The 115,343-nt window shown below is 53.3% G+C and carries 100 protein-coding genes, 3 pseudogenes and 1 riboswitch (1 of these 104 only partly in view); of the genes and pseudogenes, 23 read left to right on the top strand and 80 right to left on the bottom strand.

Annotated features, from left to right (window positions below; genetic code table 11):
* Window positions 1-280: the 3' portion of a glycosyltransferase gene (locus tag GSF01_RS00750; protein ID WP_159881102.1), read on the top strand. Its footprint begins 437 nt before the window's first position; 280 of the gene's 717 nt are visible here — the last part of the coding sequence; the start codon falls outside the window, past its left edge; its stop codon occupies window positions 278-280.
* Between the two features lie 53 nt (window positions 281-333).
* On the opposite strand, the gene GSF01_RS29210 is transcribed toward GSF01_RS00750, so the two are convergent.
* The 19 genes and pseudogenes from GSF01_RS29210 to GSF01_RS00660 all read right to left on the bottom strand — a co-directional run bounded on the left by GSF01_RS29210 (window position 334) and on the right by GSF01_RS00660 (window position 24,390).
* Window positions 334-1,689, bottom strand: coding sequence for a tetratricopeptide repeat protein (locus tag GSF01_RS29210; protein ID WP_201305289.1), 1,356 nt, complete (start codon window positions 1,687-1,689; stop codon window positions 334-336).
* Window positions 1,686-3,362, bottom strand: coding sequence for an RCC1 domain-containing protein (locus GSF01_RS00740; protein WP_159881101.1), 1,677 nt, complete (start codon window positions 3,360-3,362; stop codon window positions 1,686-1,688). Before GSF01_RS00740 ends, GSF01_RS29210 begins: the two co-directional genes overlap by 4 nt.
* A 201-nt stretch (window positions 3,363-3,563) precedes the next feature.
* Window positions 3,564-5,144 (bottom strand): RCC1 domain-containing protein, encoded by a 1,581-nt coding sequence (locus GSF01_RS00735; RefSeq protein WP_159881100.1) that lies wholly within the window; start codon window positions 5,142-5,144, stop codon window positions 3,564-3,566.
* 130 nt (window positions 5,145-5,274) lie between these two features.
* Window positions 5,275-7,560 carry an exosporium glycoprotein BclB-related protein gene (locus GSF01_RS29480; RefSeq protein ID WP_328803615.1) on the bottom strand — a complete coding sequence of 762 codons (2,286 nt, stop codon included), beginning with the start codon at window positions 7,558-7,560 and terminating at the stop codon, window positions 5,275-5,277.
* A gap of 18 nt (window positions 7,561-7,578) precedes the next feature.
* Window positions 7,579-7,698: pseudogene (locus GSF01_RS30270) on the bottom strand (S-layer homology domain-containing protein); the annotation flags it as partial.
* Window positions 7,699-7,940: 242 nt separating this feature from the next.
* Complete coding sequence (locus tag GSF01_RS00725) at window positions 7,941-9,770, bottom strand: glycosyltransferase (RefSeq protein ID WP_159881098.1); 1,830 nt, start codon at window positions 9,768-9,770, stop codon at window positions 7,941-7,943.
* A 699-nt stretch (window positions 9,771-10,469) separates the two neighbouring features.
* Entirely contained in the window at window positions 10,470-10,691 is a 222-nt protein-coding gene (locus GSF01_RS00720) for a helix-turn-helix domain-containing protein (protein WP_159881097.1), read from the bottom strand.
* Between the two features lie 160 nt (window positions 10,692-10,851).
* On the bottom strand, window positions 10,852-11,313 hold the full coding sequence (gene mscL, locus GSF01_RS00715) for a large-conductance mechanosensitive channel protein MscL (protein WP_201305296.1): 462 nt from the start codon (window positions 11,311-11,313) through the stop codon (window positions 10,852-10,854).
* A gap of 144 nt (window positions 11,314-11,457) precedes the next feature.
* Window positions 11,458-12,105, bottom strand: a complete 648-nt coding sequence (locus GSF01_RS00710; protein WP_407945734.1) for a YcnI family copper-binding membrane protein — start codon at window positions 12,103-12,105, stop codon at window positions 11,458-11,460.
* A gap of 91 nt (window positions 12,106-12,196) precedes the next feature.
* Window positions 12,197-12,868, bottom strand: a complete 672-nt coding sequence (locus GSF01_RS00705) for a response regulator (RefSeq protein WP_159881094.1) — start codon at window positions 12,866-12,868, stop codon at window positions 12,197-12,199.
* On the bottom strand, window positions 12,865-13,683 hold the full coding sequence (locus tag GSF01_RS00700) for a sensor histidine kinase (RefSeq protein WP_159881093.1): 819 nt from the start codon (window positions 13,681-13,683) through the stop codon (window positions 12,865-12,867). The genes GSF01_RS00705 and GSF01_RS00700 overlap by 4 nt, the downstream gene beginning before the upstream one ends.
* 155 nt (window positions 13,684-13,838) lie before the next feature.
* Entirely contained in the window at window positions 13,839-15,284 is a 1,446-nt protein-coding gene (locus GSF01_RS00695; RefSeq protein WP_159881092.1) for a serine hydrolase domain-containing protein, read from the bottom strand.
* A 75-nt stretch (window positions 15,285-15,359) separates the two neighbouring features.
* Window positions 15,360-16,220, bottom strand: a complete 861-nt coding sequence (gene sigJ / locus GSF01_RS00690) for an RNA polymerase sigma factor SigJ (protein ID WP_159881091.1) — start codon at window positions 16,218-16,220, stop codon at window positions 15,360-15,362.
* 56 nt (window positions 16,221-16,276) lie between these two features.
* Window positions 16,277-17,461, bottom strand: coding sequence for an NAD(P)/FAD-dependent oxidoreductase (locus GSF01_RS00685; RefSeq protein WP_159881090.1), 1,185 nt, complete (start codon window positions 17,459-17,461; stop codon window positions 16,277-16,279).
* 171 nt (window positions 17,462-17,632) lie between these two features.
* On the bottom strand, window positions 17,633-19,165 hold the full coding sequence (locus tag GSF01_RS00680) for a glycoside hydrolase family 31 protein (protein ID WP_159881089.1): 1,533 nt from the start codon (window positions 19,163-19,165) through the stop codon (window positions 17,633-17,635).
* 146 nt (window positions 19,166-19,311) lie between these two features.
* On the bottom strand, window positions 19,312-21,711 hold the full coding sequence (locus GSF01_RS00675; protein ID WP_235941196.1) for a glycoside hydrolase family 95 protein: 2,400 nt from the start codon (window positions 21,709-21,711) through the stop codon (window positions 19,312-19,314).
* A 33-nt stretch (window positions 21,712-21,744) separates the two neighbouring features.
* The gene (locus GSF01_RS00670; protein WP_159881087.1) at window positions 21,745-22,758 is read right to left on the bottom strand and encodes a zinc-binding alcohol dehydrogenase family protein; all 1,014 of its coding nucleotides are present in this window, start codon (window positions 22,756-22,758) and stop codon (window positions 21,745-21,747) included.
* Complete coding sequence (locus GSF01_RS00665; protein WP_159881086.1) at window positions 22,755-23,702, bottom strand: aldo/keto reductase; 948 nt, start codon at window positions 23,700-23,702, stop codon at window positions 22,755-22,757. Before GSF01_RS00665 ends, GSF01_RS00670 begins: the two co-directional genes overlap by 4 nt.
* Window positions 23,703-23,718: 16 nt before the next feature.
* Window positions 23,719-24,390, bottom strand: coding sequence for a cyclase family protein (locus GSF01_RS00660; RefSeq protein WP_159881085.1), 672 nt, complete (start codon window positions 24,388-24,390; stop codon window positions 23,719-23,721).
* Between the two features lie 148 nt (window positions 24,391-24,538).
* Between GSF01_RS00660 and GSF01_RS00655 the strand changes: the two genes are divergently transcribed.
* On the top strand, window positions 24,539-25,549 hold the full coding sequence (locus tag GSF01_RS00655) for a LacI family DNA-binding transcriptional regulator (RefSeq protein ID WP_159881084.1): 1,011 nt from the start codon (window positions 24,539-24,541) through the stop codon (window positions 25,547-25,549).
* Window positions 25,550-25,666: 117 nt separating this feature from the next.
* Window positions 25,667-26,707 (top strand): ketoacyl-ACP synthase III, encoded by a 1,041-nt coding sequence (locus GSF01_RS00650; protein WP_159881083.1) that lies wholly within the window; start codon window positions 25,667-25,669, stop codon window positions 26,705-26,707.
* A 24-nt stretch (window positions 26,708-26,731) separates the two neighbouring features.
* On the opposite strand, the gene GSF01_RS00645 is transcribed toward GSF01_RS00650, so the two are convergent.
* The 19 genes from GSF01_RS00645 to GSF01_RS00555 all read right to left on the bottom strand — a co-directional run bounded on the left by GSF01_RS00645 (window position 26,732) and on the right by GSF01_RS00555 (window position 43,245).
* On the bottom strand, window positions 26,732-27,103 hold the full coding sequence (locus GSF01_RS00645) for a hypothetical protein (protein ID WP_159881082.1): 372 nt from the start codon (window positions 27,101-27,103) through the stop codon (window positions 26,732-26,734).
* Window positions 27,100-27,447, bottom strand: coding sequence for a hypothetical protein (locus GSF01_RS00640; RefSeq protein WP_159881081.1), 348 nt, complete (start codon window positions 27,445-27,447; stop codon window positions 27,100-27,102). The genes GSF01_RS00645 and GSF01_RS00640 overlap by 4 nt, the downstream gene beginning before the upstream one ends.
* 51 nt (window positions 27,448-27,498) lie before the next feature.
* Window positions 27,499-27,789 carry a nucleoside-diphosphate sugar epimerase gene (locus tag GSF01_RS00635; RefSeq protein ID WP_159881080.1) on the bottom strand — a complete coding sequence of 97 codons (291 nt, stop codon included), beginning with the start codon at window positions 27,787-27,789 and terminating at the stop codon, window positions 27,499-27,501.
* An 88-nt stretch (window positions 27,790-27,877) separates the two neighbouring features.
* Window positions 27,878-28,606 (bottom strand): glycosyltransferase family 2 protein, encoded by a 729-nt coding sequence (locus GSF01_RS00630; RefSeq protein ID WP_159881079.1) that lies wholly within the window; start codon window positions 28,604-28,606, stop codon window positions 27,878-27,880.
* On the bottom strand, window positions 28,572-29,690 hold the full coding sequence (locus GSF01_RS00625; protein WP_235941194.1) for a glycosyltransferase family 2 protein: 1,119 nt from the start codon (window positions 29,688-29,690) through the stop codon (window positions 28,572-28,574). Before GSF01_RS00625 ends, GSF01_RS00630 begins: the two co-directional genes overlap by 35 nt.
* 6 nt (window positions 29,691-29,696) lie before the next feature.
* Window positions 29,697-30,503 (bottom strand): glycosyltransferase family 2 protein, encoded by an 807-nt coding sequence (locus GSF01_RS00620; RefSeq protein WP_159881078.1) that lies wholly within the window; start codon window positions 30,501-30,503, stop codon window positions 29,697-29,699.
* 148 nt (window positions 30,504-30,651) lie between these two features.
* Entirely contained in the window at window positions 30,652-31,368 is a 717-nt protein-coding gene (locus GSF01_RS00615; RefSeq protein ID WP_159881077.1) for a glycosyltransferase, read from the bottom strand.
* A gap of 14 nt (window positions 31,369-31,382) precedes the next feature.
* Window positions 31,383-32,390 carry an NAD-dependent epimerase/dehydratase family protein gene (locus tag GSF01_RS00610; protein ID WP_159881076.1) on the bottom strand — a complete coding sequence of 336 codons (1,008 nt, stop codon included), beginning with the start codon at window positions 32,388-32,390 and terminating at the stop codon, window positions 31,383-31,385.
* Complete coding sequence (locus tag GSF01_RS00605) at window positions 32,387-33,256, bottom strand: SDR family oxidoreductase (protein WP_159881075.1); 870 nt, start codon at window positions 33,254-33,256, stop codon at window positions 32,387-32,389. The genes GSF01_RS00610 and GSF01_RS00605 overlap by 4 nt, the downstream gene beginning before the upstream one ends.
* Window positions 33,253-34,239: a polysaccharide biosynthesis protein gene (locus GSF01_RS00600; RefSeq protein ID WP_159881074.1), complete on the bottom strand. Its 987-nt coding sequence runs from the start codon at window positions 34,237-34,239 to the stop codon at window positions 33,253-33,255. The genes GSF01_RS00605 and GSF01_RS00600 overlap by 4 nt, the downstream gene beginning before the upstream one ends.
* Complete coding sequence (gene wecB, locus GSF01_RS00595; RefSeq protein ID WP_159881073.1) at window positions 34,232-35,323, bottom strand: non-hydrolyzing UDP-N-acetylglucosamine 2-epimerase; 1,092 nt, start codon at window positions 35,321-35,323, stop codon at window positions 34,232-34,234. The genes GSF01_RS00600 and wecB overlap by 8 nt, the downstream gene beginning before the upstream one ends.
* Before the next feature lie 64 nt (window positions 35,324-35,387).
* Window positions 35,388-37,178, bottom strand: coding sequence for a glycosyltransferase family 4 protein (locus tag GSF01_RS00590; protein ID WP_159881072.1), 1,791 nt, complete (start codon window positions 37,176-37,178; stop codon window positions 35,388-35,390).
* A gap of 360 nt (window positions 37,179-37,538) precedes the next feature.
* Window positions 37,539-37,847 carry a hypothetical protein gene (locus GSF01_RS00585; RefSeq protein WP_159881071.1) on the bottom strand — a complete coding sequence of 103 codons (309 nt, stop codon included), beginning with the start codon at window positions 37,845-37,847 and terminating at the stop codon, window positions 37,539-37,541.
* Window positions 37,848-37,927: 80 nt separating this feature from the next.
* The gene (locus GSF01_RS00580) at window positions 37,928-39,052 is read right to left on the bottom strand and encodes a CgeB family protein (protein WP_159881070.1); all 1,125 of its coding nucleotides are present in this window, start codon (window positions 39,050-39,052) and stop codon (window positions 37,928-37,930) included.
* Between the two features lie 21 nt (window positions 39,053-39,073).
* Window positions 39,074-40,195 (bottom strand): CgeB family protein, encoded by a 1,122-nt coding sequence (locus GSF01_RS00575; protein WP_159881069.1) that lies wholly within the window; start codon window positions 40,193-40,195, stop codon window positions 39,074-39,076.
* Window positions 40,196-40,209: 14 nt separating this feature from the next.
* Complete coding sequence (locus GSF01_RS00570; RefSeq protein WP_159881068.1) at window positions 40,210-40,671, bottom strand: dTDP-4-dehydrorhamnose 3,5-epimerase family protein; 462 nt, start codon at window positions 40,669-40,671, stop codon at window positions 40,210-40,212.
* The gene (gene rfbD / locus GSF01_RS00565; RefSeq protein WP_159881067.1) at window positions 40,668-41,543 is read right to left on the bottom strand and encodes a dTDP-4-dehydrorhamnose reductase; all 876 of its coding nucleotides are present in this window, start codon (window positions 41,541-41,543) and stop codon (window positions 40,668-40,670) included. Before rfbD ends, GSF01_RS00570 begins: the two co-directional genes overlap by 4 nt.
* Window positions 41,540-42,526 (bottom strand): dTDP-glucose 4,6-dehydratase, encoded by a 987-nt coding sequence (rfbB, locus tag GSF01_RS00560; RefSeq protein WP_159881066.1) that lies wholly within the window; start codon window positions 42,524-42,526, stop codon window positions 41,540-41,542. The genes rfbD and rfbB overlap by 4 nt, the downstream gene beginning before the upstream one ends.
* Window positions 42,526-43,245 carry a sugar phosphate nucleotidyltransferase gene (locus GSF01_RS00555; protein ID WP_159881065.1) on the bottom strand — a complete coding sequence of 240 codons (720 nt, stop codon included), beginning with the start codon at window positions 43,243-43,245 and terminating at the stop codon, window positions 42,526-42,528. Before GSF01_RS00555 ends, rfbB begins: the two co-directional genes overlap by 1 nt.
* 212 nt (window positions 43,246-43,457) lie before the next feature.
* Here GSF01_RS00555 and GSF01_RS00550 point away from each other — a divergent pair, with 212 nt between their 5' ends.
* The gene (locus tag GSF01_RS00550; RefSeq protein WP_159881293.1) at window positions 43,458-44,375 is read left to right on the top strand and encodes an NAD-dependent epimerase/dehydratase family protein; all 918 of its coding nucleotides are present in this window, start codon (window positions 43,458-43,460) and stop codon (window positions 44,373-44,375) included.
* Window positions 44,376-44,434: 59 nt separating this feature from the next.
* Here GSF01_RS00550 and GSF01_RS00545 read toward each other — a convergent pair whose 3' ends face one another.
* Complete coding sequence (locus tag GSF01_RS00545; RefSeq protein WP_159881064.1) at window positions 44,435-45,058, bottom strand: DUF1796 family putative cysteine peptidase; 624 nt, start codon at window positions 45,056-45,058, stop codon at window positions 44,435-44,437.
* A gap of 173 nt (window positions 45,059-45,231) precedes the next feature.
* Here GSF01_RS00545 and GSF01_RS00540 point away from each other — a divergent pair, with 173 nt between their 5' ends.
* The 3 genes from GSF01_RS00540 to GSF01_RS00530 all read left to right on the top strand — a co-directional run bounded on the left by GSF01_RS00540 (window position 45,232) and on the right by GSF01_RS00530 (window position 46,593).
* On the top strand, window positions 45,232-45,594 hold the full coding sequence (locus GSF01_RS00540) for a hypothetical protein (RefSeq protein ID WP_159881063.1): 363 nt from the start codon (window positions 45,232-45,234) through the stop codon (window positions 45,592-45,594).
* Between the two features lie 53 nt (window positions 45,595-45,647).
* Entirely contained in the window at window positions 45,648-46,046 is a 399-nt protein-coding gene (locus tag GSF01_RS00535; protein ID WP_159881062.1) for a hypothetical protein, read from the top strand.
* Window positions 46,047-46,140: 94 nt separating this feature from the next.
* Window positions 46,141-46,593: a hypothetical protein gene (locus tag GSF01_RS00530; RefSeq protein WP_159881061.1), complete on the top strand. Its 453-nt coding sequence runs from the start codon at window positions 46,141-46,143 to the stop codon at window positions 46,591-46,593.
* Window positions 46,594-46,709: 116 nt separating this feature from the next.
* Here GSF01_RS00530 and GSF01_RS00525 read toward each other — a convergent pair whose 3' ends face one another.
* The 4 genes from GSF01_RS00525 to GSF01_RS00510 form a co-directional block, all read right to left on the bottom strand.
* Window positions 46,710-46,877 carry a hypothetical protein gene (locus GSF01_RS00525; protein ID WP_159881060.1) on the bottom strand — a complete coding sequence of 56 codons (168 nt, stop codon included), beginning with the start codon at window positions 46,875-46,877 and terminating at the stop codon, window positions 46,710-46,712.
* A 4-nt stretch (window positions 46,878-46,881) separates the two neighbouring features.
* Complete coding sequence (locus GSF01_RS00520; protein ID WP_159881059.1) at window positions 46,882-48,108, bottom strand: glycosyltransferase family 4 protein; 1,227 nt, start codon at window positions 48,106-48,108, stop codon at window positions 46,882-46,884.
* Window positions 48,109-48,260: 152 nt separating this feature from the next.
* Window positions 48,261-53,270 (bottom strand): WIAG-tail domain, encoded by a 5,010-nt coding sequence (locus GSF01_RS00515; RefSeq protein ID WP_159881058.1) that lies wholly within the window; start codon window positions 53,268-53,270, stop codon window positions 48,261-48,263.
* A gap of 130 nt (window positions 53,271-53,400) precedes the next feature.
* Window positions 53,401-54,576, bottom strand: a complete 1,176-nt coding sequence (locus GSF01_RS00510; protein WP_159881057.1) for a glycosyltransferase family 4 protein — start codon at window positions 54,574-54,576, stop codon at window positions 53,401-53,403.
* Between the two features lie 207 nt (window positions 54,577-54,783).
* On the opposite strand from GSF01_RS00510, the gene GSF01_RS00505 reads away from it, so the two are divergent.
* Window positions 54,784-56,004: an aminopeptidase gene (locus GSF01_RS00505; RefSeq protein WP_235941192.1), complete on the top strand. Its 1,221-nt coding sequence runs from the start codon at window positions 54,784-54,786 to the stop codon at window positions 56,002-56,004.
* Between the two features lie 592 nt (window positions 56,005-56,596).
* Here the strand turns inward: GSF01_RS00505 and GSF01_RS00500 are convergent.
* Together GSF01_RS00500 and GSF01_RS00495 are read right to left on the bottom strand one after the other, a co-directional pair.
* A complete protein-coding gene (locus GSF01_RS00500) occupies window positions 56,597-61,498 on the bottom strand; it encodes an S-layer homology domain-containing protein (RefSeq protein WP_235941190.1) in 4,902 nt (1,633 codons plus the stop codon).
* Between the two features lie 346 nt (window positions 61,499-61,844).
* The gene (locus GSF01_RS00495; protein ID WP_159881055.1) at window positions 61,845-62,429 is read right to left on the bottom strand and encodes a DNA-3-methyladenine glycosylase I; all 585 of its coding nucleotides are present in this window, start codon (window positions 62,427-62,429) and stop codon (window positions 61,845-61,847) included.
* A gap of 177 nt (window positions 62,430-62,606) precedes the next feature.
* On the opposite strand from GSF01_RS00495, the gene GSF01_RS00490 reads away from it, so the two are divergent.
* From GSF01_RS00490 to GSF01_RS00475, 4 genes are all read left to right on the top strand, one after another.
* On the top strand, window positions 62,607-63,353 hold the full coding sequence (locus tag GSF01_RS00490) for an EcsC family protein (RefSeq protein ID WP_159881054.1): 747 nt from the start codon (window positions 62,607-62,609) through the stop codon (window positions 63,351-63,353).
* Between the two features lie 96 nt (window positions 63,354-63,449).
* On the top strand, window positions 63,450-63,620 hold the full coding sequence (locus GSF01_RS00485) for a DUF1328 domain-containing protein (RefSeq protein ID WP_159881053.1): 171 nt from the start codon (window positions 63,450-63,452) through the stop codon (window positions 63,618-63,620).
* A 143-nt stretch (window positions 63,621-63,763) separates the two neighbouring features.
* Window positions 63,764-64,027 (top strand): DUF2188 domain-containing protein, encoded by a 264-nt coding sequence (locus tag GSF01_RS00480; protein ID WP_235941188.1) that lies wholly within the window; start codon window positions 63,764-63,766, stop codon window positions 64,025-64,027.
* Between the two features lie 56 nt (window positions 64,028-64,083).
* Entirely contained in the window at window positions 64,084-64,956 is an 873-nt protein-coding gene (locus GSF01_RS00475) for an SDR family oxidoreductase (RefSeq protein ID WP_159881052.1), read from the top strand.
* Between the two features lie 187 nt (window positions 64,957-65,143).
* Here GSF01_RS00475 and GSF01_RS00470 read toward each other — a convergent pair whose 3' ends face one another.
* The gene (locus tag GSF01_RS00470) at window positions 65,144-66,691 is read right to left on the bottom strand and encodes a hypothetical protein (RefSeq protein ID WP_159881051.1); all 1,548 of its coding nucleotides are present in this window, start codon (window positions 66,689-66,691) and stop codon (window positions 65,144-65,146) included.
* 164 nt (window positions 66,692-66,855) lie between these two features.
* On the opposite strand from GSF01_RS00470, the gene GSF01_RS00465 reads away from it, so the two are divergent.
* The gene (locus GSF01_RS00465; protein ID WP_159881050.1) at window positions 66,856-67,437 is read left to right on the top strand and encodes a thioredoxin family protein; all 582 of its coding nucleotides are present in this window, start codon (window positions 66,856-66,858) and stop codon (window positions 67,435-67,437) included.
* A gap of 114 nt (window positions 67,438-67,551) precedes the next feature.
* Here the strand turns inward: GSF01_RS00465 and GSF01_RS00460 are convergent, their stop codons facing one another.
* The 8 genes from GSF01_RS00460 to GSF01_RS00425 all read right to left on the bottom strand — a co-directional run bounded on the left by GSF01_RS00460 (window position 67,552) and on the right by GSF01_RS00425 (window position 74,227).
* Window positions 67,552-67,935 carry a VOC family protein gene (locus GSF01_RS00460; protein WP_159881049.1) on the bottom strand — a complete coding sequence of 128 codons (384 nt, stop codon included), beginning with the start codon at window positions 67,933-67,935 and terminating at the stop codon, window positions 67,552-67,554.
* Between the two features lie 202 nt (window positions 67,936-68,137).
* Window positions 68,138-69,037 (bottom strand): fumarylacetoacetate hydrolase family protein, encoded by a 900-nt coding sequence (locus tag GSF01_RS00455; RefSeq protein WP_159881048.1) that lies wholly within the window; start codon window positions 69,035-69,037, stop codon window positions 68,138-68,140.
* 13 nt (window positions 69,038-69,050) lie between these two features.
* Window positions 69,051-69,824: an SDR family NAD(P)-dependent oxidoreductase gene (locus GSF01_RS00450; RefSeq protein WP_159881047.1), complete on the bottom strand. Its 774-nt coding sequence runs from the start codon at window positions 69,822-69,824 to the stop codon at window positions 69,051-69,053.
* A gap of 389 nt (window positions 69,825-70,213) precedes the next feature.
* A complete protein-coding gene (locus tag GSF01_RS00445) occupies window positions 70,214-71,047 on the bottom strand; it encodes an amidohydrolase family protein (RefSeq protein ID WP_159881046.1) in 834 nt (277 codons plus the stop codon).
* Entirely contained in the window at window positions 71,037-71,507 is a 471-nt protein-coding gene (locus tag GSF01_RS00440; protein WP_159881045.1) for an RbsD/FucU family protein, read from the bottom strand. The genes GSF01_RS00445 and GSF01_RS00440 overlap by 11 nt, the downstream gene beginning before the upstream one ends.
* Window positions 71,501-72,625, bottom strand: coding sequence for a Gfo/Idh/MocA family protein (locus GSF01_RS00435; protein ID WP_235941186.1), 1,125 nt, complete (start codon window positions 72,623-72,625; stop codon window positions 71,501-71,503). Before GSF01_RS00435 ends, GSF01_RS00440 begins: the two co-directional genes overlap by 7 nt.
* Before the next feature lie 17 nt (window positions 72,626-72,642).
* Window positions 72,643-73,803, bottom strand: a complete 1,161-nt coding sequence (locus GSF01_RS00430) for a UxaA family hydrolase (RefSeq protein WP_159881044.1) — start codon at window positions 73,801-73,803, stop codon at window positions 72,643-72,645.
* 106 nt (window positions 73,804-73,909) lie between these two features.
* Window positions 73,910-74,227, bottom strand: coding sequence for a UxaA family hydrolase (locus GSF01_RS00425; protein WP_159881043.1), 318 nt, complete (start codon window positions 74,225-74,227; stop codon window positions 73,910-73,912).
* A 121-nt stretch (window positions 74,228-74,348) separates the two neighbouring features.
* Here GSF01_RS00425 and GSF01_RS00420 point away from each other — a divergent pair, with 121 nt between their 5' ends.
* From GSF01_RS00420 to GSF01_RS00400, 5 genes are all read left to right on the top strand, one after another.
* Window positions 74,349-75,362, top strand: coding sequence for a LacI family DNA-binding transcriptional regulator (locus tag GSF01_RS00420; protein ID WP_159881042.1), 1,014 nt, complete (start codon window positions 74,349-74,351; stop codon window positions 75,360-75,362).
* A gap of 687 nt (window positions 75,363-76,049) precedes the next feature.
* Entirely contained in the window at window positions 76,050-76,511 is a 462-nt protein-coding gene (locus GSF01_RS00415) for a MarR family winged helix-turn-helix transcriptional regulator (protein WP_159881041.1), read from the top strand.
* A 118-nt stretch (window positions 76,512-76,629) separates the two neighbouring features.
* The gene (locus GSF01_RS00410; RefSeq protein WP_159881040.1) at window positions 76,630-77,412 is read left to right on the top strand and encodes a pirin family protein; all 783 of its coding nucleotides are present in this window, start codon (window positions 76,630-76,632) and stop codon (window positions 77,410-77,412) included.
* A 630-nt stretch (window positions 77,413-78,042) separates the two neighbouring features.
* The gene (locus tag GSF01_RS00405; RefSeq protein ID WP_159881039.1) at window positions 78,043-78,246 is read left to right on the top strand and encodes a helix-turn-helix transcriptional regulator; all 204 of its coding nucleotides are present in this window, start codon (window positions 78,043-78,045) and stop codon (window positions 78,244-78,246) included.
* Complete coding sequence (locus GSF01_RS00400; RefSeq protein WP_159881038.1) at window positions 78,243-78,452, top strand: hypothetical protein; 210 nt, start codon at window positions 78,243-78,245, stop codon at window positions 78,450-78,452. Before GSF01_RS00405 ends, GSF01_RS00400 begins: the two co-directional genes overlap by 4 nt.
* 156 nt (window positions 78,453-78,608) lie before the next feature.
* Here the strand turns inward: GSF01_RS00400 and GSF01_RS00395 are convergent, their stop codons facing one another.
* The 9 genes from GSF01_RS00395 to GSF01_RS00355 all read right to left on the bottom strand — a co-directional run bounded on the left by GSF01_RS00395 (window position 78,609) and on the right by GSF01_RS00355 (window position 92,942).
* The gene (locus tag GSF01_RS00395) at window positions 78,609-79,652 is read right to left on the bottom strand and encodes a sugar phosphate isomerase/epimerase family protein (RefSeq protein ID WP_159881037.1); all 1,044 of its coding nucleotides are present in this window, start codon (window positions 79,650-79,652) and stop codon (window positions 78,609-78,611) included.
* A 23-nt stretch (window positions 79,653-79,675) separates the two neighbouring features.
* Entirely contained in the window at window positions 79,676-80,488 is an 813-nt protein-coding gene (locus tag GSF01_RS00390; RefSeq protein ID WP_159881036.1) for a carbohydrate ABC transporter permease, read from the bottom strand.
* 48 nt (window positions 80,489-80,536) lie between these two features.
* Window positions 80,537-81,433: a carbohydrate ABC transporter permease gene (locus GSF01_RS00385; RefSeq protein WP_159881035.1), complete on the bottom strand. Its 897-nt coding sequence runs from the start codon at window positions 81,431-81,433 to the stop codon at window positions 80,537-80,539.
* Between the two features lie 187 nt (window positions 81,434-81,620).
* Window positions 81,621-82,967 (bottom strand): ABC transporter substrate-binding protein, encoded by a 1,347-nt coding sequence (locus GSF01_RS00380; RefSeq protein ID WP_201305288.1) that lies wholly within the window; start codon window positions 82,965-82,967, stop codon window positions 81,621-81,623.
* Window positions 82,968-83,120: 153 nt separating this feature from the next.
* Entirely contained in the window at window positions 83,121-83,915 is a 795-nt protein-coding gene (locus tag GSF01_RS00375) for an HAD-IIA family hydrolase (protein ID WP_201305287.1), read from the bottom strand.
* A gap of 250 nt (window positions 83,916-84,165) precedes the next feature.
* Window positions 84,166-84,567 (bottom strand): DoxX family protein, encoded by a 402-nt coding sequence (locus tag GSF01_RS00370; RefSeq protein WP_159881034.1) that lies wholly within the window; start codon window positions 84,565-84,567, stop codon window positions 84,166-84,168.
* 927 nt (window positions 84,568-85,494) lie between these two features.
* The gene (locus tag GSF01_RS00365; protein WP_159881033.1) at window positions 85,495-91,578 is read right to left on the bottom strand and encodes a glycerophosphodiester phosphodiesterase family protein; all 6,084 of its coding nucleotides are present in this window, start codon (window positions 91,576-91,578) and stop codon (window positions 85,495-85,497) included.
* 230 nt (window positions 91,579-91,808) lie between these two features.
* Window positions 91,809-92,372 (bottom strand): glycerol-3-phosphate responsive antiterminator, encoded by a 564-nt coding sequence (locus tag GSF01_RS00360; RefSeq protein ID WP_159881032.1) that lies wholly within the window; start codon window positions 92,370-92,372, stop codon window positions 91,809-91,811.
* A gap of 345 nt (window positions 92,373-92,717) precedes the next feature.
* The gene (locus GSF01_RS00355; RefSeq protein WP_159881031.1) at window positions 92,718-92,942 is read right to left on the bottom strand and encodes a hypothetical protein; all 225 of its coding nucleotides are present in this window, start codon (window positions 92,940-92,942) and stop codon (window positions 92,718-92,720) included.
* Window positions 92,943-93,571: 629 nt separating this feature from the next.
* Between GSF01_RS00355 and GSF01_RS00345 the strand changes: the two genes are divergently transcribed.
* Together GSF01_RS00345 and GSF01_RS30265 are read left to right on the top strand one after the other, a co-directional pair.
* Window positions 93,572-94,168: a transposase gene (locus GSF01_RS00345; RefSeq protein WP_159881029.1), complete on the top strand. Its 597-nt coding sequence runs from the start codon at window positions 93,572-93,574 to the stop codon at window positions 94,166-94,168.
* Window positions 94,114-94,329: pseudogene (locus GSF01_RS30265) on the top strand (hypothetical protein); the annotation flags it as partial. The gene GSF01_RS00345 and the pseudogene GSF01_RS30265, both read left to right, overlap by 55 nt.
* A 223-nt stretch (window positions 94,330-94,552) precedes the next feature.
* Here the strand turns inward: GSF01_RS30265 and GSF01_RS00335 are convergent.
* Window positions 94,553-95,695 (bottom strand): IS4 family transposase, encoded by a 1,143-nt coding sequence (locus GSF01_RS00335; RefSeq protein WP_159881028.1) that lies wholly within the window; start codon window positions 95,693-95,695, stop codon window positions 94,553-94,555.
* Window positions 95,696-95,957: 262 nt separating this feature from the next.
* On the opposite strand from GSF01_RS00335, the gene GSF01_RS00330 reads away from it, so the two are divergent.
* Together GSF01_RS00330 and GSF01_RS00325 are read left to right on the top strand one after the other, a co-directional pair.
* Window positions 95,958-96,611, top strand: a complete 654-nt coding sequence (locus GSF01_RS00330; RefSeq protein ID WP_159881027.1) for a hypothetical protein — start codon at window positions 95,958-95,960, stop codon at window positions 96,609-96,611.
* 10 nt (window positions 96,612-96,621) lie between these two features.
* On the top strand, window positions 96,622-97,155 hold the full coding sequence (locus GSF01_RS00325) for a hypothetical protein (RefSeq protein WP_159881026.1): 534 nt from the start codon (window positions 96,622-96,624) through the stop codon (window positions 97,153-97,155).
* Between the two features lie 626 nt (window positions 97,156-97,781).
* On the opposite strand, the gene GSF01_RS30260 is transcribed toward GSF01_RS00325, so the two are convergent.
* The 8 genes from GSF01_RS30260 to GSF01_RS00290 all read right to left on the bottom strand — a co-directional run bounded on the left by GSF01_RS30260 (window position 97,782) and on the right by GSF01_RS00290 (window position 106,530).
* Window positions 97,782-97,946: an IS3 family transposase gene (locus GSF01_RS30260; RefSeq protein ID WP_407945733.1), complete on the bottom strand. Its 165-nt coding sequence runs from the start codon at window positions 97,944-97,946 to the stop codon at window positions 97,782-97,784.
* Window positions 97,947-98,678: 732 nt separating this feature from the next.
* Window positions 98,679-100,556: an FAD-dependent oxidoreductase gene (locus GSF01_RS00315; protein WP_201305286.1), complete on the bottom strand. Its 1,878-nt coding sequence runs from the start codon at window positions 100,554-100,556 to the stop codon at window positions 98,679-98,681.
* Between the two features lie 1,561 nt (window positions 100,557-102,117).
* Window positions 102,118-102,564, bottom strand: a complete 447-nt coding sequence (locus GSF01_RS00310; RefSeq protein WP_159881024.1) for a hypothetical protein — start codon at window positions 102,562-102,564, stop codon at window positions 102,118-102,120.
* A complete protein-coding gene (locus tag GSF01_RS00305) occupies window positions 102,533-104,302 on the bottom strand; it encodes an ATP-binding cassette domain-containing protein (RefSeq protein WP_159881023.1) in 1,770 nt (589 codons plus the stop codon). The genes GSF01_RS00310 and GSF01_RS00305 overlap by 32 nt, the downstream gene beginning before the upstream one ends.
* A 3-nt stretch (window positions 104,303-104,305) precedes the next feature.
* Window positions 104,306-104,788, bottom strand: coding sequence for a hypothetical protein (locus GSF01_RS00300; RefSeq protein ID WP_159881022.1), 483 nt, complete (start codon window positions 104,786-104,788; stop codon window positions 104,306-104,308).
* Window positions 104,789-104,815: 27 nt separating this feature from the next.
* Window positions 104,816-105,289: a hypothetical protein gene (locus tag GSF01_RS00295; protein ID WP_159881021.1), complete on the bottom strand. Its 474-nt coding sequence runs from the start codon at window positions 105,287-105,289 to the stop codon at window positions 104,816-104,818.
* On the bottom strand, window positions 105,279-105,773 hold the full coding sequence (locus GSF01_RS30255; RefSeq protein ID WP_407945732.1) for a MauE/DoxX family redox-associated membrane protein: 495 nt from the start codon (window positions 105,771-105,773) through the stop codon (window positions 105,279-105,281). The genes GSF01_RS00295 and GSF01_RS30255 overlap by 11 nt, the downstream gene beginning before the upstream one ends.
* A 400-nt stretch (window positions 105,774-106,173) precedes the next feature.
* Entirely contained in the window at window positions 106,174-106,530 is a 357-nt protein-coding gene (locus GSF01_RS00290; protein ID WP_159881020.1) for a winged helix-turn-helix domain-containing protein, read from the bottom strand.
* Between the two features lie 927 nt (window positions 106,531-107,457).
* Here GSF01_RS00290 and GSF01_RS00285 point away from each other — a divergent pair.
* On the top strand, window positions 107,458-107,754 hold the full coding sequence (locus GSF01_RS00285; protein WP_159881019.1) for a hypothetical protein: 297 nt from the start codon (window positions 107,458-107,460) through the stop codon (window positions 107,752-107,754).
* A gap of 56 nt (window positions 107,755-107,810) precedes the next feature.
* Here GSF01_RS00285 and GSF01_RS30580 read toward each other — a convergent pair.
* From GSF01_RS30580 to GSF01_RS00250, 8 genes and pseudogenes are all read right to left on the bottom strand, one after another.
* Window positions 107,811-108,005, bottom strand: a pseudogene (locus GSF01_RS30580) (hypothetical protein); the annotation flags it as partial.
* Window positions 108,006-108,702: 697 nt separating this feature from the next.
* A complete protein-coding gene (locus GSF01_RS00280) occupies window positions 108,703-110,352 on the bottom strand; it encodes a b(o/a)3-type cytochrome-c oxidase subunit 1 (RefSeq protein WP_159881018.1) in 1,650 nt (549 codons plus the stop codon).
* 36 nt (window positions 110,353-110,388) lie between these two features.
* Window positions 110,389-110,859: a cytochrome c oxidase subunit II gene (locus GSF01_RS00275; RefSeq protein WP_159881017.1), complete on the bottom strand. Its 471-nt coding sequence runs from the start codon at window positions 110,857-110,859 to the stop codon at window positions 110,389-110,391.
* A gap of 39 nt (window positions 110,860-110,898) precedes the next feature.
* Window positions 110,899-111,060, bottom strand: a complete 162-nt coding sequence (locus GSF01_RS00270; protein WP_159881016.1) for a cytochrome c oxidase subunit 2A — start codon at window positions 111,058-111,060, stop codon at window positions 110,899-110,901.
* A gap of 263 nt (window positions 111,061-111,323) precedes the next feature.
* Window positions 111,324-112,001: a thiaminase II gene (gene tenA, locus GSF01_RS00265; RefSeq protein ID WP_159881015.1), complete on the bottom strand. Its 678-nt coding sequence runs from the start codon at window positions 111,999-112,001 to the stop codon at window positions 111,324-111,326.
* A gap of 52 nt (window positions 112,002-112,053) precedes the next feature.
* Window positions 112,054-112,848: an energy-coupling factor transporter transmembrane component T family protein gene (locus tag GSF01_RS00260; RefSeq protein ID WP_159881014.1), complete on the bottom strand. Its 795-nt coding sequence runs from the start codon at window positions 112,846-112,848 to the stop codon at window positions 112,054-112,056.
* Between the two features lie 6 nt (window positions 112,849-112,854).
* On the bottom strand, window positions 112,855-114,477 hold the full coding sequence (locus tag GSF01_RS00255; protein WP_159881013.1) for an ABC transporter ATP-binding protein: 1,623 nt from the start codon (window positions 114,475-114,477) through the stop codon (window positions 112,855-112,857).
* Window positions 114,478-114,483: 6 nt separating this feature from the next.
* A complete protein-coding gene (locus GSF01_RS00250; RefSeq protein ID WP_159881012.1) occupies window positions 114,484-115,065 on the bottom strand; it encodes an ECF transporter S component in 582 nt (193 codons plus the stop codon).
* A gap of 134 nt (window positions 115,066-115,199) precedes the next feature.
* A riboswitch (TPP riboswitch) is annotated at window positions 115,200-115,304 on the bottom strand.
* Window positions 115,305-115,343 lie beyond the last annotated feature (39 nt).

Genomic DNA, 115,343 nt, shown 5'->3' with positions numbered 1-115,343 from the left:
TCTATATTACCGACCGTTCCTGCTACGCTACAATCCTGATTTCCCCTACGTGTGGAAAGAAACGCCACAGCATTGCGGGAGATTTCCGGAAAACATTTACCAGCAGCCCAATGAACTTTCCAGTTTGCGGCTGAAGCATTTTGGCTGGGCAAATGCTGCAGACCGTTTGCAAAAATTCAATCGATATATGCTGCTCGATCCGGATGCAGTCTACGGACTGAAGGAGCAATATCGATCTATCATTGATAGCAATCCGCATTTGATTGAATGGGTAGATTGAGAATATATGGTTATGGCTCACTGTGACTTCTGCTCATGCATAAATCCTGATGCTTACGACTGATTAAGGACCCCGGTCAAATATTGCTTATTCAGCAGCATGCTAGGGTGATGGGGATCATACGACAGACCAATCTCATTATGCTCCATTGCGCGTTTATGTTGGCCGAGACGATCATAGCAAACGCAAAGCTGCAAATGCGGCTGCCATGTCCAAGCGCTAGGATCGGGAGATGCACTCAGGTCGGCCGGTCTTGTCAATTTGAGCGCTTGCTTATATAAAGGAATGGCTTCCTCCCATTGCTCCACATTCATAATCATGAACGCCAGCTTACAGTATATTTCGGCAGAAGGAATACGGTTTACATAAGTTTCCAAAATGTTTCTCGACTCCATCGGCTTTCCCAATATATAGTAGAAGTCTGCTGCATACACAATAGCCTCCACTCGCTGTTCTTGTTCGCCTTGGCCAGTTTCTAAAAAGCTCAAATAATACTCAAGGGCTGCTTCCTCATAAAGATAATTACGCATGCTTGTTGCATTGTGAAACAATTGCTCAGCGGTTAGTTCCTTTACTGAACCAGCAAAAAGTGTTGCGTGGTCCGGTTTCAGGCAAAGCTGCTTAAAGGCTGCTACACCCGCTAAATCGGATTCACGATAAATATGATAAGCCGGATATGTTGTTTCCACGAACATCCCTAGACCCAATGCAGCCGCACGAATACAGAAATGTCGATCCTCTCCCCAAAAGGAAATACTTTTAATTTCCGCAAAGCTTACACCTGCCTGCAATGCCTGTTTACTTATCCATGTACAAGCACCAAGCCCCCCTACCTCATACAAGCCTGGCACTCGCAGTTGGGCAAAAAAACGCTTCAGCCGCAGGAATTGCTCCTGGCCCTCCACCTCTTCTCTGCGATCCTTGCGGTATTGCGTATATTCGTCCTGCAGCCAAACTTGTGGCATTTCAAGCGTATCCGGCTGCCATTTCGTCCAAAAAATACAGGAAACAATCGGTTTATCGGCTTGAATCAGCTGCTTCAAGGTTTGCGGATGCAAAACGAGATCGGAATCGACTAGAAACAAACCGTCATATTCGGCATTACGTGCTCGTTCTATCATGTCGTCCTTCATAGCAGCGACTTTCCAAATTTGGCTTTCTTTCCAGTAGTGTGTAAACTCACTGCGTTTGTATTCCTCATCGGTTTGTATAGCAGGTCGTATCATAACGCTCCTTCCTGTCGTCTCGCAAAAATCGCTAAGCATCTGGGATGACAGCATGTCTACATTATCGTCAACAAATATATAATCAACAACGGTTGAGCTTTGTGTTAATTCCGTAAGCGATAACAGAAATTGCTCTAAAATAGCAGGAGTCTGCCTGATAGGACTGCCAATTAAAACTTTCATCTTTTCAATGTCATTCCTTTATCCTTGACATTTTTTACGAACTGAATCGCTTCCGCTCGGGTAAGCAAATCCCTTCCTTTGTATCCAACCACGGTAGCTGACGTTTTTCCGCTGGAATAGCCTTTATCCAACAGATACTGAATAGCCTCGTCCTTTAGCAAAGAAGTGCCGTCTGCTGCTGCGATGATACCAGCCACTGTCTCACGATTGATAAAAGCACTTCTCAATTCTACAGCATCCCCGATTCCATGAATGGGAAAATGACGAGCTTCACCAAACGTATAAAAGGCGTCAGCCCAATGGTTATTGGATACAGCAGCTTGAACACCAAACATTTTCAGGAAAATCGCCAGAAACTCCGCTTCCGATACGTTGTTATCCGGTTTAAAGCTGCCATCCTGGTATCCATCGATGACCTTATTCTCATACGCCCATGAAATCATGCTTTCTGCCCAGTGCCCAGTAACATCGTTAAATATAGCTCCTCCGATTTGAGCAGGATTTCCATCCCCCCCGGCAAAGATGACTTGAACAGGATAACGCTGGCTCTCAGTGCTCCCATCCCCCAACTGACCAGCCTCGTTTGCCCCCCATGCCCATAAAGTGCCGTCTTTTCTTAAAGCAAGATTATGGTCCGCGGAGCTGGCAGTGACGGCTATAATATCCGTAAGATCGTTAACGCGAATGGGATCTATTCTTTCATCAGTAGTCCCATCACCCAACTGGCCTGCAAAGTTGCCTCCCCATGCCCATACGGTGCCATCTTTTTTTAATGCCAGATTATGGCCTCTGCCACCTGAAACCGCAATAATATCCTTCAAGCCTTTTACTTGAAACGGAGCTGTTTTGTTCTCATTTTTCCCGTTTTGATTCCAACGCCACGCCCATACCGTTCCATCCCTTTTGACAGCTGTTGTATATTTCCCCTCAGCTACTGCCACAACATTCGTCAGTCCACTCAATTGCACCGGATCTGATTTCCATTCTTCGCTTCCTAATGTACCAATGCTCGATTCAGCAGAGCGGTTATTTCCCCATACCCATACCGTACCATCTCTTTTAACGGCTGCACCGTCATTAAGACCGCTCGAAATAGCCGTTATATCCGTTAGACCCTGCACTTGCACAGGTACCAGCTTACTGTCGGTTATATTCACACCTAACTGACCATATAGGTTCCAGCCCCATGCCCACACGGTACCATCACTTTTAAGTGCCAAGGTGTGTGCGGCACCGCTGGAAATAGCCGTTACATCCGTTAGACCACTTACTTGAACGGGACTTGACTTATCTTCCGTGGTTCCATCTCCCAATTGTCCGTAGAGGTTCCAGCCCCATGCCCATACCGTACCATCTTTATGCAGAGCTACTGTGAAGGACTGGCCGCTCGTTACCTCCACTGTATCTGTAACACCTTTCAACTGTATAGGATACAGCTTGTTATCCGTTGTTCCATCACCTAATCGGCCATCCTCATTGGCCCCCCATGCCCACACGGTGCCATCCTGATTAACGACTTTCGATTCTCTGTAACCGGTAGCCAATGATTGAATCGCTAATTCGCCGCTATTATTGGCGTGGGCGTTATCAGGAAAAATGACCGTAGCTTCCACTATAAAAAACATTGCCATCATGACACACAGGAATTTCGCATTTCTGAATGGTTGACGCATAGTTGGCTTCTCTCCCTTACTATTCGCTATTAATTGTTCCCGCACGGGACATTAATAAAAAGAATTATTCCTAGTGATTAAATAAACTCCCAATCCCTTAGATCACTGAAGGGATTAAGAGTTTATTTGGAGTAAGCTGATTGCTGTGTTACCTGATTATGCAGACGCAGCTTAGCTTACAGGTCAATACTCAAAGCGAGATTACTTAGCTGTGTCCGGTTCAGGATGAAGCACTAAACTGATTTCAGCAGGAGTGGTCGTGTCGTCGATCGTACCATTGCCCAATTGTCCATGACCATTGTAACCCCATGTGAAATATTTGCCTTCACGGCTTATAGCACTGCTGTTCAGATAACCAGCCGAGATCGATTCGAACTGTCTGTCCCCGCCTACTTTAGTTGGCAGCAGCTTGGATACCCGAGTCCCATCCCCGAGTTGTCCAAATTTATTATTGCCCCATGCCCACAAGGTTCCATCACTTTTTAAAGCCATGCTGTGAACAGAGCCACTTGCTATTTGGGCGATTGACTCTAAGCCTGTTAGCAGCACCGGAAATAAGCGATCTGTTGTTGTTCCATCGCCCAATTCGCCTTCACCGTTATATCCCCATGCCCATACGGTACCATCATTTTTTAAAGCCAGTACATGGTATTGACCACGGGATACCGCTGCAATTCCACTTAACCCCGTTATGTTCTGAGGCATTAGCTTGTTTACTTTCGTTCCGTCACCCAATTGACCAAAGGCATTAAACCCCCAGGCCCATACAGATCCATCGCTTTTTATTGCCACATTGTGGAATGCCCCAGCCGAGATCGATGTAACAGAGCTCAAATTGGCTACTTGCAGGGGGGACAACTGTTTCTTGGTCGTCCCGTCACCCAATTGACCGAAAGCATTATTCCCCCAGGCCCAGACGGTTCCATCATTTTTTAAAGCCAGGGAATGCTGCTCACCTGCTTCTATCGCAACGATATTGCTTAATGATGAAATTTTTGTTGGGACAGGCTTCTTCTCGGTCGTTCCATCGCCTAATTGCCCAGCCTCATTGCCGCCCCAAGCCCACACGGTTCCATCCTGTAGAAGAGCAAGGGAATGATTCTGCCCAGCGGATACGGAGCTTACCGAGGTCAACCCGGCTACTTGCTTAGGTAACGAACGATTTTGGATAGCTTCGTCGCCCAAGGTGCCCTTCTCGTTATTCCCCCAGGCCCATACCGTCCCATCTTTCTTAGTTGCTAATGTATGGTAAGAACTGAAATTCCCCATGGAGATTGTGGCATCTAAGGATAGTGAAGCTGCAAGGCTGTTTACGGTTATCTCGTTGCTTGCTACTGATACATTCCCGGCGGCGTCCTTAGCTTTCACCGTGAAACTATACGGAGTTCCCGGAAGCAAGCCTGTGACAGTATGGTTCAATACCCCATACGTTACACTGGTTACCAAATCTGCACCTTTATACAGTTGATATTCCGTTACAGCTACGTTACCCGTTGCCTCGGACCATGCAAGGCTTGCACTGTCCGCTGTACTGCTGGCTAAGGATAAGACAGGTGCGCTTGGAGGTACTGTATCCATAACCGGTACTGGGACGTAAACATTATTTACTACTCCACTATTTCCTGCAGCAGCATTGTATACATGATAGCTAACTGCACCCGTGTTATCTGCTGATGTTCCCCCGTTCAAGCTTGTGTTTTCTACTGCTTGAGTCACAAACAAAACAGGAGTGAATAAATTAAAGGCAACAAAAAGTGCAATAAGCGTTGCGCGTTGTTTCATCGATAATACAATCCCCCATAAATTTGACATCTTTCTTAGGCCATCCAGTATTCTATATAAGACCGGATATAGAACAATAATGGCAAATCCCGCATGAGTTTCTACATCCGGCAGTATTTCATGGTTTCGGCTATTGAATAGTAAGACCACCGCTGGCATATCCAGAAATAGTTGCTGCAGAGTCAATTCCTGCAGTTACTTTAGCTGTATACACCATCAAGTAACGACTTCCTGGTGCTACAGGGATCGATAACCCAGTAGTTGTTCCTCTGGAAATAGTACCAATGCCCAGAACACCTGTTAAAGGGGGATTCAAGGTAACCGTAGCGCCTGGTACGGCAGTAAATATATTATCTGGTGCCGTTGATACATACAATTGCCCAGTAATGGTTACCGTCGTTCCCACAAGAGATAGTGCAGCAGTAGTACTAAAATAACCAGAAACGGATGTAATAGTACCGGCACGAGGCGCCGAGAAGGAATAGTTTAAATCGGTTCCTGCTCCACCTGTAAGATCAATAATTCCTCCAGGAATAGATACTCCATTAACAGAACCCCCAAACCCGAGAAGGCTGCTTTGGTTACTCACTCCACCGAACGTTGTTGTTAATGATACTGGCTTTCCGGAAGCGTAAGGAATAATCGCTCCCGCTCCTGCGGCTCCGGTGGCGCCGGTTGCTCCTGTGGCTCCCGTTACACCCGCTGCTCCGGTGGCTCCGGTCACACCTGCAACGCCTGTGGCCCCGGTTGCTCCTGTGGCTCCGGTTGCTCCGTCATAGCCTGTCGGACCTTGTAAGCCTGTGGCTCCCGTTACACCCGCGGCTCCGGTGGCTCCGGTTGCTCCTGTGGCTCCGGTTGCTCCGTCATAGCCTGTCGGGCCTTGTAAGCCTGTCGCTCCCGTTACACCCGCTGCTCCGGTGGCTCCGGTCACACCTGCAACGCCTGTGGCGCCGGTTGCTCCTGTGGCTCCGGTTGCTCCGTCATAGCCTGTCGGACCCTGTAAGCCTGTCGCTCCCGTTACACCCGTTGCTCCGGTGGCTCCGGTGGCTCCTGTGGCCCCGGTGGCCCCGGTGGCTCCGGTGGCTCCGTCATAGCCTGTCGGACCTTGTAAGCCTGTCGCTCCCGTTACACCCGCTGCTCCGGTGGCTCCGGTGGCTCCTGTGGCCCCGGTTGCTCCTGTGGCCCCGGTTGCTCCGTCATAGCCTGTCGGACCTTGTAAGCCTGTCGCTCCCGTTACACCCGCTGCTCCGGTGGCTCCGGTCACACCTGCAACGCCTGTGGCGCCGGTTGCTCCTGTGGCGCCGGTTGCTCCGTCATAGCCTGTCGGACCTTGTGAGCCTGTCGCTCCCGTTACACCCGCTGCTCCTGTGGCTCCGGTCACACCTGCAACGCCTGTGGCGCCGGTTGCTCCTGTGGCTCCGGTTGCTCCAGCATCTCCTTGTGCCCCAGCCGACGCTACCAAAGTGTAACTTGCCGAATCAATGCTCGGTGTGCCAGTCGGATTTGCTGCTTTCACAATATAGGTGCTGCCATTATAAAACACGGTTTGACCTACTGCATACCCCGGAGCCGCTGTTTCATCATACGTTACAATTCCATCTAGGCCTGCTCCCGTTGCTCCAGTTGCTCCAGTGGGCCCTACAGCCCCATCGCTTCCATTAGAACCTGACGGTCCCGAAGCCCCAGCAGGGCCTTGGTCCCCCTTTTCACCCTTATCGCCCTTATCGCCTTTAAGACCTGCAGTTGGTTCTGGCACAGCTACTGAACCGGGAGACGCAGGCACTTCCGTCACCTCAACGAAATAAGCGGTAGTTCCACTGTAAACAACCGTAACGTCCTGCCCTGCCTTAATGGTTGAACCAAGTCTACTTGGGCCAAATACGACAGCTTTAGGATCCAGAGTAAGCTGCTGGATTACACCGCTTTTATTTACAAGGCTAATGCTGCCGCTGGATACGCTGACCACATTCCCCTTTATGATACGATCTGTTTTGTCCCCTAGAAGCATTTCCATCTTTGCTAGGATCGTTGCTACCTGGGCACGAGTAAGTGTGTCCTTCGGTTTGAAGGTATTATCAGGAAAGCCATTAATAATGTTCAGCTTTACACCAGCATTTACATATCCAAGCGCAGCTGGCGAAATATTAGCATCATCTGCGAATACCGATTTGTTAGTGGAAAGGGTAGCTGCATCCAATTGTTTCCCTAGTGTACGAACAAAGAGCTTGGTGACCCACTCGCGCGTTGCAGTTGCCGCCCCCCACGATCCATCAGCCGTTCCGTTCTCTTCGCTAGGTACAACCAAACCTTTATCGATAGCCAGCAGCACCCAATCGCGTGCCCATACATCTGTGGTTAGTGTCAAGTTTCCTGCTTGGACTGAAGGGTTCTCAATACCCAAAAAACGGATTGCCATTATCACAGCCTCTTGATGGCTCACTGGGCTATCAGGATTGAATTTCCCAACATCATCGCCAACTGTAAATCCCAAAGCTGCAACCTTCGTTATATATTTGTAAGACCATGAACTTGTATCCACATCATGAAAGGACATATCCGCGGTTGCTGCATGGGCAATTCCAGTTGCTATAAGCTGAACATCCGCAATGGCTCCAGCGACCACATTGCCCGCTAGAGCTACCGTCGAAACCTGAAATACTTTGTTTTTGAAGCTTTTGTCTCTATTCTCCTTCTTATATTGCTTCATTGCTTTAAGGATTGATTTTTCAACATCTTTGTGATTACTCATTTCTCATCCTCCAATATTGTTAATAGCCTCTCCGATATGAAATCTTCCTATGGTAAACCCAAGCTTTTGAAATAGGCACGATTCCCGACAACGCTCGGATTATTTGGAACAAATCCCGCCGCAATTTCATTATGTCGGAAAGCCAGCTCTCGCTGCCCCAGCCTGTCGAAGCATACACAAAGCTGTAAATGCGGCACCCAAGTCCAGCTGGAATGCTGCAAAATCGCAAAGCTATCCGTCGGTTTCTTGAGCTCAGTCGCCAGCTTGTACCAAAATATGGCGTCTTCAAATTTCTCTTCCTTCATATGAAGATATCCAAGCTGACAGCAGATTTCCGCACGCGGTAATGCGTATACAAACGATTGCAGTGCCCTGGCTTTCGCTTCATTTATGTACCCCAGCTCTGCTGCACAATCTGCTGCACGGCCGCAGGCTCTTATCCGGTCCTCCACCCAGCCGTCGGGACGCTGCAAGAACTGATCATATTTGTCCAACGCACGTTCCCATAGTCCATGATCAGCAAGTTCATTCCCGTAGTAGAATAGATCGCGTGATGAGAACCATTCGCCCACTGCTTCATGCTCCTCATAAATATGCAAATTGCGATCGGAGTTGCCGTGCATCCTGTCATGAGTAATATTAATATCTGCAGAATGTAGGTTTCCCGCTACCTGTAAATATTCATGGACAAACCCGATCCATCGAAAACACTTCTCACGCTTGACCAAACGATTTCTACGCAGGCTGGTCATCACATTTCCATATTCGTCGCGGGCAAGAATATAATTCATGGAAACGGAATCGACGGTCCATTCAAGTCCGGCAAGAAGGGCTTTAAATTTCTCAGCATCCGGTGGCAAAATCACATCATCTGCATCGAGCCATAATATATATTCCTGAGTAGCTAGGCTGAAGGCATAATTTCGTGCTTTGGAAAAATCGTTAACCCAAACAAATTCAAATACGCGGTCTGTGTATTTTCGTGCAATCTGCTTCGTCTGGTCTTCCGAGCCCGTATCCACGATAATAATTTCATCAACCAGGTCACTGACACTGGACAAACACCGATCAAGGGTTTGCTCTTCATTTTTGACAATCATACAAAGGCTTACCGTTATCTTATTTTTCCATTTAAGCAAAGCCTGTGAAATATCTAAGCCCCATTTTTGAGCTGCCTTCGCTTTATTCTCTTGAAGAAGCTTACCGTACCAGTTAGGATCATCCGGAAACAAATCTGGAGGCTGTTGATAGCAGACAAAGCAATCCTTGGCTATATACATACCATAACCAGCCTGCATAGCACGATAACAATAATCATCATCCTCGAATGATTCCAAGCCGAACCGTTCATCAAAGCCGCCCAGCTTGTCGTATGCACTCTTACGGACAGCCAGCATTTGGCTAAGGAGCCGTGTCACTCTTTGGGTCTGACCTGCTTGCTCCGCAATGAAGGCACGAGCAATAACACTTAACTGCTCGATGCTGTTGACAGGCTCGGGAATTGATACATGCTGGGCTCCACTGACACCATTACTCACTGGTCCGACCATTGCCGCATCAGGGCGCTGTTTTAAACAACCAGTCAATGACTTCAACCAGCCCTCGGACAAGGTCATATGATCGCGAAGAAACACAAGCAAATCGCCTTTGGCCTGGGCCGCTCCAAGGTTATAACCCGCAGCAACACCGATTCGTTCTTGAGAGGTAATCGTAACAATGCCCTTCTTGTCCATACTCAGCAAATTATCAATTTCTTTCGAGCCGCCATCATTGATCACAATTAATTCGTAGGTGCCAGATGTAGATCGCCGAATGCTTGCAAGACATTGTTTAACCATGCTGCTATGCTGAGCCAACAATATAATACTGGTCTTCATTCCAGCCTCCATATTGAAAAGTAAATGTACGATTGATGCAATTTAGCTAATGATCCAAAAAACTCGTGATGTTGAAGCGAGACCTTGAATCGCTGGTTCTAGCTGAGGAACTCCCTCTTAATTTCCATGCTTTATAAGCTAACCTTAACAGGCTGTTTCCAATTTAGTAGTACTGCTGTAAGGTCAAATCCCCATCCCCCCCTGTAACCGCTTTATTGTGTTCCATCTATAAAAATTACCAGTGGGGTATTTCTGAAAATAAAGAGGGTGTGCCATATAACGAACAACACAATATCAGTCACATACAAGCTGCAACCAGCTTGAAGCGCCCGATAACAAAAATCATCGTCCATAGCTTTCAAGCAAAAATCGTTAACCTTTCAACGAATAGTTGATTGTTTGCATATCCTATTTATAACATATTGACAAGGGTGAACTACATTAAAGATTTCTTTAAGTTCATCTATAAACCGCGTAGTTCGACACCCTTAGCAGAAATACAACAAAAACCGGGTATATCTAGCTCCCAAATCCAAACGTACTCCTAAATTGCATGTCGAAAACGAATGAATAGAATCGTATCTTGCTAAACAGCAACTCTCAAGGAACGCATATAAAACCAAAGAACCCTCTTCTCACGCTTCCAGACGGAAAACGTAATAAGAAGGCTGGGTGGGTATGGTAACACCCGAGTATGCTTTAGATTTGCAGCTCCCCAAGCTTGATCAGCTCGACTACCGCTTGCGAACGGCCTTTTACATTCAGCTTTTGCATAACGTTCGAGATATGATTTCTGACCGTCTTTTCACTGATAAACAGCTGCTGCGCAATGTCTTTCGTCGTTTTGTCCTGTACCAACAGTTCAAAAACTTCGCGCTCGCGGTTGGTAAGCAAAAATTTGCTTTTGTGATCGTTGCCCATCAAAGTGTCACCCCTCCTTGCCCGGGTTTTTGTATCAATACAAGGTCTAGGGATACAGTCAAATCCAGTGTATGAAATACAGGATGGACTGGTGCGCCCCTAGAACAAAATAGGCGGAAGCCCGGCATGGGCCAGTTCCGCTACCCGGACAAGCTTGGTATCAGGCCTGTTCTCCTCTCAGTTCGCCCACGGCAGCCGTACAATATTTGCAGCGGGTCGCTTTGATCGGAATTTCCGACAGGCATTCGGGACATTCCTTGATCTCGGGCTTAGGTGCGGGCTTGGGGTCCTCCTTCTTGCGGAGACGGTTCAACTGCTTGACCACCATGAAGATGACGAAGGCCACGATCAGGAAGTCGATCAGCGTGCTGAGGAACTGTCCGTAATTGAGCGTAACGGCACTGTCCGCCTTGGCCGCTTCCAAGTTGGGATAAGACTTGCCGTTCAGACTCAGGAACAAATCCTTGAACGGAACCTTGCCCAGCAGCAGCCCAACAGGAGGCATGATAATATCGTTGACGATGGACGTCACCACTTTGCCGAAGGCGCCGCCAATAATTACCCCGATCGCCAGATCGACCATATTTCCTTTCATCGAAAATTCTTTGAATTCCTTCCACAGCTTTGAATTCAACACCCAGTTACCCCCCATTAGATTCACTCATTTCTTGTCGAATATTGTACAACAAACAAGCCCTGAGCAAAAGAGTCCTTTTGCCCAAGGCTTGTCTGGAGGCGCCGGCTTCCCGGCGTTTATTTCTTCCTGTTATTTCTTCCTGCTCAGCGTGACGAGAAGCGATGCTGCGCTCAAGATGACGGCAGCGATGGACAGGTAAAGCGGCAGGCTGGATGACTGCGCCGCCGAAGCCTCAGTCGTTTCGGACGCTGCTCCTGCGGCCGGGGCCGTCGTATGACCGTGACCGTCGGTCCCTGCGCCAGCCGGCTTCGCATTGACCTTGGTCACAGAGGCCGGCTTATCGGAGCCTTCCGCTCCGACCCATTCCACCACACTGCCATCCTTGTAGGTTTGATAAGCCTTCCAAGTAATAGCTGTCGCCGTATCGGCTACCTTGCCCTGCATATAGAACTCGCCGAATTCCGTAGCGCCGAGTCCTTCGCCCGTAGCCGTCCAGATAACGCCGGTAATCTTGTCGCCTTCCTTGGTCAGCTCATACGTCCAGCCCGGCTTAGGCTCAAAGCGGGAAATCGACACGGAGTCCAGCGGAAATTTGACCTCGACCTTAACCGTAGGAATCGTCTTCTCCGTGGGGACGCGTACCGCGAACTTCTCGTAGCTTCCTTGCGTCGATTCCTTCGGCAGGACCGTCACATGGGCGCTGGCGACTCCCGAGATCAGCATAGACAGCAGCAAAACAAGCGCAAAGGCACCGTAAACGGGTTTGGATCTTTTCATCATTAAACTAGCCCCTTCCTGGTATACAGCGGTAAGTATTTCCCTTCCTAATGTAACGTAAACCGCTCCAGGACAACATGACTCGACCGGGCTATTTTTCGGGTGATTTTTGGACGTTTTGTGTCAAGCCGTGGCGGACGGCATAAGCGGTAAGCTGTACCCGGTTTTCCAGAGATAGCTTGGCCAATATATTTTTTACGTGATTTTTGACGGTGTTCTCTGTAATGAGGAGAGCCGAAGCGATCTGCCTGTTGCTTTGGCCGGTCGCTATGCAGCCAAGGATCTCGAGTTCACGCTGCGATAAAGCGCTTGGCGCCACGTCGTCCGCTCTCCCGCTTTCCGAGCGCCGGAACGACTGGAACAGCCGATCGGCCAGGCCGCGCGATATTTCGCTGTTCTCATCGAGCAGTCCGCGCAAGTAATGACTCCAGTCCTCGGGGTTCATATTTTTTAAGAGATAGCCTTGAGCCCCCTCGCGAACCGCCGTAAACAGATCTGTCACATCGTCGGATACCGTCAGCATCACAATCCGGATATGCGGATACAGCTGTTTGATCCGTCTCGTCGCCTCCAGTCCGCCGCAGCCCGGCATCCGGATGTCCATCAGAATCAGATCGGGCAGCAGGACCGGGCAAAGCTCCAGCACTTCCTCCCCGCTGGCTGCCTCGCCGATCCATTCGAAATCCTTCTCTCCCCCCAGCAGCGTTCGGACCGCCCGGCGGGCTAAAGGGTGGTCATCGGCCACCAGCACGCGAACCTTCATAAGCCCCTCCCTTCCTGAATCGGCCCTGTTAGAACCAGCTCCGTACCTCCGCCAGGCGCCGGTTGCAGCTGCAGCTCCGCTCCAAGCTCAAGCGCCCGCTTGCGCAGGATGGACAGCCCGTATCGGCCGCCCGAAGCATCGGCTTCCGGGTCGCATCCGACTCCGTTGTCCGCGATGCGCAGACGCCAGCTCTGCCCGTCAGCCGCGCGCCCCAGCTCCAAGAAAGCTTGGTCCGCCTGCGAATGCTTGCGAATATTCGTGAAGGCTTCCCGAACGATAGAGAACAGCGAAACCTCTGCCGAGGGAAGGATCGCTTTCCCTTCAAGCTCAATGACAGGCTCTACGCTGATCCCCGTCAATCCGCTCCACTCCTCCAGCCATGCCAGCAGCCTGCTCTCGAAGGCCGCCCCTTCCTCCGGCACCGTACGCAGATTGAATATAGCCTGACGCAAATGGTGGTCGATCTCGGATATGGCCTCCCGCGCTTCGTGTATCTGTCCCTTGGTCAGCTGTACATTCAGAAAGAACAGCACCTGCGCAATATTGTCGTGCAGCTCCTCGGCCAGGCGCTCCCGTTCCTCATAGACGGCCCGCTTGGCCCTCTCGCCGGCTATCGTCTCATTCATCTTCTCGATCTTTCGGAACATCCACGTACCGAATATGTAGGACAACAGCAAAGTCAGCAGCGTGATATACAGATTGCCCGCTTCCATAGACAGCAGGTGAAGCATAAAATCATGGCGTACATATTCGAACCCCCCGATCAGGAAAGGCGGAAGCAAAATCGTGCACCACTTTAAGGTTCTCATTGACATTCGGATGATCATCACACACTTTCCGTCTTTCGGCTCAATTTACCCTTGTTCATACCAGATAATTATAGCATGAAACCGAAGACGGCCATATGCATGACGTTTACCGGTAAAGCCTTCTTTAGGCTGGAATGAACTCACCTTTCGAATCATGTTTCTCAGCCATACGAGCAACCGGTCAGGTGCTCCTCGTGATCGTTCATCTGCGCTCCGGCCGCTATGAGTTGGATGCTCAAGCTGTCCCCCTCGAGGAAGCGGCACGTCAGGGTAAACAGCTGAAGCGGATCGAAGACGTGGACCGTCACCACAAGCGTTCGTTCATCCGTCCAGACAGCGGCACCATAGGAAAGCGCCCCGAGGCCCATGAAAGGCTCCATCCCTTGCGTCCAAGCTCCCAAGCCGAATCGCAGCTCCGTCCGATCACTTCCCTTCTGAAGAAGCAAGCCCGTACGTTCGCCCTCCAGCACAAACTCACAGGCCTCGTAACCGGAGCGGTTCGGATGCAGCTCCCAACGCCGACCCGCAATCCCGCGAGATAACGGGGAGTCCGGCTTGCCTGCGGGCATGAAAAGACTCAAGCTGGCGAGTCTCTTCGATAGCTCCTCTGCCGCTTGCGGCTCAGGCGAGTAGGGACGATCCGTCCTCTGAATAAGCCCTGCATGGATCGTGGACCAGAAGCACTCCAATATGCGGGCCTGTCCATCCCTGTATTCCAGCGTATTGGCCAATGTCACGAATACCAGTTCCTGCTCAGGCAGCACGATAATCAGCTGCCCTCCCATCCCCAAGGCGCAGTAGCCGTTGTTGCGGATCCGCCAAAATTGGTAGCCGTAGCCATGCTTGCCGTCCAGCATCATGCGAGTCCCATAAGTGCCTATCCTGTTGCCGGTGCTCTGCCCGGCCCATCCCTCCGGTAGGATGCGGGTGCCGTTCCATACGCCGTCCTGCAGATACAGCTGACCGAATCGAGCCAGCGCCTCTGTCGTGCAGCGAACGCCGCTGCCCCCTTTATTTATACCGAGCGGGCAGCTCTCCCACCACAGCTCGCCCATCCCAAGCGGGTCGAACAATCGGGGACGCAGATACTCCAGTACCGTCATTTCGGTCACTTTCTGCAATATCGCGCACAGTGTATGGGTCCCCGTCGTATCGTATGCGAAGCTGGTACCTGGCAGCTTGGTCGGCGGCGTATTCAGGAAGCCGCTAACCCAATCCTCCATCTGCGTGCTGGTGGATTTCGGATGAACCGTCGCCATCAGCAGCAGATGCTCCACAGTCATCATCGCCGTATAGGGATTCAGCTCCCCCTCAAGCTTCTCAGGGAAGAAGTCCGACACCTTGTCCGACAGCTTCAGCAGACCTTCCCCAATCGCGATGCCTACCGCGGCAGAGGTGATGCTTTTGCTTATTGAGAAGATGGGGTGAAGGTGTTCCGCTTCGAATGGACCATAATATCCCTCAGCGGCGACTCGGCCGCCCCGAAGCAGCATGAAGCTATGCAGGGGGATGCCCAGCTCCTCCGCCTGCTTAACAAATGCCCATACAGCCTCGGATGAGATCCCGGCCTTCTCCGGTGCTATCCTCTCTAATCGGTCTTGATTCATCTTCCTAAGCGCTCCTTATCTAAGCGAGATGGATAGGTTCCATCGCTGGTTTTTTTGTTCTCCGCTGGTCGCTCCTTAAACCCGGATAAGTTTATCCGGATTTCGTACGACATACATGTTGGCAAGCTTTCCGCGTCGGAGTTGTATACATATCGCTGCCAGAGTTTCGTCCCCTGAACGGATTACTATACCGGTCTGACCATTTAGAGAGGCAACCTCGAAAAGAAGCTTTCCCTGATAAATGTGCCCGCCCTGAAACCCTTCCAGCAGGACTCTGGCCACGTGCTCGCGCGTTTGTATCGGCTGCTTGAACGCGATGACTTTGCCGCCTCCATCCGAGACGAGCATGACGTCTTCAGTCAGCAAGGCTAACACATGCTCGACGTCACCTAGCTCCAGGGATGTGAGGAATCGGCTAACCCATTCCAATTCGACCGCTTCGGCCTCGACCCGCTCCTCCTCGGATATTCCCAGCTTGCTTCTTGCCCGGCTCATCAACTTGCGGCAATTCGCCTCTCTCTTGCCGAGCAGTTGCGCTATATCGGGATAATCAAAGCCCAGCGCCTCACGCAGGACGAAAACCGACCGCTCTGTCGGCGTTAGCCTCTCCAACAGTACGAGCATGGCATAAGACAGCAGATCACGGTGGACGACCGTCATCTCTAGCGTTTCCGCCTCCGGCGTTCGAATAGGCTCGGGGAGCCACGGACCGACGTACACTTCCCTTCTCCTCCGCGCCGACTTATGCAGATTGAGGCAGTGATTGGTTACCATTTTGCACAAATAGGCCTTCGGCTCCTCCAATCGTTCGGGTTGTACATCGAAGACCTTGACAAACACGTCCTGCACCGCATCTTCCGCGTCTGCCGCAGAGCCTGTCAACTGATACGCCAGCGTGAACAGCAGCGGTTTATATTGATCGTACAGTTTCTCCATTCGCCGTATCACCTTCTCCGGGCTATTAGACCTCCTGCATCTGGGCCTCCATGTTTCTATCGGAGCCTGCTGGCCAAATCCCATCCAAGCTTTCTGGCTTTCCATCCCAGCTTTCCTGTGATGATCATATCAAGTCCCCATTGACGCGTCCATACCAACCCGCGATTTTCCCCCAGGCCGATGCAGAAGAGATCCTTATACGATTTGTGTACCGGCGCGGGGCGGCCTTCCAGATCGGCCAGCACGATTTTCCCCAATCGATCCGCCTGCATTCCGCCTTCTTTGCACGTCATCTGATCCGCCTTGCCGGTTCTCGGATCGACGATTCTCGCACAGTCGCCAATGCTGTATACACCCGGCGCCCCTTTGACGCGATAGCATTCATCCACCAGCACTTGACCTTCAGGAGTAAGCGGCAAACCCATGCTGCGAAGGGCTGGATTCGGTATCAGTCCAATCGCCCATATACATAAGCCAACCGCCAGACGATCCCCATTGCTGAACGTCACCACTCCCGCTTCCTCCCGGATCACCTTACGATTATGAACCACTGTCACTCCAATTTCGCTGAGCGTCCTATCCAGCTTCCGTCCTACTTTCTCCGGCCCTTCCGGGAACAATCGCTCCTGCGCATTCAGCAAATAGACGCAGATATCGGACGAATTCAGCCCTAGCCTCGACGCTTCCTCCCGCATGGCGAGAATAAGCTCGGCGGACGTCTCTATGCCACTGATACCCGCTCCCGCAACCGCTATTGTCATCAATCGTTTTCGTTCCTTGAGGTTCCTCTCATCAGCAGCCTTCTGCAGATTGGCACGCCAGCGTTCCCGGATGTGTGCCGCTACTTGCGGGTCGGTCAAAGCGATGCCTCCCTGATCGGGATCCGGTCGCCGAACGATACTGCCGACCGCCACGACTAAAAGATCATAATGTATTCGGGCCTCATTTTCTTGCGCATTCGTATATCGAATCCGTTTCTCCCCACTATCCACGGACGTAACCGTACCTTGCACGAATTCGACTCCTTCGGGAAACCAATGCGTCCAGGGAATCATAATCTCTTCCCCACTCACAGCCGGCCGGAACAACAACACTTTGCGCACATGACCAGGCTGCTTGTCGAGCAAAACAAACCGGATCCGCCGCCCGTTCGCCATGCCTCTGGTCGTCTCCATTATGGCTTGGAGAGCGGCCAGCCCCGCATGGCCGCCTCCGATGATTAGGCATGTCAAGTCGTTCATCACTCCTCAGCTCCCTTTGCGTTTTGCACATATAACAATGTAAGGCTCTGATTTGTGACATCGGAAGCGAATGAATGAGTAATTTTGCATGATCCCGTTTAACATGATCCCGTTTAATATAGAAGCAAAAAAGAGAAGCAGTGTCATTACTCCACTGCTTCCACTAAAAAATTATACTCGGCGGTACCACGGCAGCCTGGAAAGCGGAGCGTCCACGTCAACCTCGCAAGGGCCGACAACCCGGCTTCCATCGTCGCCATCCCATGTCCCTTGCGGAAATAGGATCTTACGGACGGTTGCACCTTTCCGTAGCACCGGAGCAACCAAGATGTCATCGCCCAGCATGAATTGATCGGTCACCGACTCATAGCCACCCTCTGGGAACACATAGGCCAGGTGTCTTATGATCGGTTCTCCTGTTGCTGCAGCGTGCCTGGCCAGCCCGGCAAACTCGGCTCCCATCCGGCAGTGCAGATTAGCCGCTTCGATGCAATAGGACAAATGCGTTTCATCAAGCACCCTCCACGGCGCCGTGGAAAATTGCATCATCGGGAACAGCGCCGAGCATTGTGCGTAACGGACAAACAGCTCGGCATCCACTTGAAAGTCGGGACGGATTAAATCCCCATACTGTCCGCCGCCGACCATGTCGGGGCAGTTGAAGGCATAGCCGAGGAGTCCTTGCGCCAGTCCGTTGGGTATCAAGCTGGCCAGACCGTCGGTTTGCCAGTTGTGGTTTTTGTCGCTCAAGCGCTGAACAAGCGGCTGACCGGCCAGCTTCCAGCACGCCCGATACTCGTTGAAGGCGTATCGGAGACCAAGCCGCGCCCATTGTTCGGATTGCTCGTTCGGCGTCGCCGGTCTTGCGCTCATATCGGTAGGCTTGTAGTACTGCGGGTCCCCGGCATCCAATTTGAATCCGTCGACGCCGTATTGCTCCACAAGCCGATCCAATTCGCCGGCAATCCAGCTCACCGCTTCCGGGTTCGTACCGTCCAATATACCGCTGTAGCCGTTCCACCAATAACGTACGACCGGCTTCCCGTCCGCTTCCTTCAGCAGATATCCTTGGTCTCGCAAATAACGGAACACTTCTCCGTCAGGGCTAATGAACGGGCACACCCACAGCATGACGCGGAATCCAAGCTCATGCAGCCGGTCCACCATCGCTTTGGGGTCGGGAAATCTGCCTGGGTGAAAGCTGAACGTTCCGTAGTCCTCGTGCCAGTTATCGTCGATCATAAGAATCCCTGGCGGAAGACCGTTCGCGATAATCGCTTCCGCGTAAGCCAACACCTTATCTTGCGTCGGATGATAGCTCATCTCCATCCAGGTGTTGTACTGCGGAACGGTGAAAAACAATAAATCCGGGAATGTGCCTGAAGGCGGGAAATACGTTTGCGATGCGTGGCGAAACGCATCTCGCATATGGTCCCCGCCTCTCTCGACCTTAATCGCTCCCTTCACTCCCTCGACCACAAGCTCATCACCTTCAAATGCAAAGCGGAACGGCTCTTCCGACCATACATATCTCCCCTTGCTGGATAGAAGCAGCGGGTTGGCTTGATTATAGCCGGCGTCCCCGAACAAATCGCGCTGATGGGGGGTCCGTTTGCCGAATGGCATAAGCGTTCCGTCGGACACGGTTCCTCCCCACCAATATTCATTTTCCGTCAACGGGATTCTAATGGTTTCGTTGTACATGCCAGCCTCCGTCTGAATGGAGAGTCGAGCTCTCCTTATTTAGATCGATTTTACCTTGCTGCGGAGGACAGCGACAATCTTAATGTTGTGATTTAAACTATAACAATATTGACTTTTGCTACGCCGGACTTTGCGGGATCAACTATTCAAACATTGACCGTCGTGATGACATAACGTCCGCCGCTTTCCACATGGAACCGAATTCGGCCGCTCTCCGTAAAGGACCATTCGACTTCTTGATCCTGATCCGCCCGAGCTATCTGGATCGCTTGCTTCGTGAACACTTCACAAGTCTGCGTGATTGAAGAAGTGACGACTGCCTTAGACAATGAGCCGTTTGCCCATTCCAAATCGACTTCGTATCCGCCTCTTCCGCGCAGTCCTTTGACATAACCGTCCCTCCAAGCATCCGGCAATGCCGGCAGAAACTCCAAGCATGCTTGATGAGATTGCAGCAGCATCTCGGCGATTCCGGCCGTCGCCGCAAAGTTGCCGTCGATCTGGAAAGGAGGATGCGCGTCAAACAGATTGGCATATACGCCGCCTTTGTGAGCGTTCATCGGCTCGTCCGCCTTCACGAGCGTCAGCAAATTCGAGATGAGCCGCTCCGCACGATTGCCATCCTTGAATCTGGCCCATAAACCGATTTTCCAGCCCAGACTCCATCCCGTTCCCCCGTCTCCCCTGATCTCCAGCGATGTCTTGGCTGCCTGAAAGAGTTCGGGAGCAGACTGCTCCGTAAGGAGCCCCCCCGGATAAATGCCTACCAGATGGGATACGTGACGATGATGCACATCCTGGTCTTCGAAATCTTCGGACCATTCTTGCAATCGGCCTCTTTGACCGATTTGCATCGGCAGCAGCCTCATTTTCGTCTCAAGCAGGGTCTTCGCAAACTCTTCATCCGTCTGAAGCTTTTCCGCCGCTTGGATGCAGATCTCGAACAATTCTCCGATCAAAGCTAAATCCATGGTCGCTGCAGCGCTAACCGCACCGTGTTGATCCCCAATCTTAAATTTATGCTCCGGAGAGGTGGATGGCGACGTAATCAAATAGCCGTCTGGACCCGGAATGAGCCATTCCAAACAAAATAATGCAGCTTGCTTCATAATGGGGTATGCCTTATCCCGTAAAAATGCTTCGTTCCCGCTAAAGGCATAATGCTCCCATAAATGCTGGCTCATCCATACGCCGCCGAGCGGCCAAAACGCCCATACCGGGTCTCCATGGCCAAAGTCGCCGACCGGCGCTGTCTGAGCCCACAAATCGGAATTGTGGTGCGCTACCCACCCTCTTGCTCCGTAATTCACTTCTGCAGTCTTCTGACCGTTTACAGCTAACCTGCCGATAAAATCAAGCAACGGCTCATGCAGCTCAGCCATGTTGCAAGTCTCCGCAGGCCAATAATTCATCTCTGCATTAATATTAAGCGTGTAATTACTGCTCCAGGGCGCCCTGGTTTCCTCATTCCAGATACCTTGAAGATTGGCGGGCTGTGAGCCCGGGCGCGAGCTGGCGATCATCAAATAGCGTCCGTAGTGGAACAAGAGCTCGACTAGTCCTGGATCGCTGCTTCCGTATTCGGCAATTCGCCGGTCCGTAGGCAAGTTCTGCGGGGCTCTGCTTTCCCCCAAACGAAGCTCGACCCTGTTAAAAATCCTGCTATGATCCTCAACATGATGCTTCCGAATATCCGCATACGGCTTCTGGAGAATGGCCCGAATCGCTTCTGCGGTTGCATGGGCCGGGACGCGATCGGACCTGCTCGCCCCGACACTCGAATCAAACGATGTCGCTGCGCTGACATATAAGGTCGCACTTGTCGCCCCCACGATATGTACGCCATCCGTATCGACCTTCATGGTCCCGCCCTCATGCACCGCAGCTAAACGTCCGTGGAAGCTCAAGCTTTTGGACGTTTCCGGGTCGCCGTAACGCACGGGGCTTTCCACATGATGGTAATTCGGTGCGACGTGCTCCGGCGCTTTGCCTGATATCGTATAGGTATCCGCATCTAGATTCGAGGAGAATCGAAGCGGACTATCCAGCTTGGCGCGGAAACTGAGCAGCCCTTCTTGGCTTGCCGTTAACCGGACGACAATAGCTTGATCCGGATACGACGCGAATATTTCCCGGGTGTACCGAATACCGCCAATCTCATAAGCAATGGTTACGATGCCGGTGGAAAGTTCGAGCTTCCTTTCATACCCGGGGCGGCAACTTTGGCCGTGCTCCATCACCATATGCAGATCGCCGAACGGCAAATATGATTGCGTATAGGGTCCCAGCATGCTTTTGCAGAGCCGATCCGCTTCTTCATATCTTTGTTCCGCGATGAGCTGCCTTACTTTCGGCAGTACTTCCCTCGCTTCCGCGTTATTCCAATTCGTTGGGTAACCCGACCAAAGCGTATCTTCGTTCAATGCTATGCGTTCTTTCTCAACACCGCCAAAAACCATTCCGCCAAGTCTGCCGTTTCCGATAGGCAGCGCTTCCGTCCAAGTAACGGCAGGGCCATGAAATTGTATGACTTGGTTATTGCTCACCGGCACTCACTCTCCTACTAGCTTGATTAAGGTCTACAGCTCCACAACCGCTTTGATTACACCCGTTTCAGGACGAAGCCAGCTGTCATACCGCTCGATCATCTCATTGAAGTCCGCACGGTGAGTAATAAACGCCCGAGTGTCTATGGATCCTTGGCGAATACTATCGATCACTTGTACGAAGTCTTCACGAAGCGCATTCCGGCTGCCCATAATCGCCATCTCGCGCTTGTGGAAATCCGGATCGTGGAAGGTGATATCGGCTTTGACTAGCCCTACATATACGAGCCTGCCGCCATGAGACACATAATTCAGCGCTTGCTCCATCGATTTCACGTTGCCGGTTGCATCGAGAACGGTCGTCGGGAAGTCCCCTCCGGTGATGGCCTCCACTTCCTTTAACGGGTCGTTCTTCACATTCACGATATAGTCGGCAGGCACCCATGTTTTGCAAAATTGCAGCCGCTCTTCGTTGATATCCATGGCAATGACCTTCGCACCGGCCAGCTTGGCGAATTTCATCGTCCCGAGGCCAATGGGGCCCGCGCCGATCACGAGCACAAAGTCTCCCGGACGAATACCGGCAATTCGAATCGAGTGGGCCCCGATGCTGAAGCATTCGACGATGGCAGCCTGGTCGGGGGTCAGTCCTTCGGCGCGAATCAGATGCTCGATCGGCACCGTCATATATTCACGCATGCCTCCGTCTTGATGAACACCGATTACGCTCATCTTCGTGCAGCAATTGGTCTTCCCATTCCGGCATGCGATACACGACCCGCAGTGGATGTACGGGATGACGCTAACGAGGTCCCCAGCGGCGATCCCGAGGTCATTATCCGCAATCTCAGCGACGACGGCCGAAAGCTCATGTCCAAGCACCCGAGGATAGACGAAATAAGGCTGGTTTCCTTTGTAAGCGTGCAGATCCGTTCCGCAAATGCCGACCCGCACGATGCGGATAAGCGCCTCCCCCGGATCTGGAACGGGAACGTCGACCTCCTTCATCACCAATCGATTCGGTTCTTCGCAAACGATGCATTTCATTCTACACGCACCCCCATGTTGTATTCCGATTTTCCGCTGGGCCAAGACAAACGTTGAATCGGTTCCAATATACGGCGAACTTCTTGAATAACCTCGAAATCCTGCTCTTCGAGCGCATAGCCGATATTCGTCATTATGGTCTGCGGCTTGGAGGTACTTACCAGCGTCGTCGGGATGCCCTCATGGTTTACTGCAAATTGGATGGCAAGCTTGGGCAGTGGTACCCCAATAGATGAACAGTAATCGAATGCTTCCTTGCATGCTTGGCGAATGAGCGGCGTTGCCGGATGCCAGGCCGGCAGCTCATTGCCGGACAACAGTCCCATCGACAGGGGCGAAGCATTGACCAGTCCGGTTCCCTTTTCACTAAGCAGCGGCAGGAGCTCGAGCAGGGAATCATCATTAAGTGAATAATGGCAATACGATAAAATAACGTCGATCGGCTTTTGGGAAAGCACCGTTTGGAATATGGTTAGCGGCAGACCGGATATGCCCGTAAATCGGATCTTGCCTTGCTTCTTCAAATGCTCCAAGGCCGGGATCGCATCTTCGACAATCTGGTTCATGTCCCCAAACTCAATATCATGTAAGAAAAGAATATCGATATAATCCGTATGCAGGCGGGTCATGCTTTCTTCCACGCTTCGAATGATCCGGTCGTAGGAGAAATCAAACCGGTCAGCCCCATAACGGCCGGCCTTCGTGCTAAGAATGTATTGGTCTCTAGGTATATCCAGCAGTGCCTGGCCGAGTACCGTCTCCGCCTTCAATAAGCCGTAATAGGGAGAAACATCGATATAATTAATCCCCTGATTCACGGCTTCATGGACCGTGCGGATCCCTTCCTTGTCATCGGTTGGATGGAATACGGACCCCAGCGACGAGGCCCCAAAGCTTAATACCGACACGTCGAGTCCGGTTTTTCCGAGCTTTCGATAGTTCATGTTTACCCCTCGATTCTTAAGGATTGTCCCATTGGAAGGCTACGATTCTTGCTGGAGCACCGCTGCTCTCCCGAATTTTCACCGGAAGCGCCATGACATGCCAGTCGCCCTCAGCTAGCTCGGAATGCGACAAATAAAGCCCCTCGGCAATCCACATGCCGGCGCGAAGCAAAATCCTGTGGGTTTCTTCGTTCTCCGGACCCGTGCCGCCAATACTGAAATGATCGATGCCGATTCCCCGGATATTTCTGTCCACCAGGAACTGCGCCGCTTCGTTGGATAGATAAGGAGACTGGAAAATAAACTCCTTGGTCCAGGCCCGTTTTTCACCCCAGCCTGTATGTAAGAATACGACGGACTCATCAGTTAACAGCTCCGCATAAGGATGCAGATCGTCTACAGTCACAGGCTCGCTCGGCAATTTATTAGAAAGCTCTACCAAAACTAAACGGCCTTGAAATCGCTCCACGGGAAATTCGTCCAACGTCTTTCGAAAATCAGCCATATGAGCCGGCGCATCCATATGCGTTGCCGTATGCAGGTTCATGGTGATTTGCTCCACCGTCCAGCCGTCCCTCGGCCCTACCCGCAGATAGTCGATCCTGGGTGGATCAAATTCCGGCAGCACCGGGCAGTTGTGATAAACCTCCTGAGATAAGTCGATCATGGATTTTATCGTTACGGTCATGGACATAACACCCCGTCTCTTGTTATTATTATGTTACCGGTAACAAAATAGTATCATACAAGTTTCTTAACGGTCAACGGTCCCCGACTTGAAAACCTTTTGCCGTTGTCCCATTATGAAGGAATAGAGCTTGAAAGGATGTTTGGTGATGGTAACCATCTACGATATAGCCAAGAAGGCCAACGTCTCGCCGATGACGGTATCCCGCGTGATCAACAATTCGCCTTCCATCAAAGAATCGACGAGGTTGAAAGTGGAAGAGGCCATAAGAGAACTCGAATACATTCCGAACAAGCCGGCACGCAGTCTTACCTCGAAGGAGACCAAGCTCGTGTCGCTTGTTATTCCTGATATATCCAACCCATTCTTCACCAATATTGCGCGGGGGGCGGAAGATAAGGCGCTGCAGCTTGGATACCAGTTACTATTAGGGAACACGGACGAGAATAAGGAAAAAGAAGCCATGTACATCGATATGCTCATGTCTACTGGCGTAGACGGAGCCTTGATTGTACCGGCCAGCGACGATTCCGCCGCGAATATGAAGAAGCTTGCGAAACGGAGAACCCCCTTTGTCTATGTAGACCGAACTGTCGATTCGGTACCCGCCGATTCGGTTACAGGGGATAACTTGAACACGACCCGGCAGCTGGTTCAACACCTCATTGAGCTTGGTCACGAGCGCATCTGCTTGATTAATGGTCCCGGCTATTTGTCTAATGCGCGCGAACGGGCCCAGGCCTTCCGGGACACGTTGATATTGTCGGGTATTCAGCCGAATCCGGCTTATATGATCGAAACCCATTTCAAGCAGGACAACCTCGACGAGATCATCTCCAAATTCATTTCGCTCCAGCATGATGAGCGGCCCACGGCTATAGTTGCGGCCAATAACTTCATCGGAGTGAATGCGTTACGCGCCTTGCGTTCCCTAGGAATTCGAGTGCCGGAGGATATTTCCGTCACTTGCTTCGACGATCCGGATATAATACCGGACTACAACCCGTTCTTAACGATAGCGAAGCAGCCCGCCTACGACATGGGGTATATTGGTATGCAGCTCTTGATCGAACGGATTCAAAATGAAGCGCCAGCGACTACGCGGAGGATCGTCCTCCCCGCTGAGCTAAAGGTACGGGCCTCGACAGCGAGAAGATAGGCATGAGGCAGTTCCGATTTCGATATCTATTCGTAGTGGATGTGTGTTATAATTAGTACCAACTACTAATATTAAGTCACATGATCTGATAATATTTTATCGAAAGAGGTGCTGTTCATGATCAACGGAAGCTCTCTCCCCTTGCCTGACCGTCGCTATGCGTCCCGGCTGACCGCCATCGGCAGTCATGTGCCGGGACGAGTATTGACTAACGCCGATCTCGAAAGGCTGGTTGAAACTAGCGATGAATGGATCGTTCAACGAACCGGAATTCGGGAGCGGCGCATCGCCGCAGAATCGGAATTCACCAGCCATCTCGCCATACAAGCCGTTCATAATCTTGCGGAACGCTATGCGGCGGATCTCACCGACGTGGACTTGATCATCGTCAGCACAAGCACCCCTGACTTTTCCTTTCCTTCTACAGCTTGTCTGGTTCAGGAGCACTTCGGGATTGCTTCTCCCTTGGCTTTCGATCTGAGCGCAGCCTGCGCCGGCTTCGTATACGGTCTTCAGGTAGCCGACGGCATGATCGGCTCGGGCTTGTGCCGCAAGGCGCTGGTCATCGGCGCGGAGACCTTGTCCAAAATTACCGATTACACCGACCGCACGACCTGCATCCTGTTCGGCGATGCCGCGGGCGCTGTTCTGCTCGAAAGAGACGATAGGCCGGATGCCGGACCCGCCTTCCTCGCCTATACGGCTGGAAGCGACGGTTCTGGCGCACCGCATCTGTACCGCTCCCTGACGGTTCCCGCCCCGGACGGCACTGGGCTTCAGGCTGGCGGCAAGCTGGTGCAGAACGGACGGGAGGTGTATCGCTTTGCCGTGCAAACCGTCCCGCTCGGCGTCCAGGCGCTGCTGAAGCAAGCAGGCATGTCCATTGCCGAGATCGACTGGTTCATCCCCCATAGCGCTAATCTGCGGATCATCGAGTCGGTCTGCGACAAGCTGGGAATCCCGCTCGAGCGCACGCTTCACACGATCGAGCGGCTGGGCAATACGTCGGCCGCCACCATCCCGCTTGCCCTCGATCAGGGCGTCCGCGAAGGCTTGTTCCGCAGCGGCGACCGCGTGCTGCTGTTCGGCTTCGGCGGGGGTTACGTCCACGGCGGTCTGGTCATGAACTGGAAGGAGTTGCCCGCTCCAGGCGAATAAGCGCCCCTTACCCAGCGCAGCGCGTTAGACCGGATTCCTCCGCTCTTTGCCCTGGTACGTGCGAGTGCGAATAGGATGGCTGAGCCAAGGCTTGCCGGGAATGCCGCGCCTGATCTTACGCAGGCGGAGAAGACCGAGCCGCTCAGCCATCGCCCGCTGATAGCGGCTCAGCGCCTCCAGTTGGGCCAGCCACTCGCGCCCGGCCATATCTCTGCGCTCGCGGCTGCCCCCCTCCATCCGTTCGCCAGCCTTGGCGCTGCCGTCGCGTCCTTGTCTTGCGCCGGCTTCCATCAGCTCGGCCATGCTTTCCAGCATCCGGGCAAGCGCCCGCTGACTTCGCGCCAGAGAGACCAGCATATGGAGCTTAGCTCTGTTCTCTGCTTCTGTCCGGCTCATTTGGAATCGCTGCCTCCAAAGGAGAAGAAATCCCCCATATCGCCGCCGCTATCGTCCGTACCGCCTTCGCTTTCCTTCTCGCCGAGCAGGACGGACATGTTTTTGGCCAGCGCTCGCTCCAGCTTGGTCATGCCATCGATGACCTCGAGCAGTTGCTCGTGAACATCGATCGTTCCCTTCAATTGATCGCCGTGATTGTCATAGTGCTCGCCGCTCACATGCCCGCAGATCCACTGGCAGGAACGCTCCGCCTCCACGGCCTTCGCCTCCAGAATCAACGCGATATTATGTTGAAATTTCGCTGCGGCCATCAGCATCCGGTGATAGGCATCGGCTCTGCTCACTGCTCTTCCCTCATTCCTCGTTAATCTTACCGTGTTCCATCAGACCCCGGCCTACTCCTCGCCCGGCGGAATCTGAACCTCCTTCAGCACGAAAGTCAAATTATCGGCAAGCGCCTCCTCCAGATCGGCCAGGCTGCTCAAGTAACCTGCTATATTCTTCGTCACGTTCATCGCATTCTCAGTTAGCGCCTCCACGCCCTCGAAGCCGGGATACTGTGGCGGGATGTCATGGACGAGCTGAGCCATTCGAACGGCAACCTGGCGCTTTGCTTCCAAGATCCGGACCATTTCTTCTTGAGACGTCGCCATATGATGCATCATCATCGTGATTTGTTTATGCATGTCGTTCCCTCCTTGCCCCAGCAGCTTCCCCTACTTAGCAATGTATGCAGTCCCTTACTCCGGGAACCGGGCGGATGCCCAGTAACCGCTATATAAATGCTAGCGGATCGACCTGCCACTTGGCCCGGAACTTCTCCCGGTTAACCCGGATCAGCTCCTCCACCTGCCCTGCGTCCCTCTGCTTGAAGCTGGCGCCTCCATGATGATAGACAAATGCATCCCCGGCAATCAAAAGACGGTAACCCGCCAGACGAGCCCGGTAGCAGTAATCATCGTCCTCATAGTGCCCTGGCGAGAACTGCTCGTCTAACAGACCTACCCGCTCCAGCAGCTCGCGCTTGAACAGAAAGCAAAGCCCTACGACCCGCTCGGTCGCCCTCCACTTCGCCGGGTTCGGCACATTCATACGGGCCGCCGTCCTTCTAATCGTAGTGAGGGGCCCCGCTATCTGCTGCTTGCCGCTCGCAAAATTGGACATCGGACCGACGATCCCAATGTCCGGACTGCTGTGCAAACATCGCCGCATAGCTTTCATCGCTCCCTTTGTCAGCTGCGTGTCATTATTGAGCAGCAGCAGCTCATCGCCGGCGGCCAGCCGCAAGCCCAAGTTGCAAGCAACGGGAAATCCGCGGTTATCCGGCAAGGCGATCAACTTCGCGTCGTGGCGAATGGCTACGCTCAGCGATTGATCCATGGAGCCGTTATCGACCACAATGACCTCATACGGAGTAGAAACGTATTGATGGATGGACTTCAGACAGGGGTCCAGCAGCTCTGCCCCGTTATAGTTCGGTATGATGATACTCAGCAGCCGCATGCTCAGCAGCTCCTTCCGCCATGATTCGCTTGCGCTGCATATCGGGGAATCCCAGACGCGCTCCCGCCTGATCGGAAGCCAGCTTCAGCGCTTCGAGATGATCGCCGATAATCAGCATCGCTACGCGGTTCAGGCGGCCCCGATTGCCCTTGCGGCGTCTGTTGAGGCGGATCACATCCACACTGGCCGGAGCTCCGACGCGCAGCCCCTGCAGCAGGGCGGCAGCCTGCGCCTTGGGCGGCACCATCAGCAGATCGGGCCCGAGCGCATCTATAGCTGAGCGGGACAGCGCATGAGGAACGGCCGTTAACGAATTCGCTTTGAGGTCGCGACGGCCGAGGCTCAGGTTGAGGAATTGCTTGATTTGCGTCACCTGATCCCGATGGCGGAAGGAGCCGAGATAGGGGCTGATATCGTTAAGCGCCACGTCCATTCCCTGTGAGACCGCATATACGAAAGCAACAAGCCGTTCGGCACTTATCGGGATATCCCCGTCTAGAAAAAGTACAATATCCGCCTTCGTGTGCTTGGCGCCCACGGCGCGTCCCACATCGTGGCCAAGGGGCTGCGGGTAATGAAGCACCGTTGCCTCCGCATACTTGCTGGCCCGCTCATAGGTCCGATCCGTAGATCCATTGACCACAACGACCAGCTCATCCGCGCCGAGACGCGCGGCCTGCCTGATCGTCCTCCCGATGGTCCCCTCCTCGTTCATCGCGGTAATCACGATGGCGACCGATTGCTCCACAGGGATCAGCACCCAGTCGGGGACAGCCTCCTTGCGGCCTACGAAGAAGCCGTGCAAGTAACCCTCGCTCATCGCGCGATACTTGGCCCCGCTAGCCCCGATCTCTTGGCAGGAGCGAATCCGATGGGCCCAGCGCCGATTCAGAACGCCGTGCAGTCGCCCTGCCTCCTCCTCAACGCGGGTCAGAGCGTCCTCCCTTCCCATCGCATATCCAACCCGGAATGCCCGCGTCCCCCGCAAGTATACGGAGTTTCTCTGTGCGGTGGCTCCGCCAGGGCTTTCCTTGCCCGGGCCCGGCCTTCCGCGAGTTCGTTCGCTTCTGTTTGCGAATTTCATAAGGAATCACCTCACCGTTTCTCGTGCCCGCATCGCGTCCACATACCGCCCCCTGCTCCCCATCTGTCCCAGATACCAATGCAGCGCCTCCAGGTGGTCGCCGATAATCAGATGGCCGACCGAATCGACGCCCTGCCGGGAAATCCGTCTCCTCCGCCAGCGATTGATCCGGCCGATGGGGACCAGATGGACCGGTCGTACATTCAGACCGTGGTGGATGGCCATCGTCTGAGCAAGCGGAGGAACACTGAGCGACGGCACTCCGATGATATCCAATGCCCGGCGGCTGATCGCATGGGGGATTGTCGTCATGGAGGCGCCTTTAAGCTGCGGGCGGCCTATAGCCGTATTCATCACATGTTTAGCCAAGACGACGGGATGCGTCCACTTCCTTCTCAAAGGACCCAGGTAACGATTTAACGCGATATCTACCCCTCTCCCTACGGCCCGGATGTACGGCCTGAGCTCTCTGGCGGGAATCGGCGTATCTCCGTCCACGAACACCAGGATGTCCCCCGTCGCATGATGAGCCCCCACGCTCCGCCCCACATCGTGCCCCAGCGCCTCATCGTAAGCGTACACCTTGGCGCCCATCGCTTCGGCGATACGTCTGGAGCCGTCCGTGGAGCCATTGACGACGACAATAATTTCAACGCGGGAGGGCGATAGCTTGCGGGCTTCCCGGATAACCTTGGGGAGAGTCCGACGTTCGTTCTTGACGGGTATGATGACCGATATCCGAGCTGCGCGCGAAGGTGCGGTATTGGACCGGCGCACGGTTGTTCCCTTCGGCTGCTTACGTGATCGTCGCATCCTTGTACCCCCTTTTGAGTATGACATCACTCCTCATTCCAACGGCCGGTACTACCTATGGTATGCCGGTCCGGACAAGTGGCAAGGGCTGCTGCGGAAGCAGGCGAAAGTTAACGCCGCTTTGCCGTTCGTCGCTCTAACTGACGGTTTATCCGCCATGCCTGCTCGCATACGCATTCAGCAGCTGCCGGTATCGCCCTCTTACCATCGCGATTTCCTGTTCGATCACCGCGTGATGGCGCACCGTTCCCATCGCCGCATGCATGCGGTATTGAATGAGCGGGCTGTGAACATAGTGAAAATGAACATCATTCAGCATCAGCCTGATCCACATATCGTAGTCTTGCGTATAGGGAAGCCCCTCATCGAACAAACCGATGCCGATAAGCACATCCTTGCGGGCGACTACCGTACAGCCGTTGATCGGATTGGAATCGATCATGGCACGGATCAGAGCGCTGTAATGCGGGAAATGCGGGACGACATGCCGCTGAGTCACCCGGTTATAAGCATCGATCAGGTCAAAAGAAGAGAAGCTGATCTGCGCCCCCCGCTCAAGCATGAACGGGATCTGTGTCATCAGCTTATTCGGATAATACAGGTCATCCGAGCTGAGCCAGGCTATATATTCTCCAGACGCCATTCGAATCCCGTGATTAAGGGCGGATGCCGTCCCTCCGTTGGCCTTGCCCAGGTAGCAGATCCTCTTCTGAAACGGCTGGATGACATGGGCATGCAGGGTCGAGCCGTCATCGACCACAATAACCTCTATATTCGGATAGGTTTGAGCAAGCGCGCTGCCGATGGCCTGCCCGACGTAAGGATCGTTGTAGAATGGAATAACGATGGACACCTTAGGATACATGGCGCTCACTCCCTCTATGGATTACGACCGGTCCGATGCCGGTGATAGGTCATAATATCCGCAACGGATTGCTCCAAAGCGATGGCCGGCTCCCAGCCCAGCGCGCGCATCGGCCTGACATCTACGGCGGAGGGCCTGATGTCTCCCTCTTCATCGCCCCTTCCGGCTTCCGTAAGCCGGACCGGCGGGAACTCGGCAGCTTCGGCAGAGAAACCGATTCGCCACGAAACCTGGGCCTTCGCCACCCTCTCGAACTGCGAGGCAATGTCGCCCAGCGTTCGGAGCCGGCCCGAGCCGACCGGATACGAGCATCCCGGCACTCCATGCTCCAGTATCAGGCCGTAAGCGCGCACCGCATCGCGCACGTCGACAAAATCCCGGGCCTCCTCGAGCGAAGACAGGCGAAAGGGGTTGCTTTTGCCGGCCCTCTCCCACTCGGCTACATGAGCTCCTATTAGGCCGCACAGACCGCTCGAGGCGCCGGGGCCGATCAGGTTGGACGGCTGCGCGATACAGACGGGCAAGCCGAACAGAGCTCCCCACGCCGAGGACGTCAAGGTTTGCAGCGTTTTGCTGAGCGAATACGGATGGGGCGGGCACGGTGTCTCGTCATCGCGAAGGCGGCAGCCCAGCATGGAGCCGACGATCAGCGCCCGGCAATCTGTCAGTCCAAGCAGCCGGAGCCCATCCAGCAGATAGAGCGTCGACATCATATTGAGCTGCACATACGTGAGCGGCTGCTGCCAGGACCCGCCGACGTCATTCCGTCCCGCAAGATGCAGCAGCCTGCCCGGCCGCTCTTGCTCGAGCAGCTTCAGGACGGCTGCCTGATCGGTCAGATCAACTACCCTTTCCCGGATCATGCCGCTCCCGCTTGCGGATGCTTCGGCAGCGATGGATGCCGTAGCCCCCCGCTTGCGCAGAACAGCCGTCACCTCATAACCGATCCCGGCCAGATGAGCGCAGGCGTGCAGGCCGGTGAAACCCGAGGCTCCGGTCACGATCACCTTGCCCCGGCTCATGGGTGCATGCGCATCCATTCGTACAACTCGCTCAGCATCGTCTCGTAATCCGGCACCTCGTAATCCAGATCCTTACGCGTGCTAAGCAGGGTACGGTCTAGGACGGTCGCATCATCTGGACGAATGCCCGTCACTTCCGGATTCCCGAAGGTTCGCAAGAAGAGCTCCAGAAGCTGATGCTTACTGATGGCCTTGGGGGCCGTCAAATGCACAACCCCGCTCAAGCTGCTTCCGCGCTCCAGCGCATGCGAGATAAACTTCGCGAGCTCCAGCGTAGTTACCCCGTTCCACCGCACATGAACGAAGCCCTTCACCTCTCCCGTTTGCCGAAGAAACCAGTGCAGCAGACCGATCCCGCATTCACGAATCTCCGGTCCGACTATCGAGGTGCGGATCGTCAGGTGCGGGGAGCTTTTCACCTCTCCCAGCGCTTTGGTAAGGGCGTACACGGATTGCCCGTTGGGCACGTGGCGCTCCACATAGCTTCCACGATCGCCATGAAACACACAATCCGTGCTCAACTGAATGAGTCTCGCGCCCAGACCCTCCGAGAGCCGGGCAAGCTTATGGGGCAGCAGGCCGTTCACCTCATAAGCCTTGACTTCCTGCTGACGAGCCGCATCGTTCAGTATCCCCGCCAAATTGACGATCACATCCGGCCTGATCAGCTCGACCGCATGCGATACCCGCTCCCAATTGGATAGCTCCACATACAGGCGCGCTCCGGGAAGAGGAGTCAACAGCCTTGCTTCTTCGCCGGAACCGGCGCGCACCGTGTAGAACAGCTCATGGTCAGATGTCTCCGCCAGAAAACGGAGAAGCAGGTGTCCCGCCATGCCATGGCCCCCGACGACCAATAGTTTCATCGCAGAAAACCGCCCTTTTTCAGCATTTCATAAATGTCCTCTTTGCTCATCAGGGAGAAAGCAGAGGAATATTCATCCCCTCCCACCTTACGGCAGCCCTCATAGGCTTGCTTGAGTCCCGGAATGTCCAGAGGCGGCAGCACCACCACATAATCCTGGTCAAAGACGACCGTCGTTTGCGCTTCATATTCGGAATAAAGGATCTCGTGCAGCTTTTCGCCCGGCCGGACGCCAAGCTCTACAAACCCGAGGTCAGGCACGCCCATGTGCTCGGCCAGCACCTCGGCCAGGTCGACGATTTTGCAGGTGGGCATTTTCATAATGAAAATTTCTCCGCCCTTTCCCTTGGCCGTAGCCTTGAGCAGCAAAGAAACCGCCTCCTCGACCGTAAGGAAAAATCGCGTCATTTCTTTATGGGTAATCCCTACCTGGCCCTTCTCGGCAATCTGCTGCATGAACAAATGAACGACGCTTCCGTTCGTGCCGAGTACGTTGCCCCCCCGAACGCAGACGAACTTGGTTTCGGAATGCAGCAGATTCGCATAAATAATCAGCTTCTCCCCGATCGCCTTGGTCATGCCGTAGAAGTTGGACGGATTGGCCGCCTTATCGGTCGAAATGTTAATGACCTTCTTCACCTTGTTCTCGATGGAAGCCTCGATAATGTTCTGCGTGCCCAGTACATTGGTCTTGAGCGCCTCGTAGGGCTGATCCTCGCAGACCGGCACATGCTTCAGGGCGGCCAGGTGAAACACGTAATCTACACCCCGGGTAGCTGCCAGCAGCGCCTCCTTGTCTCGAATGTCTCCGATGCAGAACTGCAGCCGGGGGTTATCGAACTCGCGCTTCATCGTCACCTGAGTGGTTTCGCTTCTGGAGAACACGATCACCGACCTCGGCTCATAGACGATCAGCTGGGAAACCAGCTCGCGTCCCCAGGACCCGGTTCCCCCGGTTACCAAAATCGTGCTGTCTTTAAACATGCTGCTTTCCTCCCAACACATATTTGACCACCTTCGCCGACACGTCACGATCCATATAGCCCTCGGGAAAGCTCCAGTCCTTCGGCATGCGGCCCATCAGCCGCACGGCATCGGCGATTTGTCCGGCTGTAAGACCGGCAACTACGTTGCTGCCGCAATCGACAGTCTCCGGCCGTTCCGTCGTAAGACGCATCGTCACAGCCGGAACCCGCAGTAAGCAGCACTCCTCCTGGACCGTTCCGCTGTCGGTCAGGACGCATAGCGCATCCCGTTCCAGGCGGACAAAATCGAAAAAACCGAAGGGCTCATGGAATTCGACCAGCGGATGAGGCTCATAGTTCTCAAGAGCTGCGATGCGGGAACGCGTGCGCGGATGGATGCTGCAGATGACGCGACGGTTATCGCGCGAGGCAATCGTATTGAGCGCCAGCAAGATCTGCAGCAGATGCTCGGCGACGTCCACATTCTCCGCGCGGTGCGCTGTCGCGAGATAGTAATCCTGGGGCGATAGCCGGAGCTTCTCGAGAACGGGGCTGGAGTCGATGCTGGAGGCATACGCCTGAAGCACCTCATAAATAGGATTGCCGGTCATGACAATACGTTCGGGGGGAAAGCCCTCCCTCAGCAAATTCTGCTTGCTTTGAGGGGTATAGGGCAGATTGATCGTGGATACGGCATCAATGATTTTTCGGTTCTTCTCTTCCGGCACCCTTAGGTCGAAGCAGCGGTTGCCAGCCTCCATGTGCATCACCGGGATGCCCATCCTTTCCGCCAGAATGGCGCACAGCGCACTGTTGGTATCCCCCAGCAGCAGCACCTTATCCGGCTTTTCCCGCTCCAGAATGTCCGCCACCTCGCTGAACATCAATGACAGCTGCGCGCCGAGAGCGGTGCTGCGGTGCTTCAGCACATAATCAGGCAATCGAAGGTTCATCTCCTCGAAGAAAACGTCGCTTAGACGGTGCGAAAAGTTTTGTCCCGTATGCACCAGCACATGGCGGTCGGCCAGATCATCCAGCTTCCGGATGATCAGACTGAGCCGGATAATCTCGGGCCTCGTGCCCAGAATCGTAACGATCCTCATCCCCATCCTCCTTCTTCACATCGTGAAACGCCGAGCATTACTCATTCATCCGACCCTGGACCGTTCATGGACGCGGCTCCGCTACCCGACGTCCCGTTTTTCCTCGGGCGGCGGAGCCAGCCGTCCGGCGTTTGCTCTTGTCCGGACGTCCCTGCTTCGCCTGATGCTTTCCACCTGCCGGGCGGCGAGTGCTCGCCCGGCGTTTGCCCCGCGACTTGCCAGGCTTGCCGGCCTCCTTCTGATTGGGAAGGGCCTGCAGCGGCTCGCCAAGCGGCAGTCGCTCAAGCTCCTCGTCCGGCAGCTCGACGACGCGCTCCGGTCGGTATCCCCTTTGGCGAAGAGCCAACTGGGAGGTGAATAACTGCCTTCGCCCGTGAGCGAGCAGAAATACCCCCGGCCCCGAGCCTTTGGCAAGCAGTGTGGACGGTCGATTGTCCGCCGACGGCGGGCGATGCCGGATCACAGGTCCGTTCGGCAGCGCATATAGCAGCTTATCGGGGACAACCTTCACCTCGCGCCAGGTATACCGGTAGAACCGCATCGTTTCTCCCGTTGCGAAGAGCCGCTTCCCCCCCGCCTCCAGCAGGAAAACGGCTGTGCTTCTCCTGCCTTTATATAATCTGCCCGGTTCGAGTCTGGGCCCCGGGGAATACAGCTGCTCCGCATGTCTCTGCCGGATACGGTGACGAAAGCGGTGGAGTAGGGGCTGCAGCCGTCGCCGATAGGCTTGAATGCCGTAAGCGGCTTCGATCGAAGCACGGTTGGCTTCACCGGATTCCTCCAGTCCGGCGGCTCCGGTATCGAGCAGGGCGATCACGCGATCGGCCAGCCCTGCTGCATCGCCCTTATCGACAAGACCCGATCCGTTGCCGACTGTCGTCATAATCTCTTCGAGACCGCCTGAGCGGTAGGCCACGACGCTGGCGCCGAATAGCAAGCCCTCGGCGGCGGTAAGCCCGAATCCCTCGTCGATCAGGCTGGGAACTACGACGATATCCAGAGCGGGGTACAGCGTATGGATCCGGGGCTCAAAGCCCCTCCAATGAAATCTTGCCCCTCGACCGGACGCCTTGATCATCTCCGTACAGCGGGCAAAATACGCTTCATCCGTCACTTTGCCGACGATCAGAAACCGGCTTTTGGGCCGCCACATGGCTACTTGCAGAGCCATTGTTACGAAATGCTCCAGCCCCTTCTCCTCATGCAGGCTGGATGCGATAAAGCCGATCAGCCTCTCCTGCTCGCGAATCCCGAGCTCCAGCCTTCTCAGCTCGCGATACCGGGGCCATTCGTCCTGGCGAAGCTCCTCTAGCAGCCAGGACGGGGGAAGTAAATAGGTCTTCGCTCCTGCAGCGGGAGAATGAGCCCGGATCGGCCTAAGCGTCGTCTCCGATATCCCGATGATCCAATCGGCATAGCGGTTCAGCAGCTCGACAGCTTGCCGGGACCAGGCGTTTTCTGTTATTTTCTCTGTTATAAACCAGGCTACAGGCAGCCCGAGCTCGTGGGCCGCAGCGGCCGGCAATGCGTTCAGACACGTATTAACGACGACCAGATCGGGCTGGTGCATATGAAGCAGATTAATGATCCCTTCGTGTTCCCCGCGCTCCAGCCTGGCCTCCACATCCTGTCCCAGGCTCGAGACGGGACGAAACATCTGCCAGATGAGCGGAACGGTTTGAATGACCGTACGGATACCGGCCGCATTCGCTTCCCGGGAGAGCAGGCCCGCCTCGGGGACGACCAGCGTACAGTCGCCATGCCGCCCCAGCTCCCTTGCCAGGAGCAGCAAGTATTTCTCAGCGCCTGTAATCATCTGACTTCCGCAAACATGCGAGAATAGCATGATTTTCATAGGAACCGCCTGATGTCCCCCCGCCCTGAAGCGGTCGACACGACGTTCACCTCCGCCATAAAGTACAAAGCTTGCTTCAGGAAATTCAACATAGCGCCGATACACAGTTCATAGTTCCCAGGTCCATACAATATATTAGCGGGACAACTGTAACGGCACGTCATTTAACCCCCGTCCATTCGTACAATTTGCTAGACAAGCCGTCTGTTCTCACCCGCTTCGGCAGACGGTCTGCTCCGCTCCGCGGCATGACAAAGAGACCGGGCCTAGATCTGCCCGGTCTGACTAAAGCTAACTGTTCATCTGTCTTACACGAGCTGTGCATACCTGCCCTCGGCACCTGATCGTGCCGCCAGCCGGTTAGCCCTGCGCCTGCCCGTCCTTTAATCCCTGCTCCATCCCGGCACTGAAGCCTTCGTTGTAAGCCTGGTTGAACGCTTCATTATAGGCCCGCGAATACGTCCGTCCTCTAAGGCTGCGCCGCCTACGAGCAAGGGGACGGCGGCGGCGGGAGAGCAAGGTCCGCCTGCCCTTACGTCGCTTGACGGGCCTCCGTAACGCCCGCTTTGCTCTAGGCCTTCGCAGCACATGCGGTTTCCGCCTTCTTCCTTTGCCTATGGCACGGGAGTTACGTTTGGCCCGCACGCTGCGTACTTTACGCTTTTTCATACCCGGCACCTCCTTCAAGCATGCGCATCTCTACAGCGTATGCAGGAAGAAAGCCCGGCGCCCGGGTCGATTCGCCCATTTTATCCGAACAGCAGCTTTAGCATCTGGGCGAGCCGATGCGAGTAGGTGTGCTCGGACATCGTGCGACGCAGCGCATTGAGGGCGATGGCCCTTCGCTCTTCCTCATGATTCAGGTAGAATTCGATCTTTTCTTTCAATTCTTCCGGGGAGGCATAGGTGACGATTTCGTGGTCCGGCGTATAGAATCGGTAAAGATCATTGCGGATATCGGTCAGCTGCAAGGTGCCGCAGCCGGCAATTTCGAACGTACGCGGATTGGGAGAAACAGCCCCGACCAACCGACTGTTGTTGTTAAAGCTCTCGTCATCGACGGAGCGGTGAAGATTGATCGAGATGTTCATCCCGTTATAATAAGCCGCCGTCTCTCCGGCGTCCATCCATTTATTCAGGTCAATTTTCTTTCTAAGCAGTCCATAATGCTTGAGCCGATCCCACCATATCCCCGAAATATACGTATGGCGTTTCGCAAGAAACGGAGCGACCTGATCGAAGAAGCGGGCGCGGTTCCAAAAAGCGGAGCCGATAAAACCGATATCGTAACGATATTGGAGCGGAACCGGCTTAGGGCGGAACACATTCGGATTAGCCCCTAAGGGCAGATAATGAGCCTGCGCATGACCATGCTGACGGTATAGGGTCACGCATTCCAGCTCAAGCGTGAACACCGTATCGTAGTGCATGACAAGCGGCAGCGTAATGTCGGTATAGTATGGATCGTCCGTCAGCCAGATCGCGGTACGAATGCCGAGAGAGCGAATCGCGTCGATCCGTTCGACGGGCAGATTCAAGCCATCCAAGATGAGGACGTAATCCGGCTTGATCCGATCGGCCGTAGCCACGATGTCCTGAGCGGGCGTCAGCACGATAAGCTCTCTTACCAGTTCGCGCAGCGCCTCAATAACGGAAGTATCGAGCGGCGAATAGGGCAAGCCCTTGCCCGAGCTGACATACAGGATGCGCACATCCCACCATCCTTGCGCACGGGCCGGCATTTGCCTCATCACGGCCTCACAGCGGCCGTAGTCATAACCGTAGCGGCGGCCCAGCCGCAAGCCTCGCTCCCGTCCTTGGGTCCGGGCCATAGCGGCGCTTGATATGCGTTTTGGCACCGTTTTTACTGGCATCCCTCTTCCTCCTCTTTGTGTTTAAGACCCGTACCCAAGCAGCCCAAGCAGCTGGTCGATCCGGCTGACAAAGGAATGCTCCTGTACTGTCCGTCGCAATCCGTTGAGTGCGATCGTTCGCCGGATCTCATCATGCGTTAAATAATGGTTGATCTTGGCGATCAGCTCCTCGGGACTGCCGAAGATATCCAGCTCTTGACCGGGCGTGTAGTAGCGGGGCAAATCCTCCCTCAGATCCGTCAGCTGCAGGGTACCGCAAGCGGAAATCTCATACGTTCGCGGATTGATCGACAAGGCCGGTATGCGCCGTGCGTTCTTATTGTCCGTGTCATGATCATATCCGCGGTGGAGATTAATCACCAGCTTGGCGCCGCTGTAGTAGAGCACGGACTCCTCGACCGGAATCCAGCCGGAACGAACGAAGCGCTGGACCATCCGGTAGTTGGACATGCGTTCCCACAGCCCCCCGCCGATAAAGACGCGTCTGCCCCGCAGATAAGGAGCGATTCGATCGAAGAAGCGGACGCGGTTCCAGAAGGCCATACCGATAAAGCAAATATCGCTGCGGTAAGCCAGCGGCACCCTCTTCGGCCGGAAGAGCCCGGTGTCGGCGGCCAGCGGCAGATAGTACACATTCGAGCAGCCGGCCTGCTCATAGAAGGGCACACAGCTCTGCTCGTGGGTGATGACCGTGTCATAGCGCAGCGCGATGTCGGCCGTATCATTCGTAAAGTAGGGATCGTCGGCAAACCAGATGACGGTTCGTATGCCCATGCTGCGAATCCGGTCCACCTGCTCCAGATGATCCGCGGGAAACACATGAAGGCCGTTCATGACGATCATGATGTCCGGTCTATGCAGCCCTGCCAGCTCTTCCATCCTCTCGGGCGTCCCGACCACCAGCTCCCTGACGTGGCACCCAAGACCGCCCGCCACGCCATGATCGAGCGCTTGAAATCCTTGGGGGATGAATAATACTTTCAGATTGCGGCGGCTTCCGGGACCCGGTGGCACGGCGCGCGCCCGGACCGCTTCGCAGCGGCCGAAGTGGTACCCGTGCTCATAACCGACCGCACGTCCTTGCCTCAATCCGGCCAACCTGCCTCGCTTGACTGCGCGTACACGCCGCTTTTTAGCCAGCAACTCTCATCCTCTCCCTAACGGAATTTGGTGGACCAATCGAACCCGATAGCGGGGTCATCGTAAGCAATCCTGTATTCGTCAGGCTGCTGCGGGTCATAAGCCATATTGGTAAAATAGACGATGGTCGCCGGCGTTGGGCCAAGCACCCGGTAACCGTGGGCAACGCCCCGGGGGATGAACAGCAGATACGCTTGATCCTCCCCCATATAATGTACCTCCGTGCGACCTAGGCTTGGCGAATGCTCCCTCTTGTCATAAAGAACGACCTGAGCATGACCCGACGGAAAAAACCAGATATCATCCTGAAGCTTATGATAGTGAAAGGCCTTGATCACTCCTGGGTAGGACAACGATATAGATGCCTGGCCGAAGCTGCCGAATATCGCATCATCCTGTCTCAATATCTCCATGAAATACCCGCGGTCATCGCTATGCTTCACCAACGGCTTCCTCTCGACGCCCTCAATTACACTCATCGAACAGATCCTCCTTGAGCGCCATACGGCGCATAATCGTAGCGGATAAAATGCTCGAGCGCCGACTTCCAGTCCCGCAGTCGCGGAAGTCCCGCCTGTCGTAAAGCCTGATCGTCCAGCGCCGAGTTCATAGGCCTCGGCGCCGGCAGGGCGATGGCCTCCGAGCGCACCCGCCGCAGCCTGACTTCCTGGCAGCCTGCCGCCGCAAGGATGGCCTCGGCGAACTCATACCGGGAACAGAAGCCCTGATTCGCCACATGATAGGTGCCATAAGCGTTCGTCTCCAGCAGACGCCCGATACAGGCGGCCAAATCTACGGTATAGGTAGGCGAGCCGTATTGATCGTCTACGACGGTCAGCTCCCGCTTCTCTCGGGCCGCCGCCATTATTTTGGTTACGAAGTTGCTGCCGTCTCTGCCGTACAGCCAAGAAGTCCTTACGATGTAATGGCTGGCGCTCAGCTCACGGGTCAGCTGCTCGCCCGCCAGCTTTGATCGTCCGTATACCCCCAGCGGGTGGACGGAGTCCGTCTCCCTGTACGGAACGCCCTTCCTTCCGTCGAACACATAGTCCGTGCTGACGTAAACGATAGGAGCCCCGATCAGCTCCGCACCCATCGCGGCGTGTCCGGCTCCGACCGCATTGACCCGGAATGCCGTCTCCGGATCGGACTCCGCCTCATCCACCTTAGTATAAGCGGCCGCGTAGATGACGGCATCGGGGACGATAGACGCCATGCATGCTCGCATCGCTTCCCCATCTGTCACATCCAGCTGCTGCCGGGTAAAGGCATAACAGGTATGTGCAGGCTCCAGCACGCGAACCAGATCGCGTCCCAGCTGTCCTCCAGCTCCGGTAATAAGCAGCCTCATGTCCGATCCTCTCCCGGCAGCCCGCTGTTCCACCATAGCGGATGATCGGCGTACCAAGCGACGGTTTGCTTCATGCCCAGCTCGAAGGTATAGCCCGGCGTCCAGCCCAGCTCCCTCATGATCTTGGCCGCATCAATCGCATACCGGCGGTCATGTCCTGGACGGTCGGGCACGAAGCGGATTAAGGAATCCGGCTTGCCGAGCTCGGCAAGCACGGCGCGGACGACTTCCAGATTGGTACGCTCATTATTCCCACCGATATTGTACACTTCGCCCGGCTTTCCAAGACTTACAGCCAGCTCGATCGCAGCGCAATGATCCTCTACATGCAGCCAATCCCGCACATTGCCGCCATCCCCGTAGACCGGAATGGTCTCATCCCGCAGCGCCCGCGTAATGATAGTCGGCACCAGCTTCTCGGGATGCTGGTAAGGGCCGTAGTTATTCGAGCAGCGGGTGATCACCACAGGGAAGCCGAACGTTTCGTAATAGGCGCGGGCCAGCAAATCCGAACCCGCCTTGCTGGCGGAATAGGGACTGTTCGGAGCAAGCGGAGTCGTTTCGGTAAAGTACCCTCCGCTGTCAAGGGAGCCGTACACCTCGTCCGTCGACACATGTACGAATTTGCCGACGCAGCTGCGCCTCGCTTCCTCCAGCAAGCATTGGGTGCCGAGCACGTTCGTACGAACAAAGATCTGAGGATCGGCGATGCTGCGATCGACATGCGATTCTGCGGCAAAATGTACGACCGCATCGAAGCGCTCTTCTGCGAACAACTCGGCGATCAAGCCCCTGTCCGAAATATCCCCGTGCACAAATCTGAAGTTAGGCAGACTGGAGACGGCTGCGACATTCTCCGGATTCCCCGCATACGTAAGAGCATCAAGAGCGACGATCCGGTCGCTTGGGTGCCGTTTCATCCGATACAGCACGAAATTGCTGCCGATAAATCCCATAGCGCCCGTTACAAGCCAAGTTGCCATCACGACTCCTCCCCTAACAGACGGATGCCGGCTTCCAGCAGGGACCGGTGCGTACCGGCATCGATCCACCAGCCCTCCACCACGCTGTAGGCAAGAAGTCCTTGCGAGGCATAGGCGTTGTTGACGTCCGTAATCTCCAGCTCGCCGCGTTCGGAGGGCTGGAGCGTGCGAATAATATCGAATACCGTGGAGTCATATAAATACGCGCCTGTAACGGCATAGCCAGAGGGCGGCTGTTCGGGCTTCTCCACAATTCGGGTGATCCGCCCGGCAGCCAGCTCGGCCACCCCGTATCTGCAGGGGTCCTCCACCTGCTTCAGAAAAACATGCGCACCCTGGCCGCTTATCGCGAACGCCTGCACCGCTTCTCGCAGCGTGTCCTGGAATAAATTATCGCCGAGCAGCACCATCAGCTTGTCGCCCGGGTGCACGAATGCCTCGGCCAGACCAAGTGCCTGGGCGATTCCCCCAGCTTCCTCCTGTATGCCAAAGCGAACCTGCAGCCCCCATGACTGGCCGCTCCCGATATAATCGGCGTACAGGCCGGCTGACTGCTTGCCGATGATGAGGAGCACCTGCTCGATACCGGCCTCTACCATCTGCATCATAGCGTAATGGATCATAGGGTATTTGCCGACCGGCAGCAAATGCTTATTGACGATACTTGTGAGCGGACGCAGCCGGGTGCCCGTGCCGCCCGCCAGTATAATCCCCTTCATTTGCGTGTCTCCCTTCCCATTCGGGATGTGTTCTACCAAGAGTCATGCTGGTATGATATGCACCCTACCTACATGTCTAGTGGACGAATACCATGAACCTGATAAAATTGGCTCTCGCCCTCGCCAGCCGGGCCTAAACCAATCCGGCACCGGAGACATAGGATAGGGAAGCGCAGCGCAAAACGGTTCCAGGAGAGGAAGAGACGCACGTGATAAAGGCTATAGTGACGGGAGGAGCCGGCTTTATCGGCTCCCATTTGGTTGACGCCCTGGCGGACTCGGGTGCGGAGGTCCATGTCCTCGATAATTTGTGCACGGGACATTCAAGCTATGTAAACAAGCAGGCGACTCTGCACCGGCACGCAGTGGAAAGCCTGGAAGCCAAAGAGCTGATTGTCCGCCTTCGGCCCGACGTGATCTTCCATCTGGCGGCCCAGGCGGATGTGCAGCAATCCTTGAAGACGCCAGCCTACGACGCCCAGGTCAACGTGCTCGGCACACTGAACATGCTGGAGGCGTGCCGGGAAGGCGGCGTCCGCAAGCTTGTGTTCGCTTCCACCTCAGGCGTGTACGGCGACCTGCAGAAGGAGCGGATCGAGGAAGACGATCCGGTCGCGCCGATCTCGTTCTATGCGCTCTCCAAGCTGGCCGGCGAGTTGTACATCCGCCTGTTCCACCGCTTGTTCGGATTGTCCTATACCATTCTCCGTTACGGCAATGTGTACGGCCCCCGCCAGCAAGCCAAGGGCGAGGGAGGCGTGGTCGCTCTGTTTACCGACAAGCTTCGTCTGAACCAACCTTTACGCATATACGGAGATGGCGAACAGACCCGCGACTTCATCTTTGTTAAAGATGTCGTCCGGGCCAATATGGCTTGTATCGGGCAAGGCGATCAGCAGACGTTTCATGTCGGCACCGGCCGGCCTGTGACCGTGAACACACTGGTCCGGGAGCTTGAGCGGCTGAGCGGGACCTCCCTCGCCGTCACTTATGACCCTCCCCGTCCAGGAGATATCCGGCACAGCTGTCTGGATAACCGCAAGATCATCGGCACATTATCGTGGCAGCCCTCCTATGACATCGCGTCCGGCCTGCGCGAGACTTATGATTACGTGAAAAGCGACGTGTAGATTGCGCAATTACCGCCTCTTCACCCGAAGGACGAAGCGGACCTCACAGCTGCTCCCGCCTATCTCAAGGCAATGCCCTTGAACAGATGCTGCCAATAAGGATCGCTCCTATAATTCCACAGCTCCGCCGAAGGAATCTCCACTACGCAGACATCGTCGATCCCCCAGTCACACTCAACTAGGCCCGTCACTTCGGAATAATTGACGACCAGCAGGGTGAAATCGTGCGCCACGATCCCGCGAAGAATCGTTTGCAGCTGAAGGACCTCTTCGTAGGTGCCAAGCAGCCGAATGAATAAAGTGCGCCTGCTTGTAGAAGCTTTGTCATAGAAACGGGTAATCCGACGATTCAGCTTTTCCTTGAATTCATCGTAGGTCGCCAGATGATGCTCCGTATTTTTGGATAGCGGAAAATCATGTACGGACACTACATTGTTGCGCTCATCCTTAACCATATAATTTTTGTAGCCCGCTGAAACCACCCTCAGATCGGGCAGCTCCATAAAAGGGTCAAATCGCGACAGCAGCAGCCGGTTCACATCGGAAAGCGTATCCGACATCATCCAATCCAGTACTCCGGCAAAGGGACGAAGCCCGTTCTTTTCCAATTGAATGGCGGGCATGCAATTTTGTCCCAAGCTGAAAATCGCATCGTATGGGCCCGAAAGCTCCGAAACCTTCATCGCTCGTTCCTCCTACCCTTGTTATCCTGTCCCTAATACAGGTAATGCACGAGCGGTTAGGAAGGATTGGACCTGAGCAGCGCATCGGCGTAAATTGGGGCGCATGTCCAATCCAACCGTCACGATTTTTCATATACTAGGGAAAAATGGAAGTGTTGGAGGGATCTACGCCCATGGCTCTGTTCTACCTCTCATCGGATATTCACATGCCGATTGACTCCCGTTACGTCGAGTCCTTCAATCTGTACGTTCAGAATTTCGGGAACAGGAGTTTTGATTTGCTCGTGCAAGCCTCTCAGCCCGCTCAACCCGCTCAACCGCTGCTTCTCCGCCTTCAACGCATCCAACCAGTCGGCTTATTCGGTTCCACCTTTTCAGTCTTCCATAACCACAACGGATACCAGCCGTTTTATGTGCAAATTGCGACTAATATCCGCAACAAAGACTCGATCGGCATCCTGTTTGAGCTGCTTCAGGGGGAACATGTCATCGCCCGTATCACGCATGAGTATGCCGGGCTGAACAAGCTCGAGTAGTATCGGCATGCTGGAGCATTTGCCTATCATAACCATAGAAGGAGCGATGCCGCATGTCCTCGATTACCGTAATCAGCAGGGTTGACGCTAGCAGCAGCCCCTTGCCTTTGAAGGCTGGGGATGCAGAGCTTCTGCTCACCTCCGTTGTATTGACCGGGCTGCAGCCATGTCAGCGAGTCGCCGTTGAGGCGACCGTGGTCTGGGAGAATGCTGTACCCAACCTGGATATTGGCGAGCTTGAGCTGACCATCAGGGATACCGGGATACACGGCGAACAACTGGCCGATACGCAAGAATCATGCTACTTGAGCGTTGCTTCCGAGCTTTACTTCGAAGAGAGAACGGGTTCCGAACCGACCCGCGTCTATGCGCTGACGGTCCGTTCCTCAGATGAGCGGGCGATCATTGTCGGACCCGTTGTCCTGAAAGCGACGGTTTTTATCGAAAATTAGCCGCTCGTCCCCTCACGATTGTCCGTTTCCAAGCCGTCTCCTTTTGCATGTACTAATAGTGCAAGACAACCTATTACCAAAAGGAGTGGTATCTTTGGCTACATTAATTGATTATCAATCGAATGATGCGCTGCTTGGAGAAGGCTCCCTTCCCTTCGCTCTGACGACGGGTACGGAAGTGCCGCTTGCTGTCATCAATCTTTCGAGCAGCAACTTGACGGATCGGCTTGTATTTGCGGGAACGGTGTCCTGGCAGCCCGGTCTGGCTCTGCTGACTCCCTTGCTGCCTACGCTCACATTCCGTATCCGGCAGGGAGGCTTCGCTCCGAATTCGCCAGTTATCTATCAGACCGGCGATTCGGCTTTTCTCGGGACAGGCATTCTTATCCCACTGATCTCCAATCCGGTAACGACTTCCTTCGAGCACACGCTGAATCCTGAAGAAACAGGCCCTCAGGTTTATTATCTGACCGTTAGCCTCGGCAACATAGGCAGCGCTTCGATCACCGGTCCCGTTCACTTCAGAGGCATGACGATCAGTTCTTAAGATCGGCAAAGAATCGTCAGGAGAAGGAGAACTCCTCCTCCTGACATAGAGCAACAGAACGAGCCCAATTTCCACCATCAGGTGGGGGATGGGCTCGTTTTGGCGATGGACAGCCATCAATTTTTCAGTGCTTGTAGAATCGTCTCATCCGGGAGCGTATAACCTTCGGGCAGCGATTCGAAGATGCGCGTCCATACCTCATAATCAACCATCAGCTGAGGAGACGAGATCTGTACGGTAAACAGTCTGTTATACAAATCTCCGCATATTTGGGTCAGATCCATGCTTTCACGCCCTTTCCTGTTTGCTCAGAATCGCCTTTTCATACACTTGCAGCAGTCTTCCCGCCATCAGATCAAGGGACCAACGTTTAGCCCCCCATCTGCCTGCAGCAGCCCCCATCTTTTTGCGCAAGCGGTCATTATCCAGCAGCCGCGCCAGATAAAGAGCGAGCTTGGCGGTATCCCCCACCTCGCAGACGAAACCCGTCACGCCATGCTTGACCATCTCAGGCAATCCCCCCGCATCGGACACGACGGACGGCTTGCCGCTGATTTGCGCCTCCATGACGGAGAAAGGCTGATTATCCTGCACGCTGGGATGGGCGAATATATCGGATTTTTGCAGCAGCGCGGGTACGTCTGTTCGTTGACCGAGAAACTTAACCGCTTCTCCAATCTGAAGGGACTGGGCCTGCTGCTCCAGTTCCTGCCTCAAGTGCCCGTCCCCGACGATCCAGCATTCCCAGTCCGTTCTGTGCTTCAGCTTGCCCAAGGCCTCGATCAAATACGCGATTCCCTTGATATAGACCAGCCGCGCCGGGCAAATAATAACCTTTTTGCCGGGGGCTGGCTGAATCGGGGTTCCCTGCTCACATATTTTCCAGAAGCTTTGGACATCGAGACCGTATTGAAAGGTCTGAATGTGTTCGGGGGGAATAGCGAAATCATCGATGAGGATCTGCTTTAGCCATTGGGTAGAGGTTAGCGTCACATCGCTGGAGATAGCTCCCCAATGCTCCAACGCTTGATAATACTTCCACATATCCGTATTGCGGTATTCCTCTCCCATATCCTTAGCTACAGCCATCTTGACCTCGCGTGCAAGCGAGCCATGGATGCTGGCGATCAAAGGGGTCTTCACCGGCTTTGCCCGGCTGAGGGCACGAGCGGAAATCACATCCTGCGCATGAATAACGTCGTACTTCTCCAGTCCGAAATAAGCGGCTGCCAGCTCCATGCAGTAGCGGTCCGTCTCCACACTACGAATCCAACTGTCGACATGAAGAAGCGGAGCAGTGGAGGCGTTCAGCTTTTCCTGCAGCAGAGGCAGCAGCGCATCCTTCGAAATTTCCCGGTTCTCATAGAGAATATGGTACTTGGGAACATCCGGACCATTGCCCATAATATCGACGGAATGCCCCTTGCTCTCCAAATTCTCTTTGATCTGCCTCATAAATGGCCAGACGCCTCCAAGATGAGGAAGAGGCCAGTAAGTCGCCAGCAGTATATTCACAAATATCTTCCCTCCCCATATCAACAATCGTCTTCGCTGCAGCGGCCATCCAGACGGGTTCTGCCAAAGCATCCGCAGCACACCGACTTTGTTGCCCCGAAAGCCAGAGAACATCCGCCGAGCATTCGGGGACGTTCTTCGGCCATACCGATTTAGTTCGTTCTTGCCGCTGGCTCTCCGATCGCGATCCAGTTCACCAGCCCTTGAAGCTCAGGGGAAAACCTGCTGCGCACGACTGTGATTATGGCGCCGTCCGCACGCTTCTCCTTGATAACCGCATAACAGTTAGGATTGGTGGTGGTTGCTACCAGCACATAATGCTCGTTTGCAAACCCGAGATCGAAGCGGATTCCGATATCCGCCTGATCCTCTTCCTCCTCCGCCTGAAACTCAGCAAGACCAAACTGCTGGATGGCCGGCAATGGCGAGACGGCAGTAAGGACGCTGACCTTTGGAGCAACAGCGGATTGCTCTTCAGAGCGAAATTCATCCGTCGGTTCAGGCTCGACAGCCGGGGCCGGGATAGCCTCCTCGGTATGCTCCATCCCATCTTCCTGAGCGTCGCTTTCGCTCTCGCCCAAATGGAACTCGTCGGGGCCGGCCGGGATAGCGGCAATCCGCAGCTCTTCGACTTCGGCCGGTACGTCTGCAGTCGGCTGATCTCCGACCTCGGCTGACGCGGCGGCAGCTGGCTGTTCTCCCACCTCGGCTGATGCGACGGCAGCTAGCTGTTCTTCCATCTCGGCTGACGCGTCGGCAGCTGGCTGTTCTTCCACCTCGGCTAATGCGGCGGCAGCTGGCTGCTCTTCGACCTCGGCTGATGCGACGGCAGCTGGCTGTTCTTCGCCTCCGCTGGGTTCTAATCCGTCCTCTTTCCGTTGGGATAAGCTGTTCTTGATCTGGATCCGCTCCAAGAGCAATGCCTGTATCGAAGGCTCCAGGTGAATAATCGAGATACTCCCCGGCAGCAAATGATAGCCCGAGATCGATTCCTGCTTAATATGCAGGCTATCGACAGCTTCAAAATCAATATGCCCTGCCCCAACGGAGAGGGAGGCCAGCTTTTCGCCCGTCACCGCTTGGAAGGCAATCTGATCCGTAGACACGGCGCCATCGGCAAGCTTTTCGCCTGTGACCGCTTGGTCGGCCAACTTTTCCGCGGACACGGAACCCTTGGCCAGCTTTTCGCCCGTCACCGCTTGGTAGGCCAACTGATCCGTCGACACGGAACCGTAGGATAGCTTTTCGCTCGTAACCGCTTGGTAGGCCAACTGATCCGTGGACACGGAACCGTAGGACAGCTTTTCGCTCGTCACCGCTTGGTAGGCCAACTGATCCGTGGACACGGAACCGTAGGATAGCTTTTCGCTTGTCACCGCTTGGTAAGCTAACTGATCCGTGGACACGGAACCGTAGGATAGCTTCTCGCTCGTCACTGCTTGGTAGGTCAGCTGATCCGTAGATACGGAACCCTTAGACAGCTTTTCGCCCGTCACCGCTTGGTCGGCCAACTGATCTGTAGACACGGAACCGTAGGACAGCTTTTCGCCCGTCACCGCTTGATCGGCAAGCTGATCCGTCGACACGGAACCATCGGCCAGCTTTTCGCTCGTCACCGCCTGGTCGGCCAGCTGATCCGTGAACACGGAACCTTCGGCCAGCTTTTCGCTCGTCACCGCCTGGTCGGCCAGCTGATCCGTAGACACGGAACCATCCGCCAGCTTCTCGCCTGTCACCGCTTGGTCGGCCAACTGATCCGTCGACACGGCACCCTCGGCCAGCTTTTCGCCCGTCACCGCCTGGTCGGCCAGCTGATCCGTGAACACGGAACCATCGGCCAGCTTCTCGCTTGTCACCGCTTGGAAAGCCAACTGATCCGTCGACACGGAACCATCGGCCAGCTTCTCGCCTGTCACCGCTTGGAAGGCCAGTTGATCCGTCGACACAGAACCGTAGGACAGCTTCTCGCTCGTCACTGCTTGGTAGGCCAACTGGTCCGTGGACACGGAACCGTAGGATAGCTTTTCGCTTGTCACCGCCTGGTCGGCCAGCTGATCCGTGGATACGGCACCCTCGGCCAGCTTTTCGCCCGTCACAGCCTGGTCGGCCAGCTGATCCGTGGATACGGAACCATCGGCCAGCTTTTCGCTCGTCACCGCTTGGTCAGCCAATTGATCCGTCGACACGGCGCCCTCGGCCAGCTTCTCGCCCGTCACCGCTTGGTCAGCCAACTGATCCGTCGACACGGAACCATCGGCCAGCTTTTCGCCTGTCACCGCTTGGTAGGCCAACTGATCTGTCAACACGGAACCGTAGGACAGTTTTTCGCTCGTCACTGCTTGGAAGGCCAGCTGATCCGTCGACACGGAACCGTAGGATAGCTTTTCGCTTGTCACCGCTTGGTCGGCAAGCTGATCCGTGGAGACGGAACCATCGGCCAGCTTCTCACCTGTTACCGCTTGGTCAGCCAATTGGTCCGTCGACACGGCGCCCTCAGCCAGCTTCTCGCCCGTCACCGCTTGGTCAGCCAATTGATCCGTCGACACGGCGCCCTCGACCAGCTTTTCTCCCGTCACCGCTTGGTCAGCCAATTGATTCGTCGACACGGCGCCCTCGGCCAGCTTTTCGCCCGTCACCGCTTGGTCAGCCAACTGATCCGTCGACACGGAACCATCGGCCAGCTTTTCGCTCGTCACCGCTTGGTCAGCCAATTGATCCGTCGACACGGAACCATCGGCCAGCTTTTCGCTCGTCACCGCTTGGAAGGCCAGCTGATCCGTGGACACGGCGCCGAAGCGCAGATTTTCCGTGCCAACGGCTCTGTCGGCCAGTTTATCGCCCGTTACCGCCTGTGCAGATAGTTGCTCCGTTTGCACGGCTCCAAAGCGCAGCTTTTCTGTGCCCACGGTCCTGTCAGCCAGCTTATCGCCCGTTACCGATTGCGCCGAGAGATGTTCCGTTTGCACGGCGCCGAAGCCCAGCTTTTCTGTGCTAACAGCTCTGTCGGCCAGCTTTTCGCTTGTTACCGCCTGCGCCGACAATTGCTCCGTTTGCACGGCTCCAATACCCAGTTTATCTGCGCTCACAGATCGGTCAGCGAGCTTTTCGCCCGTTACCGACTGCGCCGACAACTGCTCTGTTTGCACGGCGCCGATGTCCAGCTTATCTGCATTCACGGCTCTATCAGCCAGTTTTTCGCTTGTTACCGCCTGCGCGGACAGTTGCTCTGTTTGCACGGCGCCGATGCCCAGCTTTTCCGAGCCTACCGCTCTGTCAGCCAGCTTATCAGCTGTTACCGCTTGAGCAGACAGATGCCCCGTATGCACGGCTCCGATGCTTAGCTTATCTGCGCTCACAGATCGGTCAGCCAGATGCTGGGTGCCGACCGAGCCCCCGGCCAAATGAACGGCGGTCACCGCCCCTTCCGCAAGCTTTTCTGACGTAACCGCTCCGCTTTCCAGCTTGTCGCGCGTAACCGAGCCTGTAGCCAGCTGTTGCGATTTGACTGCCGCCGTTCCCATATGCGTATTCAAAATCGTGCCTGGAGCCAGATGCTCGGCAAGCACGGCCCCCTTGCCGATTTTCTCTGCGGTCACGCTCCCGTGTGCCAGCTTGGCAGTGGTGATGGCCAGGTTCGTTAGCTTGTCGGTCGATACGGACTCGCTGGAAAGCTTCGACGTCGTTACACTGTGATTAGCCAGATGCGACGTCAGTATTGTCGATTCGTGCACATGCTGCGACATGACCGTGCCAGTGGCCAGCTTATCTGACGTAACCGCTCGCTCGGCCAGCTTTTCCGCCGTTACGGCTCTCTCCTGAAGATGGTCGGCACTGATCGCTTTAGCCCCGAGATGAGCGCTTTGCACACTTTTCTCGGCAATATGAGCGCTGGTGATCGCCCCCCTTGCCAGATGCTCGGTCAGCACAGCCTGTTTGGCGAGCTTCTTCGCCGTGACCGCCTGATCCGCCAGCTTCTCCGGCGTGACCGCCTGATCCCCGAGATGCGAGGAGTGTACGCTGGCCGCCGCGAGCTTATCTCCCGTCACTGCCCGTTGAGCCAGGTGGCGGGCTTCTACGGCGCCCGGGGATAAATGCTTTGTATCGATAGCCGACTCCTGCACATGTGAACCCTGTACCGCCCCAGGAGCCAGCTTCGCGGCATTCACCGCAGCATCCTTCAGATGAACCTGCAAAACCGCCTGCTCCGTCAGGTGTGAGGATTCGATCTGCTTGGGCGCCAGATGGGAGCCGCGGATCATCCCGCTCGATAAATGCTCGGTCATGATAGCCCCCGGCTTGATACGATCGGATGATACACTCCATGCGGCCAGCTTCTCTTCCGTCACGGCCCCGTCTGCAAGCTTGGAGGTCAAGACCCCGTTATCGGCTAATTTAGTAGCAGAGACCGACTGATCGCGCAGCTTCTCCGTCGTAATGGATAAATCAGCCAGCTTGGAAGTATTAACCGAGCCATTAGCCAGATTCGTCGTCTGCACAGCACCGCTTTTAATTTTATCCGAAGTGACCGCTTGGCTCTGCAGCAGCTCTCCCGTAATCGCTTCCTCCGCCAAATGCTTGGTATGGATGGAATGCTCAGCAATTTTCATCGCGTCTATCGTCTTGTCGGCCAGCTTCTCGGAGGTGATGCTGTTGTCCTGTATTTTATCTGCCGTAACGGCAAATTGCTGAATTTTATCGGTCGTGACCGCTCCGCTTGCGAGATGCTCGGCTGTGACGACACGCTGCGCAAGCTTTTGCCCGGTAACGCTCTGAGCAGCAAGCTTCCCGGCATCGACCGCATAATCGGCCAGATTATCGCGCGTGATGGCACCTCGCCTTATGCGGCTTCCGTCGACCGCATAACGGGCAATCTTCTCGCTCGTGACCGCTTCGTCGGCCAGATCGTCCGTATACACGACACCGCCCGTCTTCTTCAACGCAGCTGGCGTCTCCTGGGGCTTGAACGAGGCTTCCGTCTCCTCAGTTTCACGTTCCTGCGCGATTACTCCGCTAATATTGGCCTCATCTTCCGATGGCCAAAGCTTATCCCCATCGTCGGACGCTTCCTCCAGCCAACTCAGCTCGTTGACCATTGATCGAATCCTTTTCGGCTGAAGCAATCTGGATTTCCCGTTTTCCCGGCGGCGATTCTCCTTCTTCATGAGTGTTCCTCCTAATTGACAATTGGCATCCAATCATAGGTAACATATGCATTCACCCATTTCATGGTTAGCTGTCCCGATAAAATTAGGCGGTTCGCCCTGGAAACCGGTCGCTTCGGGTCTGCCTGTCTCACGGCCGTCTGCTCTCGGAAGACCCTGCGTAAAACAACTCCAGCCAACGTTTCGCCGTGCATTCCCATGTAAAACACTCGTTCACCCGCTGCGCGCTGCTTTCCCCAAACGCCCTGGCCCGCTCTTCATCAAGCAGCAGGGCCGAGATGCGATCCGCAAGCTCTCTTGCTTTATCCGCAGGGTCCACCGTGTATCCGGTTATCCCCTCAAGCACGATTTCCGGCATTCCTCCTGCTCTCGTCGCCACAACGGGTACGCCGGCGGACATCGCCTCCACATTCACCAGTCCAAACGCTTCGTGCGGAGAGGAGGGGACCGCCAGGACATCTCCCAAACGAAACCAATCATCCACTTTGCCGTGCGGGACATAAGAAATAAACCGGACATGCGGACCCAAATCCCTGGCGGCCTTCTTCAACTGCCGTACGTAAGGCGTAACCCGCTTCGAGCCATAGAAGGCGCTGCCGACCACGAGTAAGGTCGCATCCGGCACCCGCTGCAGGATAGTAGGCATCGCGGCAAGCAAATGATGCACCCCCTTGATGGGGATGAGCCGCCCGACGAACAGAATGATTTTGCGTCCCTCCAAGCCTTGCTTCGACAAAAAAGCCTGACGCTTGGCAGCTCCCTCGGGCGTCCAGCGCGAGACGAACCTCAGCCGATCCACGCCAAGGTGATTGACTGCAATTTTATCGGCCGCCCCGGGCGCCCGTCGGATAAGCTCCTCTTTCAGGAAATGGCTATTGACGATAATCCGGTCTGTCGCAGCCAGACAACGACGCAGCTCCCGACGCCCTATATGGGGCCGGGATATGAAGATTACGGAATGAAGGGAGAGCCAGATTCCGGCCTTCGGGTACTTGCGCTTCAGCAGACGTGCGAATCTCGGCCGGTTCTCTACCTGAATGACATGGGGACGGAGGCTCCGCAGACGGCGGCTGACCGAACGGATATAAGAGCCCGGGGAAGGCGCCGGAACTCTCATATAGCATACGCCCTCATAACGTTCCCGGCTCCGCTGGCGAACCCCTCTTCGTCCGATTACCGCCAGCTTAACCCGTCCATGCAAGCGGCGAGCCACTTCAGCCGCAACCGTCTCGACAGAGCTGCTGGTCCCCGAAGGAATCGGAAACGTGCCAGGCGTGACGATAGCGGCATCCAATCGGCTTTTCATGTAGTTCTCCTCCTCTGGGTGTGCCTTCAGCCAGTATATTCAAGCATGCGGGGACATGGATGGGCCCTTGCCGCATGATCGGTCCTGCCCCGTCAAAGTTTGTATTAGGCAACAAAAATCCGCATAATAAGGAGACAGAGGCGGCGCGTTCTTTTGGATGATAGCGCCCCTCGAACTTAAACCGGCAGGTGATCCGAGATAAACTCCTTGTCCCATGCAATCGAGCGTTACGCCGAGCTGGCCGTTAGCGTCGGCATCAATGTGCAGCCCGGCCAAACGCTAGTCATCCAAGCTCCAATCTACAACTCAGGGTTCGTCAGACAGATCGCGAAGAAAGCATACGAAGCGGGCGCCAAGAACGTCCAGGTGGAATGGGACGATGATGAACTGAAGAGAATGAAATATATGATGGCTCCTGATGAAGCCTTCGATGAATTTCCCGCATGGAAAGCACAGGGTTATGTAGACATGGCCAACAACGACGCTGCTTTCTTGACCGTGTATTCCCCCGCTCCGGATCTGCTCAAGGATGTGAAGCCTGAGAGGCTGGCGGCTGCCAGCAGAGCTTACGGAACCTCCATGCACGAATATCGCAAGATGATGCAGGCAGGACAGATCAGCTGGGCTATCGTCTCGGCACCTTCTCCCGCCTGGGCCCGCAAGGTCTTCCCCGACGTCTCGGAAGGGGAAGCGGAAAGAAGGCTGTGGGAGCATCTGCTGAGGGCCGCGCGGGCTTACGAGGACAACCCGGTCGAAGCGTGGAGGCTGCATCTTGAGCGGCTGCGCGGTCATGCGGAGCGCATGAATGCCAAGCGGTATGAGAGGCTGATCTACCGTGCGCCCGGCACTGAGCTGAGCGTGGACCTGCCCCTTGATCATCAATGGGTTGCCGGGGGCATTCACAATGCAAAAGGTACTTTCTTTGTGCCCAATATTCCGACCGAGGAGCTGTTCACCCTGCCGCATAGGGATAGTGTAAACGGCACCGTGACGAGCACGATGCCGCTGAACTGGAACGGTCAGCTGATCGACAAATTTACGCTCACATTCGAGCATGGCGTCGTGACCTCATGTACAGCAGAGACGGGGCTCGAAGCGCTTCAGCGGCTGGTCGCTACCGACATAGGCTCCGCCCGGCTCGGCGAGGTTGCCTTGGTCCCGCAGGATTCGCCGATCTCCAATATGAAAGTGCTGTTCTACAACACCGGTCTGGATGAAAATGCATCCTGCCATTTCGCCCTGGGCAATGCTTACCCGCTTTGTATCAAAGGAGGCTCCTCCATGAGCCGGGAGGAGCTCGATGCTCACGGCGCCAATTTCAGTATCGCGCATGTCGATTTCATGATCGGCTCCGATCAGCTGGATATCGACGGCGTGCTGCCGGACGGCAGCGTGGAGCCCGTGTTCCGTAAGGGAAATTGGGCGTAGCCTGGCCGGAGCGTCTCTCGCAGGCGTGCAAGAAGATGCGGAAATCTCGCGGCTTCGAGCCGGTTAGCCCGTACAAGGGTGAATCTTGGCTTAGTAGCGATTCAGATGGACTGACAAGCGTCTTCACCGTATAATAGTTTCATGAGACGAAGAACGTCCCCCTCCATTCTCTTAAGACTGGAGCCGGGGACGTTTTTTATAATAGGCGGCATGTGGTCAACCGACCGTCGTCATGCGGCGAAACACCGCGCTCTGGGAGCTGCGCGCGGTGCGAAAGAGAGTTCATGTAGAAACAACAGCCTCTGGGGGCTGTGTCAAGTAACAAGTAAGCAGTATGCGTAAACTGATAGAGCTAGTCATGGGCAAAAATACCGCTTTCGACGAAGATGCCTAGCCTCCCCGAGAGGAGCGGCCCCCACCTGCCATTCGCCTACAGAATCGGAAGCAGGGGCCGCTCAACCTGCCCATGAGGAGCGGCTCTTGCACGCCTACAGCAGTCAAAAAACAGGAGGCCCCTCCTAGCCGGAGGAAGCATCCTCCCGGCCAGCCCCCTTCCGTATTACCGGCCGCCTTTCGGTCACGGAAGAGGCGGTCATTCTCCAGGGCTTTCGTTCACAAATCCGGCCTTCTGCAGCAGCCTTCTCAATACGACCGCGCCTTCGGCACGCGTAGTCGTATCTTGAGGCGCGAATTCTCCGGACTCCCGGCCCTCCATCAGGCCTGCCTCTACGGCTTGGGCGGCAGCTTCCTGCGCCCATCCGGCCAAGCTTCCCCGGTCGGCGAAGCCGTCCAGCAAAGCGGGATCGGGAGCCGGATTCACGGCACTTCCCGTCAACTTCAGAGCGCGCATAACCATGACGCTCAGCTGCTCGCGTGTGATGACGGCGTCGGGACGAAATCCGCCGTCATCGAACCCTTCCACGAGCTGCGCCTTCATCGCCGCCCCCACTGCGCCTGCGTACCATGCGTCGCTGGCGATATCGGTAAAATCGGCTTGAACCTCAGCCGTGTCGAGCCCGAGGGCGCGGGTAAGCAGCATGACGAACTGTGCGCGGGTAAGCGTCCCATCCGGCGAGAACGAGTTGGCGCTCATCCCCTCCACAATCCGCTTGGAGGCAAGTCTCTCGACCTCCAGCTGCGACCAGTGTCCGTCCAAATCCGTAAACCTGGCTTCGCTGGAAACAGCTACCGCATAAATCCCGTTGCTGCTTCGGTCATGGATGACGGCTATCTGAGTCCCACCAGCCTTCTCGAAGCGAGCGGGCATGAACACAAGGCTCCCATGCCCAGCCCTCGCAACGGCCATACGATTGGGATCGGCGGCCTGCACCTGCAGCTTGAGCGTCCGCTTCGTATAGCCGTTCAGGTCCTGCAGCTTCTTTGTTTGGCCCGCCGACTGCACTTCGATGTCAAAGGAAACCGGCATTCCGCGCAGCCGCACGCCTTCGTCCGCTGCCTGGGAAGACAGCTTCGAGATAGTTCCCGCTCCGGCCTCGCCGATCCCGATCATCAGCTCAAAGTCACCTTCCCGTGGCAGCCTTCCTTGCAGCAGACCGACAGGCAGCTCGTAGCTTCCCAGGTGAGAGGAGATGACGAGCAGCAAGCCGGGCGCATCCTCCGCCGCCGTTCGGAGCAAGGCGCCGGGCAGAGCGACGGAGGCAGCCGGATCGTTCCCCGGCACATCATAGCGAAGCTCCTGCTCGCGCTGACCCGCCAGTGCATCCAGCTCCTTTTTCAGCACGGCTGCATCTACGGTAACGATGCTCGTCATACGCCCTTCCTCCCCGGGCCGGCGCACCGTCCGGGTGCGCTCTCCTGCAGCGTTCGCAGAGGCTCCTGCTCCCTTGATGGAGCCGCTGCCCGAGCCCGAGTCTGACCCGGAGTCGGCGTCGGTATCCGCATCATCATCGCCATCCGTGCCGCTTCCCATATCAGCCGCGGTCACCCGAACCTCCGCTGCGGCGCGATGCCCTTCATATACAGCCTGGATGACGCTGGTCCCCTCCTTGAGAGCGGTCAGCTGCCCCGCTTCGTCCACGCTGACGACTCCTGGCTCCGTGGACGCATACACCGCTTGCCGGGTCACATCGGGAGCTGCAGCCGCATATTCCGCTTTCGCCGATAGCTGCGTCCGCTCCCCGGGCTTCATGTTGATCCGTTCCGGAGTGAGCAACAGCTTCTTCATCGCCTGCTCATCCCTAATCACCGTTATCGTCTTTTCATTCGTCTTGAACCCATCCACCTTCACGACGATCACAGCCGTATTCGTCCCCGGCTGAAGACTTAATGTAGCCTGAAAGCTGCCTTCCGGCGAGACGGCAGCCTCTTCCCCATTAACAGTGACCACCGCTGCGCCGGGACCTAGCACCTTCACCGTCCCTGACAGGGCAAGGCTGTCCGCCCCGGTCTTCAGCTTATCATAAGGGAGGAATCCCCCAAGCGCCGCAGCTCGGACGGAATCACCCACCGTATACGAGCGGGCGACCAGCTGCCGCTTGGTCCGGATGCCCGAGGGGTCCATCGCCGATACCACGAACCCGCCCTGCGGGATTTCGCTGTTAGTCTCCTCGGGCCTGGACCAGCTCCAGTTGAGCGCCTGAGCCTGATTGGCGACCCGGGTCACCTTCCCTGAGCCATCCACGACAGCCTCAACGCCGAATCGGCTGTTGCCCGTCGAATAACCGAAGGCATCGGTTAAGACGCCGATATTGTTCTCAATCACATTGGCATTGTAGTAGCTGCCCTCCAGGAAAGCATCCGGCTGACCCGGCAGCGAAATGCCAAGCTGGTAGTCCCTGACATACACGAGATTTTTCAGCGCTGCCCCCGCCACCTGCCAATTCACCTGGGAGGCGTCGAACAGCATCAGGCCATGCGTATTGTTCAGTCCCGACTGGAACACCTCCCGCTGGAGCGCGGGGTCCTGCACATTCGTAAGCGCAATGCCCGCATATAACGGAACCTCTCCATTGGTGACGATATTGCCCAAGGTTATATAATGCTCGACTTCGGGCGCCGTCGTCTGATACGCGCCGATCATAATGAAATCCAGATTATTCACATAAGCGCTCTCATAATAACCCGGCGTGTAGAGCGAGGTGTCTTTAAAGCGCAGCCGGTCGTCATAACGGAAATTCGGACTGCCCCAGTGAACCCCGTTCAGATAATAGCTTTCGAACCAGGAGCCGACGTAAGCCGAAACCTGCACGCGTTTCCCCTTCTTCGCCGTGTATTGGTCCGCCAGCGTCCTGACCTCAGACGTGAAGCTCTGGATCGTCTTCGCACGGAACTCCCACCAATCCTGTATCAGCGGACCGTCCACCCGGACGTTCTGAACGTAGCGGAACACATCCGTCGGCCAGTGCTGCAGCTGTTTGCCGCGGCCTGCGAGGAATGCCTCGAACTTCTCCCTCGTCAGATCACTGAAGTCGGCTGCCTCATTGTCATAACGTGCACGGTCCAGTACAACCCCGTCGACATCATAGTGCAGAAGAACCTCCTCTATCGTCTTCAATTGGAAATCGCGCACTCCGTCATGGGACGGATTCACAAAAGCAACCGCCCCCTGCTTGCCGGATTCGCGCAAGCGCTTGATCTGACCATTGTCGGCCGCTGCGTATACCCGCTCTTCCCAATCCAGATGGTCGTTCAGCAGGGCATACTCCTGGCTCGCAATCGACCCCTCGGCGAAGATATTGAAGGCGGCGTGGATGTCCAACCCGAGCTCGCGGCTGTAGCGGACGAACTCCTCCAGCAGATCGAGATCGGGATTCGATCCGGCCTTCTCGGGAGCTCGGATGCCGCTTACATAGGGACGATGCGTCAGAGTGCTTTGCTTATAGGAGGCAAAGCCCTCAACCCCCTTCACGTCAAAGACTACGGAAGTGACGCCATGGTCCTTCGCCGTTTGCAGAAACTGCCGTACATGCTCGCCAGTCTGGAATTTCCGGGCATTCGCCGCCTGATCGACCCAGAGGATGACTTCTTTTCCGGCAGAAAAGCCCGGACGGCTGAAAATCACCAGACTTTTCGTATCCTGCTTCTTCCCGTCCCGCGTGACGATGAGGTCCAAATAATTAATGCCCTCAACCAGCGAATAGGAAGAACGAAACCTTCCGTCCGCTCCTATCGGGATCGGAGTTCCGTTTACCGTCAATGAGATGCCTGAAGCTTCCTCGAAATGGCTGATCGTACCGGAGAGAACGGTAGAGGCGCTCGTTTCCGTATACATGGCATAATTGTCCAAGGTTAACCTCACGGCGGGCCCATCCGTGCTCATCAGCTCGCTGACCGGCACAACCAGCCCATTTTTACGCAGCTTGATCGTATCGCCTGTTTTGAAGCTCGTAGCCAAATACTTCTTGAAGTTCTTGGACGCATAGCTGGTATCCTGAGCGACCAGCACGTAGCCTCCAGCCGGAATAGCCAGCTCGGTCGGACCTGTCCAGGCGGGCACGCTGCCATGGATGGAAGGATTCACAACACTCAAGACTTTATTAGTCGCATCGACCTGAACAGCCACGTTAAACTGCGGGATGGTGATCGAGCTGCCCCAAGCATTGGTGAATAGAGCGACTGTATCGTCAATGCCGCTAATATCGTGATCGATATAGTCGATCACATGACGCGGACCTTCAACATGGATCGTTATATCGACAGGAGCGGCCTCGACCTCGATCAAGCCGGATGGCTGTGTCAAGCTGTTGCAGGTCACGGTTACCACAGCCGCATCGACCTCGGCCTGGTTCTTGAGCAGCATGATCGCTATCGAATTCAGGCCTGGCATGAGCTGGACCGTGCTCTGAAAGCTGCCGTCCGGATTCAGTTCGACTGCGGCGCCATTCACGGTAACTGTGATGCCTTGACCTGTCGTATAGCGGACGATCTGGCCTGCCACGGTAAATGCAGGCGAGGTCACCGTCGTTCCCGACGCCGTCCTGACCTGTAATTCCGGAGCTGGATTCAAAAAATCACCCGCATGCACGACGTCATCCCCTTTATGCAGCGACACGACGTCGCCGAGTTTAAAATGTTCAAAAAGCGGTTTGCGGCAAACCGAGCTTCCCCACGAGGAATCATTGGCGAGCAGCACGTAGCCTCCGCTTGGAATCGGGAGCTGCTGACTCTCCTCCCAGCCTGTACCGGTTACGGGAACCGTCGTCGGACCAATGACGCGAATAACCTGATCATGCTCATCTACAGCAATCGCGGTGTTCGTCTTCTTGACATACACCTCATGAATGCTCTGGCTGTTCGTTACCTGCGCCCCGCTCGTAAACAAAGCGACGTAGTTGTTTTTTTGCGGAGCTGCGTCCACATTAATATTGATATGCTGCACGGGCAGCTTGAACGCTCCGTCTGCCGACTGTACATATACAGCCTCCGTCACGCCCGGGGCTGCCAAGGCCTGCATCCCTTCAGGCTCTCCCGCAATCTGCGCCAGAGCTTCCCCGGCAGCCGTGGAGAAGAACGACATGACTAACACAACGATCATTATCCAGCAGTTCCGCATTCTGCTCATGAACAATTCCTTTCTTAATAAGGGATTAGCAAAGCCCGAAAAAGAACCTTCTCCAGCCACCCCCTACTCCTCAACTGAATAGATTGTTTGATGGATTGCTTGATCATGCCGGTTCTGTATTCACAGTAACACAAGCACTAATTTGGGGAATACTGGAACGCTATTACCTTTTCTGGTACTCTTATTGCTGAATGCTGTCAAGGTCGTGACATGGATGCCGGAGGGGCCATAAGCGGTGAACATTTGGGGAAAAATAGGGGTGGCCGAGCAGGGTCGAAGCCGGTGTCAAGGCGCGCAAGAAAAGGCGGACGGGGAAGGATTAAAGCTTCCCCTCTCCTCCCTGGATCAGCTCGGCATAGCGGAAGCAGTCGGTCGTGTGATCCATCACCATGCCCGTTGCCTGCATGAAGGCGTAACAAATCGTCGATCCGACAAACGTAAATCCGCGCTTCTTCAGGTCCTTGCTCATCGCCTCCGATTCCGGAGTGCTGGCCGGCACCTGACGCAGCGATGTCCAGCGGTTCACCTTCGGCACTCCCCCGACGAAGCTCCAGATATAGCGGTCGAAGCTGCCGAACTGGGCCTGCACCTGCAAGAAGGCGCGGGCATTTTTGACCGCCCCTCCGATCTTGAGCCGATTGCGGATGAGACCGGTGTCGGCAAGCAGCTCCGCCAGCTTGTCATCGCGGTAACCGGCGATTTTGACTGGATCGAAGCCGTCGAACGCTTCCCGGTAACGGTCTCTTTTTTTCAGAACGGTATACCAGCTTAATCCCGCCTGCGCGCCTTCTAGAATCAGCATTTCAAACAGCAGGCGGTCGTCATGTACCGGTACCCCCCATTCCTGATCGTGATAGTTCACATATAAGGGGTCGTCATTGACCCAGCCGCAGCGGCAAATCATCTCGTATCGGCTCCTTTTCGCTCATAGGATGTGCAGAGCTGTGCTTCTCCCTCAGCATAGCATATTAAGATGACAAGAACTGTCATCCTTATTGCCGGCATGCATACTTTTCGCTTTTGCTGCGTATCAACATACCATCAACAGATAAAACAGGGAAGGGACGAGGTGTACCAGCCGATGAATGAACGGTATTCGTTATATGAGCAGCAAGCCGCCCGCGCGTTGAGTCGCTGGGAGAAGGAGATGCTGAAGCCGCCCAGCCTGCTGGAGAAAACGTCCCGAGCCGTGCAAGCCCGCGTGAATCAGGTTATCCCCGAGAAGGTCCATACGGCTATGACGGCGGCGGTTAAGGGAATTGTTCAGACCGCCCTCTTCACGATGGAGTATACGCCCAAAACGGAAGCGCTGACCGACATGTCGCTTGCCCTGCGCGATGCGCGAGCCGAGGAACTGCTGAGCTTCTACAAAAAGCTAGCCGCCGCAGAGGGCGCCGGTGCCGGGGCGGGGGGCATTCTGCTCGGTCTGGCCGACTTTCCGATCCTGATCGGCATCAAGATGAAATTTCTGTTCGAGCTGGCTCACGTCTATGGCCACTCCACGCGAGACTATAGAGAAAGGTTGTACATCCTGCACATCTTCCAGCTTGCTTTCTCCAGTACAACGAAAAAACCGCAGCTGCTCCGAACCTTGGCCGATTGGCCCGAGTATGCGAAGACACTGCCGCCTGGCGATACCGTGAGCAGCCAGATAGACTGGAGACAGCTGCAGCAGGAATACCGGGATACGATCGACTTTCGCAAACTGCTGCAGCTCGTCCCGGGCATCGGCGCAGTCGTCGGAGCATGGGCCAACTATGGACTTCTGGAGGAGCTTGGCCAGACCGGTATGAACGTCTATCGGATGCGCTGGCTGCAGGAGATTTGATTCACCGCCTTTCAGCCCGGGTAAACCTATACCAAGACAAGCTGCACTAGCTGCAGCACACTAAGCCTAAGGGCATTGGAAAGGCGGTTGACTCTTATGTTGAAATATTCGATGCTGTTTCTGATCATTGCCGTTATCGCAGGTATTTTCGGCTTTGCCGGTATCGTATCGGCTGCGGCGGGGATCGCCAAAGTTCTGTTCTTCGTCTTTATCGTACTGTTTCTCATCTCGTTCTTCATGGGCAGGGGCTCGAAAACCAGAGTATAGAAATGCTTACACGCCCCTTTAAACAGCCTAGATGCTGAAAAACGGCCCTTTCCTCGTCGGGGAAAGGGCCGTTTGCTATGTCCGGGAACAGCTGGCCAGCCCAGGAAACCTGCAGGCACAAGCCGCGGCCCAAGCAGGGAGAATTGTTTCGTTATCCGGTCAAACAGGTAATGTATGTACACGATATTCAATATGCTGATTTAGAGGTGATTGGGATGCCATGGACAAAAAAAGACTATCCTCCTTCTATGAAAAACCTGGATGAACGTGTACGGGAAAAAGCCGTTGAGATTGCCAACGCCTTGCTTGAGAACGGGTATGAGGAAGGAAGAGCGATCGCGATCGCCACGGCCCAAGCTAAGGAATGGAACGAGAATCATCCTGAAACCGACGGCAGCTCAGGCTAGTCCTTTCCGCTGCCCCTCCCTATACAAACTTTCGAAAAGTAAAGGAGCGAGAATTCATGAGTTCAACGACCAAGGACAAGAAGCAAACGTTACCCCCTCAGCATCAGGAACGCCAGCCTGGACTAGAGAGCGAGATGAAGCCGAAGCCGGTGGCCGTGGATCGCACCTATAAGGGCAGCGGCAAGCTGCAGGGCAAGGTCGCCATCATTACCGGCGGAGACAGCGGGATCGGACGGGCCGCAGCCGTCTGCTACGCGGCGGAGGGCGCTAATCTGGCAATCGTCTATCTCGATGAGCACGGGGATGCGGAAGAGACGAAGAAGCTGATCGAAGAGCAGGGAGGCGAATGCCTGCTAATCGCCGGCGATATCGGGGATGCGAAGTTCTGCGAGGATGTCGTTAAGCAAACTGTGGACAAGTTCGGTCGTCTTGACATTCTGGTTAATAACGCGGCCGAGCAGCATCCGCAGCAAAGTCTCGAGGAGATTTCACAGGAGCAGCTGGAAAAAACGTTCCGCACGAACATCTTCTCCATGTTCTATTTGACCAAGGCGGCGCTGCCGCAGCTTAAGGAGGGCTCCGCGATCATCAATACGACGTCGGTAACGGCGTATCGCGGACATCCCGAGCTCCTCGACTACGCTTCCACCAAAGGAGCGATCGTCGCCTTCACGAGGTCGCTCTCGCAGAATGTCATCGACAAGGGCATCCGCGTCAACGCCGTCGCCCCCGGCCCGATCTGGACGCCGCTTATCCCGTCCACCTTCGATGCGAAGAAGACGAGCGAGCATGGCGCTGCAGCGCCGATGAAGCGCCCGGGCCAACCGGAGGAGCTGGGGCCGGCCTATGTTTTCCTGGCGTCAGATGACTCCTCTTACATGGCAGGTCAGGTGCTTCATCTGAACGGCGGAGAAATTATTAACGGCTAACGGCTAACGTTTAAATTGTCCAGAGGATTATAGAACATCTAAATAGCCGGCCCCTGAGTCATCACAAGTGACGGGTGCCGGCTATTTGTTCGTCTGCTTCTTTTCGGAGACGAGGCATCGGTCAATAATGGGACGATGCGCCGCGGCGTATTTCCCAAGGCCCGGGGAGCGGGTCGCCGGGAAGGGATCATAGCCTTGCGTAGAAGCAGGCTATTTGGGTCATAAGCCGCCCCAAGGGTTCCCGGCCGACTGAAATCCGCAGCGCCGTTTCCGTCCCTGTCGCATCGCCTACCGCATTCATGCGGAACGTATCGAATCCGAAGCTTCCCCCGGACACAAAATGCGCCTCCTCCGGCGCCGACACGATGAAGCGATCGATCCACGACTGGTACTCTCGCTCCGAGCGGATACCCGGCAGTTGAACGTAAAACAACGAGCCTATCCAGCGCCGGCCGCCTATCCGGTATTGATCTGAGGGCTCCACCGAGCGGTAGCAGGCCGTCACCTTCCCCTCGCTCAAGGCGTGTACGAGAAAAGCATCCATCCAGCAGGCATTGCGGTTTAGCCGCGACAGACGTACGGTCAGCCGTCCAATATCCGGTGCCTGCAGCTGGCGGACGGTCAGCGGGTCGGCCCCTGCGTCCAGCAAAGCCAGCAGGGTTACCCACTTCTCCCGCTCCGCTTCGCGTTCCAGCGGCTTGCCTACCGCAACCATATAGCCCGCATTGGCGATATCCAAGCCGTACTGCATGTACTTGATGCCGCTTTCCACACTAATCAGCACGATGTGGGGCGGGAGTGTATGCGCGTACCGCTCGAACAGCGGGTTGGCTATCGTTGTCAGCGTGCGGTCCACGATGACGTACAGCGGCTGGCTCTGCCTATGCCGAGACAATGCGTCCATGAGTCTGTCCAGATCGACTGCAGGTCTTACCGGCCAGCATACACCCGGGTCCACGAGCAAGCATCCGATCGGATCGCCGTTCTCCACCTTCTCGTAGATCTGCGAAGGATCAAGCTCCACCGGCGAACTTAGCAAGAGCCGGGCCAGCTCGCACCCTTCTCCGTAAAATCCTCTCTGAAAGTAGAAGGGTAACGCCTCTTGCGTCAAGCTCCGGTAACCTGCAAGCGCAAGCTCCAACGCCTTCATGCCCGAGGTAGTCAGGAAGCCCACGCTTCTCTGGCGCAGGTCGGCTGTCAAGCTATAATAAGCCGAAATGGAGGCCTCTTCGTAGTCCTTGACCGTCTCGCTGCCGTAGCTGCGCCTGTACGTGTTTTGCTCTTCCTGCGTAAATCCGGCTTCCTCGGGAACGTCCGGGCCGGAGGGCTGAAGCTTTTTGCAAGGCGCCTGCCAGTCGCTGCCGGCCACCACCGCCCCCAGCTGCTTGTTCAGCGTGCGGATGTCATATTTCACCGTAAGGTAGGCCTTCCAGTCGCAGGCAGCCGGCTCCCGCTCATAGTCCGCTACTTGCCGCTCCAGCTTCCCCGCTTGATGCTCGAAGGCCGCAGCCAGCTCGCGCTCGAAACGCCCGTCCGGAAAAGCATTCCGGTACAGCGCCAGCTCTTCCCGGATTCCGCCGAGCAGCCAACGCAGCTCTGCCAGGTCCTCCAGCCGGTCCTGCAGCTCCACTTGTTCCCAAGCGGACGCGCGCCCCGCCTGATCCTGATGGAAGAACCGGCTCCAATCCCATTCGCCCGGCATGGGTTCGCCCTGCATGTTTATATTCATCCTCATCCCACATCCTCCCTGCTGAACTAGCCTATTTTACCCGGGATTCGCGAGGATCAAGCAGATAAGGGTTACATTCCCTTTCATGACTTGCTATACTTGGGACGAGCGCTTATTAGTTTCTATCCAGACGATGCCAGAAAAAATTCCAGACAAGAGGTGAACCGAGCATGTCATTCACACTGCCCCTCGGCGCGCAAGCCCCTGATTTTACTTTGCCCGCCACCGATGGACGTATGTATTCTCTGAAGGACTTTGACGAAGCCAACCTGCTGGTCATTTTTTTCACCTGCAATCATTGTCCCTACGTAGTCGGGTCCAATGAAATAACTCGGCAAACCGCATTGGCTTATGCCGATCAGGGTGTGCGATTTGTCGGCATCAATGCCAACAGCGTCCGTACCAAGCCGGACGATTCGTTCGAGCGCATGGTGAGCGTGATGGAGGAAGAACAATTTCCTTGGGTGTATTTGCATGACGAGAGCCAGGAAGTAGCCAAGAGCTACGGCGCCCTGCGCACGCCCCACTTCTATGTATTCGACGGAAACCGCAAATTGGTCTATACAGGACGCGGTGTCGATCAGCCCCGCGATACCAGCAAGATGACGGTGAATGATCTGGACCGTGCCTTGTCCGAGGCGCTGGCCGGGTCTGAGATATCCGTTCCCTTAACAAACCCGATCGGCTGCAATGTGAAATGGGACGGCCAGGACGAGCACTGGATGCCCGTAGAGGCTTGCGACCTCGTGTAGCTAGCTTCAAGCTGCCAAGTATCTATCCAAACATCTCCTGTGATTCATGTGCGGGAGATGTTTTTTGTATGCATCTGAGGAAAAAGGGCGGGCCTTGGAGCTCCATTCCGCACTTCAAGAGCCGTAAGCCGCGTCGAACTCGATGACGTTACGGTCCGGATCAAGTATATAGATTTGCGAGAACCCCGCTACGCTGTCCGGTCTTGCTTCATAAGGAATGGAAGCCGCCTCCAGCCAGTCGAGCGTCTTGCTGTAGCTTTTGACCCAGATAGCAACATGTCCGTCAACCGTGCTGATCCCGCTATCTCGCAGCGTTTCGCCCGTCGGGTTTTCGATCAGATGCAGCTGTTGGGTTCCGACCGCATACCAGATTCCTTTGGAGTTGAACGGCGGTCTTTCGATCTCCTGCAAGCCCAACACCTCGGTGTAAAAAGCTCTGGACCTCAACAGATCTCGAACTGCAAGACTGACATGGTGCAAACGCTCGAACTCGATCATTGAACATCTCCCGTTTTCAACGTGTTTTAAGAGGAACACCCTCGCATGCCTCTTCCAACATTATATACCTTTAGAAAGCCGGCACGGAACTTAAGCTCCGGATCTGCGCTGTAAGAGGAGCTTAATAGGGAAAAAGAGAGAGCGGCCGCTCTCTCTCGACTCTGCTTCCAGCTTACGCCGCAAGCCACGCTTTCTGTTCTATCTATGGCGTCTCTGCCACCATCCGGTTTGTCAGCGAACCGAGCTTCTCGATCTCGATCGTTACGATGTCGCCGTCCTTCAGGTAAACGCGCTGCTCCGGCGGAAGGCCGAACACAACGCCTTCCGGTGTCCCCGTCAGGATGATATCTCCCGGTACGAGCGTCATGTGATGCGAGATGTAGCTGACGATCTCGTCGCAGTGGAAAATCATATCGGACGTGTTGGAGCTCTGGCGCACCTCGCCATTGACGATTGCTTTGATCGACAGCGCGTTCGGATTGCCGACTTCATCGGCGCTGACCAGGTACGGGCCGAGCGGCGAGAACTTATCGCATGACTTGCCAAGCAGCCATTGATGCGTCCGCATCTGCAAGTCGCGTGCTGACAGATCGTTCACGCAGCAGTAGCCGAACACATGGCTGAGCGCCTCTTCCCTGGACACATACTTGGCGGTTTGCCCGATGACGATCACCAGCTCCGCTTCGTAATCCACTTCGGAGGTAACCTTTGTCGGCAGCGGGATACCGTCGCCTTGGGCAGCCAGCGTGTTGTTGAATTTATTGAAGAGGATCGGATATTGCGGGATCGGCGCATTCGTCTCCTCAGCATGCTTGCGGTAATTCAGCCCGACGCAAATAATCTTGTTCGGACGCGTGACGCAAGGACCAAGCTGCAGCTTCGCTTCGTCCAGCCAGCAGGCGACGTCCCCCTCCGAGGAGCGGTCTACGAGCGCCTGCAGCGCTGCAATGGCGGAGGCGCCTCCCTCGATAACCTCATGCACGTCGGTAGGGATACCTTCCAGACCGCTCACAGCCGCGGCCTTCGCCACGTCCAGGATACCACGGTCCGTTTTTACACCGAGCTTATAAGCTCCTGCTTGTTCGAATGTAACCAGTTTCATGAATAAGTCCCTCCTAAGCGTTTTTGCCGAACACGACTCCGCCGTCGATATAGAGCGGCGAGCCCATCATAAACTTCGATTCATCCGAGGCCAGGAACACGGCGGCTTGCGCCACGTCCTCCGGTCTGCCGAGATCCCCGCTGAGCTGGCGGCGCTTGATCCCGGCCAGCCCTTCCTCCGGGTCGGCGTAAGACTGCTTCAGGTAGTTCTCGACGAAAGGCGTCAGGATCGTACCCGGAAGCAGCGCATTGACGCGGATGCCATAAGGCGCATAGTCCACCTGCATGGACTTGGTGAGCGCGAGCACCGCCCCCTTGGTCGCCGCATAGGAAGCGCGCTGGGCCAGCCCGATCTCGGCGATGCAGGACGACATGTTGATGATCACTCCGCCGCACTGCTCCATCATATGGGGCAGCACGTACTTGCTGGGGAGGAAGGTTCCGCGAATATTAACGTTGATGACGCGGTCCCATACTTCCGGCTCGACCTCATGCAGCGCGCCCACGCCGCTGATGCCCGCATTGTTGAACAGCACATCGATGCGGCCATATTCGGCGATCGCCCCGGTTACCAGCGTCTGAACCGATTCCGGCTCGGTGACGTTTGCCTTCAGGAATATCGCCGAACCCCCGGCCAAGCGGATTTCCGCAGCCGTCTCCTGTCCCTTCGCTTCATCCAGGTCGGCGATGATAACCGATGCGCCTTCTTCTGCAAACCGCAGCGCCGAGCTGCGGCCGATGCCCGAGCCAGCTCCGGTGATCAACGTAATTTTACCTGCAAGTCTCATGGTACCCGATCTCCTTTCGTTTGTTCCGATGTTGATGCTGCTGCGTTGCCTGCCTATATCTACTGGCTTTCCGGTCCCTCACTTCCAGCTTGTTTGGGCGCTGAAAAAGACTTCAACGGAAGGAAGTCCGTCTGTCTGGAGTTAAACCTGCCACTATACATCTTTTAGGCTAAATAGTGCGTAGACTCGCCATATTCCTGCGATTCAACATGCATTAATGGAGTGAAGCTTCGGGGGGACGGAATCCAAGCCGAAATGCCTGTAGATTCGCAGGCACTTCTCTTTTGGGAAGAAAATAGGAATGGTATTCCTGCCTGTTCGCAGGTTTGCTGCCTCATTACCTATGTGCTTCCACGCCCCCGTGCCCCGGCACCTCAGCGCCTCCAACCTCACCGTATCCGATAAAATCTGGCCGCGTTCCCGCCAAATACGGCGGCCCGCTCCTCTGCCTTCCAAGCTTCCGGCAATGTCCGCTCCACCAGCGACACCACTTCCTCATAGCTCGCTGCGAGCAAGCAGACCGGCCAGTCGCTGCCGAACATGAGCCGCTCCGGGCCGAACATCCGGCACACCTCCGTCACGTAAGGGCGGATGTCCGCCTCTGTCCAGTTCGCCAGATCAGCTTCGGTGACCATGCCCGAGAGCTTGACGTAGACGTTCTCATGCTCCGCTACCGTCTCCATCCCGCTGAGCCATGGTTCCCGCTCGCCCCCTGCAATATCCGGCTTGGCGATATGATCGATTACGGCCGGGATGCCCGGAACGAGGTCCAGCATCTGAGCCACATACGGCAGATGACGGGAACGCACCAGAATATCCAGAGTCAGTCCACGTTCAACGAGCATGCCCAGCGAACGGAGCACCTTATCCCGTACGATATACGCATCATCCCCCAGATCCTGAAGCATGGGGCGAACGCCTTTAAAATACGGAGAAGCGGCAAGCTCATCAAGCATCTGCTCCACGTCGTCAGCCTCCAGATCGACCCAACCGACGACGCCGGCCAGCGACTCCTCACGCTCACAGAGCTTGAGCAAATACCGGGTTTCCTCCACAGTCGGAGCGGCCTGTACGACTATCGTGCGGTCGATGTGCCGTCGGGACAGCTCCGGTCGCAGCTCGTTCGGTCCATAGTCCCGGTACAGCACGCCTTGCTCCGGCGTCAGCCAGCCGTAATCTCCGCGTGCCAGCTTCCAATAATGCTGATGCGCATCAATTCTCATCGCATTCGCTCTCCCGCTCGCTCGTCATCGCTTCCACGATCACGCCCTTGCTCAGTATGAGGTTGGCGTACTGGGCGCTCTCTCCGGTAGCGACAATAGCATAAGCTTGCTTGGCCCGTTCATAGAACTCGAAACGTTCGAGAAACTCCTGCTTCACAGGGCGTCCTTCATGGCGGTCCGCAATCTCGCGGTAGTCTTCCCAGATCACCGGCACGACCGGATCGCCGGGCACGACCTGCATCAAGCTAACCGGGGCCTCGACATACTGATCGAGCGGATAGAGCTGGAGCACCGCTTCCAGCAGCTCCGGTATGCCGTGTCCATCGGCCCGTACCAGGCGCTTGGCGCAGGACGCTGCGGGAAAGTTGCCATCAGCCAGCACCAGTTCATCGCCATGCCCCATTTCCATAAGAATCGCAAGCAGCTCGGGCGATAGAATAGAAGGAATGCCTTTTAACATACGGCTCCCTCCTCCCGCGCAATTTCCTCCAGACGTACGGGACGGTTCTCGGCCATCGATCGGTACGCGCCGAACACGATCTGCATCGTCTTCAGATTGTCCTGTACGCTGTTCTCCGGCTCGCGGTCCTCTTCGATCGCGCGCAGCAGCTCGCCCATCGTGCCGAGGAATGCATGCGGAAACCATTTGCCGTGCAGCGAAGGCGTGAACCAGTAGTCCGGATGAAGCCGCTTCGTATAGAAGCTTAGCGTGTCCTCGCGTCCCACCGGATAGTTATACAAGGAACCGTTCGTTCCCTTCACGATCCCCTCCGTGCCCTCGAACCGGTATGTGGCATACCAGTCGTCCTCGCCCGCGATGTGATTGTGGTTATCGTGGATCATCCCGCGCGCTTCGCCGGGAAACTTCATATGCAGCAGCGTCCTGGTCTCACCGACGCACTGCTGACCCGGGAACCGCGCTCCGTCCGCATAGATATACTCCGGCGTGCCGAATAGAAAGCGGATCGCATCGATATAATGAATGCTGTGATACATAAATTCGAGCGTAGGCATCGTTCTCAGCCAGCCCCAGTTAGCGAATTCCTGCTTCACATTTACGGCGATGGAAGCCTGCAGCAGCTCGCCCAGCCAGCCGCGGCTAATAATCGTATGCGTGGCCCGTATGCCCGGCGACCAGCGCATCTGCTGGTTGACTGCGCCCTTCACGCCTGCCCGTACGCAGGCGTCCGCTATCCCCGCGGCCTCCGCGTATGTTTCAGCCAGCGGCTTCTGGCAGAGCATGTGCTTGCCCGCCTCCGCGACTTGGGCCGTGATACCCGGCTGGGCCTTGGCCGGCACGGCCAGATCGACCACACGCACCTGCGGGTCGGCCAGCAGCTCGTCGAGCGAGCCATAGACGCGCCCGATGCCGAACTGGTCGGCGAGCGACTTCGCCTTCGCCGCATCGACGTCATAGATGCCGACGACGTTCAGCTGGCCCATTTTGTAAGCGGGGAGGTGGCAGGCGCCGACGATCTCGCCCGCGCCGACGATCGCGATGCCGATCGAACGGTCCTGCGGTACCTTAGGCTTGTAATCCAGGTCCAGCCACTCGGCATTCCCTTGTGTTCCTGTCACGAGGCTTCCTCCTTCCTTTACAAGCTTGGTCCGATCCGGTTGATGCTGAACTCCTGATGGCCCAGCACCTCAGCCTTGGTCAATTTGCCTTCGGCCACTTCCCTAATTTCCTGCCAGATGCGATCGCCCGCCTGCCCGAGACCCAGCGTCCCGTCCAGCATCTCGCTGACGTCGACGTCCATATTGTCCTCCATCAGGTCGAACGTCCGCTTATTGCCGGTAATCTTGATTACGGGTATAACGGCTGAGCCTGTAGGCGTACCGCGACCCGTCGTAAAGCAGACAATGTGGGCGCCGCCCGCGGCCATGCCCGATACGCACTCGATGTCATTGCCCGGCGAGTCCATGAAATACAAGCCGCCCTCCGGCAAATGCTCCGCGTATTCGATAACCCCGCGGATCGGCGCGGTACCGCACTTACTGATGCAGCCCAGCGACTTTTCCTCGATGGTCGAAAGTCCGCCCGCGATGTTGCCGGGGCTCGGATTGCCGCCCCGCATATCGGCGCCCATCCGCTCGACTTCCTTCTCGAAGCGGTCGACGATATGATACAGCTGCTCCTTCGTCTCCGTCGTCGCGCAGCGCTCCGCCAGCACGTGCTCCGCGCCGATGATCTCGGTCGTCTCGCCGATGACGATCGTACCGCCCTCCGCGATCAGCGAGTCGGCAGCCGCCCCCAGGGCAGGGTTGGACGCTAGCCCCGAGGTGGCATCCGAGCCCCCGCATTTCACGCCCACCTTCAGCTTGGACAAAGGCACGGGCACCTTCGGCTGCTTCTCCAGCTCGGCAAGCATGCCGCGCGCCAGCTCGGTGCCGTGCTGAATCGCTTTGACCGAACCGCCGACACTTTGAATATCGAAGAATTCAACAGGTTTACCGGTAACCTTTATAGCTTCTGCCAAAGCCTCCGGATCGACAACCTCGCAGCCTAGACTAATAATAAGCACAGCCCCGACATTGGGGTTTTTCCCCGTTCCCGCCAAAACCTCAAAGGTCCGGTCCTTATCCGCGCCGATCTGACTGCAGCCGTGCTGATGCGGTATGGCAACCGCCCCCGGCACGTTTTGCATAATGCGTGAACAAACCTGATTGGAGCAAATGACGGTCGGTATGATCAGCAGGTGGTTGCGGATGCCGATATCCCCGTTCGCCCGTTCGTATCCCATTATCGTTGTCATCTTGTAAGTACTGCCTCCCCGCTAGAATTGAATAGCTCCCACGCATGCATAGTAACCGCTTACTTGGTTATCTCAGGTAAGCCGCTCTCGCCTTGATCCGCCTTGTCTACTTAGCCACTGCCTGATCTCCGCGTCCGCGGATGCCTTCTATATTGTGAACATGCACATGCCTGCCCGCTTCGATCGGACAGACTGTCCTGCCGATTACCTCACCGTACTTTCGCACATCAAACCCTGTCTCCATAGCGACGATCGAAATCTTGTGGCCAAACGGCACCGGGTCCAGCAAGACAACGTGTTCCACACGAGTACCGATCCGGTAACGGATATCATCGCCCGCTTCCAAATCCTTCAGTGCTGTCGCGACATGATCCGCCTCATCCATCACGAGCGCATCAGCGCCAGGTTCAATCGAATGTGCCATATATTTCAGCCTCCAGCAGTTAATGTTATCGATAACTTTAACATAGCAATGGAATGACTTGCTGTCAATCTCTTTTTTCCCTACAATAAACCTTAGTCATGTATCGAAAGGAGCGTCATTGTTGATCACAATCTACGATATCGCCAAGAAAGCCAACGTATCCGCGATGACCGTTTCCAGAGTTATCAATAACAATGGCAAAATTAGCGAGCTTACCCGGCAACGGGTCAAGCAGGTGATGGAGGAGCTCAATTATGTCCCCAACTCCAACGCCCGCAGCCTCGTGCTTCAGAAAACGCATATCATCTCCCTGCTGATCACGGATATTACCAATCCGTTCTATACGACACTCGCGCGGGGGGCCGAAGATACGGCCAAGCGGCTCGGCTACAAGCTGCTGTTCGGCAACAGCGATGAGAACTACGCGAAAGAAAAAGATTACGTGGACATGATCCTCTCCACCCGGGTGGACGGCGTGCTGTTCGCGCCTGCGGGCGACGGCTCCGCCGCGCACTTGCAGCAGCTGCAAAAGCATCGCATCCCCCTCGTCCTGCTCGACCGCGAGGTCCCCGGCATCCAGAGCGACACCGTGCTCGGGGATAGCAAGGAAGGAGCGCGGGGACTCGTCGAGCATTTGCTCGAGCTGGGCCACCGGCGCATCGCCCTCATCAACGGCTCGGAGGACGTCTCGACCGCTCGCCAGCGGCATATCGGCTACAAGGAGGCTCTGAAGCTGAACGATGTAGCCTACGACGAAGAACTCGTCCTGCACGCCAGCTATCGGGATATCCAGGATGAGGCGGCGCTGGACCGTTTGCTCCAGCTGCCCGAACCTCCGACCGCCATCTTCGCAGCGAACAACTTCCTTGCCGTAGGGGCCATTCAGGGACTCCGTGCTAAGGGGCTGGAGGTGCCGGATGACATGTCCGTGGTTTGCTTCGACGACCTCGGACTCGCCTCGGCTCTTCATCCGTTCCTCACTGTCGCCGCTCAACCGGCCTATCAGTTCGGCTCGCTCGGGATGCAGTGGCTGATCGATCGAATCGAGGGCCGCGCTCAAGAAGAGCCGCGCAAGATCATACTGCCCTCGGAGCTGATCATTCGATCCTCCGCAGCCTCGCTCGGAGTCAGGTAGAACAATGCTGCAGAGGGGTAAGACCAGAAGCCAAACTTCAGAATGGGCCGTTTCTGGAAGCGATGCGGATGCTTGGCAGCGGCAGCGGCGGCGGCTATTCTTTCGGGCAGAGCGATTACCTGCGCTTTAGCAAAAGCTAAACTCAGCATGTAAGGAATGCTGTCCGCTAACTATCGGATAACCCTTGTAATGCCTCTTCATGACGCGCCTTTTTCTTAAATAGTAGAACGTTCCCGAAGTAACGTTACTTGTCCCCAATACCTGCAAGGGTATCGGGATCGGCTAACGGACATGGTGTCCTCTTAGAAGCAGATTTGGGCTTGATTAAACATGTAACGGACTTGACGTACTCATAGCGGTCTCAAACGCCCGGAATACCAAGTATTTGTCGCTCTAACGGTCCAATATGTCCCTTACATTCGTATCCGTGTCCATCCCAACCGCTAACGGTTCAACATGTCCGTTAGCCGTAACCTCCATGATTACATGACTTTCAGATCACTCTACTAGAGCGGAGCATAAGCCGGTTCGGGTCTCGATTTCATTTCCTCGTCGGCTTTCCCCCTCTAACAAGCGCCGAAGCCCGGCGGAGTGAGCTTGACTTTTCTTACCTAATCCTTTATCTTAATATTAAGATAATTATTCAACACCAACCTGCTAGCCCACTGCACGGAAAGGAGGTGCCCTATGTCCGACCAAGAACGTGATGACGCCCTGCATCTGTTCGTCGTATTGTCGAGGGCCTGCGAATGGGTTAGCGCACATGCCCATCGCGATATCAGGAGGCATGGCTTGAATCCGACCGAATACGGCGTACTAGAGCTGCTCTATCACAAAGGCCCCCATGCGCTTCAGCAAATCGGGGAGAAGGTTCTGATGACCAGCGGCAATATTACTTATGTCGTAGACAAGCTGGTTAGCAAGGAGCTCGTTATCCGTAAGCCTTGCCCGGATGACCGCCGAGTCAGCTTCGCGGAAATAACAGAGCGCGGCGTCTCGTTCCTAAGCCAAGCCTTCCCTGAGCACCGTGAAGCGATAGCCGGGGCTGTATCGGGTCTGACGCCCGACGAGCAGCGGCAGGCCATAGACCTGCTTAAGAAGCTTGGCCTTCAAGCCAAGGAAAGCTTCAAGCAAGGCGGTAAAGCGTAGCGGCAGCATCCCTGCTGTCGTTTACGCACCCTTCTGAACGAGAAAACATCGAGAAGATAACAGCCCACATCATCTGTCTTAATATTAAGATAACAAATTGAGCGAGGAGAGGTTCATTATGCAAATCATGGTATATCCACCCTCTATGCAGGGCGAAGGCAGCTTCAATGGCGGAAAAATCACAGAGCAAAAACCAATCGGCTTCTCCGGAGAAGGCTCCGTCGTGAAACGGATCGGCCCGCTTTTCTACTGGGCTTGGGCCTTCTCGGAGCAAGAAGGGCACATCGGCTTGCATCCTCATCAGGCCTTCGAGATTATGACTTATGTCGTTCAGGGCAAGGCCGAGCACGGCGATACGCTCGGAACGCGCAGTGTAGTTGGGCCCGGCGGCGTACAGATTATGCAGACCGGGTCGGGCGTGTCGCATGAGGAACATTTTATCGGACCGAATATGGAAGCCTTCCAGATCTGGTTCGAGCCGGAGCTCAAGGCCGCCCTTCAGCGTACGCCGACTTACCGGCAGTTCGAGCACGAACAATTCCCGATCATGGAAGGCGACGGCTACACCCTCAAAACCGTCATCGGCCCCGGGGCACCCGTGGAACTAGTCGCCGATGCCCGGGTATGGGATCTGGAGGCCGAGCCGGGCTCTTCCTTCTCCTACACAATTCCGGCGGGGCGAAGTTTGGCTGTTCTGGCGATCCGGGGCCATGGTGCCTGGATCCAACAGACCGGCGACCATCAGTCGGCGGAGACGGCATTTCATCAGCGGGACTTTATGACGCTGCGGGCGGATGCCGAGAGCTCCTTGACGCTTAGACCCGAAGAAGGCGGCAAGCTGCGCTTGATCGGGATCGAAGTTCCGACCACCGTACCTTATTCGCAATATCCCAAGCGGTAACACCATAAGCATATGGAATCAATAATGAATCAATAACCGAGAAGCCTCCATCCACTCGTTCTAGAGGGATTTGGAGGCTTTTTAGGCTCGACTCTGACGAGTTCCCCTGCAGGCACGGGACCCTTGAGGATACGTAAAGCAAGTCATGGATCGGGACCTAACGTCAGTCAAGTCCGAAGTGGAAGATAGCGGACCATAGCCAGCAGATATACAGGAACTTCACAGCCTTTCCTTCCTATAAAGCTAAATTCCTGAAAATCTGCATCCTTTTATTCCTCAGCTCGATAAAAAGACCGCATGTTGCGAAAAATGCCTGTATATTTGTAGGAATGTATCGGGTCTGCCTCATCTTCTGCTCAAAAAGATGTACATTTGCAGGGAAATGGGTCCAGCAGCAGCCAACCAGCGACATCCAAGCGGCAGTTGACGACTCCCACTCACGAATAACGTGCAACTTCGAGCGATCAACACCAGCCAGCCACTTGGCGAGCTCATAGCTTCACGTCAAATACGGATTTGAGAAACAGCGCGGCCCGTAATGTAAAAACTATTTGACATTAATCGACTATCATTTTATGATGAATATGTAAAAAAGTTTTTACATTATGAAACGACTGCGGTGATCTCTCATTGAAAAACAACATCCGGCAAATTCGAAAAAATATGAAGATTTCCCAGGAAGAGCTGGCCCATCTATGCGGCGTGACCAGACAAACCATCAATGCGATCGAGAATGATAAATACGACCCTACATTGTCGCTGGCCTTCCGGTTATCTGTTCATCTTCGCACTACTGTCGATCAATTATTTATGTACGAGGAGGAATCCCAATGAAACTAAAAAAAGCGGATGAAATGGAGCAATACCAAAGCAATAAATCGGCCAAAATTACTTATATGTTTTTTACCATAGCTTTGTTAGTCTGGTCGCTGCTCAACTACTTTACGAAAGGCCAGACGGGCTGGGAATTCGCGATTCTTTTAATGGGAAATGTCGTTTTCTTCGGTTCAAGGGTCTACTTCGGAAGAAAAATGAGATGAACTTGCAAGAAGGCACGGCTTCTCCTCCGTCCCACCGCTTATGCGGGAGGGGAGCAGCAGCCGAATGAGGGCCGCCTTATGCCTCGCAATGACGGGCCATTTCATGGTAATTCCCGCAGAGTCGCGGCCCGTCGTATCCCTCCGATCACTGGACCCTCACCCCAGTTGTAAGGGTGGCGAGAATCCCGCGATATCGCGAACAGGCGGGTACGGCTGATCTCCGGCTCTACGGCGCTCCAGCCGCTCCAGCCATGCTGAGGATGCTTCGGCATCTGCCGTGCTGTGCATCTCCAATACCCAGGCGCCCTTGAAGCCGGAAGCGCGCACCAGGGCTACACATTCCTCCAAAGGAACGGTCCCCGTCCCTAATGCCAGATGGTCGTCATGATCGCCTAGGTTGTCGCTCAGATGCAGGGCAACCAGCTCGGGTATCACCCGCTCCAGGGAGCGCAGGCAGCTATCCGCTCCATTCAGGTGCGCATGCCCTGCATCGAAAACGATTCCGACCTGTGGCGAATCCGTCAGATGGAGCACTCGCTCCAGGAAGACGGTGTCCACGCCCAGCAGCTGCGGGTAGGGCGGAACATTTTCAAGAGCAATCTTCACCCGGTTGCCTGCGGCGGTCTTTAGCACATGCCGTAGAAACGAGGCTACGCGATTCGCCGCGCCCTCCAGCCTCTCGCCTGCCGTCCATTCCCCCGCTTGCCCTTCGGTCTGACCTTCCGTCTGCCTATTCATCTGCCTTTCGTTCTGGCCTTCCGCCTGACCTTCCGCCTGACCTTCCGCCTGACCTTCCGTCCGCCCTTCCGCCTGCCGCACGTCGGCATCCCGCACATCCGCATCCCGCTGGGCGTCCATTTCTCCGGGATGCAGCACGATATATACGCAGCCCAACTCCTCCGCTATATGCATCGTGCGCAGGACGATCCGCTCGGCCTCTCCCCTCGCCTCGCTGCAAGCGGCGGCCGGATTGCAGCCGGTAATCGGGGTATGGATCGACCAGGCTATCCCGTTCATTTCACCGACCCGCTTCAGCCAAGACAGCTGCTCCTGAGTCCAATCCAGCAGCTCGGCATGTCTGCCTTCGCCCATAATCTCAATCGCCTTCCAGCCCGCCTCGATCAACTGTACGACAGCCTCCTGCAGAGGCAGCTCCAGCAGGGCGTACGTGGAGACGGAGCAATCCAACGGCTTAGACATCAACATTTAGCCTCCCTATCGCTTTATTTAATCCCAGACTGAATGAAGCTGTTCATAAATTGCCGCTGAAAGATCAGAAAGCCGAGCAGCAAAGGCACAATAACAAGCAGCGTTGCCGCGCTGACCTCGGTCCATTGAGCGCCGATCTCGAACGATTGGGCAAATATCGCCAGCCCTACGGTCAAAGGACGGTTTTCCACCGAGTTGGTAACGATGAGCGGCCACAGGAAATTATTCCAGTGATAGCTGACCGAGACGAGACCGAAGGCGATGTAGGCAGGTCGGGACAACGGAAAATAGATTTTCCAAAGAATTTGCCACTTGGAGTAACCCTCCATCACGGCCGCCTCGTCCAGCTCAGTCGGGAGCGTCTTGAACGTCTGCCTTAGCAGGAAGATGCCGAACGCGGAGGCGAAATACGGAATCATCACGCCCAGCTTCGTATCGAGCAGCGATAGCTCCTTGAGCACATTGTAGTTCGGGAAGATCAGCACATCCGCCGGGACCATAATCTGCACCAGGAATAACAGGAAGACCGCATTTTTGAACCGGAAATCAAGCCTCGCGAACGCGAAGGCGGCCATCGTCGCCGTTATCATCTGGACAGCGAATACTCCAAAGACGATCAGCACCGTATTCAGGTAATATTGAGCGAAGGGCGCAGCGGCCCAAACCTTCACAAAATTCGCCAGCGTAAATTCCAGTGAAAACGCTGGCGACAGAGCGATCTCCCGGGGCCGAAAGGCGGTCACCGTCATCCACAGCAGCGGCACCAGCCAAATCAGCGCGAATATATAGAGAAGCCAGCGGCTTATGTTCAACGTTTTGTACGGCATAACATCGCCTTTCTTTCCGCCTCTTAGGCCATGATTCATGCAATCTGATTAATGATAATGAATTTTTTTATCCAATCCGAAGAAGTTCAAGGCGGCCAGAAGCAGCAGTACCGCTATCATAATAACCGTCAAGGCCGAGGCCATCCCCTGATCCCAGAAGCTGAACGCCGTTTCGTAGATGTAGTACAACAGCAGGTTGCTGGCGTTATTCGGACCGCCCTTGGTCATGATGACCAGATGGTCCACCAGCTTATACGCATTCGTCAAGGCGACGATCGTCACGAACAGCGTAGTCGGCATCAGCAGCGGGAACGTGATCTTGCGGAACACCGTCCATCTTCCGATCCCGTCCACCTGGGCAGATTCGTAGAGCTCTGGAGAAATATTTTGCAGTCCGGCCAGGTAGAAAATCATGAAGTACCCGGCTTCCTTCCAGACGACCATAAGGATCATGGCCCACATCACGTATTGAGGAGATCCCAGCCAGTTGATATCGGACTCGGTGATTCCTTTCATTAACCGGCTCAGCAGTCCATACTGCGGGGTATAAATAAAAAGCCACACATTCGCCGCAGCAATCATAGGGATCAGCGTCGGGTAAAAAAACGCGGTGCGCAGAAATCCGGTTCCCCGCAGCGCCTTATTGGCAAACACCGCCATCAGCAGAGCTAGCGCCATTGAAGTCGGGACCGTGCCCAGCGCGAACCACAGATTGTTGACCATGACCTTCCAGAATATCGCGTCGTCCATCAACAGCTTGAAATTATCAAGTCCGATAAATAACGGCTCCGGCGTAGCCAGATCCGCCTGGAACAAGCTGAGCCGGATCGTCTTCGCGATCGGGTAGAAGGTGAACAAAAACAAAAACAGCAGAGACGGCAGCAGGAGCAGCCAGGCAAAAGCGTTCGTCTTCCAGCTTAGGTATAGTTTTCTGTGCCTTAACAAAGTGAACCTCCCGGCGTGTCAGTCATAGTGAGAAAAGCGGAGAAGCTCCTCTGCCCGCCGCGCCGTATTCCGGGCTTGCGCGCGACAAGTCGAAGCTTCTCCCTAACTTTTCGCTTGTGCATACCGGCTCCCTAGGATTCCCGCGGCTTAACTCGCCGCTCAGAGTATCCACGAAAGCTCAGGCTGCTTATTTGTTGAAAGCCGCCAGCGCTTTGTCAGCCTCCTCCTGGGCTTTCTTCAAGGCATCCGCAGGCGACAGGCTGCCAGTCAGCACCGCTTGCACCTGATCGCTCAGCACCTTCATCACCTTACCGTTATTATGGGTGGACAGCTCGGCCGCCGCGTATTGAAGCTGATCCCGGGCTACCAATGCAGCAGGGAATTCGGCCGCGTATTTCTTCATCGTCTCCGTCTCGTAAGCGGATTTCTTGACGGCCACATAGCCCGTATCAATACTCCACTGTGCGGCACGCTCGGTCTCGGTCATAAACTTGACGAACTTCCACGCCGCCTCCTGCTTCTTCTTGTCGATATCCTTGAAAATGTAGAAGTTACCGCCGCCGGTCGGGCTGCCGAAGCTTTTGTTCTTTGGCAGGAAGCTGACGCCGAACTCGAACTTGGCGTTCTTTCTGACGTTCGTCAGATTGCCGGTCGTGTGGTACATCATGGCTGTCTTGCCTTCCAGGAAGTCGGATGGCACTGTTCCCCACTCCGTAACGCCCTCCGGAATCACCTTGTCCTTCTTCGCGAGATCACTCCAATACTGAAGCCCCTCGATATTCTCCGGCGTATCGAACATGACCTTTTTGCCGTCCTCGGTCATCAGGTTCTTGCCGTTCTGCAGGGCAAAGGTTTGAAGCATCCAGTAGGCATAGCCGGATACGGGAATCTCCAGTCCCCAGGTGCCGTCCTTGGTCAGCTTTTTGGCATAGTCCTTCATCTCGTCCCAGGTTTGCGGACCGCGGTTCGGATCAAGTCCGGCGGCCTTGAACTTCTCTTTATTGTAATAAAGCACGATCGTGCTGCGTTGGAACGGAATGCTGTAAGTCTTGCCGCCAGTCTGGGAGTTAGCCATGAACGCCGGGTAGAAGTCGGACAAATACTTGTCCCCGCCCTCCTGCGCGATAAACTCGTCCAGCGGCACAATCGCGTTCATATCGAGCAAGCTGAACAGCTCGGTCGACTGAAGCACGGCGATATCGGGAGGTGTTTTCGCCTGTACCCCGGCCTGCGTCTTGACCGCCGTATCCGCATAACTACCTGTGTACACCGGCTTGACGGTGATGTTCGGATGCTGCTTCGTAAATTCCTGGGCCATGCCTTCGATCGTAGCGGTCAGCGGGCCGCCTACGGCGATCGGGTAGTAGAAGGTCAGATCGATCTTCTCTTCCTTGCTCGGCGCGGTAGCGGCTGAAGCGGCCGGAGCCGCAGCAGGCGCAGCCGCCGGTGTTTGTACAGGCTCAGGCTTGGCGCAGCCAGCGACAACGGACAAGCAAAGGGCCAAACTCATCATTTTCGGTGCAAAAGCACGCATGGATTATCTCTCCTTTGATTGGATCAATTATTGAGTATTGAGTTAAAGTAGATCATTGGGTCGGCATCGGCTCGCATGCTTTTCTTCCCCACAGTAGCAAAGCTGTATGCGAGGACGATTACGTCTGTGTCAAGCCGGTGTTAAATATTTCGCTTATGGCCTGACAGCGGTCAATAGCTCCTGGAGGGACGACCATATATAATCGGGCTTCACGTGAAAGCGTTCGGCATCCTCGCGGGTAGCCGCCCCCGTCAGCACGAGAGCCGTCTCCATGCCATGCCTTGCGCCAAGCAGGATATCGGTCTCCAAACGATCCCCGACCATCAGGCACCGGCTCGCGGCCAAGCCGCTCCACTCCAGCACTTTGGCGGCATAATAAGCCGACGGCTTGCCGATGACGACCTCCGCGGCGGCGCCGCCGGCCGTTTCGATGGCCTTGACCATGGACCAGGTATCGGGCAGCGTATCCTGCTCGATGGGGCAATACGGGTCCGGATTGGCCGCCACGAGCACCGCTCCGTTGCGCACCGCCTTCTGAGCCTCGTACAGCTTGCGGTAGTCGAAATGCATATCCATCCCCACCAGCACGTGCGAAGCCTCGAGCGGGTCTTCTGTCCAGCGCACCTCCTGCTCCTCCAGCTCGGCGCGCATAGCCGGTTCGCCGACGACGAACACGGATGAAGCCGTCTCCGTCTCTCTCAAATACACGGCCGCCATATACGAGGCGGTCACCACCTGCTCCAGCTCGGCCGCAAGCCCCATCCCTCTCAGGCGGTCCCTGCAAGCGATCCGGGTACGCGTAGTCGTATTGCTGAGGAAATATACCCGGCTGCCCTGCTCTCTAAGCCCGGCCAGCGTTTCCGCTGCACCCGGAAGCAGCCGGTCGCCCAGCAAAATCGTACCATCCAAATCAAAAAAACAGCCTTCCCATTCCCTTGCCTCCGACAATCTCTGCGCAGCTCCCTTCCTGAGAACAACACAAAAAACCCCTTTACCCAGCACAATAGAAGCGGCGCGCCTAAACAGGCTTCCTCTACTTGCTGCATAAAAGGGTTTTCTCCTCGTCTCCTACCCTTACCTATTCGGTTGGTTGCTCTCACTGCTTACTTTATCAGGTGTTTGTTAGCGGAAGATCAAGGCCATGTGTAGGTTTCGTAAATCCCCGTCCTGCCGCGCTCTCCTCGCTTACCGCCACTTCCTACTCCCTGCTGCGCAGCGGAAACAGCTCGCGGACCTTCGCATCCCTCAGCCACAGTCCCGCCCACGCGATAACGGCCAAATAGACGGCGAACAGTACATGAGTAAATAATGGCGCGTCGATACGGATCTGAGAGGCGACCACGCCGCCGAAATAAGCGGTCAGCAGCAGCGCCCCGAAAAAAGCGGTGCGAGGGATGGCATACAGGACGGCCGATAACAGTCCGAGTATGCCGATCAGCGCGAGATGATGCTCGGCAAATCCGAGCGATGCGGTGCCTTCCACCACCTCGGGAGGCGGGAACAGCTTGAAGATTCCGTCGAACAGCATGAACGCGATCACCAGCCAGCTGAGCACTCGGGCCGTCCAGAGCCGGCCTCTCGATATTGTCGATGTTCTCATGGGTACAACCTCTCCTCGGTCTAAAGTTGAGCTCATTGTAGCACAGTCGCCCGATGCGAATTTCTTCTGAATTGCTCAATTGTTTTTGGAGCTTGCGGGGGCATCGGCTCATGGCTCATGATCGGGAGAGGGAGACAGATAGGAGTTGCCTTCGTCCCGGTGCCGAGATCGGACCGGTTCGACGGTCTCACACACGGCAACTTGTCAAATAGGGTAGGGTAAAAACGTAAACAAACCTCTGACTACACTCTGACTACATTCGTGCAACACGCACACTTCGGCCAATGCCTGCAATCATACAGGAATATTCCTAATTAACAGGATGCTTCATTGAAAGCCTACAATCATGCAGGAATTTTCCAAGGACTAGACGTATTCATGGGATTTTCTTAAAAAAAGATGTAGATTGGTAGGTATTTATCGAAATCATACCCCCTGAACGAAAAATAGATGTATATTGGCAGGTATTCAGTACAGCCAATTTCGCCAGTTCAGGACCAGACTCGCCAGCTCAGCAAGTTTTGTATTTTTTAACTATTCAAGCTTTGCAAGTTTAGCCAAAAGACACTTTTGCCACATTGCCACCTTAGCTACCTCAGCCACCTTAGCCACTTTTGCCAACTTAGCATGTTCATGGAGGCAGGGCAGCCAATCGATCGATATGGCTTTCTACCCAAGCACTTCCGCCCGCTCTGGATCTTTCTCCGAATCCTCGGATGGGAAGCAGCGCCTATACAGCGAAAGAAACGTGATTACCTCCTGCGGCCGGCTTGCCTTATCGAGAGCTAAAGCGTCTGCTTGATGCCAAAGGGTCCACCGCCGTATACCCTGCCTTGCAGTTGCCCTTCACAACAAACAACCCGGGGCGCTGAAGCCCCGGGTCGCTCACTTACCAACTGCCTCGCGTACATGCGTCTACCGACGCTCTCAGTCGATAAAGCCTGCCTTGCTCAGGAAACGCTTGATCATAACCGCGGCCTGGGCGCGGGTCGCCTCGCCCTGCGGCTCCAGCGTGGAGGGCGTCATGCCGTTCATCAGCCCCGCGTCGATGGCAGCCGCCACCTCGGCACGAGCCCAGCCGAGCTTATCCGCGTCTGCATAAGCGTCAAGCGCAGCCGCCTGTCCGCTCGCAGGCAGGGATACCGGCGCTCCGGCATAGGACAAGGCGCGCAGAATCATAGCGGCTTGTTCCTCGCGGGTGATGGACTGCCCGGGACGGAACGTGCCGTCCTCGTAGCCGCCGACCAGCCCCGCCTCTGCCGCTGCAGCTACATCGGCCGCGTACCAGGCGTCGCCAGCTACATCGTGGAACGTGTCACGGCTGGAGGCCGGACTCAGGCCCAGCGCCCGCACCAGAAGCGCGGCGAATTCCGACCGGCTGACCGCACGGTCGCCGTCGAAGCGGTCCTCGCTTACGCCGTCCACGACCAGCTTCCCGGCCAGCAGCTCGATGTCCGCCTTGGCCCAGTGACCAGCCAGGTCGGCAAAGCTTTTCTCATGCTCAATCACCGCATACACGCTATTGCCGTTACGCTTCAGCACAGCGGTCAGACCGCCATTCTTCGCAATAAAACGAGTCGGCACGAAGCGAAGCTGCTGCGTCTCCGGTATAAATTGCACCCCGGTCAGCTTGGCCGGAGCCACAGCAGAGCTTACCTTCAGCTCGCGTGCTACATAAGTGGTACCGATTGGAATATCAAGCGCTGCCCCGCTGTCACTGACTGCCTTCACGGCGAATTCCACTCCATTCGCTGCCAGCCTTGCACCCAGACGCTCTGCCGCTTGAGCCAGCACCGTTTGCCGACTGCCGGCGACAGCCTGAATCTCTACGCGAATGGTCAGCTTGTCAGCCTCCGTATTCAGCTGCTTCGCCAGCTCGTCCAGACGCAGCAGCGACAAAGGAAGCTCGTAAGCGCCCGCGCTGCCCTCTACCATCAGCACACGTCCGGTCTGACGGCTGGCCTCAAGCAATCCTGCTGCCGGAAGCTCCAGACGCCCGCCCGTCAGCTTGATCCCGACGCTCGAAGCGGACTTCAGAGCGTTCTGCAGATCCGTGGCGTCCACCTTGCCATCCTTGGCTTCCAGGCTTACCGTCCCGGCTGGTGCCGTAACAACCGGTGCCGGCTGGCTTCCGCTGCCGCTGGCGGAACCCGGTGCGGCAGATCCCGGTCCCTCTGGCGTACCGTTATCCGAATCGCCTCCAGACTGCTCTTCCGATACAGTCTTCACTCTGACGTACGGGCCGTCCTCCGTCCAGTTTCCGGCTGCATTGCCAGCCTGTACGGTGAAGACATATTCCGTTCCGGCGCTTAGCCCGGTGACGTTGATGCTGTACACATCGCCGGTCACGCGGCTGATTTCACGACCATCCCGGTCCACCTTGTACCCGGTTACTCCTTGCTTGTCGCTCGCTGCCGTCCATGTCAACGTCAAGCTCGATTGCGTCACGTTCGACGCCTCCAGCTTGCCGTCCTGCCATGCCGGAACATCCGCTCCCGGCTCCTCCGGTACAGCCGCCGTCTTCACTCGAATGGACGGGCCGTCCCCGGTCCATTTCCCCGCCGCATTTCCAGCCTGCACAGTGAAGGCATATTCCGTTTCGGCACTCAATCCGGTGACGTTGATGCTGGTCGCATCTCCCACCACGCTGGCGAGCTCCAGACCATTCTGATAGATCTTATACCCGGTAACTCCGTTCTTATCGGTTGCCGCGGACCAGGTCAAGGTCAAGCCCGACTGCGTCACATTCGACGCCTCCAGCTTGCCGCCCTGCCATACCGGCGCCTCTGCTTCCGGCTCCTGCGGCTCTCCTGGACCCTCCGGTTCGCCGGAACCGGTCACTTCGATCGTCACAGGCTGAGAGTAAATATCGTACTTGTTGTCGGCATTGATCGTAGTTGTATGACGCAGCAGTACATGAGCGATTCCCGGCTTCATAGCCGTGATCCTTGCTCCTTCCACGCTTACCGTATCCTGTCCGTCAAGCAGTACGAGATGCGGAACTGCCGCAGCCTTCCTGCCTTCGGCGAAGCTGTACACCTCGGAGGTCACATCCAGACTCTCGCCGTTCTTCAGTTCATACTTCGTCTGACCGGGAACGATCTCCGCGGCCCAGTCCGATGCCCAGAACGCATAATCCGTCGTAATGCCATAAGCGCCCAGCCTGAAATACTTATAGAATTCGTTCTTGCTGTTAAACGTCCACGGAGAAATGATAATGCCCCGATGCTTGGCGGCTTCCATGAATTTCGGACCTAGATCCGGGTAGCTTGTATTGAAGGTTGCATTCAACGGCTGCAAGAGCTTCAAGGTTTCGCGAAGCGATTTGTTGACATTCGATTCATTGGCGTATCCGCCGGTAAGCAAGCCGACAGGCATCCCCGGCATCTGCTCCGACAAGCGCTTCAACTGGTTGATATCAAAGGACATCACGTTGACGTCAGCCTCGGCGTCCATCTTTTTCAGCAGCTCTACGAATGCCGCGACTGCCGCAGGCGTCGAGGTTTTGATCTCGGCCATCACCATTTTATTCTTCGATTGGGCCAGCTCGATCTGCTCGTCCAGCGTTGGAATCGGTAAGCTTGGATACTGGTTCTTATGCGTCTGATTGGCATCAAGCTTCCTCAGCTCTTCATAGGTGTAATCCTCCACCCGCCCGGTTCCATTGGTCGTTCCGTTCAGCGTGGCATCATGCACGATGACCAAGCGTCCGTCCTTAGATAAAAAGATATCGTTCTCGATAAAATCTCCGCCCGCTTCAAGCCCCAGCTTGTTGCTCAAGAGCGTATTCTCGGGAGCACCGTCGGGGGTTCCTCCAGCCGGCATACCTCGATGAGCAATAATGTAAGGCTTGCGTACAAGCGTCGTTTCATGGTCGTAGACCCGATAGGCTAAAGCAAGCGCAGCCGGCGAATCGGTTACGATCCCGTTGCTGCCCGCCGTAATCAAGCTGTGCAGCGCTATATTTTTGGCGGAGGCCGCCGATTCGTCCTTCGTCCAGACGACCAGTGCCCGCTGCTGCAGGTAAGCTACATGCTCTCGGGACGACGCCTGCTGCGGCAGTAGCGCGATCTTGGCCAGACTCGCCGTCGTTTCGCGGCGGATCTCAAGCAGGTTCTCCTTCGTTACCTGCTCCAGAGCCGTAAAATCAACGATTCCCCGAATGATCGGATAGTCCGTTCTAGCCTGCTTCACCAGGCTGCCTTGATTCGAGATCACGAAGGCGTCCTCCAGCTCTCTCTTCTTCAGCTCATCCGTCAAGCGCTCGACGGTCGCCGCATCGGAGACGTAGAACGCCGGAATCATCCGGCTTGCTATGATGTTAAGCACGGAATCAAGCGTACCGATTTCTTGTTGCCCCGCAGCATCCGTTACCTGGAGGTCGCGATTGACATGCAGGATGACCGTCGCCGGCAGCGTCTGACCGTTCAGGCCGGCCAGAGCCTCGGCGCTGTTGATTTCGGTAACAATAGAGGGCGCCATCGAAATGTTGCTTGCCGGCTCCGCTACTTGTACGAATCGGTCTGCGGCCATCGGAGGCAGCTCTCCCTGCTGCAGCGTCACGCGGATATTATCCACTCTCGTCCGGCTGCCATTGGCTTGAATCCCGATCCGTCCCTTAGCATAAGCCGTTGCCGCATCCGTATCGATCAGCAGCTTGTCGTCGATCCAATGCTGAACCCGGCCGCCCTTCGCCTTGATGGTATAGCGATACAGCTTGCCGGCATCGATCGCTTCCTGATGCGAGCCTCTAATCATCACGTTCCAGCCGTTGGCAGGCGTCCGCTCCGCGAATTCCACGCCGTTCGGTGCGGTCGCGTCCTTCCTTACCGCCATCTGATAGTAAGGGTAGTCGTTATTCTGGATACGGTACATGAGCGAATTCCAGCGGGCCGCATCATTGGCCGCCAGATGTGTAACATCCGCTTCGATCTTATAATCCCCGAAGCGTCCCAAGTATTCGGGCAGCAGAACGCGGGAAGGGTTATCGGGCGAAGACAGCGCCTGCAGCTCGAAAGCTCCCGCCTTCACAACGGCCGCCCCCTCCGTAGTTCCTTCCTTCCTGGACCAACCGGGCGGCAAAGCTCCCTCCGTCAGGGCGTCGAAGTTTTCCTCATACAGCACATATTCCGAATCTCCGGCCTGTTTAACTACGACCAGCATCTGGACATTCGCGTCGTCCTTGCGCCCGGTTAAGGTGAATACTCCTTTCCCGGAAACCTTCAGCAAACCGTTGTCCACTACGACCGCAGGGCTGTCGGAGGACCACGTCAGCTTATCGCCACCCAAGGCGCCCGACGTAAAGTCGCTGTAATCGGCCTCGAACTGCAGCGTGCTCAGCGGCAGCGCTTGATCCGACTCCGCAAGCACATACCCGTCCTTGTGCTTCAGTGACAATACCTTTGCCCCGGTAGCGGAAGGCGTCACCGTGATTTCCTGAGTATGGACCAGGTTGGAGTAGACCGCCTTGACCATCGTCGTTCCCTGCTTCAGCGGGACAAGCTTGTTATTCATAATCCGAAGCACGGCCGAATCCGAGGAATACAGCTTCATCCTTTCGCCATACACGGCATCGGTTATACCATCGGAGTAATAAACGCTACCCGTAACGGAAACGCCGCCCGTCAGCGCCTCCAGCGTGCTCGGAAGCGTCAGATCCAGCCGATCCGCCGTAATCCGCGTCACCTTCAGATTATCGAAGGATACCTTGCTCTGATCCCCCTGAAATCCTATCTTGCCTCGCTGGAGCAGACCCGAATCGAAGCTCTTGTCGATCAGCAGCTTGAAATCCGTATCTTCTTTGGCTTTGATATATTCCTTCACATTATTGTCGAATACTCTGACCTTCATCGTATAATCCTTGTTCAGCGCAAGCGGCTGGGAGGCGCCGCTCGCGATTACGTTCCACGCATTGTCCGGCGTCCGGTAAGCAACCTCGTATTTGCCATTCTGGCGGATCGCCATCTGGTTATACGGGTTTTTGCCGTCAGGAGCGCCTCGGAACATCAGAGAGGCCCATCGTTCCGAATCCAGCACCGATTCGAACCGGACGTCCGCCTCAATGACGTAGTTGTCCCATTGTACCGGAGCGGTAATCCGGGCTTGTTTCCCGGAGGCCTTGCCGTCAAAAGTCATGCGGCCGTTGCCGTATGTATCCTGGACGATGGTGAACGGGGCGCTTCCCGCATTCACATCCGAAATCCAGCCGTAGGGAATCGTTCCCTCCGGATACGCGTCGAAATTTTCCTCAAGCAGTACCGGATCGATCGCACCCGACACAGGAGCGTGATCCGCCAGAATAACATCTCCATAGCCTGCCGTATCGTTCCAGAACGAAGAGGAATTGTAGGCGCTCCAGAAGCTGTTTCGCTGCTTTGCTGCCGCATCCGTGTCATAGCGGTCCGTCACGCCGATGTTGAAGCCAAATTGCTCCTGCAGCACCGGGTCCACGCCCAGCATATCCCAGGGGATCGCGACCTCCAGCGCCCAGCCCGTCGCCGTCTTGTCGATCGCTCTCAAGATGTTCTTGTGATCCTTGGCGCTCTGTCCGTTGGCCGCAGCTCCGAAGTTAAAGAGCGGAGTCTTCGACTCCGGCTGGTACACGAAGCCCAGCTGCATATCCCCCGCGGCAAAGGGGGCCGAATAATGACCCGTCGGATCGAAGAACAAATTGATATTATCCTGATCGAACCAATATCCTTTGTCAGGATTATAGATCAAGGTATCGTCATCGGACTTGACGCCCACGTACAGATACTGGTTATCCCACAGCATGCCGAATCGGGCATCCTTGAACGCGCCTTCGCCCGTCCGGTTCGTCATCGGCTGCTCGATTCTCCAGACGGCATCATCCAGCCTTCCGTCGATGACAGGGGCCGACAGCGTCCGTTGAACCTCCAGCGAAGGTCTTGCCGCAGCAGCCGCTGCCTGCCCCGGGACGCCAGCCGGCAGAAGCCCGCCGACTAAGGTAACGATGGTGAGCCAACTAGCAAATTTCGAACGACTTTTCATGGATCACAGTTCCTTCCATTTCGATTTTCCGAAGAAAAACACAAAAAACCCTCTATCCAGCAAACGAAAGCGGCGCGCCAACACAGCTCTTCCATTTGTTGCATAAAGGGTGTTCTCCTCGTCTCCTACCCTTGACTATTCAGTTGTCCCTTACGCTTCCTACTTTATCAGCGCTTTGTTAGCGCAGCATCATCCCGGTGTGAAACATTTGTAAATCCCGCCCGTCCCGATCAGGTCCACAGCTGCCGGTTCCCCATCGATACCGCACTGGCCCCGGCCTGCAGCGCCGTGTTGATCTCGCTCGGCTCCTGGATCAGACCGCCCGCGATAATCGGCAGAGAGGTCCGCTCGCGCAGCTGCGTGATGGCTCGCGGGATAAGACCCGGCATAATCTCCACGGCATCCGGCTCGCTTTGTTCAATATTATGTATGCCCTGCTCCAGCGCGGACGTATCGATAAGAAACAACCGCTGGATGGCAAGCAGCCCGTTCTTCTTGGCGTGCTTCACAAAATGGCTTTTGGTCGAAATGATGCCCGTTGGCCGAAGCCTCTCCCCGATATACTTCATCACGATCGGATCACCGCTCAATCCGCCGATGAAATCGACATGCAGGAATGCCTTTTTCCCGGCACGAAGCACCTGCCCTACATAATTGTCCATCGTGAGCAGATCGCCTATGAGCAAAAATACGACCGGACAATCGCTGCGGCAGGCCGCCTGCAGATCCTCCGCCTTGCGCACCGCCGGTATGATTCTTCGAGTCCCCCAATAGTCATGCAAATCCTGATTCACCGTCATGTCCTCCCCTTGCCGCTTGCCAGCTCCGGCAATTCGGCCGCTTTCGCTTATTGCGGCTATCAGCTTGATCATAGCAAAGCATTGTTAGTGGAGTGTTAAACAGGCCAAAAAAAATGAAGAGGCAGAAATGTTTTCCTGAAATACCGGCAACTTGCCTCAATCTCGTATTCCTATTGCGAGGTTTTTCGGACCTTATCCCTGTCGCTTTCGTTTACGGTAAAGATTCTTCCCACGGTTCACATAGAGCGTCATCCTGAAGGAGAATTCAGCTTAACTGGGAATTGATCAGTGAAGCGGCCTTGAAACTCTATTCCCGATTTCAAGTAGCTTTTGGTGACTTTAAAATAGGTTTCGATATTCCAATGCATCGAAGACCCTTATCATTTCGGCCGCTTCCAGCATGACGTCGGTGCTCAGAATGGCAAGCCATTCTCGCTTTTTGTTCCGGTTGCGCACAAAGACAAGCTTCACCGACAGACCGCACGAAGTGTGCGCGATCACGGCACCTTTGATGTCTCTTGAATCCGACTTCGGCAGGGTTTGGAAGACTTCACCAAGTGTCATGTACTGTCCTGAAACGAGGTATCAGTTGTTTCATTTCATTGACATCCCAATCTCGGCGGACCTTTGCCCGCAAGCTGACGAAGTAGTAGTGCAGTCTGTGTAAACCAGCTATCCATTAGCATGTAGTCTGCGGTGAAACCCAGCAGCTAGAGCCCGATTGAGAAGAGCGACTACGGCATCCTCCTTCCCAAAAAGGCCTCCATGCGACGTTCGTGCCCGTGTCTTCGTTTCGAGAGATTGAAAGCCATTTCACACAACCGATAGGCCAGTTTGGCTGAAGGCAGTATTACAAAATCCAGCGGAGCGAAGCTAAACCCGTCGGGCCAGCCTAGCTTAAACATCGTGTATCCCTGCGTAAATTTCCCTGTGAAATGATCATATACACAGGCCAGTAACTCCGCTTTTTTACTCCGGTTTCGGCTGAGCACCGAATCGTCAACGATAAATACGCGCACTCGGCGGGAAAAAATGAGCGGTTAAAAATGCTGCACGATCCGAAGACTTAACGTTTGATGAAATACGTAAAGGATGATTGATTCAAAAAACCGATAGACGACATCTTTTCTTGGAAGGTCTGCTCCGCGCTCACTCTCCAGAAGGCGAAGCCAGTCCTTCGAAGGCCAACTATAATGCAAAAACGGAACCGATATACCACAGAATTTAAAACAAAGGTTGTGCTGGAGGTCCTCCGGGAGGAGCAGACCGTGAACGAAATAGCTGCCAAGTACGAAATGAGCCCGGTTATGATTAGCCGGTGGAAGGCTGAGTTTCTAGAGTGTGCTTCCACGGTCTTTGAAAAGAAGACCAGTGAAGCCGACAAACTGAAGAAGGAGTACGAAAGCAAACAAGAACATCTAGAGAAGCTGGTTGGCCAACTTACAGTAGAGGTCAACTGGCTCAAAAAAAATCTGGCCTTAAATGAACCGCTTGAAGCTCGTAAAACCATTGTAGCGCGTGACAACACAGAGATCACAATTAAACGCCAGACGGATCTGCTGGGCGTGAATAGGACAAGCGTCTATCGGCCCAGCAATGAGAAACGTGAAAACGAAGAGAATGTACAGATCATGCATCGGATCGATGAGATCTATGTGAAGCACCCTTATTTCGGTTATCGGCGTAGACTAGATTCCTTCGAGACCAAGGCTTCGAGGTCAACCGTAAGCGTGTACGCCGTCTCATGCAGCACATGGGACTCGAAGCGATCTATCCGAAGCCGAACTTGAGCAAACAATTCCATGCCAAGTATGTTTGTCCCTATTTGCTTCGAGGCCTATCGATCGACCGGCCGAACCAGGTCTGGGGAATTGACATCACCTATCTACGGATGGGCAAAGGCTTAAGTCTTTCCAAACAGGATTTCCACCTGTTAAACTTTACAACCTAGGCTTGGCCGTACCGAAAGTTGAATAAATAATTGCTGTTCTATAATTATCTTTATTTATTATATGAATACCCACTAGCGGTGCATAAAAGTTAGTTGAGCTAATTATCACATTATTCTGAATAGGATATTCCGGTCATGGACCAAAAGGTCGATGACCTATGAAAAGGTAGTCTTTGTCCATTTAGTAATTATATGAGAATTACTTCATCACCCAACACCCAGCTTATTTCGACTTTCGCCTACCTGCGGAGGTTCTTATCGGCTGTCGGTCTATCTGATCGATCCAGGTTTGCTCGGGTTCCCAAAGCAAGGTTCTAAGCCATCGGTAGATTTGTAGCAAGCTATGCTTCGTCTGCGTTTCTAGTTTCACCAACACCAATAAGCAAAACGCGATTAAGGCAGTCCAAACTTGATTCATGACGGCCCGTTCAGTGGTTCCGTAAAACTTCTTGATCCGGATATATTGTTTCAACCATTTGAAGAATGTCTCGATCGCCCAACGTTCCCTGTAAACCTGACCAATTTCTTCTGCTCCCAGATCAAATCGATTCGTTAAGATAGCCACAGGGTTACCTTCCGAATCTACGGAGTGAATAAGACGTAGAACATTCTCCATCCTCTTTTGCGGAGTGCCCACATACACCATCTCGTCGGAAAGTACCGTACTCTCAGCAGGAAGTTGAAACGAGTCGATGGGCCGAATAACCGCATTCTTCTTCGTTCTTGTGACAAAAAAAATGCCGCGGTCACAGTAATCATCGAACTTGGCGTAATCCACATAGCCTCGATCATAGACGTAAGTAACGCCGACCTCATCGACTAGAGCATCCATCTGGGTGCGGTCATTCTTTTTAGCTGGCGTAATCGTTACTTTTTCAGGAACTACAGTCTCATCGTCCATGTACTCTAATCGAAAATGAAGTTTGATCCCAGCTTTGGTCTGCCGGAACTCTGCCCATTTGTACTTTTGTAAGCAAAGTCCGATTGTCGTCGAGTCAATGATCTTGAAGTCCTTTCGGAAACAAGTAGGGGATGTACTGCGACGAATGCGTATGACGAGCTCAGAAAAGACATGCTCAAGTAACGCAGGATCTACCTGATTATGCTTCCGACAAAGTTGAGACGCCGAGATGGAGTCAATACCCAGTTCTTTCCGAAAGCCTTTCGAAAGGGCATCAACGGCAATCTCCCGCAAGGCATCGCGTTGCTGGATTTGTGCATGCAAGAACAATTTGAGATAAGCAATGGTGGTTAGTTTTTTAACATACTTATCCTGTCCAGTCGCTGCGATACGGTCCGTGAACGATTTCGTACAAATTGGAGAAATCCATTTACCAAATGAAGAAAATAGGGTATTCTTGTCCATGGGATAGATCCTTTTCGGTGGATTATGGACAGTACTACCTGCCATTCCATTGTAAGGGATCTTTTTCTGTTCAGATATTTAAATGATAGAAGATTGTGAAGATTCAGAGAAAATTAACGCAATGCTAGTGATGAATACTAAATCAATGGTTAGATCAATAGAATCATCTAAAACAATAGAGGCCATTGGTTCCAACGTCCTATATACAGATATATACAAATTATGGTTAAATACCATTATATACATAAGGAGGTAATTAATATTGATTAAGAAGGTGGTTGTTATTGCTTCTTTATGCCTTCTGGCCCTACCATTAACCACGAACGCTTACAATAATGGCAGGTGGTTTAATGGTGGTCAGTACTCTGAAGTCAATGGAAATTTCGTAGGTTCTAAGACTGACATAGTAACAACAGCAAACTATCCTGCAATTGGAAACAGTCATTTTACTTGTGCTTGGACTATGTTAGCCGATCACTCAGGGATAAATGAAAAGTTTGCACAAGTTGGTTTTGTTATCGACAATCAATACACCTATCCGAGATATTTTTATGGATGGGCAACAAACGGCCGCAGTTCTTATAAAGAGGTTATTTCAGGCGTAGGGCCAGCAAGAGGAAGCACACATACTTATAAAATTGAATATGTTAGTTCTTCTTGGGAAGGCAAAGTTGACGACACAGTCATTGCCACTAAATCGATAAGTATGAATCCTGGCTCAACGCAAAATTATCAAGAAAATGATGAAACGGTTTTTATCGGAACATCCTCAGACAAATTAAAATTTACCAATGTTAGTTACAAAAAAAGTGGTGGATCTTGGACAAAGCCATCTTTATCATTTGTAGCAGAAGGAAGTAGTAGTATAGACCATAGCAACTATAACAGTAGTGGTTATTGGCAATCATGGAAATGAGGTGGAGATATTGAAACATAGAAATAAAGGATTGTTGCTTGTCGCTGCCGTTTCATTATCTGCTGCTATATTTGTCATCGGTGACAGTAATGCTTCTAAATCAAATATTTCAAGCAAAATTCATATTATAGAATCTTCACACCATGATTTTGAGGAACTTAAAGAAATGGGTATGCAAATTAATGATAATATTTCAAAGCTAAACAATCATTCCATTTCTGCAAAGCAATTCGAAGATGCAGTAGATGCCGCAAAGACAAATTCTCCAGGCTTCGCAGAGCAAGCTAAAATAATTGAAGTGGAGTATCATAATATTACTAATTCTGAATACAGGCTCTTCTCTGATGAGGCATTAAAAGGAAATCCAAAATTATCCAAAGATGGTTATATATCGAACGCTCCATGTTTTATAGTTACTTTTAAAGGTATTGAAAGACCGGGTAGAACGAGCGTGAGAGGCCAAGATCCAAAAATCTTCACAGAATATAGCGTTGTTGTCGATGCAATATCTAACGAAGTGCTCTATGGGTTCTTCTATAGATAGTCAATTCACTCCTAGAGATGCTCAATTGCTTTAATTTTTCGAAAATGAAACTTTCATCAACAAGGTTCCTTATTCAAAGAGGAGCCTTGTTAACGTTTAACACCTGCGCCTTTTATTTTACTTCTCATTTCTATCCACTCTTTAATAAATATTCGAAAAGTATCCTAGTGTCCTATGGGATACACTAATCTCTTGAAATTAAGGTCATACTGTTTCTTCTTCATCTCATTACCCTCCGCCTCAATTATTATTGTCGGAGTAAGGGGTGTTCCGTCCAAGTTCAAATAGGGGTTAAATAGCTACAACTACCAACGCTTTCAAGCCAAACTATAACAACGCGCATCGATTAAGTATCGATGCGCGTTGGCAACATGTCGTAATTAGCGTAAGACGTATACGGGGAATCCTTGGTTGTTGTGAACGATTAATCCAGATATGTCTTTTGTCTATTAAAGGCATTTATGAACGTCTGAAGTACTAGCTCGTTATCGTTACGCGACCTCATGTGGTAGGCCACAATCTCGTTATTGAAAAGATTCTTTGATGGCTAAATGGTCCAACCAAGTCTCCCCGGCTCGCTGCCGGGTGTCATCCGTAACCCTTTTTGTTCGGTTCATCTGCATAAATCAGTCGTTATAACCGATTTTCCGTGACTCTTCCCCATATGGAGGAAGTGAGTTATAGAGAGGCTTGCAGTGGATGCGATATCGTAAATTCATTGCCCGCATGAGTCGCAATACCTTCTTGTGATTAACCCATTCACCATGATCTTGTAAGAGAAAGGGGTGAATCTATAGATATCCATACTTCCCTTCATACTTCGTGTATACCGATTTAATTAATTCCTTGAGCCTCTTATCCCGATCCACCATTTTACTTTTGAGGTAGGCATAATAGCCGCTTCTGGAGACGACCATAACCTTGCGTAGTTCACTGACTGTGAACTGACTAGCCCCCTGTATCGTCAAATACTGTTGTGTTGCACATCCCGCATCCAGATTTCCAATCACTTTTTTAAGTATCGTTGTACTCTCGCTTTAACTGCTATACATACCGATCTTGATCCAAGTATGCAGCTCTTCGTCCCCACCGATCCAGCAGACCAAACCCACACTTTTCCCAAAATTTAGGGATCTACCGTTTAATACGGGGTTCATATCCTGATTCCCCAAGTGCTCGTTAATCTACTAATATGTCAACTTCTCCTCTACATGTAGCCGGATAGCTTCCATCTTTTGTACGTTAGAATACGTCTTGAATTTTTGCCCATTAATTGGCATAAAAATTGCACCCCTAGAATTCTATCGAATAAACCTAGGTTTTTTCGAATATCTATTCTAAGGGGTGCACTTCACCCCTGATCAGCTAAAAGCATGAAAACTAAAACGTCCCATCATCGTTTAAGTGTAGATTCAGCGAAAAATAATAACTGGCCACCGTAGACGTTATTGCACGAACTATCAGAGGCCGATATTCAGTCAATGGTTTTATTTTTCCAAATAATTTGATCAGCTTTCTTCGATCTATTCAAATACGACTCCGGTTACACTTCGTATTAGATCGGCAATAATCATATATGCATCACCATTTGTCAATTTATTCGGATCTTTTATTTCTGCAATCGTCTCCTTGTCTATATGTGCGGATATGTCGCTCTCTGTTACCAAAATCGATGATATCATAGTTTTTACAAATTCTAACGTAAGAGGCACTTTTTCTGGATTTTCCATGTTTTCAATGATTATGTCAGGATCTCCTTGAAAATGTGCAGAATATATTTTGACAATACGCTTCAAATTATTGGAAAACCTCTTTACATTTGAATTATCATCCAAATCAAATTTATTTTGTTCGCCTCCAACTGAAAGGTATAGACTAACCGCTGCTTTTAACCCCCGGTAAGCTCGATGTCTAGTATAATCCGGCTGATCGATTTTGTACGGTTTGATCACCATACCTTGCTCATTAAGCATCTCTTGGAGACGCTGGATCTCATCCGTACTTTTGGAGATTTGACGGAAAGTAATCTTCTTATCGATAGAAAGCTTGACAGCAGCGCCTGCTGCCTGCCCCGTTGCCATTCCTACAGGAATTACCCTAGCACTTCCGTGTGGTAAAGAATCGAAACTGGCTGAACGCCCTACGACAAGTATACCGTCAATTTGCTGCGGAACGATCGAGCGAAACGGAATAGCATACTGAATAGGGTTCATCATAATCGCACCCCGATCGGAATAGCTAGTGCTTTGAATGTCAACATTATAGGAACCGAAAGCGATCCTGTCCCAAAAATCCCGGTTTTCTAGGACATCTGTCATCTTTAATCTATATTCTCCTACCATATGGCGGGATTCACGAACATAAAGTTCTGGCGCTATATCTACTAATTCTACTTGGGAAAACTCTTTAAAGTTCTGTTTCATATAATCAACGACTTTAGGAATCTCATTCTTCCCGATCTCATATGCTTCTTGCATTTGAATGGGGTCAAGCGGATCAACCCCCATAATTTGCAAGGCATTAATTAAAATCGTATCATCGATTTGCCTCCCAATATTTAATCCACGCATGCGTACTCGTTCCTTGTTCGTCGATGGATAGTCCCACATTTCCCAAAATCCCCAAGCGCTTCGAGAATCCGCTCCAGTATTAGGGTGCCTACTAAACGAATCCCACACTGTCTGTGTGACATTCCCTATTTTAAATACCAACGTGACGGCCATGAGTGTTTTAGGATCCCCTATATCCTCACGTCCAAACGTAAAAGGAACCCCTGCATCAGCTGCAATATCTGCATCCTGGGTAGCGTCAATAACAGCCTTCGCATTCACTGTAAGAGCCGTTCCGTCCTTTTTTTTCAACAGCAGACCAGTAACTTGACTTTGTTCCATCTGTGGTTTTATCTCCGAAGCACCTAGTAAAAGATCGATATTTTTTTCTTTTTCCACCAGTTCATAGAATACATTAGCAGCTGTCACAACGTCGAATGATGTACCTTCTACCTTGTCATACCATTCTTGAAAGATCCCTTTATTCAGAAAATTGTGCTTTCCAGGCAAGAGAGTTTTCTCAGGCGAGTAATTTAAATCCAAACTGTTTAACCAACCTAATGTCATTAAGCCACCTAGAATAGCCCTATTCCGACCATCGACCAGTAGCACCGACAAGTTATTCCGGGCGGCAGACACAGCAGCAGCCACTCCCTCGGGATCTGTTCCCACGACTATAACATCATAATCACTTTTAATTTTAACTGAGTTTTCAACTTTCAATAGACCCCCACTCGGAATCGAACTTGAAAAACTGTCCTTAAACGCAAACCAAAAAACCAACAAAAGTAATATTATGATCAAGATAGCAAAAATATTAGGTATCCCGTTGCCTCTATGAAAAAGTTTCAATATCGAAATCCTCCTGTACAAATATATTATTTTTTATATAATGGTGGCAGGTTTTTCTCTGCTAAAGACTGATGGAGTCTTTATTTGAAGTCTCCTCAACGAAACTATCGAAAATAACAAAAATCTTTGATACATATATATAAATGCCTAATCGGCATGTATTTCCCATCTAATAGCAACAAAAATTTGTCACAAAACCCAAGAAATCTGCCATTATTTATCATCAATGAAAGTTAGATAGGGCTGTGCATTTTCCATTACCCTTGATAGGTGTACCCCATCTTCCTACGGATGACCTAAGGAATTATATAAAATATCAAATCTACCCTCCAAGTGAACTCATTTTCATAACAAATGACAAATGGCTATAGTTTAATTCATTCTAAAAGGCTGTGGAAGTATTCAGAGGTTAACGTCATGACTAATGATATCGCTGTTATGAACGAAAACCAATTTAAGTAATTAATTGAACTCAATTCCTATTTAGAATACATTGTAACATAAAAAACACCATTTTAGCAAAATTCCCCCACAATTTTGTAGGGGAACTTTGTATTTCTGAGACTGATTTTCTTTTTTAACCACCTGAAACAATGCAACAACTCTTATCTCTTTCTGTCTTAACATAATTACAGATTGTCGCTCCGCTACTGTTTTTGCAACGAGTATAGTAATGGATATTATACCATGCATAAACAGAAGTTCCATGGCTGCCACAGTCATCTTGTAAATTACAAAAACGTTCCTGACATTCAGTCCCTGTATCGATAGGATATGCAGAAGTACATGCCATTTATTTTCACCTCTTTTCTACATAAATTGAATACACGCATGAACGACACTTGGAATTCAGGGAATATCCCAGCGATATCCGAAAACTCTGATGAGCAGGAGCTGCAGTTTAAAGAGATCTTTGCTGGTCAAAAACCCATGGATGCAAGATTCGAGACCAAGTACATCTGGACTTTGAAGAACATACAAGTCAACCAGTCGCCTCTTGAAGTTATTGATCGTCTGCTCCTACGAGTATGATGTACTTCACAATGTTTCCAGTTTGTTCATCAACTCGACCGATGAGTCGCCGCTAGGAGCGGACTGATGCTTCTGCCGGAAAAATCGTGATGGTATCCCATCATTCCTCGTTATGTACTATTACGCATAACGAGGAATGAGAGGAGCATTACCTCCAACAAAATCCAGCTACATCAAGACCTCATGCTAACTAAGCATCAACCACAAGATGGACCATAAGTATAGCAATTACAGCTACTGCTAAACTCCACTCCATAATAATTGCAAACTGTTTGTCCCGAAGAATTCTTGCATCTGTCGTACTTAAGTATTTTCGAAGTATAAACTGCGGGACAAGGTCCACCAAAACAATACGTATCACAGATTTTTTCTTCACAATCAGTTCCTGTATCGATTGGATGAGTTGATGGGCACGCCATTAGATTCACCTCCTTTCCATATCCATTTATTGGAAACAGATATAAATTCTCAGCTTTCAATTTTTATTAATTATAATATTAAGTAAATACTTACTATTTACTATTGGTTATCAATCAACACATATTATTCCTATTCCACTCAGCAGTTCCTTTACTTCTTCAACACAATCAGCTTCACCAGAAGTTACGATAGATTTATCTTTATCTAGTAAATATACATAAGGGGCTGCAGGCACTCGGTACTTATCTATTTTTTCTTTTTCAGTAATAGAGGTTACATAACATTCAAACTTCAATTGTTCTTTTAATACGGCAACATCTTTAACTGTGCCACTTATAAGTAAAGAAATATGAAACGCATCATTTCTGGCTATTTCATCAATTTCCGGTATAAAATCTATACAGGCTGAACAACTTAGTGATAAAAATATTACAAGTTCATAGTCGCTATAGCACTGATCAACCTCTAATGGAAACTTCTCCCCCCTACTAAAGGGCCTTATCTCATACCCATTTGCTTTCCTATTAAATAACTCTTTGAATATCCCTGTAACCATCTTGGTTTTCCTCCTTTTGATACGTTTGAGATTGAACCATATTATAATATTTACCTTTGTTATCCATTAGCTCCATGTGAGTACCATGCTCTACAATTTCCCCATTTTGCACTACAATGATTTTTGAAGCATATAATGCTATGTGCAAGCGATGGGAAACGATAATCGTTATTTTCTTTTCTCTCGTTTCAACAATATCTTTCATTAATTTCGACTCGGTCTCTGGATCCATAGCTGATGTTGCTTCATCCAATACTAAAATCCTCGAATCTTTATAGAGTGCTCTAGCAATTGCAATTCTCTGCCATTGCCCACCTGATAATTGTCTTGAGCCTTCATAATCTATGCCCAACAAACAATCAGATATAAGGTCCTTTTGATCTGGAAGCAAGTAATTAAAGCGAGCACAAAATTCTTCAACCATCTCCAATTTAACATCCGCTTCCAATGTAATATTTTCCAATAGGGGAAATGGATATTTGAGATAATCCTGTGTAACAACCGACATATTACTGAATAGCTTGCCTCTTTCAATATTATTGATGTCAACACCGTTATAAAACAATTGTCCATTTTGAATACCATGCAGGCCCAAAATAATTTTTGCTAGAGTAGACTTTCCCGATCCATTTTCCCCTACAATGACCAATATATCGCCTGGATTAATTGATAAATTAATATTTTTAAGAGAGTAGTTAGTGCTGTGCGGGTATTTAAAAAATAGATTATTTATCTCAATAAAGTTAATGGGGCTTATTTCTTCCACTGTTTCACTGTAATACTCTTGATCGATATATTTTTTGTAAAAAAGGTTAAGCTTAACTTTCATTGCATTCATGGCTTTTAGCTTTCCAATAGTAGGAGCAAGAGAAATAAATGAACCTTCTAGCATCCCTATTGTTGTTATTAATGCCATATATTGACCTATAGTCAAAGATTTATTAAAAACATCAGTGAGTAAGACAAATTGAACAACCATATATCCTAAAGGACCCAGCATTGATACCAACGTAGCACTGCTTATATCTTTTTTCTTATGAGCAAGTTCTAACTTAGTCACAATTTGAGTTAGTCTCAACCACTTACTTAACAAATAATCTTTCATAGAAAAAATCAGAAGTTCTTTTTGTGCTTCCGATTTAGTAAAGTATTCAGCATACATTGCCTTTTGCCTACTAATATCAGATGTATTTTCTATATATTGCATCCTAAATTTTGATAGTTTCATCTCATTCAGTATATTGGGTGAACTATATAACGCTATAATGATCAGCAAATACCATTTTTGATTTATTATTAAGAATGAGTATATAACGATTAACAAAATATTCTGAATAATCGAAATGAATGATAATAGTAATTGGGTGAAAGTACTAATTCCATAACGTATTGTATTCAGATCATTTTGAAAGCTTGGAGTCTCGATTTCCGTTATTGTTTTTGGATTCAAACTACTGTAAAAAGCACTTTCAATATTATTACTTACTATAAGTTGAAGCCTTGTCTCAATGTAAACTTGATATTGTTTTAGTATAATTTGGAAAATTCGTATTATCGCAAATAGACTTAAGATTAGTAATGATTTATGGTAGTCTGTGGCAGCTATAAATGTATCGTACAACTTTTGTGTGTTTTTAATGTACTCAGTCACTATATATGTGGAAATTATGGTTACAAAAACTACTAAAACAAAGTCTCTAATAGTATTTTTGAATATTTTGGGATGTATTAATTTCATGTTTTAATTTCTACCAACCGGTTGTAATAGTTCTAGGAACATCTCCATATCGCTAAATGCATGCGATGATTTAATTATTCCGCCTCCATCTAGCGAAAAACCTAATGGAAGAAAAGTCGTTTTAAACTCATTAAGCATAGTCTCAATGTCCATAGGAAAAATTCTAATTGAGTCGCCAAATATTAGTTTAGTCCGTTTGAAAGAGTCTATATTAGAATTAAATATCAATACGATATTTGCTGTCTTATTTTCTCTCGTAAATTCATATATTGTCTCCAACGTCCCTTCACAAGCACCACATGTGCTACTTGCAATTACTAGAATAAGATGATCTGTAATCAGACTATGTAATTTTATAGCACTATTCTTTTCGAGAAGATCGACATTAGGTATTCTATCTCCTATAGATAGTGGCTCCTTTGTTTCATATACAACAACCCGTTTCTTACTTTTCTTTTGTTCATTACTTAGATACGAATTGTTCAACTCATTCTCCCCCTTGTTTTGACTATCTTAAATTGTTTTAGATTTTTGGAACCCGGTATCACGTTGTTGTTCTAATGACTTACTTTTCATATTCTTAATATAAGAAACTGGTTCATAAATATTAACTACTTTATTATTTATATAAGAAGTAACTTGTGAATGAGATCTTGGCATGATCCAAGGATATTCCGAGAGGTCTATTACCCTATGTCTATTCCATGTTTTCTTTTTCATTGTTGTGAGCCATTGTGGTCCCTTCATAACAATGATCATTGAATAGAAAGGATCGGTATTTTTATCTAACAGTTCATTAAGAACTCCGTAATTTATGTCTTGATAATTTAGAAACAGAACAATCATTTGTTGATTCGAATCAAATTTCATTTCTATAGCGAGTTTAGATAATTCTTTTTTTTCAAAAGCTATTGTTTTTTTTTTAAAATAAATAAGCAGCCCCGAAACCAATAGAACAAATACCATAAATAATAATTTAATTGTCATGTGAACCATAGAACTTCACAACCCGGATAAATTTACCGATAGTTTGATACAAATCAATAATTATCACTATACTTACTATCCAAATAATTAATAATATCCCTACTTGGAAATTGTAATTTACTGGAGCGTTGAGATTCATCAACATTAATCCACATATAAATAAGTTCCGAATAATGGGAAACTTATTTAGCAATCTCATATTTCCAAAACAAGAACACGCACCAGTCTTCTCCTTAATTTTCTTTTTTATAGTCACGATTGAAAAAATAACCATAAGGGTAATCCCTAAAATTTCCCTAATAACCGTAAACGTCCCAAAGCTATACAAGATAAATAAAACCAACTCGTAAATAAGTATCGATACAGCAGATATTAGCAATAATCTTTTTGGTAAAACTCCATATGATGAGATCTCATAGATAAAGTTATTAATATTGAATACTTTAGTATAGAAAGATAATAGAAACAAAAATGCAAGCATCATGTTTATTATAGGAAGGCTCACTCTAACCACATCCCTAACAACATCATAATATATGGTTCTAAATCATTTAAATTGATCTATCAATACAATGATCATCCAGCAATTAATCATGCATAAGAACCGATTGTTCAAACAGTATGATTAGACTATGTAGCAAACTAGGTAGTTTTTATATCTATCATAAAGTTTGGTAGCAATATTCCCTTACACTCTGGGTGGGTTGGTAGCACATGAAGTAGTGCTACAATCAGTTGATTGGGCAATCAGTTCCCGTATAATTGAATATTCACTTGGACAATCCCCCCTTTAACTTCCTTTAATTTACTAAAATAAATACTTTTTACACTTTTGAGTATACCACAATATATTTGTCAAAAAACTAACAGTTTGTTAATATTTATCATTTTTTTGTTTTTTTGGGATATTTTTTTCTACGTGGAATAAACATATACCCTACTTTGGGAATAGCTATAATACATTCTGGACTTTTAGGATTATCTTCTATCTTCCTACGAATTCGATTAATATATACGTAAAGTACTTGCGGATCGACATATTCTGACTTCATCCATGTAAAATTTATCAGTTCTTTTGGCGAAACGATTTCTCCCGCCCTAGTTGCTAAGCAATAAATCAATCTGAATTCGAGTCTTGAGAGTGAACAATGTAGATTATCTTTCACCAGTATTTCGTGGTCTGTGTCTAAATAGCTCTCTTCGCCGAGGGATATTATTTGCTTGCCTTGCGGTAGAATCACGTATTTTCCTCCTTCTGATTACAAAAATTACTTTCGAAATATAAATTACTAAATATATATAAATTTACCACTATATACTACTATTAGGCATTAATTTTACATTTCCTCCCTTTTTTAAAAAATAATTATATCATTTAATCAATTACCTTTTTTTGCAATTCACATTTATCATCATTATTGAGACATTCAAAATAACTAAATGTGAGGTTTAAGATTTTTAATCAGTTGATATAGAAGGCAGTGGAATCGGTACAGTGCTTTTATTTCTAGACGATTTTTTTTCACATCGGTCAATTACCTTCCTCAAACTGGTTACCCCTTTGTTCCATATCGTTTTTTTCGAACGTGCGTTCATGAAATAGCGAGGATTAGAATGAATAGCATCTCGATTATTCATCAATTAGATTAGCAATCAAGAATTACATGTGCCTATGAATCCATTCTTCTGGGTTCGGGAGAAGCAGTAGTACCGCTCCAAACGGCGACTCATCGATCAAGTCAATGATCAAATCGAATTCATCGACCTCACCCGCGTGACAACAATGGGCCCACAGCACATATAGCACATATAGATGTCGTCCATTGGTTCTGCAAAGCCATGTATTTGTTCGAAACCAACCGAAGAATCGGGATTATCGATGATGAATCGCTTTCCGAATGACTATTCATCGTTGCTACCCATTGCCTACTACCTCATTATGAAATTGGACAGTTCTTAGCCGTTTTTCGAAATGAGTCTCTTTACACCGCAATCCTCGTAGGAAACATTCCTTCACAACGCAACAATGAGCTCTTCGCCTATCACGAAAGAAAAACACCACTTCTTCCGCGCTTACAGGTTGCGGTGCTAATCGAAAAGACTACTGGGCATACGATATAACATCTGTCTTTAGCTATTCGAAAAGCTTGCAGCAAGTGTAGTATGGGATGAACAAAGAGCAGGAGGGATTGCCGCAACTGAATCTCGCGCTATTGTTTGGCCAAGAATCGAATCTGCAGTTCTATTACCACAAACTCTCCGGCAACATCAGCGATGCGCAGAGTGCGAGGGGTTTCCTGGGGCAAATGGAACTTCTGGGGTTTCGTAAAGTGCACCTGGTCATGGACCGAAAATTTTACAGCACAGCGAACATCGACAGCTTGTATAAAGATCATTATTATTTTCTGACGGGTGTCAAACTGTCCTTGGCTTATGTCAAGGAGCAGTTCGATCAGGTCTGTTAAGAGTTTGTGTACACGCATTGCTGAAATTCCCCCGACGGGCGGGCCGCCCCTAGAGTTTAAATATTACCTAACCCGATCCGAGAAGAACACGAAAGCTGATGGAGCATCTGTTCCCGGTTTTGTACCCTGTCCGTCCACTTGTGAACAACATCCATCGTGGAGAGATAGAGCATTTTGATCAGAGCCTTATCTGAAGGGAAAATACTCTTGTCCTTCGTTGCTTTGCTGAACTGACGTTGGTAGCTTTCAATGTGTCCGCCTGCATCCACTTCCCTGCCTACTACTTCGGGCGGACCGAGGGGAGTAGCCCGTGAATTGCGGTGTTTATATGAAGTCTCAACCTTCGGAGTGTTACTAGAACCTTATCGAATGTATCCAATTACCTTATTTAAGCATCTTCTAAGTTGACTGTACCGTCTCTGTGCCTCCATACACATATTGAAATCGAAATAACTCTCTATCTATTATGGTTGGCAAGGTATGATTAATTAATGAAACACTTCCAACTTGACTGCCCGTAACTTACTCTACTACTTTGGGTTTTGCTAACTTGATCTCATGAACTTCCTGCACGTTCTTCAATGAATACAACTCTATTCGTCAAAATCTCCAAATATAATCATTGAAAAACACCCTACATCTGGGTTGGAGCTGTTTGACCAATGTGAATTCCAAAATATTCTGCACCTTCTTGAGAGGTATTAATTTGTTTACCAGACTGAGTCCCAAGGGGATAGTCCCCATAAGCTCACTCCCGGCGATAGCTTCCTCCACCGTTTAGAGCCCACTCCCTTTCCTGGCCACTTGCTATCCTTGAAGTTCGCGAACCTTTCCCTGCCCGGTCACCCCTTTCTTCTGGCCCGGCCCCTTATCCATCCAATCAAAAAAAACCATGCAGCCAAAATCAGCTGCATGGCATTCGTTACGCGCTGGGAGCTACGCGAGGTCTTACCAAGTCTTGAACCCTTTAGCCCCGACGCCCGCATCATTGATAATATCCATGACCGGGATCGAGTAAGCCACCAGGATGAGCGCGACCAGCACCCCGACCCAGACGCCCCAGCGCTCGAAGATGGCTGGCGCCTTCTCGGCGTGCTCGCTCGCCTCGGCGATCGGATATTCCGTCTCGCCCTTCGGAGCGCTCATCAGCATGCAGATGTTGATGATCATCAGCACCACGGCGACGAACAGAATCATGCCTCCGATCGCCATCGCCACATGGTAAGGCATCCAGAGCACCGTGTCCGGGTGGTCCTGATAGGTCGTGAAGGCCGTACGGCGAGGCGAGCCCAACAGACCGGTGATGTGCATCGAACCGGACATGAAGAACATGCCGATCAGCCACAGGATCGTTTGAATCATACCCAGCCGGTTCATCAGCGGCGTCATCGCACGGCCCAGCATGGATGGGATCAGCCAGTAGGTGATGCCGAAGAACGTCAGCGCGACGCTGGTCGCTACCGTCAGATGGAAGTGGCCGGTAACCCACAGCGTATTATGCACGATGGCATTCAGTTCATGGCTCGCGTTGATCAAGCCGCCGGCGCCCGCCGGGATGAAGATGAGCATACCCATGAACGGAGCGAAGAAGCGGACATCCTTCCACGGAAGCTTCTTAAGCCAGCCGAAGAGCCCTTTGGCCCCGACTGAGCGTCCATGCATCTCGAAGGTCGCGAACAGCGAGAAGGCGGTCATCAGCGAAGGGATGACAACCATGAACGTCAGCACGACCTGGACGAATTTCCAGATGTTCGAGATGCCGGGCTCCATTAACTGATGATGGAAGCCTACTGGGATCGAGAACAGCAGGAACATGATGAACGACAGGCGCGCCAGCGCGTCGCTGAACATTTTGCCGCCGATGACCTTCGGAATGACGACATACCAGCACATGTAGGCAGGCAGCAGCCAGAAGTACACAAGCGGATGGCCGAAATACCAGAACAGCGTCCGGGAGAGCGTAACATTGACCGTATCTACCCAGCCGAACGACCACGGAATGAGCTGGAACAGCACTTCGATCGCTACGCCCAGCGTGGCGATTATCCACATCAGCATCGTGATGACTGCCATATACGTAAAGAGCGGCGTCGTTTGGCCCGGGTTCGTCCGCTTCCAATAGCGGTAATTCAGGAACACCCCGATGCCGCTCATCCAGCTGCCGACGACCAGGAATACCAGCGATACATAGAACCAGGGGTCCGCTTTGAGCGGAGCGTAGAACGTGTACAGCACTGTCGCTTTGTTGAGTACAATAAGCACGGTTGCCAGCAGCGTGCCGAACGTCATCAGCCCAAACCCGAGCCAACCGAGCTTCCGAACGATCGGCAGCAGCCCCCCGCCCAGCGTCCGGGCTACGCCGGAATAAATGAAGCCGATAATGAAGTAGGTCGTAAATATAAGAGCCATCAGCACGCCGTGCGCGGTCAGCAGCTGGTAGTAGCCGATTCCCATCGGCAGCGTCACCATGCCTCCGCGGACCAGCCCCTGCAGTACACCCGTGACGCCGCCCATAAACAAGGCGAAGAAGGCGAACAGGATATGGGCCAGCACAAGTGCGGCGTCGCGGCGGTCAAAGCTTTTGATTTCTTTTATCATCTGAGGTACACCCTTTCCAATCCCCGTTGTACGAGCCTATTTTACGATGATTTTCATCATCATCACTTCATGCGCCGCTCCGCAGTACTCGTTGCAGAGCACCAGGTATTCGCCGGGCTTGTCGAAGGTGTACGTCAGGTGGTTGACTTCACCCGGTATGACCATCATATTGATCGTCGTGCCATTGACCTGCATCCCGTGAACGACATCCTGGCTCGTTACGCTGAAATGTACTTTGGCCCCCAGGGGGATTTCCAGCTTATCGGGCGTAAAGCCGAATGAAAAAGCGATCAGGTTAGCCTCGTATTCCTTGTCCCCTATCTGCTTCAGTCCCGGGTTGTCGAACGGCGGCGTCTGCGCCAGCTTCTCCGGATCGACGGTATGCCGGTGGCCTCCCGGCGGCTCCATGCCCAGCGAGAAAGCTCCTACTCCAACCACGGAGAGGAAGACGACCAGCATGGAAATGCCGAAGATCAGCCAATATTTTTCTAAGCGGTGAATATGCATGCGCATGTCAGCTCCTCTGGATCAATCGGTTTCTTGTCTCTAACCCCTTGCTATAAACAACAGAAAAATCCCAACCCAGCTGACGACCAAAAACAGGCCGAGCAGCATGACAGCTGCGAAGGTTCCTTTCAGTACCGGCTCGTTATGGCTTTCTTTAGCCGGTTTTTCAACGCGTCGGTTGATATCTTGCAATTTCGCCATCTTCTAATCCTCCCCCTTCATAAGGGCTAAGTGTTTGCTGTACCTATTGTAGGGGAATCGAACGGCGCCACTCTATGATGTGGATCACACCGAATGTGAAAGAGTCGTGAACAAGGGCACAGTCGCCGAAAGCTGGCCCGGCAGACACGACAAAAAGAAAAGAAGGCCATTCCGAATACGCTCGGAACAACCTTCTACCATCAGATCTCTACTATATTATTCACGGAGTCCCGCTTGGCTAACGAATCTGGCGCTTCTTCCCGTTAGTTTACCGGCCAGGCTTCCTTTGTATAAGCCATCTCCCAGAACATATACTCATAACGGCTGCTCCGTACGAAATGCTGAAGCATCCTGGCCCTGTCCGCTTCGCTCGCCTGCTCGGCCAGTTCATTGATCCGGCTGATCTGCTCCTCCACCAGCTCGCGGAACCAATCCCCTCCATAGGCGGCAATCCACTCGCGGTAGATCGGCTCCTCCGGCGTGCAGTCCTTCAATCGCTCGCCGATCTCATAATACAGCCAGTAGCATGGCAGAATAGCCGCAATAATATCGCCCAGCGATCCGCTGTAGGCGGCCCGCAGCATATGGGAGGTGTACGCATAGGCCGTCGGCGCCGGCTCGAATGCCTCGCGCTCCTCGGCTGTAATGCCGAGCAGCTCCGAGAACTTCTCATGCAGGGACAGCTCGGCCCCGTAGGTGCTCTGCGCATGGACAGCCATCCGGTTCACGGTATGCAGATCTTGCGCCTTCGCTGCGCCGAGCGCCTGCACGCGGGCAAATTGGGATAAATAGTAGGCATCGTTCAGCACATAGTGCCTGAAGCAATCGAGCGGTAGTGTCCCATTCCCGATCCCCTGTACGAACGGATGCTTAAAGCTCGCCTCCCAGCTTTCCTCTACAGCCGCTCTCAATTGATCGGAAAAGGTCGTCGTGATTATCATTCTAAAACGCCTCCTTCATATATTTAGCAATATTTTTTATAAATAAGCATCCTCATCTGACATCCGTGATGTCGAAATGCGGGAGCTGCGCAGCAAGCCACCAGGCGCAGCACCATATCCCGATCATCGTAGCGGTCAGCACCGCATCGCTAACCGACCAGCCGACGCGGTAATAATAGGTCCGTGCGGCCGCAGAGGCGAACCGCTTGGCCTCCATCGCGACCGCCGTGCGCTGTGCGCGGCGGATACTCTGGGCGAGCAGCGGAATCGCGTAGCGCTTGACCGACTCGGCGAAGCCGCGTACGCCCCGCCGGTTCTTGATGCCGCGTACCAGGAATGCTGCACGGAGCATCCGGTATTCGCTAACCGACAAGCCCATCAGCCGAATAGCGGCCATGAAGCTGTAGGCGTATTTCGCGGGAAGCCGAAGCTGCTGCATCATCGAATAAAACAGCAGCACCGGGTTCGTCGTCAAGGCGAACAGCAGGCCGACAAGCGCCGCATCGACGGTTTTGAAGCCAAGATGAAGCCCTCGGAAGAAGCTTTCCTCCGAGATATGAATCAGTCCATAGCGGTACCATGTCGTCTCCCCTGTCCCGAACAGCACCATGGAAGCAGCCGACGAGACGAACAGCAGGCCGAACGGCAGCGTAATCAACAGCAGCCGCCGCATCGGCTGCCCGCTTCCGAAGAAAAGCAGAGCCGTATACATCCAGGTGATATGGATGAGCACATTGATGTTATGCGTGAAGAGCACCAGCAGAAACGCGCCCATCGATATGAGCAGCTTGAAGCTCGGATTCACCCGGTGCAGCCATGTTGGGCGGCCCGGCAGCATATCCAGCATCCGTCATCAGCCCCTTCCATTCCTTGTCCCCACAGCCAGGGCCATATCGCGGACATCGGCGGCGGCCGGCTCCTTGGCCCGGCTACCGGAAGCGTCAACCGTAAGCCTACCCTCGGTTACCTCCCAGACATGGGTCGCAAAATGGCGGACAATCTCCCTGTCATGAGTCACCATCACGATCGCCATCCCCCTCTGCCGCCATTCCTCCAGCTTCTCCAGCAGCGCGAACGTATTCGCCGCATCCTGACCGAATGTCGGCTCATCCAGGAGCAGCAGGCGCTGCGCCTTTACCGTTGCCGCGGCGACCGACAACCGCCGCTTCTGGCCGAGCGACAGCTGATAAGGATGCTGCTCGCGCTGTCCGGCCAGACCGAACCAGTCCAGCAGCCCGGACACCTGCTTGTCTACCGCTTCCTCCGGCTCGCCGTCTCTGCGGAAGTTGAAGGCAACTTCATCGAATACACTCCCGGCTATAAATTGCAGCTCGGGATTCTGGAACACATAAGCGGCCTGCTTGACGACATCCTCCAGTCCGTTAACCCGCCTGCCTTCCAGCACATACTCGCCCTCCGTCCGGATCAGCTGCATCAGGGCGGACAAGAGCGTGCTCTTGCCCGCTCCGTTCCGGCCGACGATCGCGATCCAGTCGCCCGGCGAGATCCGTGCCGTCTCCGCCTCCAGCTTCTTCTGCTTGCCGTGGTATCCTTCGAATTGCCTCAGGCTGACAAGCGGCTCGGGGCCTGATGCCGCAGGGAGCCCGGCTGTTGCCGGGAAGCCGCGGAGTGCAGCCTCAGGCTCCGTCCGCAGGAGTCCCGCCCGGTAATCCTCCCAGACACCGGGATACCAGATGCCATAGCTCTGCAAGTCGTCCAGTCTTTCGCGGAACACTTGAGCAGGAGCTCCATCCGCCCGTATCCGGCCCTCCGCATCGATCATCACGACGCGGCTGACGAAATCCACAATTTCGTCGATCTTATGCTCGACGATGATAACCGTCTTTCCGGCCGTCACCTTCTTAACCGTCTCCCATACCTCATGGGTGCCCTCGGGGTCCAGCAGCGACGACGGCTCGTCGAGAAACCAGACATCCGGCTCCAGAGCAAGCAGCGAGGCCATCGCCAGCCGCTGCTTCATGCCGCCCGAGAGCGATGCGATAGGCTCATGCAGGATATCCGGGCTCAACCCGACCTGCTCCAGCAGCTCTGCGATCCTCTCGCCCATCTCTTCCCTGGGAACCTGCAGGTTCTCCAGGACGAAGGCGAGCTCCTCATCCACATAAGGCATGCAGAACTGCGCATCCGGGTCCTGGAACAAATAGCCCCAGGAGTCCGGCCTGCCGATGCTTGCAGCCTTCATTGGCACTTCGATGATATTCGGAATCAGCCCGGCGAGCACTTGCAGCAGCGTCGATTTGCCGCAGCCGCTTGGTCCGAGCAGCAGCACCTTCTCCCCCTGCCTGACGGTCAGCGACAACTTATCGAACAGAAGCGACTCGCTCCCCGGAAACTTCATCCGCAGGTCCTGGACCCATACGGCCGCAAACTTCGCCTCCTGGGCCGCCTTTTTCCCGTCAAGCTTCACGGCGTGGGGCGCCGACTTCCCTGCCGTATCCTTTCTCGCTCTGATCATCTGACGCTACCGGCCAAGCGCATCCAGATCATCTTGGCTGACGGGACGCACCAGTTGAGTCACGCCTGTTTTCTCCAGCGCCTTAACAAGCGCATAGGCCAGCGTGCCGCAGATCAGGAACGCTCCGATAAACCGGTATGCGACATACTGGACGAGAAGCCATGGCGAGTATGCGGTCAAATAATTGCCGAAGATATCCATAACAAGCGCCCCGACGCCTGACGCGATCCCCGCCAGACCGGCGACGGATAGTGAATAATTGCGGTAGCGGAAGGCCGCGAAGGTCAATTCCGCGCACAACCCCTGCACAATCCCGTAAGTCAACGATGACACGCTGTAATGGGAACCGAGCAGCATCTCGAACAGGGCTGCGGCGACCTCCGCCAGCAAGGCCACTCCCGGCTTGCGAATGATGAGAAATGCGACGGCCGCAGCCATGTACCACATCCCGTAGATCAGCTGCTCCAGAGGTATCCCCGGCACTTTAAAGACGTTGTAAACATCGCCCCATACCCGGTAAATAATCCCGAATACGACGGCGATCACGATCGTGACCAAAATATCGGTCAGCTTCAATCCTTTGGACATCCCGTTCAGCTCCTTTGTTTTTTTGTCTGGGGACGCGCCGCGGCAGCGCCCTCCTCTTGTCAGCGGATTATGCCAAAAAAGCCGCCTCCCGGATTAGGAAGCGGCTTGTGAGCACAAGTGAACGTACTGGTTCTTGACTACGCTCTCCACTTCCCTACGCTGGCATCATCCAGATCAGGTTCAGAGGGTCTAGGATCTTGCGATCCAATCTCAGCCGTTAGGCTCCCCTAGTGACACACCAATAGTAACATGAATCCTTCTTTTGTCAACGGCCGTCT

Origin of the sequence: Paenibacillus puerhi, from assembly GCF_009846885.1 — a bacterium.
GTDB lineage: Bacteria > Bacillota > Bacilli > Paenibacillales > NBRC-103111 > Paenibacillus_G > Paenibacillus_G puerhi.
This window is presented reverse-complemented; position numbering and strand designations above follow the sequence as displayed.

What these genes read in the sequence shown, in the direction of transcription:
- GSF01_RS00305 (WP_159881023.1), bottom strand. Translation starts at nt 104,302, where the DNA reads ATGAAATTAATACATCCCAAAATATTCAAAAATACTATTAGAGACTTT.
- GSF01_RS00335 (WP_159881028.1), bottom strand. Translation starts at nt 95,695, where the DNA reads ATGGACAAGAATACCCTATTTTCTTCATTTGGTAAATGGATTTCTCCA.
- GSF01_RS00670 (WP_159881087.1), bottom strand. Translation starts at nt 22,758, where the DNA reads ATGAAATGCATCGTTTGCGAAGAACCGAATCGATTGGTGATGAAGGAG.
- GSF01_RS00440 (WP_159881045.1), bottom strand. Translation starts at nt 71,507, where the DNA reads ATGTTAAAAGGCATTCCTTCTATTCTATCGCCCGAGCTGCTTGCGATT.
- GSF01_RS00250 (WP_159881012.1), bottom strand. Translation starts at nt 115,065, where the DNA reads ATGTCCAAAGGATTGAAGCTGACCGATATTTTGGTCACGATCGTGATC.
- GSF01_RS00720 (WP_159881097.1), bottom strand. Translation starts at nt 10,691, where the DNA reads ATGGGCAACGATCACAAAAGCAAATTTTTGCTTACCAACCGCGAGCGC.
- GSF01_RS00605 (WP_159881075.1), bottom strand. Translation starts at nt 33,256, where the DNA reads ATGAAACTATTGGTCGTCGGGGGCCATGGCATGGCGGGACACCTGCTT.
- GSF01_RS00390 (WP_159881036.1), bottom strand. Translation starts at nt 80,488, where the DNA reads ATGCCGTACAAAACGTTGAACATAAGCCGCTGGCTTCTCTATATATTC.
- GSF01_RS00485 (WP_159881053.1), top strand. Translation starts at nt 63,450, where the DNA reads ATGTTGAAATATTCGATGCTGTTTCTGATCATTGCCGTTATCGCAGGT.
- GSF01_RS00395 (WP_159881037.1), bottom strand. Translation starts at nt 79,652, where the DNA reads ATGTCTAAGCCGTTGGATTGCTCCGTCTCCACGTACGCCCTGCTGGAG.
- GSF01_RS00345 (WP_159881029.1), top strand. Translation starts at nt 93,572, where the DNA reads ATGCAAAAACGGAACCGATATACCACAGAATTTAAAACAAAGGTTGTG.
- GSF01_RS00490 (WP_159881054.1), top strand. Translation starts at nt 62,607, where the DNA reads ATGAATGAACGGTATTCGTTATATGAGCAGCAAGCCGCCCGCGCGTTG.
- GSF01_RS00365 (WP_159881033.1), bottom strand. Translation starts at nt 91,578, where the DNA reads ATGAAAAGTCGTTCGAAATTTGCTAGTTGGCTCACCATCGTTACCTTA.
- GSF01_RS00275 (WP_159881017.1), bottom strand. Translation starts at nt 110,859, where the DNA reads ATGCATATTCACCGCTTAGAAAAATATTGGCTGATCTTCGGCATTTCC.
- GSF01_RS00635 (WP_159881080.1), bottom strand. Translation starts at nt 27,789, where the DNA reads ATGCATAAACAAATCACGATGATGATGCATCATATGGCGACGTCTCAA.
- GSF01_RS00570 (WP_159881068.1), bottom strand. Translation starts at nt 40,671, where the DNA reads ATGAGTGTAATTGAGGGCGTCGAGAGGAAGCCGTTGGTGAAGCATAGC.
- GSF01_RS00495 (WP_159881055.1), bottom strand. Translation starts at nt 62,429, where the DNA reads ATGATTTGCCGCTGCGGCTGGGTCAATGACGACCCCTTATATGTGAAC.
- GSF01_RS00370 (WP_159881034.1), bottom strand. Translation starts at nt 84,567, where the DNA reads ATGAGAACATCGACAATATCGAGAGGCCGGCTCTGGACGGCCCGAGTG.
- GSF01_RS00660 (WP_159881085.1), bottom strand. Translation starts at nt 24,390, where the DNA reads ATGACCGTAACGATAAAATCCATGATCGACTTATCTCAGGAGGTTTAT.
- GSF01_RS00460 (WP_159881049.1), bottom strand. Translation starts at nt 67,935, where the DNA reads ATGATCGAGTTCGAGCGTTTGCACCATGTCAGTCTTGCAGTTCGAGAT.
- GSF01_RS00285 (WP_159881019.1), top strand. Translation starts at nt 107,458, where the DNA reads ATGAACAAAGAGCAGGAGGGATTGCCGCAACTGAATCTCGCGCTATTG.
- GSF01_RS00540 (WP_159881063.1), top strand. Translation starts at nt 45,232, where the DNA reads ATGGCTCTGTTCTACCTCTCATCGGATATTCACATGCCGATTGACTCC.
- GSF01_RS00525 (WP_159881060.1), bottom strand. Translation starts at nt 46,877, where the DNA reads ATGGATCTGACCCAAATATGCGGAGATTTGTATAACAGACTGTTTACC.
- GSF01_RS00710 (WP_407945734.1), bottom strand. Translation starts at nt 12,105, where the DNA reads ATGAAAAGATCCAAACCCGTTTACGGTGCCTTTGCGCTTGTTTTGCTG.
- GSF01_RS00600 (WP_159881074.1), bottom strand. Translation starts at nt 34,239, where the DNA reads ATGTTTAAAGACAGCACGATTTTGGTAACCGGGGGAACCGGGTCCTGG.
- GSF01_RS00355 (WP_159881031.1), bottom strand. Translation starts at nt 92,942, where the DNA reads ATGACACTTGGTGAAGTCTTCCAAACCCTGCCGAAGTCGGATTCAAGA.
- GSF01_RS00740 (WP_159881101.1), bottom strand. Translation starts at nt 3,362, where the DNA reads ATGCGTCAACCATTCAGAAATGCGAAATTCCTGTGTGTCATGATGGCA.
- GSF01_RS00425 (WP_159881043.1), bottom strand. Translation starts at nt 74,227, where the DNA reads ATGGCACATTCGATTGAACCTGGCGCTGATGCGCTCGTGATGGATGAG.
- GSF01_RS00400 (WP_159881038.1), top strand. Translation starts at nt 78,243, where the DNA reads ATGAAACTAAAAAAAGCGGATGAAATGGAGCAATACCAAAGCAATAAA.
- GSF01_RS00610 (WP_159881076.1), bottom strand. Translation starts at nt 32,390, where the DNA reads ATGAGCCGGGGCAAGGTGATCGTGACCGGAGCCTCGGGTTTCACCGGC.
- rfbD (WP_159881067.1), bottom strand. Translation starts at nt 41,543, where the DNA reads ATGAGGCTGCTTATTACCGGAGCTGGAGGACAGCTGGGACGCGATCTG.
- GSF01_RS00475 (WP_159881052.1), top strand. Translation starts at nt 64,084, where the DNA reads ATGAGTTCAACGACCAAGGACAAGAAGCAAACGTTACCCCCTCAGCAT.
- GSF01_RS00260 (WP_159881014.1), bottom strand. Translation starts at nt 112,848, where the DNA reads ATGCTGGATATGCTGCCGGGCCGCCCAACATGGCTGCACCGGGTGAAT.
- GSF01_RS00500 (WP_235941190.1), bottom strand. Translation starts at nt 61,498, where the DNA reads ATGATCGTTGTGTTAGTCATGTCGTTCTTCTCCACGGCTGCCGGGGAA.
- GSF01_RS00580 (WP_159881070.1), bottom strand. Translation starts at nt 39,052, where the DNA reads ATGCCAGTAAAAACGGTGCCAAAACGCATATCAAGCGCCGCTATGGCC.
- GSF01_RS00535 (WP_159881062.1), top strand. Translation starts at nt 45,648, where the DNA reads ATGTCCTCGATTACCGTAATCAGCAGGGTTGACGCTAGCAGCAGCCCC.
- GSF01_RS00410 (WP_159881040.1), top strand. Translation starts at nt 76,630, where the DNA reads ATGCAAATCATGGTATATCCACCCTCTATGCAGGGCGAAGGCAGCTTC.
- GSF01_RS00585 (WP_159881071.1), bottom strand. Translation starts at nt 37,847, where the DNA reads ATGAAAAAGCGTAAAGTACGCAGCGTGCGGGCCAAACGTAACTCCCGT.
- GSF01_RS29210 (WP_201305289.1), bottom strand. Translation starts at nt 1,689, where the DNA reads ATGAAAGTTTTAATTGGCAGTCCTATCAGGCAGACTCCTGCTATTTTA.
- GSF01_RS00735 (WP_159881100.1), bottom strand. Translation starts at nt 5,144, where the DNA reads ATGAAACAACGCGCAACGCTTATTGCACTTTTTGTTGCCTTTAATTTA.
- GSF01_RS00455 (WP_159881048.1), bottom strand. Translation starts at nt 69,037, where the DNA reads ATGAAACTGGTTACATTCGAACAAGCAGGAGCTTATAAGCTCGGTGTA.
- GSF01_RS00650 (WP_159881083.1), top strand. Translation starts at nt 25,667, where the DNA reads ATGATCAACGGAAGCTCTCTCCCCTTGCCTGACCGTCGCTATGCGTCC.
- GSF01_RS00430 (WP_159881044.1), bottom strand. Translation starts at nt 73,803, where the DNA reads ATGACAACGATAATGGGATACGAACGGGCGAACGGGGATATCGGCATC.
- GSF01_RS00280 (WP_159881018.1), bottom strand. Translation starts at nt 110,352, where the DNA reads ATGATAAAAGAAATCAAAAGCTTTGACCGCCGCGACGCCGCACTTGTG.
- wecB (WP_159881073.1), bottom strand. Translation starts at nt 35,323, where the DNA reads ATGAGGATCGTTACGATTCTGGGCACGAGGCCCGAGATTATCCGGCTC.
- GSF01_RS00695 (WP_159881092.1), bottom strand. Translation starts at nt 15,284, where the DNA reads ATGAATCAAGACCGATTAGAGAGGATAGCACCGGAGAAGGCCGGGATC.
- GSF01_RS00590 (WP_159881072.1), bottom strand. Translation starts at nt 37,178, where the DNA reads ATGAAAATCATGCTATTCTCGCATGTTTGCGGAAGTCAGATGATTACA.
- GSF01_RS00655 (WP_159881084.1), top strand. Translation starts at nt 24,539, where the DNA reads ATGGTAACCATCTACGATATAGCCAAGAAGGCCAACGTCTCGCCGATG.
- GSF01_RS00555 (WP_159881065.1), bottom strand. Translation starts at nt 43,245, where the DNA reads ATGAAGGGGATTATACTGGCGGGCGGCACGGGCACCCGGCTGCGTCCG.
- GSF01_RS00725 (WP_159881098.1), bottom strand. Translation starts at nt 9,770, where the DNA reads ATGAAGACCAGTATTATATTGTTGGCTCAGCATAGCAGCATGGTTAAA.
- GSF01_RS00470 (WP_159881051.1), bottom strand. Translation starts at nt 66,691, where the DNA reads ATGAGGATGAATATAAACATGCAGGGCGAACCCATGCCGGGCGAATGG.
- GSF01_RS00705 (WP_159881094.1), bottom strand. Translation starts at nt 12,868, where the DNA reads ATGAAGGTTCGCGTGCTGGTGGCCGATGACCACCCTTTAGCCCGCCGG.
- GSF01_RS00445 (WP_159881046.1), bottom strand. Translation starts at nt 71,047, where the DNA reads ATGAGAATTGATGCGCATCAGCATTATTGGAAGCTGGCACGCGGAGAT.
- GSF01_RS00620 (WP_159881078.1), bottom strand. Translation starts at nt 30,503, where the DNA reads ATGCGACGATCACGTAAGCAGCCGAAGGGAACAACCGTGCGCCGGTCC.
- GSF01_RS00295 (WP_159881021.1), bottom strand. Translation starts at nt 105,289, where the DNA reads ATGACAATTAAATTATTATTTATGGTATTTGTTCTATTGGTTTCGGGG.
- GSF01_RS00700 (WP_159881093.1), bottom strand. Translation starts at nt 13,683, where the DNA reads ATGTCAATGAGAACCTTAAAGTGGTGCACGATTTTGCTTCCGCCTTTC.
- GSF01_RS00625 (WP_235941194.1), bottom strand. Translation starts at nt 29,690, where the DNA reads ATGAAATTCGCAAACAGAAGCGAACGAACTCGCGGAAGGCCGGGCCCG.
- GSF01_RS00665 (WP_159881086.1), bottom strand. Translation starts at nt 23,702, where the DNA reads ATGAACTATCGAAAGCTCGGAAAAACCGGACTCGACGTGTCGGTATTA.
- sigJ (WP_159881091.1), bottom strand. Translation starts at nt 16,220, where the DNA reads ATGGAGAAACTGTACGATCAATATAAACCGCTGCTGTTCACGCTGGCG.
- GSF01_RS29480 (WP_328803615.1), bottom strand. Translation starts at nt 7,560, where the DNA reads ATGGCAATCCGTTTTTTGGGTATTGAGAACCCTTCAGTCCAAGCAGGA.
- GSF01_RS00630 (WP_159881079.1), bottom strand. Translation starts at nt 28,606, where the DNA reads ATGCGGCTGCTGAGTATCATCATACCGAACTATAACGGGGCAGAGCTG.
- GSF01_RS00450 (WP_159881047.1), bottom strand. Translation starts at nt 69,824, where the DNA reads ATGAGACTTGCAGGTAAAATTACGTTGATCACCGGAGCTGGCTCGGGC.
- GSF01_RS00545 (WP_159881064.1), bottom strand. Translation starts at nt 45,058, where the DNA reads ATGAAGGTTTCGGAGCTTTCGGGCCCATACGATGCGATTTTCAGCTTG.
- GSF01_RS30255 (WP_407945732.1), bottom strand. Translation starts at nt 105,773, where the DNA reads ATGATGCTTGCATTTTTGTTTCTATTATCTTTCTATACTAAAGTATTC.
- GSF01_RS00515 (WP_159881058.1), bottom strand. Translation starts at nt 53,270, where the DNA reads ATGAAGAAGGAGAATCGCCGCCGGGAAAACGGGAAATCCAGATTGCTT.
- GSF01_RS00310 (WP_159881024.1), bottom strand. Translation starts at nt 102,564, where the DNA reads ATGGTTACAGGGATATTCAAAGAGTTATTTAATAGGAAAGCAAATGGG.
- tenA (WP_159881015.1), bottom strand. Translation starts at nt 112,001, where the DNA reads ATGATAATCACGACGACCTTTTCCGATCAATTGAGAGCGGCTGTAGAG.
- GSF01_RS00685 (WP_159881090.1), bottom strand. Translation starts at nt 17,461, where the DNA reads ATGAACGACTTGACATGCCTAATCATCGGAGGCGGCCATGCGGGGCTG.
- GSF01_RS00465 (WP_159881050.1), top strand. Translation starts at nt 66,856, where the DNA reads ATGTCATTCACACTGCCCCTCGGCGCGCAAGCCCCTGATTTTACTTTG.
- GSF01_RS00615 (WP_159881077.1), bottom strand. Translation starts at nt 31,368, where the DNA reads ATGTATCCTAAGGTGTCCATCGTTATTCCATTCTACAACGATCCTTAC.
- rfbB (WP_159881066.1), bottom strand. Translation starts at nt 42,526, where the DNA reads ATGGCAACTTGGCTTGTAACGGGCGCTATGGGATTTATCGGCAGCAAT.
- GSF01_RS00380 (WP_201305288.1), bottom strand. Translation starts at nt 82,967, where the DNA reads ATGCGTGCTTTTGCACCGAAAATGATGAGTTTGGCCCTTTGCTTGTCC.
- GSF01_RS00645 (WP_159881082.1), bottom strand. Translation starts at nt 27,103, where the DNA reads ATGAGCCGGACAGAAGCAGAGAACAGAGCTAAGCTCCATATGCTGGTC.
- GSF01_RS00510 (WP_159881057.1), bottom strand. Translation starts at nt 54,576, where the DNA reads ATGAAAAGCCGATTGGATGCCGCTATCGTCACGCCTGGCACGTTTCCG.
- GSF01_RS00415 (WP_159881041.1), top strand. Translation starts at nt 76,050, where the DNA reads ATGTCCGACCAAGAACGTGATGACGCCCTGCATCTGTTCGTCGTATTG.
- GSF01_RS00270 (WP_159881016.1), bottom strand. Translation starts at nt 111,060, where the DNA reads ATGGCGAAATTGCAAGATATCAACCGACGCGTTGAAAAACCGGCTAAA.
- GSF01_RS00680 (WP_159881089.1), bottom strand. Translation starts at nt 19,165, where the DNA reads ATGTACAACGAAACCATTAGAATCCCGTTGACGGAAAATGAATATTGG.
- GSF01_RS00255 (WP_159881013.1), bottom strand. Translation starts at nt 114,477, where the DNA reads ATGATCAGAGCGAGAAAGGATACGGCAGGGAAGTCGGCGCCCCACGCC.